Raw genomic sequence first — 114,289 nt, forward strand, 5'->3', positions numbered from 1 at the left:
GGCATTGCTGCCGCAACTGCAAAGCCGCCACGATGCTCGGGTGCAGAACGATAAGGATTTCCAACGCTTTGTAGAAGACATTGCCGAACTGAAGGCGCAGCGTGAGAAACGGGTTATCTCTCTCAATGAAACCGAACGTCGCAACGAAATGGCTGCCCAGGTCAGTCGTCTCAAGTCGCGCGAGCAAATAAACGATGGCGTGGACACGAGTGGAGACGACGGCCTTCAGGCAAACGAGCGCAGCCTGAGTGCGGATATTGCCATTGAAAAGGCCCGCAAGAATGCAAAAGACGTCCTTCTGAACGAGGCCGCCTCCATACTTGCCGACGAAGCGGATCTACAGGCAAGCGTGCGCTGAAGCGCCGCCGCACAGCAATCGGGAAACATTGAAGGAAAATCGTGATTTCCCGATGGAGGCGACCGCGGAGGTTGGATGACTATTCCAACTTGCAAGCTTGTTTGGCCAGCGTGTTAAGCTCCACGTCCCTTTATGCGAAGACGATTTGCCCCGTGATGGAAATCGCCTTATGGATTGACCAGCACAAAAAGGATGCGAGATGCGCGCGCCATCAGGTTCTGTTACGGGACTTTGCTCTGCCTCCGCCACCATGTTCGCAGTGGGAATGGCATTCCTTGGCTATTGGGGCGTGTATGAGCCCGTCGGTTGGCGCGGCTCCGATTTTGTCGTGGTGATTTTGGCCCTTGTCGGATTTGCAGCGCTTGGCTCGGTGCCTTGGATTGTGACGACACCTGTTGCAGAAGAGGGCGCGGAGAAGGTCGTAGGCGCCAGGCGAGCATTGGCACTGGGAGTCGCCTTGATCTGGCTGTCCGTGCTTATCGCGGTATTTGCCTAGTCTTTGCCTGACACACATGACTGCCTGATAACCGAAAGTTCATCGCGCCGTTCAGAGACATGGGGTCTACCCAGAATGGTCGATCAGCATTAAATACTCGGGGAGCCGCGTGTGCTGCCGGCAGAGAGCGGCAACTCGGCGCCTGGAGGGGATGTGAACCGGTGGCCCCTGCCCGACATCCCCTTTAATTTTTTCCTGTTGGGTGGGTATTCATAGCGACATTGTCTTTATCGTCCGCGCTTGCTCGGAGCCATGGGTGAAAACCTAGAATACTGAAGGCCACCGCTGATGGGCATGCATGACCGTGAGAATCTCTATGTCCTGCCCAATACGATAGGGAATGATATATGGTATATCTGCCAGCACCACCTCACGCGTGCCGTTGATGCGACCAACACGGCCCGTTGCGGGAAAATCAGCAAGCATATCTACCGCCGACACGATCCGCGCGACTACCCGCGCTGAGGCGTCTGGATTATCCTTCTGGATATGTGCACCGATCTCATCAAGCCGTCGAAGCGCTCTCATCGTCCAGCGGACGCGCTTTCCGCTCATAATTGGCGAGCAGACTTGACGTATTTTCCGATAACTTTCGCCACGTCGTCGTCGCTGGCGAATTCGCCCCGGTTGGCTTCAGCCAACCCGGCCTCGATTTCGGCAATTTGCCACTCTTCGCGGGCGACGTAATCCTCGATGGCTTGGGCTGCCATATAAGAGCGAGAACGATCGAGCTTTTCTGCGATCTGGTCGAGTTTACTAGCCGTTTCGTCTGAAACGCGCACGGTGAATGCGGTCATGAGCCCTAATTTTCCTTGGTTCACTATGATTATCTGTGAACCAGCATGACTCGTCAAGGTTCAGTTCATGCAAGAGAGCTTCTAACGAAACCCGCAAATGGCCCCGTTGAATAGAATCGAACCATAGGCCCGCAAGGCAGGCGCAAATAGCGCGCGCTCCCGCCTCCAAGAAATTAATGTGTCGTCGCCCCTCAGAGAAAGGATTGCTCTGGTATATGGGAGCAGAAGCCAGGCGTAGATTTAATCACCAAATGGTGCTAATTTACGTGCCTTAATGAAGGAGCCAGATCATGCGATCGACCATCAATCTCGACGACGCGCTCCTGGAAAGGGCCAGGTCCTTAACCGGCACCAAGGAAACTGCGGCGCTTGTCCGGCAAGCGTTGGAGACGCTTGTTCGTGTAGAGTCTGGAAAACGCCTCATTGCGCTCGGAGGAACCATGCCCGATGCCGAAGCAGCCCCGCGGCGTCGGAGCGCGGCTGTTAAGTGATATTAGCAGACACCTCGATCTGGATTGATCATTTCCGACATGCCGATGCAGAGCTACGCAGGATTATTGAAGACGATCGTTTGCTTTGCCATCCGAGCGTGGTCGGAGAGCTGGCTCTTGGCAGCCTTCGGGATCGCGGCGGCGTGATAGCTTTCCTGGCGGCTCAGCGCGAAGCGGTGGCCGCCACGCATGACGAAGTCATGGCAATGATCGATCGCCACGGCATTTTCAGCATGGGGATTGGCTACACGGATGCCCACTTGCTGGCGTCCGTTCTTCTTGACCACAAAGCGTCCTTATGGACCAGAGACAAGCGCCTGCGAACAGCAGCCGAAAAGGCAGGAGCCCCACTGCACACACCGGTCAACGTGCCCAATTAAATCCTGAAACGATGCCCTCGAACGCTTGCCGTCGCAGGATCTGCCAAGACTTGGCTTATACCTGTTGGCCCGACTACCAGAGCCCCGGGTGTCGGTTGACATCTTTGTAAAGCAGGTAACGGAAACGGCCCGGTCCGCCGGCGTAACAGGCCTGTGGGCAGAAGGCGCGCAACCACATGAAGTCTCCCGCCTCCACTTCCACCCAATCCTTGTTCAGCCGGTAGACCGCCTTGCCTTCGAGCACGTACAAGCCGTGCTCCATGACATGCGTCTCCATGAAGGGGATCGTCGCGCCCGGTTCCAATGTGACGATGTTGAGATGCATGTCGTAACGGATGTCGGACGGATCGATGAAACGGGTCGTTCCCCATCCCCCATTCGTGTCCGGCATCGGAGAAATGGCGTGCTGGTCCTCATGCGTGAAAATAGCGGGTGGAGCTTCCAATCCCTCCACTGGCTGGAACGCCTTCCTGACCCAATGGAATCTGACCGGCGCGGTTCCCTGGTTGCTCAGCTTCCATGCGGCTCCAGCCGGGATGAAGGCAAAGGACCCTGCTTTTAACGCATGTTCACTTCCAGCAAATTCGATCGCCATCTCGCCCTCGACGACGAAGATTGCTGCTTCGGCACGCTTGTCGGGTTCAGGCCGGTCACTTCCGCCGCCTGGCAGCACTTCCATCACGTACTGCGAGAAGGTTTCCGAGAAGCCGGAGAGCGGCCGGGACAAGATCCATGCCCTTGTGCCCGACCAATGGGGAAGCACGCTCGTGACGATGTCGGTCATAACGCTTCGCGGAATAACCGCATAGGCCGTCGTAAAAACAGCCTTGCTTGAAAGCAGTTCGGTCTGCGGCGGCAATCCGCCGAGCTTCGAATAGTAATCTCTATCGGTCATAGGGTCCGTTTCGCGGCGCGGGATTATGCATTTGCCTTAAGTGCCGCACGCCTTTTAAGCAATAACAAATTCGGCGACCAGACACCATGAAATCAAAAAATTCGATCAAAATGTTGTTTTTTTAAATGGAATTTCGGTTTCACCTAAGTCGGCATGAAAACTGCTTCTCATCCCCGACTGGGCCACGCCCGGTGGCAACAGGAAACAGATGAGGGAACGGCATGAACCAGGCATTAGGTCTTCTATCACGGAGAAGATCCATTCTTTGCAAAGTCCGCAAATCCATCATGGTCGGAGCGACCACCATCGCACTGGCCGCCGCAGGCACAGCCACGGCCTTTGCCGCGGGAACGCTGCGGATCGGCATGACCGCTTCCGATATTCCTCTGACCACCGGACAGACGGACCAGGGCGGCGAAGGTCAGCGCTTCATGGGCTACACGGTCTATGACTCACTCGTCGAATGGGATCTTACAAGTGCCGTAAAGCCGTCGGCCCTCGTTCCGGGGCTCGCCGTTTCATGGGCGGTCGATGCCAACGACAAGACCAAGTGGACTTTCAAGCTTCGCGACGGCGTCAAATTCCATGATGGCAGCGGTTTCACCGCCGACGCTGTCGTCTGGAATCTCGATAAGCTTCTGAAGGCGGATGCTCCCCAATTCGACAAGCGCCAGTCGGCCCAGGGCAAGTCACGCATTCCGGCCGTGGCCAGCTACAAGGTGATCGATCCGCTGACGGTCGAGATCACCACCAAGACACCAGATGCAACGCTGCCTTACCAGTTGAGCTGGATCCTGATGTCCTCCCCCGCGAATTGGGAAGCCCAGGGCAAGAACTGGGATGCCATTGCGCAAAAGCCGTCCGGGACTGGGCCGTGGAAGATGGAAAGCGGCTTCACACCTCGCGAGCGCGCTGAGCTGACGCCGAACAAAAACTATTGGGATCCGGCGCGTGTACCGAAACTCGACAAGCTGATCCTCATTCCGCTGCCCGAACCGAACACCCGCGTCGCCGCGCTCCGATCCGGCCAGGTCGACTGGATCGAGGCGCCGGCGCCGGATTCCGTCGCTTCACTCAAGGAGGCCGGCTTCACGATCGTGACAAACTCCTATCCGCACAACTGGACATGGCATTTCTCCCGCGTCGAAGGCTCTCCCTGGAACGATATCCGCGTTCGCAAGGCCGCGAACCTCGCCGTTGATCGCGACGGCCTGAACGAGCTTCTCGGTGGTCTCTCGATCCCGGCGCAAGGTTTCATGCCGCCCGGCCACCAGTGGTTCGGCAACCCGACCTTCAAGCTCAGCTACAATGTCGAGGAAGCGAAGAAACTGATGGCGGAAGCCGGATACGGTCCCGACAAGCGCATCAAGACCAAGGTCATCATTTCTTCTTCCGGTTCCGGCCAGATGCTGCCGCTGGCGATGAACGAGTATATCCAGCAGACGCTTGCTGAAATCGGCATCGATATCGAATATGAAGTGGCCGACTGGAACACGGTCATCAATATCTGGCGCGCGGGAGCGAAGGATCCGAGCGCCAAGGGCGCAACCGCCATCAACTACTCCTATTTCATCCAGGATCCCTTCACCGGCCTCATCCGACACCTACAGTGCAATCTCGCACCGCCGGCAGGTACGAACTGGGGTTATTATTGCGATCCGGAAATGGATGCGCTCTTCGAAAAGGTGCGCAACACCTTCGATCCTGTCGAACAGGACAAGGTTCTCCAGCAGGTGCATGAGAAATACGTCAATGAAGCGCTGTTCCTGATGGTCACGCACGACGTCAACCCACGCGCGATGAGCACCAAGGTCAAGGGCTTCGTGCAGGCTCAAAACTGGTTCCAGGACTTCTCGCAGATCACGCTGGATCCCTGATCCCCGAAACGGGTGCGCCGGCTTGCCGGTGCACCCCCATTGAAGCGCGAACTTACCCTTCCCAAGCGAGGACCTCATGCTGGCTTATGCCTTGAAACGGCTTGTGCATGTCATACCGGTGGCGATCGGCGTTAGCATCGTCTGCTTTATGCTGATCCATATCGCGCCGGGCGACCCGCTTGCGGCCATCCTGCCCTCGGATGCATCGGCCGAACTCCAGGCCGAGATGCAAAGCTTCTACGGCCTCGACCGGCCGTTGCCGGTCCAGTACGCTCTGTGGAGCTGGCGGGTGCTGCATGGCGATCTCGGTGTTTCCATCGCCAGCGGACGGCCGGTTCTCGGCGAAATCGCCTCGGCTTCGCTCAATTCGATCATCCTTGCCGTCGCTGCAACGCTGATCGGCTTCACGCTCGGGGCGGGCCTGGGCTTCCTGGCAGGCGTCTTCCGAGGCAAATGGATCGACCGCATCGCTTCGGCGATCTCGATGCTCGGTGTCAGCGTGCCGCATTACTGGCTCGGCATGGTGCTTGTCATCGTCTTTTCGGTCAGGCTCGGCTGGCTTCCCGCGATGGGCGGCGGCCCCGGCGGATCGGATGGAAGAGCGGTCGACTGGGAGTATCTCCGCTATCTCATCCTTCCCGCCATCACGATGTCCGTCATCCCGATGGGAATCATCGCCCGGACGATCCGCTCGCTGGTCGCGGATATTCTCGCGCAGGATTTCACGCAGGCTCTCGCCGCCAAGGGTCTGATGACGCGGCAGATCCTGCGCCACGTCGTCCGCAATGCCGCGCCGACGGCGATATCGGTCATGGGCTTGCAGCTTGGCTATCTGCTCGGCGGGTCCATCCTGATCGAGACGGTCTTCTCCTGGCCTGGAACAGGCTTTCTCCTCAACGGAGCGATCTTCAGCAGAGATCTGCCTGTGCTCCAGGGCACCATCCTTGTGCTCGCCATGTTCTTCGTTCTCGTCAACCTTGTCGTCGACGTGCTTCAGAGCGCGATCGATCCGCGTATCCAGAGGAGTTGAGCCCATGGTGGCTGTGACAGCAGACGTCGTCGCCGTTGGTCCGCGCACCATTCGCTCCCCCGGTTTCTGGCAGGGCGTCATCCGTCGTCTCTGTCGGGATCCGGTCGCCCTCGTAGCGCTCTTTGTCGTAATCGCGCTGATCGCGGCGGCGATCCTTGCTCCTTATCTGGCGCCATACGATCCGACAAAGGCGAGCGTGATCCGCCGCCTGAAGCCGATCGGCACTCCGGAATATATGCTTGGGACCGATGAACTTGGCCGCGACATGCTTTCCCGGCTGATCTACGGCGCAAGACTATCGCTGCTGATGGGCGTCATCCCCGTTCCGATCGCCTTCGTGATCGGTTCTGCGATCGGCATCATCGCCGGCTATACGGGCGGCATCGTCAATACGCTGATCATGCGGACGGTCGACGTCTTCTACGCATTTCCCTCCGTGCTGCTTGCCGTCGCACTCTCCGGTGCGCTCGGCTCCGGCCTGACCAATGCGCTCGTGTCACTGACGGTGGTGTTCATTCCGCAAATCGCCCGCGTCGCCGAGAGTGTGACCACTCAGGTACGAAGCCTCGATTATGTGGATGCCGCCCGCGCCTCGGGTGCGAAGGCCCGCACGATCATCACCGTGCATATTCTGGGCAACGTTCTTGGCCCGATCTTCGTGTTTGCGACCAGCCTCATCTCGGTATCGATGATCCTGGCTTCCGGCCTTTCTTTCCTGGGGCTCGGCGTCAGACCGCCCGATGCCGAGTGGGGCCTGATGTTGAATACGTTGCGCACGGCAATCTACGTCAACCCCTATGTGGCGGCTCTGCCGGGCGTGATGATTTTCATAACCTCGATCTGCTTCAATCTTTTCTCGGACGGGCTGCGTGCGGCAATGGATGTGAAATCATGATGGATGCCCTCCCCCTGTCCACGACAGATCCGCGCGACCGTGGCGGCCCGGCACAGCCGTTGGTCTCCGTCAGATCTCTCCTGAAACATTTTCCCGTCAAAGGCGGCGGGTTATTCCAGCCGAAGAAGGTGGTCCGCGCCGTTGATGGGATCGACTTCGATATTCTGAAGGGTGAGACACTCGGCGTGGTCGGCGAGAGCGGTTGCGGCAAGTCGACAACGGCGCGATTGCTGATGCAGCTGATCAAACGGGATCAAGGCGAAGTGCTGTTCGATGGCGAAACGGTTGGCGGCACGCTGTCGCTGACTGATTATCGCCGGCAGGTACAGATGGTGTTCCAGGATAGCTATGCTTCGCTGAACCCGCGCCTGACGATGGAGGAATCGATCTCGTTCGGGCCGCGCGTTCATGGTATTCCTGCAGAAAAGGCCATGGCCCGGGCACACGACCTGTTGCACAGGGTAGGCCTGGAGCCGAACCGCTTTGCCGGCCGCTATCCGCACGAGCTTTCCGGCGGCCAGCGGCAGCGCGTCAACATTGCCCGCGCCTTGGCGCTGGAACCGCGTCTCGTCATTCTCGACGAAGCCGTGTCCGCGCTCGACAAGTCGGTGGAGGCGCAGGTGCTGAACCTGCTGCTCGATCTCAAGCGGGATTTTGGCCTGACTTACCTCTTCATCTCGCATGACCTCAACGTCGTCCGCTTCATGTGTGACCGCGTTATGGTCATGTATCTCGGAAAAGTGGCGGAGATCGGCAGCCGCGACGCGATTTTCGATCGTACGAGACATCCCTATTCATCGGCGCTGCTTGCCTCCATGCCGAAGATCGACCCTTCCGATCGCACGTCGGAACCTCCACTTGCAGGCGATCCGCCAAATCCGATCGATCCGCCTTCGGGCTGTCGATTCCATACGCGTTGCACCTTTGCCGAGGATATTTGCAGCCGGGAGATGCCGCCGCTTGCGATCGTATCCGGGGATCACGCCGCGGCCTGTCTTATGTCGCTGCCCGGATCCGGTCACAGCCGTGCGCCCGTCATGATGGAGACGCAAAATGACTGATACCCGGCCAATGATCGATATCAGGAACCTTTCGGTGACCTTCAATCGCGGGCGCAAGCCCGTCAGGGCGGTGAACGGCGTCAGCCTTTCCGTTCGGCCGGGCGAAGTCGTGGCCCTGCTCGGCGAGTCTGGCTCCGGCAAGAGCGTGACGATGCGTTCCCTGCTGCGGCTGCATCCGCCAGGAACGGTCATCGAGGGCTCGATGACGGTCGCCGGCCGCGATGTGACCGCTCTTTCGAAAAAGGAGCTGGGCAGCCTGCGCGGGCCGATCGTCTCGATGGTCTTTCAGGAACCCCGACTTGCCCTCGACCCGGTCTATACGCTCGGTCAGCAGATCGAAGAGACGATCAGGCGGCATGAAAATGTGTCCCGACGCGAAGCCTCGGCACGGGCGCTCGCCTTGTTTCAAAAGGTTCGTATCCCTTCGCCCGAACGGCGCCTCGGGAATTATCCGCACGAGATGTCCGGCGGCATGCTGCAGCGTTCGATGATCGCGATGGCGCTCTCCTGCAATCCGAAAGTGCTGCTTGCCGACGAGCCGACGACTGCCCTCGACGCGACGGTGCAAATTCAGATCCTCCTCCTGATCCGGGAGCTTCAGGCGGAATATGGCTTGTCGGTGATCTTCGTCACGCATGACATCGGCGTCGCCGCGGAAGTCGCCGACAGGATCGCGGTCATGTATGCCGGGCGGATCGTCGAGGAAGGCACCGTCCCCGACATCATCAATCAACCAAAACATCCCTATACCCGGGGCTTGCTGGGAGCCCGTGTCGAGCTGGCCCATGGCCGGGACAGATTGGTGACAATTCCGGGCTCGCCACCTGATCTTGCAAACATGCCACCTGGCTGCGCCTTCGCGCCTCGTTGCCCACAGGTGTCTGATGTATGCCGGTCCCGCGTGCCCGATCTCGTCGGCCAAGGCGGAACCGGACAGGTGGCCTGCCTTCAATACACATAGGTTTCGAACTGCCCGTCACTGAAAACCAATAGCGAACCAGGGAGACCTCGTGCTCGTTGAGCATGCTCAAGACACAATGAAGCACATCGTCCTCATCAACCCGAATACGTCCGAGACGACGACAGCAATGATGACCGACATCGCCCGCAGCGTCCTTCCGGCCAATGTCAGTGTCGAAGGTATGACCGCGACAAGCGGCGTACCAATGATTCTCAATGATCAACAGCTGGTGGCCTCCGCCGCCGGCGTGGTCGAAATGGGGCTCGCGGCGGCGCGATTTGGCAACGGCATCATCGTCAGCGCCTTCGGCGATCCCGGCGTCAAGCAACTTCGAGGCCTCACCGATGTTCCGGTGGTCGGCATCTGCGAGGCCAGCATGCTCGAGGCATCCGCGCACGGACGTCGTTTCGGCATCGCGACGGTCACGCCCGATCTCGTCGGCAGCTTTGCCCTCAAGGCGGAGGGCCTTGGGCTTGGTCAGCTTTTCACAGGGACACGCCTGACCAACGGCGATCCGCAAAAGCTCGCGGCCGATCCGGAGCGGCTGCGGGCCGAACTTGCCTTTGCGGTCGAACAGGCATTCGAGCTCGACGGGGCCGAGGCTGTCATCATCGGCGGCGGGCCATTGGGACAAGCGGCCGTTGAGCTGGGACGCCGGTTTTCCAGGCCGGTGATTGCACCGATCACAGCGGCAGTCGCGTTGCTGCTGCTGCGGATCAAAGCCACGTCTGTCACCAGCAACCTTTCTTTGTGACGAACGCACATGGGTGTCGTGTTGCCCGAATCCTTTTCGATTGCAAATCGGGTATCCGCGACCGAAAATCTGGCGGCGAGCAATCTGGTGGAGACGGGAGTGCCCAAAGAGACGTCGTTTCTGTTCAGAGTCAGGCAGACTCTTCCAGAGCTCTCTCCCGCCGAGCGGCGGCTCGGAGATTTTGTCTGCGATTTTCCAGGCGAGCTTGCGAGTTATTCCGCGCAGGAACTGGCAGCACTTGCCCATGTTTCGAAGGCGACCGTTTCACGGTTCGTCCAGCGGCTGGGTTACGCGAACTACGAAGAGGCACGCAGGCATGCCCGCGCCGAGAGGCAGACCGGATCGCGATTGTTCCTTTCAACCTCGACGGATGCCTCCACGACCCAATCGATCAAAGCACACATCACGCAAGCGATCGCCAACATTGATGCGACCTTTCTCGCAATCAACGATACGCAAATCGATGCTGTTGCGGAAGCAATGCTCAACGCCCGCAAGGTATGGGTGGTTGGCTTCCGCGCCAATCATCCTTTCGCCTCCTATCTCCAGTGGCAACTCACGCAGGTCATCGAGAATATCGTGGCGATCCCCGGTCCGGGACAGACCCTTGGCAAGCACCTGGTCAGCGTGCATGAAGACGATGTCGTTGTGTTGTTCGGTCTGCGGCGGCGGATAGCGCGGATGGATCTGCTGATCGAGCAAATCCTGAAGTCGAAAGCGAGGCTTCTTTACATTACCGACGAAGGGGCGCCCATTCTGACCAGCGCCGAATGGCATTTCCTTTGCCAGACACTGGCGCCCGGACCACTCTTCAACCATGCGTCCGTCATGGCGCTTTGCCACCTGCTCATAACGCGATGCGTCGAAAAGGCGGAGGTGTCGGGTCGCATGCGTCTGCGAAACATCGAAGCTTTGAACGATAGCCTGGAGGAGCTTTAGACTCCTCCAGGCTATCGTTAACGGGCCGACATCCACCGACAACCGATCGCCCGGCGATCTGCATTGATCCGAAAGCCGAGGCGATCGTCGAAACCCATCTTTATCTGGGGGTTACGGCGGCGACGCGATCGAGAGCGGCTGAGAGGCCATGGAGCGACACCGGAAAGCTCAATGGCTTGTCCGCATCGGCGGTAACCTTGAGGTTTAAGCGTGAGCCCGCCCGTAATTTTGTCAGTGTCGCCGAATCGATCGGAAGCAAGGCTATGCATCCCGTCGGCAAACAGGTGCGGAAACGCACAGGCTTCAAGGGCGGCTGATCATCGACATTCGGCGTCACGCCGGAGTCGAGAACGATGCCGAACGGGAGGAGGAACGTTGCGACCGCGCTACCGTCGGGGCGCATCTGCATCTCGACGGCAAGCAGCCTTTGACCATTCTGCTGTGTCTGATCCTGGGAAACCGCACATGCCGGCGCGTTGTCGCGAAGGCTGCATGCGACCCGCCAGTCCTGATAGGTCTCCTGCAGGGTGGATGCACCGTTTGGCAGAGCGGACTGGGCAAAGGCCACGGGAGCGAGACCGAACACGATGCTCGAACAAACAAGAGCGAACTTCGCGCGAGACATTCGGGCAATCATCTTATGAAGAGAAATCAATATCGCGATGGGCAAAGAGATAGGTCTTTCCGTTTAGAGTGGGACACGTCTTCGGTGGTGGCAAACGAGATCGAGGTCCGCATTGACCGCCAGAAATTCGGCCTCCATGGCTTTCATCCTGGCGGTGCCAAAGATCATGATCGGATCAGGTGCACACCCACTCGCGGACCTTGCATTGTGTTCCCGAGAGCTCGCAAGCCTTGAGGGCTAGGTCTTCGGCTTCCCGGCGCGTCGGCGCCGAATTTGCGCCCCAAGGCGTCACGCGATTGTTTTCTTCCTTGCTGATGGCGAGCGCGCCGCAATGCTTATAGGGAAAGCCGGTATTATCGTCGTCATCCCAATGCCGATGATTGCGGAAGACGGTGACCACGGTGCATTTGCTGCCGCCGTCCCGCTCGCAATGCTTGAGCGCGATATCCATGGCTTCCTGCCGTTTGTCCGCACCCCAGAAGAAGCCATGCTTCTCATCGGGCGTGGAATAGGCGATCGCCGCCCAGATGCCGCGCTCCTCTGGCGGCGGAACCGGCGGCTCCTCGGTCGCAAAGAGATCAGCCGCGCCCAGCTGTCCCGCGGAGACAAACAACATGCCGATTGCTGCGATGATGAATCTCGATCTCATTTTGCGCTCCCTTGTTTTCCTGCTGCAGAGGCCACGGAAATGACGACGCAGCCGTTTCCGGTTGGCAGAAGCATCGCGTCGCCTCCATCATTGGCCAGTTCGTAGACGCCGACCTGCCCGAGATTGTTGACGAGCTTGCTTCCATTCGGAAACTTGGCTGAAATATCGGAGCAAGAGGCGGTAAACGGTGCGACGCGAACCATTGAGCCCTCGCAGCCAGAGGCGACCGGTGCCGCGAAGACGATGCCGGCCGCCGGACCGCTATAGCCCTGACCAGCGTAATTCATGCCCACAAGTGCCTGTACCGCATGCTTGTCGGCCGCCTCGTTGTTCCAGACCGACTGGACATTGTATTGAGTGCCGCTCGTCAGCAAATCTCCGAGAACCGGAAAGACGGTGGAGCAGGATTGCAGGCCAGCCCGCTTGGCGTGCTGCAGAAACGGCGTATCCGGCAGCGCCGGATTGGTGTCGTTCGTCCCGGCGACCGCCGGCTGCGATATGAAGTTGCCAACCACATTGTATCGCGTGGCGGCATAGCCGGCAGCACCGACAACGGCAATTGCGAGCAACGAGAGAACCGTCGCTTTCCACCAGTTCCGCTTCGGCTTCGCCTGGTCGTCGGTCCCGTCCTGGGCAGCAACGCCGCCCTGGCTCCGGGACATGATCCGATCGTGGATTGATTGCTGGTTCATTGGAAATCTATCCGTCACTTGATCGCCTTAACGGCGGTGGAAAGGCCCTTGAGGGTTGCGGTTACGCTGATCGTCTGCCCATCCATCGTCGGATAGGAAATTGTGGGTGCCGAGCTTTTTGAAATCTGTTCACGCAGTACGGGCCCCACCGGCAGCATGCCGACGCAAACCGTCTTGCTGCATCCCTCCAGCCGAACCTGTATCGGCTCCTTGCGCCCGTCGAACGTCAGCAAGATCCGGCCATCGTTCTTGGCGACCGGCGCGGTACGCAGGATCATATAGGGTTCGCCTCCTTTGGTGGCCGCAAGCGACCAGCTGAATGCAACCTGTCCCGCCTCGTTCTCGATGATCTGCGTAACGTTGCAAACCCGCTGGCGAACCTTCAGGTTTTCGTCGCAGATTAGCGTCCAGTTTTCGAACGGACGAATGGTCCTCTGGTAATCGCCGAGCTTCACCTCCGCGGGCACGACGACTTCGGAAGGCTTTACTCGATAGTCTGAAGTGGGCGCCTCCTGTCCGGCCGCATATGGACCGGACAGGAGCAGGCAAGTCATGAAGGCTGGGACGCCGGAAAGCGCTCCTTTGAACATGATTGGCTCAATTCAAAGTGAAGCTAAGACCAGCGCCGATACCCAGCTGTCCGCCCGCCGCCGTACCCGACAGGTTCCCGCGAACCCGGCCGTTTTCGCTGGTGTAGCCAGCGCCGAAGGCCAGGGCGCTTTCACCCCGCCATAAGCCGCCGCCAACCGCAACACTGACCTTGCCGGGACGATCGTCATAGCGAAGCGACGCCGCCGCGAGCCCGATTGCCGCCGCCTGCCTGGCCTCCGACCTTACGTCGCCAATCTCCCGGTTCAATTGACCGAATTTCTGGTCCGTATAGTTGTTTGCCGCAGTCAAGCCACCGGCAACAGCCGTATCCGTGTAGGAATTGGCCTGGGTGATACCCTCGCCCAATTGGGCGACGTTGACGGCATCGGTCGGAGCGACACCCTTGCCGACGTTGGAGATGACCACCGGCGCGTTGACGTCACCGCCCTGCAGGGTGATGCTGTTCTTCTTGCTGCCATCCTGATTGAGGTCATAGGTGACGGCATTTTTGGTGATCGTCCCGACGCCGGTTTGCAGAGCATCAATCGCCGAATTGGTCGCGTTGAGCTGCGATCCGTTGATCGCGTCGGTGCTGTTTTCGTTAATGCGGCCTGCGGCCACGTTCGTGATGGTCCTCTCCGCACCTTGAGCACCAACGCTGACCGTTCCGATGGGCGCAGTGCCAGCAAAGTTATAAGTTTTGCCCTGAATGGTGGTGCTGGACGTAGGAACCGCCGCCTGCGTGACTGAACCGGAGCCCAAAGCCACATCATTGGCATTGTTGGCCTGCGCGCCCTGACCGAGAGCAACGCCACCCGCCCCCGTAGCCGCTGCTCCATGACCGGCAGCCAGGCTATCCGTGCCGCTGGCAACACTTTCCGGACCAATCGCAACGCTGTCGGTGCCCGAAGCTGCGGAATCCGCCAGCGTCGAGTTGGCGTGGAAATACTTGATGCCGCCGCCGCTGGTGATGTTGGTCAGCGTGTTATCGACCGCGCCAATAGCGTCATAGACCGTCGAATAATTGTTGCCCTGGACGTTGTAGGTGGGACCGGTGACCGACCCATCCGGGTTTATCGTCGTGCCGCCGCCGATCAGGCTGGTGATGTTGGTGCCGAGGCCCTTGAGCTGGCTGACATTCACGGCGTCGGTGTCAGCCGAACCCGCTGCGAGATTGGTCAGCTTGCGTTCCGATCCGGCCGAGCCGATCGACACTTCGCCGACCGAGTTTTGCGCGCTCGCAAGGCCAAAGGCAATGTAGCCCGTCTGTGCCCCCACGGTGGTGATCGATTGCGCGCCGAGCGCAACGCTGTTGATGTTGTTGCTTTGGGCTCCGGCGCCGATGGCGACCGATTGAATGCCCGCCGCCGTCGAGTTCGTGCCGAGCGCAATGCCGTCGGCCAGCAAGACATGAGCATTCTGGCCGATCGCGGTGCCGCCGGGAGCGGTCTGGTCGACGATCGCGCCATTGCCGATGCCGACGCCGTTATCGCCATTGACCACTGTGGTCGGACCGACCGCCACCGACTCGGCGCCGACGGCGAGGGAATCACCGGCGGCAGAGTTTGCGTGGAAGTATTTGCTCGGCGAAGCCGCAACCGAGGCGATGGCGCCCTGGAGCTGGCGAACCGTGACGGCATCCTGAGCGCTGGAACCGTCGGCGACATTGGTGATCTGCCGGTAAGACGTAGCCGAACCCACCGATACCGCGCCGAGCAGGGTCTTGTCGGTCGTGTTGTATTGAATGAAGTTCGATGGACCGGCCGCGATCTGGCCGCTGGCCGGTGCCAGGGCACGGTCGGAAATCGATCCGGAGCCGAGCGCTACGCCGCCATCGATGGTGGCCTGACTTTCTCTTCCGAGCGCCAGTGAACTGTCGGCGACGGCTGTCGCGTTATATCCGACCGCGGTGGAACCGATGCCCTGAGCCGAGGAGTCGCTGACGGCAAGGGTCCTGTCATTGGTGCGCACATATCGGATGCCGTCGCCATTGGCGTCGGTATAGGCCGTCGAGGTGTCACCGGCGATATTGTTGATCGTATTGCCGAGATTGCTGATGTCGGTCGTATTCTGCGTGACCTGGCCCCCGATCGTGGTGACCTGGTTGCCAAGGCTATCGACCGCCTGGTTGGTGGCGAAGAGCTGCGAGCCATTGATCGCATCCGTGGAAGACCCGCTGATCCGGCCCGCCGCGACATTGGTGATGGTGCGCTCGGTACCGACCGCTCCGACGCTGACTGTGGAGGACGGCGTCGTGCCGGCGAAGCCGTAGGTCGTGCCGTTGATCACGGCACTCGCGGTGCCGACGGCGACGTCGGTGACACTACCGGAGCCGAGCGCCACGGCGCCCGCGTTGCTAGCGGTGGCGTTGGGGCCTAACGCGACCGCATCCGCGGCGCTGGCATTCGCTTGCTTGCCGAGAGCGGTCGCTTGCGCGTCGGTAGCAAACGCGTTCTGGCCGATCGCGGTGCTGGACAAGCCTGTCGCATTGGCATTGGCGCCAACGGCGGTGGCAAATTGGCCCGAGGCCTTGGATATGTAACCGAACGCCGTTGCGTCGAGGGCCGATGCGATGGCGCCGCTGCCGATGGCCGAGGCGTTGGCGTCGGTGGCGCTCGCATTGACACCGGCCGCGATGGCGCTCGCTCCTGTCGCAGTCGCGACCGGTCCGATCGCAATGGAGTCCGTCCCCGTTGGCGAGGAGTCCGCCAGCGTCGAGTTGGCGTGGAAATACTTGATGCCGCCGCCGACGTTGATGTTGTTGAGCGTGGTGCCGATGGCGTCGACTGCCTGATTGGTGGCATAGAGCTGCGAACCGTTGATCGCATCCGTCGACGACCCGCTGATCCGGCCCGCCGCGACATTGGTGATGGTGCGCTCGGCGCCGACCGCGCCGATGCTGACCGTCGAGGACGGCGTCGTGCCGGCGAAGCCGTAGGTCGTGCCGTTGACCACCGTGCTGGCTGTGCCGACGGCGACATCGGTGACACTGCCCGAGCCGAGCGCCACGGCGCCTGCGTTGCTGGCGGTGGCGTTGGGGCCTAATGCCACCGCATCCGCGGCGCTGGCATTTGCTTGTTTGCCGAGAGCGGTCGCTTGCGCGTCGGTGGCAAACGCGTTCTGGCCGATCGCGGTGCTGGACAAGCCTGTCGCGTTGGCATTGGGTCCGACGGCGGTGCTGTAGTCGCCCGAGGCCTTGGATATGTAACCAAACGCCGTTCCGTTGAGGCCAGATGCAACGGCGCCATTGCCGATAGCCGAGGCGGCGGAGCCGGAGGCGCTCGCATTGGTGCCGGCCGCGATGGCGCTCGCTCCGGCTGCGGTTGCGACTGGTCCGATCGCGATGGAGTCCGTCCCCGTTGGCGAGGAGTCCGCCAGCGTCGAGTTGGCATGGAAATACTTGATGCCGGCGCCAGCACTGATGTTGGCGATGTCGGTGGTGTTCTGGGTGACCTGCTGGTTGGTCGCAAAGAGCTGCGAGCCGTTGACGGCATCCGTCGAACCATTGTTAAGCCTGCCCGCGGCGACATTGGTGATGGTGCGCTCGGCACCGGCCGCGCCGACGCTCACCGTCGAGGTCGGCGTCGTACCAGCGAAGTTATAGGTGGTGCCGCCGATGACCGCGTTCGGTGTCCCCACCGCCGCCAAGGTCGTCGAACCGGAACCCAGGGCCACATCGCCGGAGCTTGCCGCCGCCGTAGCACCATTGCCCAGGGCGACGTTGCCGGCCAAACCGGACGCGCCCGCGGTGGAGCCGTTGCCGAGCGCCACGGAACCCTGGCCGATCGCCTTGTTGTTGTTGCCGATCGCGACCGCGCCATTGGCCGTGTTGGCCGCCGTGGCGGTCGCCGTACCGTCGCTGTTGGCGATGTTGTTGGCGCCGCCAGTGAAGGCGCCGGTGCCGCTGGCATAGCTCGGATCGCCGATAGAGACCGCGCCGTCGCCGTAAGCCGTGTTGCCTGCGCCGATGGAGACGGCCTTGCCGCCGGTTGCAGTCGCGCCGTTGCCCATGGCGACGGCGTCGGCGGAGTCTGCAGAAGACTGGAGACCGACCGCGATGGCGTTAGTGCCAGTCGCCCCGCTTTCGCGTCCGATTGCAATGGTGTCGTTCGCGGACGACGTTACGTCCGTGCCGACGGCGATGGAGCTCTGTCCACTGGCGCTCGTTGCAAAACTAGTCTGGCCGACATAGACGGAGTTTATCCCGGACGCTCTCGTCCCAGCGCCGACAGCGACGGCATTCACGGCGCTGGTTCGAGCACCGCTGCCGAGAGCGGTGCCGCCGGCTCCACTGGCACCGGAGTTGACGCCGGCAGCGAGTGAATTGTCTCCTGCCGCATTTGCTGCGGACCCGAGCGAGGCGGAGTTTGCACCACTGGCGATGGCCTGGCGTCCCGTGGCAGTGGAATTGGCGCCGCTGGCGTTAGCACCGGCGCCCGTGGCAATCGATGAAACACCACCGGAGTTTGCATTGTTGCCAAGCGCGAGGCCGGAGGTCGCGGTGCTTGCGACAACCGCGCCCGAACCTATTGCAACCGCGCCACCGGCAGCGAGCGTCTGCGCCTGGTTACCCAAGGCAACCCCGAAATTTCCCGAAGCAGTAGCTGAGGCGCCGAGTGCAGTTGTGTTCGTACCCGACGCCACGGCCTGAGTGCCAACGGCGGTGGCGCTGGCGCCGCTGGCGACAGAGCTCCACCCCCCCGCAAACGAGGTGGCACCGGTGGCCGCCGAACTGGTGCCAACAGCGGTGGAGTTCGATCCCGAAGCAACGGAGAAGGTGCCCAAGGCGTTGCCACCGCCCCCGGTGGCATTGGCCTGGACGCCGAGCGCGACCGAATTGATGCCGCTCGAAACCGTGCCTTGACCCAGAGCCATCGCGCCGCCTGTGCCTGTCGCTCTAGCATTCAGGCCGAGAGCCACGCCATATTGCGTTGACGAAACGGCCTGTCGTCCTATCGCGATGGCGTCGGCCACGGATGCAGTAACATCCGTACCGATACCAATGGCGCTCTGGGCGGTGGAACCTGTTCCGGCGACGGTGCGCGAGCCGAGATAGACGGAGTTCAACGCAGATGCCGTCGACTGGAAGCCGATTGCGACGGCGTTCTGACTGCTCGCCGCGGCATTGGTGCCCTGAGCGATGGAATCGATTCCGTTCTGCACCGCTCCAGATCCAATCGCGATACCGCGCAGTCCGTTCGTGGTGGCGGAGGGACCGACCGCGACCGAGCCGGTGGTATTCGCCGTGCCGCCGCCGGCGGCATACTGCGCCATCGCCGGCGTGGCGATGCCACCGAATGTGATCGTGCCTAGTGCGACCGCCCCACCAATTCCCAGCGACCCGAGCCCCAACCCCTTGCGCTTTATGCCAAGCGTGCGATGTGCCAGGCGCAAAACCGCCATCAACCGCCGACGAAGCGAACGATTGTCGCTTCTCCCCGAAATCCAATTTCCGACAAAGCCGGCATGAGATTTAGACTGCAGACGTTCCCCAACGCACTTCATCATGCTGCTTTCTCCTCACAGTTATCTGAACGACCGAGTCCGCTTGGATCCGCATCGGCGGCTGTGTCGTCGTTGAAATTATGTAGTTCCAGAAGCGTGTGCCCCATCCTGACGGCCTGGCTTTCGATCTGCTCACGCGCACTCACGACCCATGGCTCCGTTGGTTCCGGAACCGCATGCAATGCGGCATCCGCCCGATCGGGCGGAAGTTTCATCGCCACCAACGCGTGGCAAATATCGAAATGAAGCGCCGGCTCCCGATCGGCATAGGCCGGAGAGGTCAATCCGAAGACGAGGCAGGCGAATAGATGATCAAGCTCCGCGCCGGTGAGGCGGCTGGCATATTGCCGTTGCAAGGCGGTCCAGGCCACCTCGACTTTCGGAGCAAAGATTTCAAAATCCGTGAATTGAATGTCCATAGCGCACCGAATGGTTACGATGACGAACATGGCTTCATTCGCGGCGGCGGTATTTTAGAAAATTACGGACTATTTTTAGAAAACTACGGTTTTTTGCTTAGCCAGCGACGGGTGTATCAGCTTTGCCACACTTACTTCAGGACGCTAATATTTTAATGATATGGCGAGGGTAGCGCCCGCCGCCATCCGAGAATCGGACGGAATAGCGTTCGTCACGCCTGACCTTCCCTGGGCAAGCGTTTTCGGCGGCAAGTCTGGAAAATCGGCTCGGCCGGATCTGCTCGGGGGTCTGCGTTCAAGCTCGCATCTAGCTCGCGAATCGCAGCTCTGTCGGCGTCTTTCCCCTGTAGCGCTTCATCGTGGTGGCCAAATGGCTTTGGTCCGAAAATCCAGACATATAGGCGATTTCGGCAATAGCGATCTCGCCGTCGACGAGCAGCTTTTCGGCGAAGTCCAGGCGCAGGTTGATCAGATACCGATGCGGCGGCATGCCAAACGTCCTGGCAAACCGCAAGATGAAATGGTTCGGTGAAATACCCGCGACCGCCGCGAGTTCGGCGACATGTATCTTTCGGGTAAAATGTTCACGGAGATACTCTTCCACGCGCCGAGCGCTTTTGGCGGAGAGTCCTCCCTTGGGCAATGAAACTTGTTTCATGGGGCGCGCGTAGCTACGAAGCAGATGAACACCGAATAGGGTAACCAGCGAATCCAGATAGAGTTCATTCGGAGTGGCCTTCCCAGTTAATTCGACGGAAATCCTTCGGGCGATGTCGAGGGCTCGAAGGTCGACGGTGCCAAAAGCAGGTGGCTGAAGCTCAACATTGGCGAGATCGAGCTCCTGAAGAGCCAGCTCGGACAGCGTTTCCGGAGGTATCGCTATGATAAGATTTTCTCTGGTTTCCGACCAGGCGAGGCTACTATCCATGCCCGCGGGATTAATGGCGACACAGCCAACCGGTGCGTCGTACTCCGTGATCCTGTCGCTGCCGAGCGAGGCTCTCAACCTGGGCGCGGGGGACAACACAATTCCCACAGCATGCTCCTTGGCCAGGAACGTCTGCGACCCAGGACTGCGGACGGAGTGTATCACGCTCCCCCGCATGGTGGCCTTTCTGGGGCCTGCGGTCTCCGGAATTATGTCAAAGACGTATCGATCGGCCCGCTCCCGATTAACGCGCCGGTAATCGGCCCGTTCCCGAGCCTCTTCCGTATCATTCATACTTTCATCGCCCCGCCCGAACGAAATCCTATACGCCTGCGCAAGCAGCCAGACTTCAATTGTTGCTTGAAGTCATCTGTTCCCCAACACCGCTTGTTCAACGCCGCCCGCAAAGTCGGCGTATCACGCAAACTTCAAATAGGGCGGATTATTGGATTGTGAAGAAGAATTGTGTAAAGGCAAAAAGAAAGATTGGTGATAAGGAAATTTAGTCCAATTTTCACTTCAACCTGTCGCTTTTTTGCCGGTATTATTGCGAATAATCTAATAAATACAAGCGATGGCTGCGCCGCTATCACGTAGCGCGGTGACGAGACCGGTCGTCAATTGATCTCTTGGAGCAACTCCAGGAAAAGTGTGCTGCGGTTTTCCGTCCGCAATTGCATCAAAACAAAGAGATAGAGCGCTTCAACGCTTCATGGAGGCGCAGAAGCGCTCTAATGCTAAAGATCGTCGCGACCTTCCTCGTACAGATCCCATGCGAGATCCGCTAATGCCAGAAGGACATCCTTCCGATTCCATCCGGCGGCAAGCGCCATCTGAACGATTTCATGAACGATGGGTGCCAATTGGCGCTGGCACTCGATCGAGATGTCGATATCTGCGTCTTCTACTGGAGGTTCGGCGAAGTTGAATTCCACTCTTAGCGCTCCCCACGCGAGCAATATATATCGGTTATCCTATTTATAATATAAGATAAATCTAGAACGAAACATAGAAGTCCCGCAAGAAAAAACCAGATCGCACCGGATCTATGCTTTCCCCCTTGACGTGGCTGACGATGGTTTCAAGATATGACTTCACACTTAATGGAACAAACTCCTTAAATACCAGAGATCGCAATATTTCTGTTGGGCGACCCGCGACAGGAGCGGCCGCGATTCGTATGATGTCATACGGGTTGCTGCGGGCATTGGCGCTCCGCTCGATAGGGAGCCGTGATAAGGGCTCGTGTATTGGAAATCAACCTTGGTCGGCTTAGAGAGTACCCAGACGATAGTGATTGCTAGGCATCGTAAACTTGGTGTGTCCGCCATTGGGATATGGGTTTATGACCCAAACAACCCATGATCCGCTCTGTCGCCTATAGCGCGCCAGACGGACGAGATGTCGGATCCCGCCATCCGTGCCGTTAATCGAACTGGGATGGATGACGTCGCCATATGGGGCAACGGGCTCGAATGCTGGAAATGGCTTCCAGCTCGCAACAAATTGGCCGGGCCTCGTCAAGAGACCCGGCCGCGATGGCTACGGTAAAGGTCCGCCGGCGAGCTATTCGAGGGACTTGATAGGATCTTTGGGAGCCGGGTCGAAGCCGATCAAGTCGGTGGTCAACTTCGCATAGGTCCCGTCGGCCACCATATCGGCAAGCGCCTTGTTGACGGCCTTCACCAGTTCCGGCTTACCCTTCTTGAAGGCAAAGCCTTTCTGGATGTGGCTCACATAGTCCTGTGTGACCTCGAACGGCATATGAGCGGTCTTGATCACATAGCCGGCGGCGATCGCGTCGGTGATGACAGCGTCGATATTGCCGTTGGCTAGATCCTGAAGCGCATCGGCCTCGGCCTTATAGCCCTTGACGGTAGCACCATTGTCCTCGCCGATTTTGGCGAAGGTGGAGGAAACCAGCGCGCCAACCGTCTTGCCCTTGAGATCGGCCGCGGTCTTGATGGCGGAGCCCTTCGGAATGACGATGCGGCCGCCGGATTCCAGCCAGCCATTGGAGAAGGTCACCTTCTTCTGGCGCTCGGCGGTAATGTCCATCGAAGCGCTGATGACATCATACTGGTCTGCCTGGAGCCCGACCAGCAGCGAATCCCACTTGATCAGCACGGGCGTGTAGGTCAGGCCAATGCGCTTGGCAACTTCCTGCATGACGCGGATTTCCAACCCGTCGAGCGTGCCGTCGGGTGCGCGCATGCTGAAGGGCGCAAAGGTGCCTTCGGTGGCGACCTGCAATTTGCCGGCCTCGAGAATTTCGAGACCCGCGGCCGAAGCCGGTGCCTTTGCGGCGAGTGCGGCGACGACCGCCACGGCGAATGCGATAGCTTTGAATGTCATGGTTCGTTCCCTTTGTTTATTTTGTCTATAATGTGCACTCTTCTCTACGCGTGCGACGCGGAGATCCCCGCGGCCGAGCGCATCCACCGTGCGCGGGTTTGCCCGATCCGAGGACCGGCTTTCCCGGCGGGATCAACTCAGCTTCGCATAGTGTCGCTCCAGCCAGGCCGCCAGCTGTGTCAAGACGGTCGTCAGCAACAGATAGATGACGGCGACCGCAATGTAGAATTCGAACGGGCGGAAAGTGGCCGCAATCAAGGTCTGAGCGTAGAGGGTCAGCTCCACGACCGTGATCGTGGAAAGCAGTGACGTATTTTTAAGCGTCGAGATCGCCTCATTGGTGATGGCCGGAAGGATGATGCGGAAGACCTGCGGCAGGATGATGCTGCGCATGGTCTCGGCCGGACTGAAGCCGAGCGCCAGCGCCGATTCCGTCTGGCCGCGCGGAATTGCCGAGAGACCGGCGCGCACGATCTCGGCCACATAGGCGCCGCTGTTGAGGCCGAGCGAGAAGACGCCCGCGGTGAATGGCGACAAGCGGATGCCGAACTGGGGCAGGCCGAAATAGATGATGAAGACCTGGATGAGGGTCGGCGTGCCGCGGATGAACCAGATATAGAAGGCGGAGGCCATGCGCGCTGCCTTCCACTTTGAGCCGTGACCAATGGCAGCGGCGAGGCCGCATGCCCAGCTCACGACGATGGTGAGGATCGTCAGCCAAAACACGGTCCAGGCGGCATAGAAAAAACCCGGACCATAGAGCGAGACCTCACTCAGAAAATCCTGCGTCATGGCTGACGACCTCCGTCGACAGCATCGCCAGAGGTCAGCTCGTCATGCAGAATACGGTGAAGGAACTGCCGCAACCGGTCGCTTTCGGGCTTGCGCAGAATGTCGGGCGAGCCGGATTCCGCAATCACACCCTTGTCAAAGAACAGGACGCGGGAAGATACGTCGCGCGCAAATGCTATTTCGTGGGTGACGAGCAGCATCGTCATCCCCTCCGCCGCAAGCGATGCCATCAACACCAACACCTCATGCACAAGCTCCGGATCGAGCGCCGACGTCACCTCGTCGAAGAGCATCAACCGTGGCTTCATCGCCAACGCCCGGACGATCGCCACGCGTTGCTGCTGGCCGCCGGACAAGCGTGCGGGATAGCTGTGGCGCTTCTCGTAGAGCCCAATGCGCGACAGCAGCGCCTCCGCCTCTGCGATCGCCTGGGCGCGCGGTAGCTTGAGCAGCTTCACCGGCGCATGCGTCACATTTTGCAGAACCGTCATATGCGGCCACAGATTGTAGCTCTGAAAGACCATGCCGACGCGAGCCCGCAGCGACTGCAATTGTACCATTGTCGGGAAAAACCGGGATTCCCTGCGGAAATCGAAGGACAGATCGCCAAAATCCATGAAGCCCGATTGCGGCATCTCCAGACCATTGATCGATCGAAGGAACGTACTTTTTCCGGAACCGCTGGCACCGATGATCGAGACCACCTCGCCCGTGGCCACATCCAGAGAAACGCCCTTAAGGACTTCATTCTCGCCAAAGCTTTTGCGAATGTCGCGCAATGACAGGAGGGGCTCCATCATGCTCCGGCCTCCCCGGAAAATTCACCGAAAATCCTCATGGAACGGATGCCGGCGACCTCTCCGACCTGGCCAATCCGTATGGCAGCGACGCAATCTCGCTCGGCTGGAACAATTTCGGGACGTTCATTCATTTCCAACTCACCTGGCGACGCGACAGAGTCGAAAACAGGGCATTTCCCCATGTCATCGCCCGCCTAGATCTAAATCCTGAATTCACCGTATTCAGTATACCACTGGAATTCAAGTATATAATTCAATAATTTACCGCAAAAATATTCACCGAAATGCATAAATTTAGCGCTGCGGATGACTGCGATTTAGGCAGGCGGCGGCTATTAGCGCCTTGTTGCCTCAGGCACGCCACAGGCGAGCTTGACGGGGCATTCCTGCTCCATTAACGAATGAATACTATTGGTGTACTGAAATATCGAGCGCCTTTCGCGTGAAGCCATTTGCCTGTGGCGCACAGGCGGATGAACGGCGAAAACCGGTAAGGCAATGGGCCGCAAGGACTGCTTGCCCATCGAACGACCGACTGCACACGATGCCGCTTTTGCGCATCGCCATTGGAGAGACGAAACATGGCCCGATACTTTCCACTCGACGAATATGAGGCGCGATGGGCGGGCGTGCTCGCCGAGATGCGCGCTCGCGGCTTCGAAACCGCTGTCGTCTTCGGACGCGGCGGCGGCACCACCGACAATTGCGGCGATATTCTTTATCTTTCCAATCACTATGCGATCAGCGGCGGCATGGATTCGCTCATCTGGTCGGCGCGATCCTTTTCCGGCATCATTTTGCAGCAGGGCAAGGAGCCCCAGCTACACATCGACGAGCCGGAACCGCGTCGCGATCTTGTTTCGATCGAAGACGTGCACTGTCACACCCATCCGTTCAGCGGCTTGGCCAAGACGCTGGTTGACCGGGGCGTTTCGGGCCGCGTCGCGCTGGTCGGCACCAATTTCATTCCGATCAAATACTACCGGCAGCTCGAGGAAGGAGCGCCCGAGATCGAATGGGTTCCGGCCGATGACCTCGTCCGCTCCGTCCGGCGCATCAAAAGTGCGCGCGAACTCGATTGCTACAGGATCGCCGGCGAGGCCGCGACCGCCAGCCTCAACATTCTCATGGAGGGCCTGACCGGCGGCTTGTCGGAGCGCGAGGCAGCAGGCGAAGCGGCGCGCGAGGTGGTGCGCCGGGGCGGGCGCCTGCAGATGATCGGCACCAACCACGGGGATACGCTCGGCTTCGACCAGCGCTTCCCGCTGACCGGCTACAGTACGGACACGCCGCAGCCCGGCGACATCGTCACCGGCACGATCCACGCCGCTTTCCATCAGGGCTATTATCTCGATCCCGGTCGCACCGCCGTGCGCGGAACGCCGAATGCGGAACAACGCCGGCTGATCGAAGCCGCCGCCGGCATCGTGCATCATCTGTCGGACATGGTGCGGCCGGGCGCGAAGCTTCTCGACGTGGCAGCCGAGGGCGACCGCATGACTGCCGCCTTCGGTGGCTCCGTCTCGGCCATCATGAAGAATTTTCCATTCTACGGCCACGGCATCGGGCTCGGCTTCGAGCTGCCGCGCATTTCCACCAGCATGTCGCAGCCGAACGACATCGTGGAGAAGAACATGGTCTTCGGCGTTGAATCCTTCCTCTCGCTCGACGGCGTTGGAGCGGCCTTCTTCGAAGACATTCTGATCATCGGCGAGGACGGCAACGAGCTTCTCACGAAGTCGCCGAGCTTCTTCTGGTAGGAAAAGAGGTTGCCCCTTCGGCTGCTATCGGATCGTCAGCTCGCGCGGGAGCGTCGACAATGGCTCGATACCTGTTTCCGTCACGATGACGGTTTCGGAGGCGCCCACGGTCCATGCGCCATAGCTGCGCAATGTCGCCGGCAGATGGAAGACCATGCCGGGCTCGATGAGCCGGTCGACGCCCGTGAACAGGCTAAGGATCTCGCCCTCGCCCCAATCTGGCGCGAAGGCAATCCCCATCGAATAGCCGATGCGCTTGCGAAAAGCGGGTGTGTATCCCTCCGCATCGATGACCTTCTGGGCGGCTTTATGGGGCAACCAACAGGGAACACCTGGCCTGATCGCTCCCAGTGCGGCATCAAGCGCCCTAAGCGCGCAATCCATCATGCGGCTCGCCTCGGCCGGAGGCGCCCCGATCCAGACCGTGCGCATCAATGCGGCATGGTATCGCGCGTGGCTAGCCGCAAGCTCCAGGAAGACGGCGTCGCCGGGCTCGAGTGTCCGCCGCCGCCACGTCATATGCGGCAGGCCGCTGCGAGGCCCCGAGGAGACAAGCGGTTCCATCGCCATGGTTTCGGAACCAGCCAAAGTCGCGTTAGCCAGCATTGCCGCCGCTATCACATTTTCGTCTGAACCGGCAGCGCAGGCGGCTATGCCGGCGGAAAGTCCCGATTGCGCATAGCGCGCGGCAGCACGGATCGCGTCAAGCTCGGCTGGCGATTTGACGGCCCTGAGCGGCGGCAGAAGCGATGAGCCGTCGGGCAGCTCCTCGACACCAAACCCGCGGGCAATGCGTCCGGCGAGACGTGGTGAGACGAACCAGCCGGCCAGCTCCATCGCCGGCTGCGTAATGCCGCGCTCCCGCAGAAGCCGCACCAAGGCATCGGCCGGATCCTCACCATCCTGATAGGCAACGATATCGTGAAGCCAGGTATTGGCCGTGGCGCCGGCAAGTTCGAGTTGCCGCACGAGCAGGATCGGCTCGCCCTTCGATGGCAGAACGAGAGCCTGGAAAGCGAAATAGCCGGCAGTCTGGCGGCCCGTCAGCCAGTAGATGGTTTCAGGCCCAGTCACGATCAGGGCCTCGTGATCCGCGGCTGAGACGGCAGCGCGCGCACGGGCCTGGCGGCCGGCGAACTCGATCTCCGGAAAGGCGGCCTCACAGCCACGGATATCAGCAAATTCATGCATTAAATGAGAGTCACCTAGTTGAATTACGGGCGAGCAAGCCAGCCCAGGAAACGGGTGCGCACGCTATCGAAATGGGTTTCCATGGCAGCGCGGGCGCGCGCAGGATCACCAGCCTCGATGGCATCGATAACCGCGATGTGCTCGCGCGCCTGCTCGCTGAAGCGATCATGAGTGCGGGTGATGGTGCAGCGCCGCGCTATGCTTCGCATTTCCGCCAGCATGCTCGGCAGAAGGCTCAACCCCGCAGCCTCAGCGACGGCGACGTGAAAATCGTCGTCATCAAGCCAGAAACGATCGAAGGCGACATCGCTGCCTTCGGCATAGGCACGCATCGTTTCGCGCGATTTTTCAAGCGCTGGCGTTAAAGGACGCTCAGCCGCGCGGGCGGCGGCCGCCGCCTCGAGCAGTCTGCGGATCTGCACGATTTCCAGAAGCTGCTCCACGGTCACGGTCCGCACCATCAGTGCGCCATTGGCCAATCGCGAGATGACATCCTCCTTCTCCAGGCGAGAAATCGCCGCCCGCAACGGCGTGCGTGAAATGCCGGAATCGAGTGCCAATGCGCGCTCCGTCAACACGTCGCCGGCTGTGAAAGCGCCTTCGAGAATACGCTGCTTGAGATCCTTGTATGCCTGCTGAGCCAAAGTCTCCTTCTCGCTCATGCTCTGATATCCTTTTGTTCGGCCCAGGCGGCATGCAGCGCTCCGACCGCCGCCGCAAGATCCCCAGCATCCATGCCCTCGTGCGGATTGTGACTTCCATTCCAGTTGCGCAGGAAAATCATGACCGATTCCCAGCCAGCCTGTGCAAAGGCCGCCGCGTCGTGCCCGCCGCCGGACAGCATCCGCCGAGGGGTGAAACCAAGGTTTTGCGAGGCAGCGGCAATCTCGTCGCCGAGCGCCAGGGACAGTTTGGTCGGCTGGCTGCGCGACTGGGATCCAAGCACGAAGCGCACCCCGCGCGCAGCCTCGATGACGGCGATATGAGCCTTCAAAAGCCCGTCCATGCGTTCGAGGACAGCGGGATCGTCGCTGCGCAAATCGACGCAGAAATCCACCCGGCCCGGCACCTTGGCAAAGGCATGTTCCGGTGTGGCGGCATCAACGCGGCCAAAGGTGACGGCGAGATCATGTCCCTCCTGGAGAATCTCGCCCCAGTGCTTGTCCATGGCAACCACCAGATCGGCGAATGCGAAGACCGCATCGGCGCGGGCCGCGCGTGGCGCGCCGCCGGAATGAGCCCAGGTGCCGTCAATACGTGCCTCCCGGTAGCGCAGGCCGCCGCGAACCCCGTGCACCACGGCAAAGGCTTCGCCTGCATTTTCAAGCACCGGCCCCTGTTCGATATGGAGTTCGACGAAGCGTGCCGGGGTGAGATGCGGGCCGCGAAGGATGGCATCGGGATCGCCGCCTTCCTCACGCATATGATCGGCAAGCGTGCGGCCGGTATCGGTGCGCTTGGCATCCATCTCAGCGGCCGTCAACCTGCCCAGTGCCGCCCGTGAGCCGATATAGGACACCGGGAACCAGACGCTTTCTTCCGCCCGCGTCACGGTGACGACGAGATCGACCGGAGGCGCCTTGCCGCTTTCAACGAAGGCGGCAGCAAGCGCCATGGCGCCTGCAATGCCAGCCGCGCCATCATAGGCACCGCCCATGGGTACAGTGTCGACATGGGAACCGATATAGAGCGCCGGCGCGTTGCGGTCGCGACCCGGCAGGCGAGCAAACAGGTTGAGCCCGGCATCCTTCGTGACGGTCAAGCCCAGCGTCGCGGCTTCCTCGGCAACGACACGGTGCGCCTGGCTTTCGAGCGGGCTATAAGATGGACGCGTATAGCCCGGTCCCGGCGCGGAGATGGCATTGATGCGATCAAGGAGACGATCAATCGTACCGCGAATAATGCTGCTCATGCGATTACCTGTCTCAATTCGTTGAGGGTTGTCGCGGGCCGTTGCCCGGAAAGAGCTGTCAGCACATTGCGCGCCGCGCCGATAGCGACCCGGCGCAAGGCTTCGACCGTCGTGCCGCCGAGATGAGGGGTGAAGATAACGCGGGCCGAGGCGGCAAGCGGCCCGCGAGGCGCATCATGCGAGTAGACGTCGAGGCCAGCCGCCGCGATCCGACCCGAAGCGAGCGCACCAGCAAGGGCGGCTTCATCGACAAGTCCAGCCCTTGCGGTGTTGATCAGAATGGCGCCATTCTTCACCTGAAATAAGGCTTCGGTTCCAATCAGACCGCGCGTCTCCGGCCGCAAAGGCGTGTGCAGCGAGATGAGATCGGCCTCGCCGAGCCCCGCGGCAAGTGTTTGGACCCGCTGGAAATCGCCGATATCGGCGACGCGGGGCGAATAGACCAGAACCCGCATGTCGAGCGCCGCCTTCAGCATATGGCCAAGGCCCGCGCCGGTCGCGCCCCAGCCGACGATCAACGCCGTTTTGCCCGAAAGTTCGGCAAAGGTCTCCAATTCCCGGAAGCCAGCCGTCCCGGCGCGTTCGCTGCGATCGGCAGCGGGAATTCGGCGTGCGGCGGCAAGTGCCAGGCCAAGAGCGAGCTCCGAGACGGAACGGGCGTTTGCGCCGGGCGTGTTGCAGACGATGATCCCCCGCTCGCTGGCGGCATCCTTGTCAACGGCATCATGACCGGCACCGTGGACAACGATGACCCGCAGCACATCACTTGCTCGGATCGCGCAAGCCGAAAGCCCCGCATCGCGCGTAATCACCGCATCGCAACCCGGGATCATTCGAGCGATGGTCTCCATGTCGGACACGGGGCACAGGATGGGTTCGATACCGGCCTGCTTGAGGACCGCGAGACCGTCGGCATGGACCGGTTGGACGATCAGGCACTTCATCGATCTTTTCTTTCCGCGGGAGCGTTCAAGCGTTCAAGAATTGCGTCGCGTGCATGCGTAATGTGAGCGGCCATCAGCAGCCCAGCCTTTTCTCCGTCACCGGCGCGCAGGGCGGCAATCATGTCGAGATGCTCCTCGCAGCCCTTGAGGAAGCGGTCGGGCACCTGTGTGTGGTCAAACATGCAGGTCCGCCGGCGCAGGTCGCCGATCGTGCGGATCATCATGTCGCTGCCTGCCGCAGCGGCGAGAGCGCGGTGGAAATCATCGTCGACGCGGCGCTGCTCGTCCCCATCGCCCGGTCCCTCTCGCTGCAATGCGCGAACGCGGTTTTCCAATGTGTCGAGCACGGCGTGGGCGATCGTCGTGGCGGCGCGAGCGCAGGACGATTCCAAGATGCGGCGCAGAAAAAAGATCTCCTCGACTTCCTCGGCGGCAAGCTGCCGTACCCGCAGGAAACGGCCTTCCTGAACGGCAAGCCCTTCAGCCTCGATCCGCTTGATGGCCTCACGCACCGGTGTACGCGACATGTCGAGCGCTTCGCCGAGTTTAGCCTCCTGCAGCGGATCGCCCGGCGTCAGCGCCCCGGACAGGATCATTTCGATGATCTTTCCATAGGCCTGTTTGGCAAGCGGTTGATTCATGACGAAGATCCTTCCGAAAACGTGCCGGTTGCCGATTTTTCCGTGAGGCCGGAAAGAATGCCCTGCAGAGCGCCCTTCTCGGCAATCAGAAGCTCTTCCGCATGGTCCCGCGAGATGCACTTGAAAAAGATGGCCCGCCCGCTTTGCGTCTGCGCCAACCGGGGCAGATCGACGGATGCGACCGTCGCGATCTTCGCATAGCCGCCCGTCGTCTGGCGCTCCGCCATCAGCACGATCGGCCGTCCGGAACCCGGCACCTGGATGGAGCCGGCAACGGTGCCGTCGGACACGATGTCATGACCACGCGCAGCGCAAAGCTGCGGACCGTCCAGCATCTGCGCCATGCGATCCCGGCTTGCAGAGACGACAAAGGCTTCCGTCAGGAAGATGCGCCAAGCCTCGGCGTCGAAATAATCGTCCTGCGGACCGCTAACGACCCGAATGGCCCTGTTCGAACGCCGCCAAAGCTGCCGCAAGGCAAGAAGTGGCGCGGCTGTGGCCCGGCCGAGGGGCAACAGGTCCCCCGCCTGAAGCCGCCGTCCCTCGTGACCGCCCAGGCCCGAGCGCAGATGCGTGGCGCGCGCGCCGAGAACGGGCGGGGTATCGATCCCGCCCGAGACAGCCAGATAACCCCAGACGGAATCCTTCAGTCCGCCGATCGCAAGGACTGCGCCGGGCATGAGGTCATAGCTTTCCCAAGGGTGCATCGGCGCGCCATCGATATGAATATCGACAGCGCCACCGGTAACAGCGATCCGGACGGGCTCGAACACCTCGAAAGCGCCGCCAACGCCGGCAAATTCCAGCGCCGCGGCCTCCTGTGAATTGCCGACAAGCGCATTGGCGATCCGGAAGGACGGTATATCCATCGGCCCGGAACGCGAGACCCCGGCGGACAGAAGCCCTTCCCGGCCCAAATCCTGCACCGTGACCATCGGCCCCGCCTGTCTGATGCGCAAGCTGGTCATGTGGCTTCGGGCTCCACAATCGTCTTCCCGGCGGCAACAGCCGCATCGAGTTCGGCGGCCTCCGCCGCCTCGATCGGCCGGAAACGCACGCGATCGCCGGCCCGCAACAGGAAGGGATCCTTGCGCGCCGGATCGAACAGCTTCAGCGGCGTGCGGCCGATGAAGCGCCAACCGCTTGGCCCCGGTACGGAATTGATGCTTGCCTGCTTGCCCCCGATACCGATCGCACTCGCCTCGATCCGCTGACGCGGATTGGCAAGCCGCGGCGTGTGAAGGATCTCCGGCAAGCCGCCAAGATAGGCAAAGCCCGGCGCAAAGCCGATCATATACACTCGGTATTCGGCCGTGGCGTGAATAGAAACAAGCGCCGCCGGGCTCATGTCCTTCATGGCGGCAAGCTCTTCCAGATCCATGCCGACAGGCCCGCCGTAAAGTACCGGCAGACGGAAGTGTCGAGCAGTGTGCTCCCCGACCGGCAACTCCTGCAGGCGCTTTCGAAGGTCCAGCGCCAACGTTTGCCCGCGCACGATGCAGGGATCGTAGACGACCATGAGCGAGCGATATGTTGGGACTGTTTCCAAGATGCCAGCAAGCGGATTGCTGGCCAGATCCTTGGCCAGCGCGATCACGCGTGTATTCACCGCCTCGTCGATCTCATCCGACAGTTCGACCGAAAGAGCGCTGTCACCGCAGGCAAGAATGCGCGGAGGCTTTTCTGCCATGACGCCCAGAATCCTTCAAATATACCAGGCTCGAAACAACGCCGGCTTACCGGACGTTTCAGGCCTTACGCTGATCCTGCCATTTCAGTATACCAACTGTATGTCAAGTGTGGTTTGGATGATAGGAGCAGATTTTACGCAATGCAACTGAGTGGCGTTAAATTATCTGCGCCGATTGTACTCGGGCATCAGGCGCCAACGGCGCCTGATGAAAGCCATCCAAACAGAAAATCAGGTGACCGCATGCTTCACCGATCGCGCAAGGCCGGCGGCGGGATCGGCCACCTCACCGGCTCTTGCGTACTCTCGATCATCGCGCCATCATATTGGGAACGACCGTCACAATTTCCGGGAAGACCGCGATCAGGATGACGAAGGCCACCATGATGAAGAAAAACGGCAGTGTCGCGCGCGTGATGCGCGCCATGCTATCGCCCGTCAGCCTCTGGATAACCGTCAGGTTAAAGCCCACCGGTGGAGATATCTGCGCCATTTCCACGACGATGACGATGAAGATGCCGAACCAGACCTTGCTATAGCCCGCAGCCGTCACGAGCGGCAGCGTGATCGGAAGCGTCATCACGATACAGCCGAAACCTTCCATGACCGTTCCTAGCAGGATGTAGAAGACAAGCAGGACGACGATCAGCATCAAGGGCGACAGCCCCCAACCCTGGATCATGCCGGCGATGTATCCTGGCAGCCCGAGATAGCCGATCGCGGTTGAAAGCAAGACCGCTCCAATCATGATGAGACCGATCATGGCGCAGGAATCGGCGGCCTGACGCGCCGACTGCATGAGCCCGTCAAGCGTCAGTGTTCTCTGAAAGAAGCCGATGACGATTGCCGCGGCGACACCGACGGCGGCAGCCTCCGTGGGCGAAGCTATCCCGCCATACATCGAACCAATGACGCCGAGAATGAGGACCAGCAGCGGCGCGAGGTCCTTCAGTGCCTTCAGTTTATCGATGAAACGCGTCGAGGGCGGCGCTTCCCCGACCATGGTGGGATCGAGAATGGCTCGAAAACCGATATAGCCCATATAGGCGAGCGCCATCAAAAGCCCCGGCAGGATGCCGGCCATGAACAGGCGAAGGATCGATTCCTCAGCCATGACACCATAGATAATCATAATGGTGGAGGGCGGAATGAGAAAACCGAGCGTGCCGGCTCCGGCAAGGCTACCGGTGACGAGGTCGCGGTTATAGCCGCGCGCGAGAAGCTCCTTCGCCGTGATCCGGCCAACCGTCGCGGTGGTCGCCGCCGACGAGCCGCACACCGACGCGAACAATGTACAGCCCATGACGGTGATATGCCCGAGCCGCCCAGGCACCCGGCGCAGCCACGGTGCGAGCCCCGAAAACAGCGCCTCCGAGATTTTTGTGCGGAAGAGCACCTCGGCCATGAAGATGAACAGCGGCAGCGCCAGCAATTCAGGCGAAACCAGGGTATTCCACACCTGCTGCGCGAGCAGCTTGCCAAAGGGTATTGCAGGCCTGAAGAGCGCCAGCAGCGCACCACCGGTTCCGATCAGCCCGAGGCCGATCCAGACGCCGGTGCCGAGGATGAGCGTCATGAGCCCGAGAAGGCTGAATGCTATTTGTCCCATTGGTATCACTCCAGTCCCGGGCCGGTGGCAAGCTTCTCCCCGCGAAGAAGCCGCAGCGATTGCGCTATCATTTGCAAGGTCATCAGCAGCGATCCGGCAGCCAACAGCGCTTGCGGATAGACAAGCGGAATGCGCACGACCGACGAGGCCGTCGAACCGCGCATGAAGGAGACCCAGGCCATGTCGACCAACGCGCGGCTGAGCGCGATGCAGATGACAAGCCCTATCAGGCAGGCTGCCACTTCCAGCATCCAGCCCCCGCGCGGCGGCAGCATTTCGCCGATCGCCGTAACGCGCACATGCGAACCCGCCTTCAGCGCGCTCGCTGCCGCCAGCATGAAGCAACCACCCATCAGATATGCGGCGACATCCCAGGTGAAGCTGATCGACGTACCGAAAATGTTTCTGGCGACCAGTTCGGCGATGATCAGCGCAAAAAGCCCCAGAAGGCACAATGCGGCGCAAATATTACCTATGTCGGTAACGCGATCGATCGCGCCGAGAGTGCCCGATAGCCATGCACGCTTTTTCACACCCGCAATTTCGGATGCCAAGACGCTATCGGCTTCGACCGACGATTCTCCAGACTGGAGTTCCATCATCTTTCTCCAGGTTAATCGGAATGGGGAAGGGCCACCGCGAAGAGCGATGGCCTGGGCCTGCCAGGCCTTAGTTGCGCATCTTCAGGTAAGCGTCGATATAGGGTGCCGCGTCCGGCACGCGGGCCTTGAAGGCATCCCACTGCGGGCGCGCGCGTTCAAGCAGCACCGCCTGCAATTCAGGCGACGGGCCGCTAACCGTGATGCCTTTTTCCTTCAGGGTCGCCAGTTTGCTTTCGTCCTCCGCCCGGCTGATCTGCCAGAACTCTCCCTCGAGCTTCTTTGCGGCACCCTCGATCGCTTTTTGCGTTTCGGGTGTCAGCTGGTTCCAGGCATCAAGGTTGACGGTGACGATATTGCTGGATGCCTGCCAGTTGAACGTGTTCATGTTTTTCATGAACTCCCAGAAGGCGCCATCGACACCGGAGGAGGAGGATGTCGTCACCGCGTTGATCGTTCCGGCAGCGAGTGAAGGAACCACGTCACCCCATGGCATCTGTAGCGGCGTAGCACCAAGGGCGGCGAAGAAATCATGGCCGTTCGCATCGACCACGCGGATCTTCAGCCCGGAAAGATCGGCCAGTTTCTCGATTTTTTTGGACGAATAGACGGCCTGGCCGGGCCACGGCACCATGTAAAGCAGCTTCTGGTTCATCGAGGTGGCGATCTCTTCGACCTTTGGCCGGATGAACTTGTGCAGCAGCGCCAAATCCGGCATGGTCGGCGCCATGTAAGGCAGCGTCTCGATGCCAAGGAACGGGACCTCGCCCACCTGCTGGCTCATGAGCATGTCGGCAACCGGCACGATGCCGTCGCGCACCGCCGCCATGCTCTCCGGCCCCTTGATGCCGAGCGCGCCGCCCGAATGTACCGTAATAACCACGTCGCCTTTCGTGACTTCTTTCACGGTATCGGCAAACTTCATGGCATCCTTGGTGTGAAAATTGCTTTCCGGCCAGACGACCGACATGTCCCATTGCGTTTCAGCCATCGCCGGTTGGGCCAAGAGTGCGGCGACGGCGACCATTGCTGCAATGCTGATTTTCATCCTGGAGAACCCCTTCTCTCGTTTTCTTATCGTCATGAGAATTGCGGGACAGCATTGGGCTTGCCATTTCAGTACACCAATTGTATGTCCAGCAAAACGGGATGATATGAGCAAAATTTGTGCGATGCAACGCAGCGATGAAAATTTATGCTGCGGTGTAGAATACGGCTTCAGGAAGAGGAAACCCGAGATGAAGACGATCGATCTCAATTGCGATATGGGAGAGAGTTTCGGCGCCTATAAGATCGGCGACGACAAGGCGATGCTGCCGCTGATCACGACAGCCAACATCGCCTGCGGATTTCATGCTGGCGATCCAGTCGTCATGCGCGACACCATCCTTGCGGCCAAGGCGCAGGGCGTGGCGATCGGCGCGCATCCTTCCTTCATGGATCTTTACGGCTTTGGCCGGCGCCGCATTTCGGGCGAACGTCCGGAGGATCTCGAGGCGCAAATCATCTATCAGATCGCCGCGATCCAGGGCATGGCTGCCGCGCTCGGATGGCCCATCACCCACGTCAAGACCCATGGCTCCCTCGGCAACATGGCGGCGGAGGATGCCGAACTCGCAGCAGTCTGCGTACGCGCCGTCAAAATGGTAGACCCCTCCCTCGCCTTCATCACCCTTCCCTACTCCGAAACCATGAAAGCGGCGGAAAAGGCCGGCCTGCGGATTGCCTGCGAGATCTATGCCGACCGCACATACACCGATGCCGGTACGCTGACGTCACGGCAGGTGGACGGCGCGGTCATTCATGACCCGCAACAGAGTGTCGACCAGGTTCTTTCCATGGTTCGCGACGGCATGATCCCGACCACTGGCGGTAAGAAGCTGCCGGTCGAGGCGGCCACGCTTTGCGTACATGGCGACACGCCAGGTGCCGTCACCATGGCGGGCGCCTTGCGCGGCGCGCTTCAGCGGGAGGGCATCCAGATCTCGCCCTTTGCTCTCACCACCCCGTCATCAAGGATTTGAACTTGAACCGGATCGTCTATTTGAATGGCGCCTGGCTTGTCGAAGGTGCGGCAGAGGCCTTGATCACCTCCGCCGCCGGTTTAGACCGCCTCGCAAGCGCGATCTGAGGAGGGAAATGATGGCGCAATCGATCGATCGCAACACCTCGGGCGTCTATATCATCGCGGCAACACCCTTTACCGATACGGGTGCGATCGATTTCACCAGCCTCGATCGCCTGATCGATTTCTATGTTGAAAAAGATGTCACGGGGCTGACCATCCTTGGCATGATGGGCGAGGCCGACACGCTGACGCCGGAAGAGCGGCGCGCCGTCATCGACCGGATCATTGATCGGGCGGGAATGCTTCCCGTCATTGTCGGCGTCTCCGATGCCGGGCTCGGCAACCTAGCCGATCTCTCCCGCCACGCGATGGACAAGGGGGCGGCCGGCGTCATGGTGGCACCCAATAGAGGGCCAGCGCGCGAGGATCGAGTGATCGCCTATTTCGGCCAGGTCTGCGAGGCGCTCGGCCCTGATGTGCCGGTCGTCTTCCAGGATTTTCCGCAGGCAACAGGCGTCCCCGTGTCGGCGCGAACCATCCTGGAACTCACGCGCGAACTGCCGCAGATCGTCATGCTGAAGCACGAGGATTGCCCCGGTCTCGCCAAGATTTCGACGTTGAGGGCCGCCGAAAGCAAGGGCTCCCCACGTCTTTCGATCCTTTGCGGCAATGGCGGGCTGTACTTGCCGCAGGAACTGGCGCGTGGCGCCGATGGCGCCATGACCGGTTTTGCCTATCCGGAGGCCCTGGTGGAAACTGTGCGCCTCCATGCGGCCGGAGAAGAGGGCAAGGCAGAGGATCTCTTCGACCGCTACCTGCCGATCCTCAGGCATGAACAGCAACCGGGCTTCGGGCTTGCGCTGCGCAAGACGATCCTGATGAGGCGCGGTGCCATCGCCTGTGCCGCAACTCGCGCGCCGGGACCGAAGTTGTCGGCAACCGATATTGCCGAACTCGACCGGTTGATGGCCCGCACCGAAAGAAGGCTGAAGGACTGCTGATTGGACGCAAGCATCGCTATTCAGGAGGGTAGCTGTTTTCGCTGATGCGGGTGTGGCCACTCCTGTTCCTGCCGCACGGCCGGTATGACAGCCATATCTTTTGCCGTCGCTAAATAGCTGCAAAAGTGAGCCGACAGCGCCCTAGCCGTGTTGAGACCATCGAGCATCTCGCCGGGCTTCAGCCAAATACAGTGATGCACCGCTCAAAGTGGAGCATCACTTTCGTCAGAGCCTCAAGCCCGCCTGTTTCATCAAAGGCAGAATATGCTCGCCGAAATGCTCGAGATCCACCTGGAAATCGTGAAAGCCGAGCTGGACTCCATCGATGCCCGCCCTCTTCAGGCCGACCAATTGTTCGACCACCTGCTCCGGCGTACCGATGATCTCGATATTGCCGCCCAGGCCATAACCCTGCTTGTTCGCACTGTTGAGACGACCTCGCCATGCATGCGCGTCACTGTCATAGGTCGAGCGCCCAAATTGCTGGCCAACCGGTGCCGGCTTGTTGGAGACGATAGCGTCGAGATAGCGCGCCGTTTCCGCTTCCGTATCGCGACTGATGATGATCGGATTGATCAGGGTGCGCACGCTGCGCTGTTTTGCAGCCGCCGCATCACGGATATTGGCGATGTGGGCCGGCAGCGTCTCAAGCGCGGAGTCGATATGGGCACCACCTGGCGACGTGATGAACACGATATCGGAGTAACCCGCCGCGAAATCGATGCCCGCCGGTGAGCCGGTGGCATTGACCAGCACCGGCCGACCATAAAGTGGCTTCGGCGTCACATAGGCATTGCTGAGTTTCCAGGGTGAAAGCTGGCCTTCGTAAGAATAGTTTTCATTGTCGGCCCATAACCGCTGGACCACGTCGAAGAACTCCGCCGCCATGGCATAGCGCTTGTCGTGTTCGATGCGCTGCCAGCCGAACATCTCATGCTCGATGGCACGATGCCCCGTGACGATATTCACGCCCCAACGGCCTTTTGAGATGTGATCCAGCGTTGCGCCGAACTTGGCGAAATGCAGCGGATGCCAGGGGCCATAGAGGACATGAACCGTCGAGATTAGCAAAATCTTGCTGGTGATCGCCGCCATGGCGCCGAGCGCCACGAAGGCATCGAGCGAGGCATCGCCGTCATAGCCGCCCTTCGGCAGCCATTGCGTACGGCTGAAGGCAAGCTCGAAACCGAGTGCCTCCCCCTGCTGCACGATCCTGGCATTGTAGTCGAAGGTCCAGGTGTTGCTGGTCGGCAGGTTGGTGACCTTGATGTCCTGCAGATTGAGGAACAGGCCGAGCATCAGCGGCTGTTTCACCGCTTGCGAAAGAGGGCTGTCGGCATGGTCGAGCGGTGACGTGAGCTTGACTGGTGGCGTTTGCGCGAAAGCTGGTTGCGACATCAGCCGGCTCCTCACGCAACTTCGCTCAATTGGCCAGCGTCGAAATCGATCAACAGAAACGCAATTTCATAGCCACGGCGCTGGAGCCAATGGGCGACGGTTCGGGCGCGGACGCCCAGCAGATCGTCGATCAGAACAATACGCGCACCGCGAACGGCGATCGTTCTGTAGGCGACGCCGAGAAGCTGGCCACCCTCGGAGGACAGGCTCTCCTCGAGATGACCTCCGGCGAATTCTTCCGGTGTTCGGACATCCAAGAGATAGGTAGTGCGATCCGGGTCGGCGGCCCATTGGCGGGCAGTCGCGACGTCTATGGTGGGGAACTCATCACCTTTGCTAAGAGCGTGGATATGCTCGCGGGCAAACTCGCGCGCCGTTTCGGTGGCTGCCCCATAGGTTCGGGTCTTGCCGATCTCCAGTTGCCAACCGGCCTGTGTCCAGGCCTTGGTGCCGTCATGCAGATAGGAAACCGGGTTCGCCACCTTGGCATCGATCAGCGTCTGCGCGCCCAGAATGGCGCGCGGCAGGCCCGCGCAGGATACGACGACCCTGGTGTTCTCGGAGGGGACGACATCTTTGAAGCGCAACACAAGCTCGGCGCCGGGGACGCTGACCGCGCCCGGAACATGATCCCGGGCAAATTCCGGCACGGTGCGGGTATCGATGACGACAACGTCCTCGCCGGCATCCCGCAGGGCCTTCAGTTGTTCAACCGAAATGACGGGCGTGTTCTTCTCGTCCTTGACGGCGACAGAGAAATCGACACCGGGGATATCGAAGGTCGGAAGGTCCTTTCCACTTGCAGTCCAGGCGGGAATGCCACCGGCGAGCGCGAAGACATTCGGGCGACCAGCCACCTTCAGCTCCCCCGCGAGGCGCTCGCCGCCGCCGCCGCCGCCGTCGACCAGCACGGTGCGGACGACATTGCGCGGAATGAAGCGACCGATCTCGCCCAGGACACGCTCCGTCGGAAGGTTCGTCGCGAACAGAGGCGAGGCATAGCCAACGATTGCCGGATCGCGCGTATCCAGAACAGCGAGTTCCTCTCCATCAGCAAGCCAGCTCCGGAAAGTCTCGATCGAAATCACTTTCGTACCCATCATAAGCTCCTATGTCCGTGATATCCATGAAGCCCAGACTAAGGATCAGCTCTACATTTGCGAGGGCGGCCACATGTTTGCTTTCCGGCAGAAAGGGAACTCATTTCTATAATATATAAAATCTATAGACTAAATTTACTTACCTGTTCCAACGGCCTTCCCTAGGCTTTCCGCAGAACTCGGCGGTCCCGATCGACCCCGCGCATTTCGAAACAACAGACGGATGGATACCAATGAGGCAGATCGATTTGGCGTGGGGCGCAGGCCCGACGCTGCGCTATGATGAACTGGCGGAACGGTTCAGACCCGTCTTTGCTCGCATTCGCTCCTCGGCCATAGAACGCGACCTCGGTCGCGAACTTCCGCATGAGCAGATCGGCTGGCTGAAGGAGAGTGGTTTCACCACGCTGCGGCTCCCTGCGGAAGACGGTGGCTTTGCCGCCACTCTACCTGAGCTGTTCAATCTCCTGATCGAACTGTCAGCGGCCGACTCGAATGTAACGAACGCGCTTCGCTCGCATTTCGGTTTCACGGAAGACGTTCTGAATTCATCCACCGTCGGCTGGCGTTCCGAATGGCTCCGGCGGATTGCCGCGCGAGAACTGATCGGCAGCGGCTTCTCGGAAGTCGGAGATGCGAAGGTCGGTTCGTTTTCGACCAAACTGACCCGCAATGGCGACCATTGGCTGTTGAACGGCGCAAAATATTATACGACCGGCTCGCTATTCGCCGACTGGATCAACCTCGGTGGCAACGATGAAAACGGCGAGCCGATCGGAGCGCTGGTGCCGCGCCAGGCGCAAGGCGTCGACGTCGTCGATGATTGGGACGGTTTTGGGCAATCACTGACCGCAAGCGGTACCGCGCTGTTTTCCAATGTGGTCATTACGGCGGAACTGGTAACGCCTCCCGGCGGGCGGTTCAAATACTCCTCCTCCTTCTTCCAGCTTGTGCATCTCGCGACGCTCGCCGGTATCGGCCGCGCGGCCGCCACCGATGTCGCCCGGCTGGTCAGTGAACGCAAGCGCATCTATAGCCACGGCAATGCCTCGAGCGTCAGCGAAGACCCGCAGATCCTGCAGGTCGTCGGCCGGGTTCGCGGCGCGGCCTATTCGGCGGGAGGGATTGTCCTGAAAGCGGCCGAAGCGCTTCAACGGGCATATGAACATCGCTCCGATGTGGACCCAACGATCAGCGATCGCGCGAATGCCATTGCCGAAATCGAAGTCAACCAATCGGTTCACGCCGTCACCAGCCTGATCCTCGAGGCCACCACGCTTCTCTTCGATGCGCTCGGCGCTTCGGCAACCAAGCGCGGCCTTGGCCTTGATCGTTATTGGCGCAACGCAAGAACGATCTCCTCCCACAATCCGCGCATTTATCGCGACCGCATCGTCGGTGATTTCGCGGTCAACGGCACGCCGCCGCCGGCACAATACAAGATCGGACAGATCTGACGCTTCGGGCCGCAGGATCGAAATCCCGCGGCCCGAACATTTAGTTCAATCACGCATCATGCGCTCGGACTGAGCCATATCTGCCCGAAGCTGTTGTTGATGCCCTGAGCGCCGGGCGCGAAGTTTCGCACCTTCTTGTTGGCGACGATCTGCGCTCCGGCCGCGACCAGGTCGACGGCAACGACGTCCTCGTGGATGATGTGCTGGAACTGATACCAGAGCGCACGGCGCTTGCCCTCGTCCGGTTCGGTTGCCGCCGCCTCAAGCAGGCGATCCACCTCGGGATTGGAGTAGTGGCTCGCATTGGAAAAGACGAGACCGATCTTGAAGTTCTTCGACCAATAGGCGCGCTGGACGCCCAGTGACGGATCGAAGGTATTGGAGAGGGACTCGATGACGATATCCCAGGCGCGGTCGGTATAGACCGTCTTCAAGAACGTCGCGAGATCGAGCTTCAGGATTTCGGCGTCGATGCCGATCGCGGCCAGCGATTGCTTGATGAAATCAGCATAGGCCGGTGTCAGGAAGGAATTATAGGCGAGGCGGAGCTTGAAGCGTTTGCCCGCCGCACCGCGCGGATAGCCAGCCTCGTCCAGCAGCTTCTCCGCAAGCTTCGGATCCGGCTCTCGGGCCTTGATGCTTGGATCGTACCATTTGGGCAACGCCGTACTGATCGGGCTCGGCGACACCCGCGCATATCCGTAAAGCGCGATGTCGACGAGTTTTTGCAGGTCGATGGCATGCGCGATTGCCAGCTTTACCTCGCGCTTGTTCAGGATTTCATTCTCGTAGTTGAAGAATAGCTGCTGCTGCGGGCCGGAATAGGCATAGGTGGTCGTGTCCACCACGAGGTTCGGATTGGCCTTCAGGCGCTCGATATCCGAGAGCGGCACCGGGTTTGCGCCGATATCGATCTCACCGGTTTCAAGCGCCGCGGCGCGCGCCGCCGGATCGAGGATGACGCGCAGCACGACACGGTCGAGATAGGGCTTCGGCGCATCCCAATAGCTGGGATTGCGGTCGAAGATCAGATAGCTACCCGGCACCCATTCCGTCAGGATGAACGGCCCCGTGCCGATCGTCTGCGCGAGGTTCGGTTGCTGCTCAGGCTTGAATTTCTCATAGACATGCTTGGGAACGATAGGCGATTCCGAGCTGCTGAGGGCGGAGATCAGGTAAGGTGCCGGTTTGGAGAGAACGATGATCGCCGTATGCGGATCAGGCGTCTCGACGGCCGTCACGTTCTGATAGGTAATGCGCCCGCGCGGGTGTGCTTCCCTCAAGCGGAAAATCGTAAAATTGACGTCCTCGGAGGTGAAATCCACTCCATCATGCCATTTCACACCCTGGCGAAGCTTGAAGGTATAGCGCAAGCCATCGTCGCTCACCGACCATTCGGTTGCAAGCAGAGGTATCGGATTAAGATCATAGTCGAAATCGAGCAGCCCCTCATTGATCTTCGGCCCGATCGCCTGCCCGGTGCCAGAAGAAGTGTTGATGGCGATCAGGGATGTCGGATCGGGATAATAAGCCCAATTGAGCGTACCGCCACGGACGGGCGTTTCCCCGGCCGCCTCGCCTGTATCCGGAATACCCGTGAATGCCAGACTTGCGCTACTGAGCAGCAAGAGCTGATTGAACTGACGACGATTGATGGTCATGTCTTCCGCTCCGAAAAGGTCTGAGCGGCCAAAGCCGCGAACGGGGCCCCACCCCGCATGGGAATGATCCTGTTCGCGCACCGTAATTGGAAGGCAGAATTTCTACCGGCGCTGGAAAGCCATGCTTCTTCCAGGGTTTGCAGCGGAGGGATTCGAGCCCTTCTACAAAAGGCGGGCAGCGACAATATAAAATGTTCAAGCCGCTTATAGCTGCTGCTGGACAGGCACGAGGAAAGCGGGATGATGTGAAGGGCAATCAACCGCCGCTCGGAAACTCGGTGCGGATTCGCACGAAGCAAATTCCCATACTTAAAAGCAGAAAACAGAACGAGGAAACACATCTATGGCCAGCCAGCCCGTTACCACCCGCATCGTTCTTGCGTCGCGCCCATCCGGAACACCAGTGGCGGCGAACTTCCGGCTGGAGCGGGAAACGTTGCGGGATCTCGCCGAGGGCGAGGTTCTTCTTCAGATCCTCTATCTTTCCCTTGACCCGTATATGCGGGGCCGCATGGACGATGCTAAATCCTATGCCAAGCCGGTCGACATCGGCGGGGTGATGGAAGGAGGCACCGTCGCGCGGATCGCGCGCAGCCGCAATACGGCGTTCAATCCCGGGGATATCGTCCTCTCGCATTCCGGCTGGCAGAGCTACGCGATTTCGGACGGTACTGGCCTGCGCAAGCTCGACCCAGACGCGGCACCGATCACGACCGCACTCGGCATTCTGGGAATGACAGGCTTCACCGCCTATGCCGGATTGCGCAATATCGGCAAACCCAAAGCCGGTGAGACGCTTGTGGTTGCTGCGGCAAGCGGCGCGGTTGGTTCTGCCGTTGGCCAGATGGCGAAGATTTTCGGGGCACGTGTCGTCGGGATCGCGGGCGGGCCCGAGAAATGCGATTACCTGCGCCAAGAGCTCGGCTTCGATGCCGCGATAGACCACCATTCGAGCGATTTTCCCGCGCAGCTCGCGGCCGCTTGCCCGAACGGAATCGATGTCTATTTCGAGAATGTCGGTGGCCACGTCTGGAGCGCGGTATTTCCACTGCTGAACGACTTCGCCCGCGTCCCTGTTTGCGGGCTGATCGCACATTACAACGGGGGCTCTTCCGTCTCGAGCGGACAGGATCAGCTCCCGGCCGTGATGCGGGCCATCCTGCGCCAAAGCCTTACCATACGGGGTTTCATACAGCGCGAATTCACCGACCAGCGTCCCGACTTCTATCGCGAAGCCGCAACATGGATCTCCGAGGGCCGGCTCAAGTACAAGGAAGATATCGTCGATGGGCTTGAAAACGCTCCGGAGGCTTTTCTCGGCCTTCTGGAAGGAAAGAACTTCGGAAAACTGATCGTGCGCATCGCGTCCTGAGCAACGATATAGCCAAGGAGGGTTCGGCGTTCAGTGGTCGAACATGCCCGTATTCCGTCCCGACGGGATACGGGCAGACGGCGGACGTTCGGCTCTCGTCTTCGTCCAGCTTATGGACATCACGCAGCCTTGAGCCTGCTCTCGACGAGGCGGGCGAACAACGTCGCGCCAACCGGCAGGATGGCATCGTCGACGATGAAGCCGGGATTATGCGCCGGAACGGTGCCGGCATGACCGAGCGTGAAGAAGGCTCCGGGCGCATGTAACAGAAAGTCCGCGAAATCCTCGCTGCCCATTGCCCGCTTCGGCGCCGTGGAAACCCGTGCCTCCCCCAGAACCTCGCGCCCGATACCGGCGACGATATCGACATGTTCGGCATGATTGGTGAGGATCGAAAAGATGTCGCGGATATCGATCTCGGCCGTCAGATCATGCGCGGCCGCGACATTCCGAGCGATGGTGGTGAGCCGCGAGCGGATCAGTTCCCTGACCCCGTTGGAGAACGCGCGGATCGTCCCGCCGACGCTCGCCGTCTCAGGGATTACGTTATAGGCCGAGCCCGCCCCTATCTTGGTGACCGACAGAACCGCCGGCTCGGTCGGCGGGACGTTTCGACTGACGATGGTCTGAAGCGCCTGGACAAGTTCGGTGATTGCCGGGATAGGATCGCGCCCGACATCCGGATGAGCCCCATGCGCTCCTTTGCCCTTGAACGTCACATCGAAGAAATCGGCGCCGGCCAGCACCGTTCCGGCGGTCACATGCAGATGATCCGGTGCCAGCTGGGTTGCATTGTGAAGCCCGTAGATCTCGTCGACGGGAAAGCGGTCGAACAGCCCGTCGGCGATCATCGCACGCGCCCCGCCCAGGCCTTCCTCCGCCGGCTGAAAGATGAAGGTGACGGTGCCGGCGAAATCGCGGGTTTCGGCAAGGTAGCGCGCGGTGCCAAGAAGAATGGCGGTATGGGCGTCGTGGCCGCAGCCGTGAAAGCGGTTCGGATAGATGGAAGCATAGGGCAGACCGGTTTCTTCCGGCATCGGCAGCGCATCCATGTCGGCTCTGAGCCCCACCGACCGATTGCCCGCGTGCCGCCCAACCAGACGCCCGACAACACCGGTCTTGCCGACGCCGCGATGAACCTCGATACCCCAGGAGGCCAGCTTGTCGGCGACGATACCGGAGGTCCTGACCTCCTCGAAACCGATCTCCGGATGCGCATGAATGTCACGACGAATCGCAACGAGTTCAGGGGCATAACCCGCGATACGGTCTAGGACCTTCGGAGCGGGAGCATCATTGGCAACAATATTCGATTGGGTCATGGGAGCATCTCGGAATGGGAAAACGGGCACCAGATCGAAACGACCGGCCATCGCCACTTAACCATCGAATGCGTAAGTAGTCTATAAAAATAGTAGATTACATGATTGCGAAAATACCGGCATTTTTCAAGTTTCCGCTAGATATTAGATATTTATATCATAAGCCGGCGCAAAATCGGTCGCTCCATATGTCGCCTTTGAAGCTCAGCCGACGCATCATGATCGTAGTCAACGCGATCGGCGTTTCCCTCCTCCCGGTCTCGCTGCGTTGGCTGTTCCCTCTGGAGGTTTTACCTTCAAACTTAAAGGGCTCCGGTTCATGCCGAGAGCCCTTCTTTCTTTTTTGTCGTGCCTATGTCATCACGCCATCAAATGGCTCTTACCCTTTCGTCCTCTCCCGCCTAGACCTCATTCTCGAGCGCGAGCACGGCAAAGGTGGCAAGCCAGTGCTCGCCCATATAATCGGAAGCGATGTGCGGGAGGCCCGTGGCCAAGTGATGGTCGGCCGCTTCCAGCATGATGGCACGGCGCGGATCGTCCGAGGGCAAAGCGGCAGCCAGAGAACGCCAGCACCAGGCACGGCTGAGGTTCAGCCCATCGAGATGGGCGATCTTACCATCCGTGCGATCCGTGACCGTTGCCGGCCGGAACAAAGTCGACGGCTCGTGCTCCGCAATTCGTGGCAGGAAACGGTCGAACCATGGCAGGAAATCTTCCCCGGGCAACAGACGACGCATGCACTCCGCCTCGACTAGGGCGGAGGACTGGAATTCGTCGCCGCTCGGCTCGCCCCAGGCCGGGCAATCGACATCCGCGCCATACCAGCGCCTGGCCGTATCAAGGAGAAGGCCCGTCAACGCGGTGTCCGGTGTACCGGCGGCATAATCCGCCGCCATTCTCAGCCCGAAAGCGGTATTGAAATGGGTGCCGACCCGTATGGGATAGGTCGAAAGCGGCAGGAAATCACGAAAACGCTGGGCGATGACCTGCGCCAGCGGCGCAAGCGCCCGCGACCAGCGTGGATCATCCAGCAACGCCAACTCCGCCGCGAGCTTCAGCAGCCATGCCCAGCCATAGGGCCGCTTGAAGCCGCGCGCCGTCGGCGCTGCGAAATAGGCGCATTCGGCGGCGACCTTCTCGGCAACGAATTGTTCATCGAACAGGGCACGGATGCTCGCGGCAAACGAAAGTTCAGGAAACCGGCGCAGCAGGCGCGCCAGCAGCCAATAGCTGTGCACGCAGGAATGCCAATCATAGCTGCCGTAAAAGATCGGATGGAGATCGCGCGGCGTACGCGCGTCCTGCGGTGCCGCGAGCGCATGATCGAGGTTGTTGGGATACTCACGCCGGACATGACCAAGCGCGATACCGGCGAATTGTTCTGCCAGTTCATCTGTGAGGGTAGAGAGCGTCACGGTTGGTCCTTTGCAAACGATAAAGACAATGGAAGGTCCTTGTTTGTTGAGCCAGCGGCCCTCCTGTCTCGTCGGATCTGATTTTTTCACAGATCGTCTCATATCAGCAAATTTCTTCGCCTGAAGCCACCAGAAAGTCCATAACTTTTATAGACTATAATGGCATCCCATGGCTATAAGTTGGGCACACATCCGACACCACCTGACGCTGGCACGACGTTAGGCTTGGCGAGGTTTCTTGACTTCGTCTTGTTTCGGGAAAACCATCCGAGGACGGTCGGCGGTGAGGTTCGCAATCACCCCGCTGCCCGTAGATCGAGGTAAAAGGGGGATTATCGATGACGCGATTTGTGACACGGTTTGCCATAGCGGCCGGGATGGCCTTTTTCTCGGCTGTGGCGGGTGCCCGGGCCGATGAACCGGGGCTCTGGAAGGTCTATAACGATGCCTTCAAAGGCGCGAAATACGTGGATCTGACCCATACGATCACCCCGAAAATCCCCGTCTGGGCGGGCTTCGGCAATTCGACCTTTGCCCCGTCAAAGGCTGGCGCGGATCTGGAAGACTTCGCCAAGAAGGGCGATGTCTATACCTACGACAAGCATGGCTTCGAAGCGACGAGCTACCTGCTGACGACCGATCAGCTCGGCACCCAGCTCGACCCACCCGCCCATTGGGCGCCGGAATACGCCGCAATCGATGAACTGCCGGCGACCTTCGCGGTGCGGCCGCTGGTCGTCATCTCCATCGAAGACAAGGTCAAGACCGATCCCGGCTATCATCTGCAGGTCTCCGATATCAAGGATTTCGAGGCAAAGCACGGAACGATCCCCGAAGGGTCGGTCGTCTTCGTCCGCTCCGGCTGGTCGAAGAAATGGCCGGACCCGGCGCTTTCGACCGCCACGCCCTTTCCCGGCGTCAGCCTGGACGCACTGAAGTTCCTTCATCTGGAACGAAAAATCCTGTTTCACGGCCACGAGCCGCTCGACACCGACACCACGCCCAATCTGGAGGGCGAACATTGGCTGATGCATAATGGTTATGCGCAGGCCGAAGGTGTTGCCAACCTCGATCAGGTCCCGGAAACCGGCGCGCTGGTGGCGATCGGCTATCCGAAGTTCGGCGGCGGGCTGGGCGGCTATGCCCGCTATATCGCCATCTGCCCTCCGGATTGGCCGCATGGCGTGACCATCGGCTCCGTGCCGGAGGCACCGCTTACAAAATTCGACAAGCCACTTCACTACGACGAAGCGGCCGGCATGCGCGTTCGGTAGGACGAACGATCGAACCCAACCTTTGGTAACATAGGCCTATCACATGAGCAGCAAGTCCGAATTTCTCTGGTATATCCCGAACGACGTGAAAGCCGGCCACCGAGGCGATTCCACCGTCGAAAACCACAATAGCCTAGAGACGTTGACCACCCATGCGAAGGCACTGGAGGAACACGGCTGGAAAGGCGCGCTCATCGGCACTGGCTGGGGCCGGCCCGACACCTTCACCGTTGCGGCGGCGCTTATCGCGCGTACCACGACCTTCGAACCGCTCATCGCCGTCCGCCCAGGCTATTGGCGGCCGGCGAACTTCGCATCCGCCGCCGCCACGCTGGATCAGCTGAGCGGTGGTCGGGTGCGTGTCAACATCGTGTCGGGGCAGGATAACCTTGCTGCATACGGCGACAGCGAGGGCGATCAGGCGCACCGCTATGCCCGCACCAAGGAGTTCATGCGGCTGGTTCGCAGACTATGGACCAAGGAGAACGTCACTTATGCAGGCGAGCATTTCCGGGTCACCGAATCCACCGTGGCGCCGCGCATCGAGGCTCGCGGAAGCCGTCTGCACCCCAAGCTCTATTTTGGTGGCGCCTCCGAGGCGGCCGAACGGGTTTCCGCCACCGAGGCCGATGTCCAGCTCTTCTGGGGCGAACCACTCGACGGTGTCCGAGGACGGATCGAGCGGCTCAAGGCGCTGAGCAAGGAACTGGACCGCGACCTCCCACCCCTGGAGTTCGGATTGCGGATCACGACACTCGTGCGCGACACAACGGAACAGGCCTGGGCTGACGCCGAGGCGAAGGTCGCCGAGATGGCCAAGAGCAAGGGCGCCGGCTGGAACGACCACCGGCAGTCCGTCGCGGTTGGCCAGCGGCGGTTGCTTGATCTGCACGAGCGCGGCGATGTCCTCGACGACAACCTCTATACCGCACCGGGCAAATTCGGCGGCGGCGGCGCCGGCACGACATGGCTAGTGGGTTCAGCCGACGACGTCGCCCGTTCGCTGCGCAAGTATCAGGATCTGGGCATCACGCATTTCGTACTTTCCGACACGCCATATCTGTCCGAGATCAAACGGCAGGGCAATCAACTGCTTCCGCTGTTGCGCGGTTAGGGCCGGAGCATTCTGCCGCCATAGCGTTTCTCTATGGCGAGTTGTCACAACAACACGCGGACGTTCGGCGTCAATTCCACGCATCGACAGCCTCTTTCGAGCTGAGGAAGTCGCCAACTCCATGCCAGCATATCGGTGCGGGCAGATGTCTGACCGCACCAGATCGGTCAGCGGCTGATCGTCGCTTTCAGCGCGGCGATGGATGACTGAATGCCCGCCTCGGTGGACATGGTGAAATCTTCCATCTCGAGGCTGACCCAGTCGTTGTAGCCGACCATGCGCACGACCGAGAAGAACTCCTTCCACCATTGCAGGTCGTGGCCCGCGCCCACGGCGACGTAGTTCCATGTGCGGTTTGCCACATCGGTCACGTCCTTGAGTTCGAGCAGGCCGTTGACGTCGGCAAGCCCGCGTTCGATGCGCGTGTCCTTGCCGTGGCAATGATGGATCGCACTCCCGAGCGCGCGGGCCGATGCGATCGGATCCGCGCCCATCCACATCAGATGCGACGGATCAAGGTTCATGCCCACCTTCGGACCGACCTCGTTGCGCAGGCGGAACAGGGTTTCGGGATTCCACACCAGCATCGCCGAGAAGTTTTCGAGCGCGATTTTCTCGACGCCCGTTTCATCGGCAAGCCTCACGAGATCATACCACAAGGGGAAGGCGCGCTCCTCCCACTGGTAGCGGTCACGCTCCGGCATCTCGTTGGGCCAGCTTTTGGTGTAAACGAGCCAGTTGGGCACCATGTCGCCGGGCGCCGCCTCCGGCAGGCCGGACATGGTGACGATTGTCTTCACCCCGATCTCGCCGGCGAGACGAATGGTCTCTTCCATTTCCTTGCGGTGACGCTTGCCCATGTCGCCCGGATCAAGCGGATTGGCCGAGCAGTTCAGCGCGGCGATCTCCAGCCCCCGAGCCTCGATTTCCCTAAGCTTGGTCCTGAGAATGCCCTTGTCCGCCAGAAGTTCATCAGCGCGGAAATGCGGGCCACTGGACCAGCCACCGCCGGTCATTTCGACGCCTTCGACGCCAAGTTCGACGCATTTGTCCAGCATGTCCGTGAAGGACAGATTTCCCATCACGTCGGTGCAGATTGAAAGTCTCATCAGTTCATCTTTCCTGAAAGGAGGTATCGAGGCGCGCCGGGGGAGTAGGAGGAAACCGGCGCGCCTCTCCCGGGTTATTCGAAACGGACCCAGACGGAGCCTGCGTCAGCGGAGCGCACGCAGTTTTCCAGCCAGCGCACGCCGTCGGTGCCCGCCTTGATGCCCGGATAGTGATGATCCCTCAGGAAGGCGCCGTCGCCGCGCTTCTTCGCGTCGATAGCCTGCGCGATCCAGAGATAGATGTTCGACCAGCTGTCGCCGAGTCCTTCAGTGTGAAGGGCGCCCATGCGCTCATAGCGCAGGCTTTCGTCTTCGAGGTACGGCATGCCGTGATGAAGCACCTGCGGCGGCTGTCCCTGTACCTCATAGATCAGTTCGTTGGGCTGGGTATCGGTCCATTCGACCGAGGCCTTGGATCCGACGAAGCGGAACCTTTGGCTGGCCATGGAGCCGGCATTGACCGACGACACCCAAAGGCGGCCGACGGCGCCGTTGTCGTAGTGCGACAGCACGTAGGCATTGTCCTCAAGCGGCGCACGCGATCTGATGAAAGACTGGCGGTCGCAGAGGAGTTTCTCGATCTTCATATGCGGCAGCACGATCTGCGACATGTAGTAGATATGCGTTCCGATATCGCCGAGAACGAAGGTCGGACCCGATGTTGCCGGATTGGTTCGCCACTTCTGCGCGTCGGATGCATTGGCATCGTCGCCCGAGCTGAAACCATGCGTATACTGCATGTCGACGATACGGATGTCGCCGAGGATCCCCTTCTTGACCATCGCCGCCATCTGATGAAGCAGCGGATGACCGGAAAAACCATAGGTCACGCCGACGATCAGCCCCTTTTCTTCCGCCAGCTTGGCGATTTCGTCGCATTCGGCCACGGTGAAGAACAGCGGCTTTTCGCAGATCACATGAAGGCCGGCTTCAAGGCACGCCTTGGTGATTTCATAATGGGTGAAATTGGGCGTCGCGATGGAAACCACTTCCACGCCATCCGGGCGCTGGCTTTCCGCGGCGATGAGGGCCTTGTAGTCGTCATAGCAACGCTCGGGCGTAACGCCGAGCTTCACGCCGAAATCGCGGCCACGCGCGACGGCGAGGTCGAAAGCACCGCAGATGAGCTGATAGCTGCCATCCCGCAATGCGCCGGTGCGGTGCTTGTAGCCCACCTGCCCGGTGCGACCGCCGCCAACCATGCCCCACCGAAGAGGACGGTCGATAAGTCTTTCTCCGTTAATCATTTTCGAGCCTTTCAGAATGCTTGTTTGTTGGTGTTTGAGAAATGTTCGCCACGGCGCGCGTTCGGGAAAGCCGCTCTTCCGTCGACGGGCATCCTTTGACCGATCATGCCCGTTGCGAGAGCGTCGGCTCCAAGGGTCATTTCGCGCCCCAGTGCTTGTCGATATATTCCTGCATCTTGCCGCGCATGAACTTGCCGGAATGGTCTGCCCGTTCCTCCCAGGCAAAGACACAGGCGGTCATGATGCCGTCGAAGCCGATCTCGGCGAGCGTTCCGAAGAAATCGTCCCAGGGCACTTCGCCCTGCCCGATGTCCAGATGCTGGTGAACGCGGGCCATCGAGCCGGGGGGATTGACGATGTAGCGCAGGCCCGAGGATGCCTTGTGGTTAAAGGTGTCGCCGACATGGACATGGGCGAGGACGTCCTTAGCTTCCCGCAGCATAGCCTTGGTGTCGTCGCCGAAGTAGAAGGTGTGGGGCGCGCAGTAGAGGAACTTGAAGTTCTTCGAATTGACCGTGCGGATGATGTCGAGCGCGGGCTGGAGGGTCTCGCACCAATCTTCCGGATGGGGTTCGACATGAAGGTTGATGCCTTCCTTCTCGAAGATCGGCACCAGTTCCTCCATGGAGCGCCACCAGGCATCTTCACATGTCTCGATCATCGAGCCGGTGTGGCAGCAATAGCAGGAACCCTTGTCGGGATGGGGTCCGCGACCGAACTCCGAGTTCATGGTGTCGACGCCCAACTCGACGCAGATCTCGATCGCGCGCTTCCAATGCTTGACCGCCGCCTGCCGTTCGACCTCGTCGTTCGACGCCCAGCGATACATCGGAAGCAGCGAGGCTATTCCGACATTTGCATCGGAGAGCGCTTTCTTGAAGGACTTGATGCGGCCGGGAAAGACACGGGGAGCCTTGAACCACTCGAGGAAGTCCCCCCGCGGGCTCAATTCCATCCATTCATATCCAAGCTCGGCCACCTTTGAGGGCAGCGCATCGAGCGAGAGATGGCGATGCATGAAGGGGTCGATTGCGATTTTCATTTCTGGTCACCCGTCTAAGAGTTGTTTGGCTGGGCCACCCGAACATCGGATGACAGTGGTTCGGATGCCGCGATCCACAACGGCACCCGCTTGAAAGAGCCGCTATCCGGCGGAATGAGCCTGGATCTCGGCTTCCAGCTCCGCCATCGCCTCGCCGCCAGCCATGAGATCGGTGATTTCCTCGCGGGTCCGTTCGCCCTTTCGGAAATCCGCCGCCTTGGCGCCCTTGATCAGCACCGCGAAATGGTCGCCGACCGTCATGGCGTGGATGACGTTGTGGGTGATGAAGATCACAGCGAGACCGCGGCGGCGCGCTTCGAGCACGATGCGCAGAACATGCGCCGCCTCCTTGACGCCGAGTGCTGCCGTTGGCTCGTCGAGGATCAGCACCCGGGCTCCGAAGTGGACGGCGCGCGCGATCGCCAGCGATTGCCGCTCGCCGCCGGACAGGCCGCCGATGAGACGGTCACCGTCGTCGATCCGGGTAATGCCGAACTCCCGGACGGCTTTCACGGCAACGTCGTTCGCGGTCTTGCGGTCGTAGACCTTGAATGGTCCGAAGCCTTTTGTCGGCTCGCGACCGACGAAGAACGAGCGACCAATGCTCATGAGAGGAAATGTGCCGCCGAACTGGTGGACGGTCGCGATACCGAGATCCGCCGCCTCGCGCGGGTTGCTGAAGGTGATCGGCTGGCCGTCGAACTTCACGGTGCCCGTTGTCGGCTTGTAGACGCCGGCAAAGGTCTTGATGAGCGTGGACTTGCCGGCGCCGTTGTCCCCGAGAAGACAAAGCACCTCGCCGGGGTGGACCCTCAATGTGATGTCGTAAAGAACATCGATCGGGCCGAAGGATTTATTGACGTTTTCGAGCTCTAGGATCGGGGTTGCCATCTCATAGCCCTCCCTTTTTTCTCTTCGGCGAATAGGTAAGCGCCATCTGACGGAAGGTGTTGTTCATGAGAACCGCGACCAGAAGCATCACGCCGATGATCAGGCTCGACCAGTTGCGGTCGAAGGATGTGAAATAGATGCCCTGGTTGACCACGGCGAAGGTGATGGTTCCGAAGAAGATTCCAATCACCGACCCGAACCCTCCCGTCAGCAGCACGCCGCCGACGACGACCGAAATGATCGCATTGAAGATGAAGGTCATGCCGCCCGACACTTGGGCCGAATTGAACAGGATGGCCTGACACATGCCGACGAACGAGGCGCCGGTTGCTGAGAGGACGAAGAGGATCACGGTCAGCTTGGTTGTCGGAATACCGGCATTGCGCGCGCTGATCCTGTCGCCTCCCATGGCGAAAACCCAGTTGCCATAAGGGGAATAGTGCATGAGGAAGACGAAGAACGCGGTGATCGCCAGCCACCAAAGGATGATCACCTGGAAGGAGCCGCCCAGGAACTGACCGAAGACGAACTTGGCCCAGGGAGCCGCCGTCAGCGCCACGCTGGTTGTCCCGGTCACGAGTACCGAGAAGCCAAGCATCAGGCCCTGGACCGCAAAGAGTGTACCAAGCGTCACGATCAGCGACGGAACGGCCGTTCGCACGACCAGCAGACCGTTGACCAGTCCGACGACGATGCCGAAGGCAATAGAGCCAAGCATCCCGACCCAGATCGGCAATCCGTAATGCCCCGACACCACGGCGACGATCATGGATCCCGCGGGGATCATCGCGCCGATGGAAATGTCGAGTTCGCCGGCGATCATCAGCAGCCCGATCGGGAGCGCGACGATACCCAGGTTGGCGGCGACATTGAGCCAGCTCGCCGCCCCCGCCGGCTCCAAGAATTTCGTACTGCCGAAGACGACGAAGAACACGAGAACGCCGATGAGGCCGAGGAAGGCGCCTGCCTCCGGTCGGCGCAGGAGACTGCCAAATGATAGGTTGTTCATGTACGTTACCCCAGTTTTGGGCGTGACTACGCAAACGCCGGATCAAGGATCCGATCGCTGGACTGAAAGCGTCCGGCCCGGGAAGAACCACCGGCCGGACGTCACCGATTGAAGATCAGCGTACGCCCTTGCCGACACCAGCCAGGGTCGCTTCGATGTTCGAAGCATCGACGATCCCGGGTCCGGTCAGGACCGGGGCGGTCGGAAGGTTCGTGCCGTAATCGATGTGGGACGCAAGGAGCGTGACGCCGAGCAGCGACTGCAGGTAGGGCTGCTGGTCGATGGCGAAGGTCTGCGAGCCGTCCTTGATCCTGGCGAGGCCCGAGCTGTTCAGATCGAAGGTACCGTGTGCCACTTTGCCGGCCTTGCCGGCCTGCTTGATACCGCTGGCACCCGCATCCGCGTCCGTCGCGCTGATGTTGATGACGCCGTCGATCGTGTCATCCTGAAGCAGCGTCGCCTTGATCGCCTCGGCGATCGCGGTCTGGTCGCCAAAGCTCGTCGCCGGAAGCGGAAGCTGCTTACCAGCACCGCCCTTGGCGACGATACCGTCAATGACGCCCTTGCAACGGGCTTCCTGGTTGGCCGCGCCAGGCACGGTATTGACGCAGAGAACGTTCTTGCTTCCCTTGGAAGCGAAATATTCGCCCCCCGCCTTGCCGGCCGTATATTCGTCCGAGCCGACATAATTGATGGCGCCGAGTTCGCGTGCCTTGTCGATGCTGCCGGCGTTGATGAGAATAACCTTGATGCCGGCGGCAACCGCGGCCTTGATCGCCTCGTCTTCGGCTTCCGGCACCCAATCGGGAACGGCGATACCATTCACCCCCTGGCTGATGGCTGTACGGACGAGCTGTGCCGCGTCCGGTCCGAGATTGTCGTAGGTCTGAAGCTGAAGGTAGGTGACGGATCCGCCGTTCTTCCCCACCACGAGGGAGGCATCGTCGAGCCCCTTCTTGATGCGGCTCCAGAATTCGTCGTCAGTCTTGCCGCCGATGACGGCAATATTCGCCGCCATGGCTGAGGACGCCGCGACGACGCCGATTGCGAGTGCAGCACTCGTGAGCAGCCCATGCAGGGCACGCCGTGAAAATTTCATCTGATTTCCTCCCAGCGATCTCACCGTGGATCTCTCCTCCGTCCTCGGCGTCGCAGAAATGACCTAGCAGACACGGCATTGGCGTGGAATATATCTTGCGCTGAAATGATATTTTTGTATCATTTCGTCTCAACTCTAAATGAGATATTTTATTTCATGAAAAAACGTCCCACCATCGCCATGCTGGCCGAATTGTCCGGCGTCAGTATCTCGACCGTGAATCGGATCATGGGAGGATCCGGATCGGTGCGGGCGGAGACGATCCAGAGGGTTCAGAACGCTGCGGAGGAGCTCGGCTTCTACGGCCTTGGTGTCATCGAGGGTCGCAAGCAGGATGCCATTCCGAGCTATCGTTTCGGGTTCCTGCTGCAGCAGTCGACGCGCGATCTCTACCAGCTGTTCGCCGCAAAGATCGTCGAGGCCGCTGCACGACGTCACAACGAGAAAATCGAAGCTGTGATCGACTTCGTCGACATCCTCGAGCCGCAGAACATCGCCGATCGGCTTGAGGCTCTCGGGAAGCGCTGTGACGCGATGGCCGTCGTGGCCGGAGACCATCCCCTGATCGGCCAGACAATCCAGTCTCTCAAGTCTCGGGGCAAGCCCGTCGTGGCCTATATTACCGACCAGTCGGCCTCCGCGCGCGCAGGCTACGTGGGCACGGACAACTGGAAGCTCGGGCGGACGGCCGCCTGGTTTCTCGCACAGATGACACCGGATGCGGGGCGCCTCGCGGTGTTCATCGGAAATCATCGCTATCAATGTCAGGATATAAACGACGCGAGCTTCCGATCCTACATCCGCGAACATGCACCGCATCTTCGGATCGACGATAGCCGGCCCACGCACGAGGAGCCACAGGAAGCCTATCGCATGGTCAGCGAACTCCTGTCCGAGCTCAACGATCTCAGAGGCATCTTCATCATTGGAGGCGGCATATCCGGCGTCTTGCGCGCTGTTCGCGACGCTCCCGAGGAGAAAAGCAGGAATGTCCGCATTATCTGCCGCGACATTGGCCCGGAAACGCGAAAGGGGCTATCCGAAGGCCTGATCACCGCAGCGCTATGCCATCCACTCGAGCAGACCTCCGATGCTCTGATCGCCACGATGCTCGCCGGCTTGGACAATCGCAGCAGCACGACGATCCTGCAGCGCGTGGTTCCCTTCGAAATCATCACGCCTGAAAGTATCTGAAGCATTCGAACAAGGCTCGATCCCTGAGATACTGTTCCATCAATATCTGCCGAACAAAGCTGGATCAAAGGCTGCCTACCATCAGGCACGCCGTGATCGTAAACAGCCGACTATTTCCCTAATCGTTGCCTACCACGCTAAACCTCGCCGACGACAACGGACGAGTCGAGCCGTTCTATCAGTGTGGAACTAGCCTCATTGACGCCGATCAACTCGACCTGAGCGCCATGCGTTTTAAAGCGCTGGACAACTTTCTCCAGGGCCGCGACAGCGGTGATGTCCCAGAAATGCGCCCGGGAGACATCAATAGTAACGCTCATGTCGGCAGCGTCCCTTACGTCGAATGACTCGACGAAGACGTCAGCCGAAGCGAAAAATACCTGCCCCGAGACGCGGTAGAATATTCGCCTGGTCCCGGCGTCGCGTTCGATCTCGACATGCAAGAGGCTGGCGACCTTGAACGTGAAGAACACGCCGCTTAGAAGCACCCCGACAGTGACGCCGAGCGCCAGATTGGAGGTCGCGACCGTGACGACGACGGTTGCGAGCATCACGGCACTCGATATCTTCGGATGGACGACCAACTTGCGCACGGACGACCAATCGAACGTGTCGATCGAGACCATGATCATGATTGCCACCAGCGCGGCAACCGGAACCTGCGATACCCAGGGTTTGAGCAGAACCATCAGGACCAGCAGAAAAGCACCCGCAAACAGTGTCGAGAGACGGCCGCGACCGCCGTACTTCACATTGCTAATCGTCTGGCCGATCATGCCGCACCCAGCAATGCCGCCGAACAGGCTCGATGCGGCATTGGCAAGGCCAAGACCCGCACTTTCCCGGTTCTTGGAACTCGGGGTATCGGTCAAATCGTCAACGACGCTGGCCGTCATCATCGACTCAAGCAAGCCGACCATGGCGATCGCCAGAGCCGGGCCGGCGATGATACGGAGTGTCTCGAGGTTGAGCGGAACCTCTGGCCATGCGAAGACGGGAAGGGAATCCGGAAGGCGACCGAGGTCGGCGACAGTGAGCACGGGAAGCTTCAGCGTCACTGAGGCGACAGTCAGAACGACGACGCAGATCAGAGGCGATGGCAAAGCTGTTGTGATGCGCGGCGCCAGATAGATCAGTATCAACCCTGCCGCCAGAAAGGCATAACCGACCACGCCCCCGTCGATGATATGCGGCACCTGAGCCGCAAAAATGAGGATCGCAAGTGCGTTGACAAAGCCGGTCCGGACCGACTTCGAGACAAAACGCATCAGCACGCCGAGGCGCAACAGGCCAAAGACAATCTGTATGATCCCCGCCAGCAGGCCGGCGGCGAACAGATAGGGCAAGCCATGGCCATGAACCAAAGGTGCCGCGACAAGAGCGACGGATCCGGCTGCGGCCGAGATCATGGCCGGGCGCCCGCCGCTAAAGGCAATGACAATTCCGATCACGAAAGACGCGAACAGCCCCACCTGCGGATCGACACCAGCCGCGAACGAGAAGGCGATGACTTCGGGAATGAGAGCAAAGGTCGCGACTGCTCCAGCGAGCATCTCGCGGGTGGGATTGGCAAGCCACTCCCGGCGAATAGACGATAATGACATCTGGTGAATTCTCGCAAAGGACGCCTGGCCTCGGGCAAGAGGCCGCAAGTTGGCATTCAGGTTTTGCGTGGTCCGGCGGATCGGCGGCCGGAATAGCCACCCGGATTCTCACCGGGTCCAGTCGAGTGCGTCCTTATAGGCGCGGTTCTTGATAAAGGGCAATATCTGCGCTGAAAGATAAAATCTGAGTGTCCTGAAACGCCTTAAGCCGGCACGACAACCCCGGCTCGAGACCCCGAGCCGGAGCAGACGCATCATGACATCACGTCTTGGCCGCCTTGACGAAACGGGGATCGAAGGTCTTGGCGTAGGGCACCTCGGCATCGGCCAATTCCGGGTCAAGCGTCTTCAGGACGCTCATCATCGACGTGTAGCCTTCCTCGCTGATCATGCCGTCGGGTGAATACATTTCCTTCGAGTTCTTGAAGGCCTGTATGTAGAGATCGCGGTTTCCGAGAAGGTATTCTTCGGGCACGGTATCCGCCACGTCTTCGGGCTTCGCCTGGCCGATCCATTTCAAGGCCTTCAGGAAGGCATTGGTCACCCGCTGCGTCGTCACCGGATTGGTTTCGGCGAAACTGCGCTGGATGTAAACCGTTGCGGCCGGGTTCGGGCCGCCGAACAGCGCGCGCGTTCCAGCCTCTGTTCGCGTATCGATCAGGACGGAAACGAGATCCTCATACTGAAGCTGGGCGATCACCGGATCGAGATGAGACAGGCCGTCGACCTCACCGTTCTTGATCGCCGCGACGGCGCTGGCACCGCCGCCTATGCCGATCAACGCGACATCGGTTGGCGCCAGCCCATTCTTCTGCAGCGCATATTGCAGCATCAGCGCCGTCGACGAGCCCGGTGCCGTGACCCCGATCTTCCGCCCCTTGAGGTCGGCCACGGATTTGATCTCGCCCGCGAGCTCCTTGCGCACGGCAATCACAATCCCGGGGAACCGGCCCAGACCGCAGATGGCGACGATATCCTGCCCCTTGTTCTGCATGCGGATCGTGTGCTCGTAAGCACCGGCGACAACATCGACCGAGCCGCCGATCAGCGCCTGCAGCGATTTCGCGCCGCCGGCGAAATCATTGATGGTGACGTTCAGTCCTTCTTCCTCGAAGAAGCCCTTCTTTTCGGCAATCGTTAGCGGAAGATAATAGAGCAGCGGCTTGCCGCCGACGGCCAGGGTCAGGTCCGGCTTTTCCGGCTTCGCGTCATCGGCGACGGCCGGCCCGCTTGCCTGAAAGAAGGCGGCAGCACCGATGCTGGCTGTGCCGATCAAGAATGTCCTGCGTTCCATGTTTTCCTCCACTAGATCGAAATTGAAATCGCTTAATGCCGCCACCGCAGCATATGCCGCTCAACCCTGGTCATCAGCCAGTCGACGATGAGGACGAAGGCCATCAGCACGAACATGCCGGCGAAGACGCCGGCCACATCGAACACGCCCTCGGCCTGCTGGATGAGATAACCAAGCCCTGCGGCCGAACCCAGATATTCGCCGACAACCGCACCGACAACCGCAAATCCTACAGAGGTATGGAGGCTCGAAAACATCCAGGACAAGGCCGAGGGAATATAGACGTGGCGCAACAGCTGCCTCTCGTTCATCCCGAGCATGCGGGCATTGGCAAGTACGGTCGGGCTCACTTCCTTCACGCCCTGATAGACGTTGAAAAAGACGATGAAGAAGACCAGCGTGACGCCGAGCGCCACCTTCGACCAGATGCCGAGGCCGAACCACAGGGCGAATATCGGTGCCAGGACGACACGCGGCAAGGCATTGGCGGCCTTGACATAGGGATCAAAGACGGCAGCCACCACGGGCCGGCGCGCAAACCAGAAGCCGAAGATTACCCCACCGATCGCGCCAATGAAAAATGCCAGCAGGGATTCCGACAGTGTTACCCAGAGATGATACCAGATCGATCCGTCGGCGAACCATTTCACGATCCGCGCGGCGACCTTGACCGGATCGGCAAAGAAGAATGCGGCAGTTCGCGGGTTGCCGAAGACATGCGTCGATGTTGCGAGATACCACGCACCGACGATCACGATCGCCACCAGCAATTGGCAGGCCAGGAGCTTCGTTCTCGTCATTGCGCGGCCACGTTGGTCTGCTGATAGGCGGTCATGACTTCTTCTCTCAGCGCATGCCAGATGCTTTTGTGCAGCTCCGTGAAGGCCGGGTCGTGGCGGATTTCGGCGATGTCGCGCGGCCGGGGGATCGTGACGCGAAAATCGCCGATGATCCGGGATTTCGGCCCCGCCGACATGATGACGATGCGATCCGCAAGGGCAATCGCCTCGTCGAGATCATGGGTGACGAACATCACCGCCTTCTTGTCCTCGGACCAGAGCTTCAGCAGAAGGTCGCCCATGATCAGTCGGGTCTGTGCGTCGAGCGGACCGAACGGCTCGTCCATCAACAACAGCTTCGGATTGCGGATGAGCACCTGGGCCAATCCGACCCTCTTGCGCTGGCCACCGGACAGCATGCTCGGATAGCGATCGGCAAAGCCGCCGAGGCCAACACGCTCAAGCCATTCCATCGCCGATTTGCGCGCTTCACTCGTCGACACGCCGGATACCTCGAGGCCGATGGCGACGTTTTCGAGCACGGTTTTCCACGGCATCAGCGAATCCTGCTGAAACAGGTAGCCGGCTTGCCTATTCAGTCCCTTCAGGGGGCGTCCGAAAATCTCGACAGACCCTGATGCCGGATCGAGCAGCCCTGCCGCCACGTTGAGAAGCGTGGACTTGCCGCAACCGGTAGGCCCGACGATCGCCAGGAATTCGTCGCCCGCCACACCAAGATCGGTGTCGGCCACCGCGTCGAAGCGCTTGCCGCCGGCTATCCCGAAAGAAATCGACACCTTGTCCAAGTGGACGGCCAGAGGAGCCGCGATCGTCACGGCTTCCGCTTTCGATTGAAAATTTTTCAACTCTCCCGAACCCATCATTTAACAAGCAACATCACAAAGAGCCTGACCGATCAGCAAACAATCAAACACGATCCAACCCACTTCATGACCATAGGGAGCCCGCAAACATGGACGGGGTCCAATGCCGCTGAACTGCGTTCATCGATGAAATGAATTGGCCTGCCTCCTCCAAGCAGAGCTCCACCTGACCAATCTGGCATCATGCGGCCCATTTTTCCATAGCATTTTCATTGGAAATCGTGTCGAGCGAATAATGTTTTTTGTCATCGTCTATGGAGCGGCGGCGACAAGGTGCCCCGGCTCGACGACACGGTAGCCGGCGTTTACGGGTCGGTAATCGATTGGCCGGATCGGACTTTTGATTTCGTCGTTTGCGACCGGACGTTTTTCCCGGCGGCGGTCCGGATCAGGCACCGGAACGGCTGCTATCAGCTTCCTCGTATAGGGATGCTGCGGGTTCTCGAAGATCGCCGCCCTTGGACCAATCTCGACGATCTCGCCGAGATACATGACGGCAACACGGTGGCTGACCCGCTCCACAACCGCCATGTCGTGCGAGATGAAAAGAAACGCGAGGTTGAGGCTCTGCTGCAGATCGAGCATGAGATTGATGACCTGTGCCTTGATCGAGACATCGAGTGCCGAGACGCTCTCATCCGCGACAATGACCTTCGGCTCCAACGCAAGGGCGCGGGCGATGCAGATGCGCTGGCGCTGACCGCCGGAAAATTCATGGGGGTAGCGCGTTGCCATTTCCAGCGAGAGCCCGACCTTCAACAGGAGGTCGGCCACCACGTCCTTGGCCTGCTTTGCCGTGCCCATCCCGTGCTCCAGATAAGGTTCAGCGATCGCGGCGCCGACGGTCATACGCGGATTGAGGCTTGCATATGGATCCTGAAAGATCATCTGCACCGATTTGCGCATCTGGCGCATGTCCTTACGGTCAAGCGAAAGCACATCCTTGCCTTCCACCACCACCGAACCGTCATTGGGCTCGATCAGGCGCATGATTGCGCGACCGGTCGTCGATTTGCCGCAACCGGATTCACCCACGAGCGACAAGGTCTCGCCGGCATGGAGATCGAAGGAAACATTCTCCACGGCATGGACGCGGCCGCTCAGGCGACCGAGGAGACCGGAATGAATATCGAAGCGCTTGCACAGGTTCCGGACCTCCAGGACCGGACGCAGGCTGGAGGCAACCGTGTCGGCAGTTTCCTCGGGCACATCGGATTCGCCCGTTGCCGTGTTGACCACGGGAAAACGCAGCGGCCGTGCGTGCCCCTTCATGGAACCGAGCACGGGTACGGCCGACAGCAAGGCGCGAGTGTAAGGGTGCTTGCTGCGATGAAAAATGTCGGCGGTCGCTCCCGTCTCGACCTGCTCGCCGCGATACATCACCACCGTCCGGTCGGCGATCTCCGCCACCACCCCCATGTCGTGAGTGATGAACAGGACGGATGTCCCCTCCTCTTCCTGAAGCATTTTGATCAGGTCGAGGATCTGCCCCTGAATGGTGACGTCGAGCGCCGTTGTTGGCTCGTCGGCAATAAGGAGCTTCGGCTTCGACGCGAGCGCCATTGCGATCATCACACGCTGGCGCATGCCGCCCGAAAAGCGATGTGGATATTCATCGAAACGGGCAGCGGCGGAGGGGATGCGAACCTTCTCCAGAAGCCTGATAGTCTCGGCACGGGCCTCGGCTTTCGACATCGGCAAGTGGCAGAGCAAGGCCTCGGAAATCTGATCGCCGATCGTAAAGAGCGGATTGAGACTGGTCATCGGCTCCTGAAAGATCATGGCAACCTCGTTGCCACGAACCCGGCGCATGGCATGCTCCGGCAACGCCAGAAGGTTATCACCATCAAGCATGATCCTGCCTTCGATGCGGCTCATGTCTTTCTGCAGCAGCCGCATAATCGAGAGTGACGTCACGCTCTTTCCCGATCCGGACTCCCCAACGATCGCAACGGTTTCTCCCGGCGCAACCGTAAAGGAAATATCCCGGACAACGGGCTTCCAGCTCCCATCGATCAAAAACGAGGTCGTGAGGTTCTCGACCGAGAGAACCGGTTGAGCGGCGTCGACCGTCTGCGCTTCCATGCTGGCCATGCTTGGTTCCTTGTCGTTTCGGGCAGGCGTGGCATATCAATCCGGCCAGCGCAGCATTCCATCGAAGCGATGCTTGCTGCGATTTTCGATAGGCGTCGCGATGATCTCGTTGGATGCGCGTGCCTTATCGAGTTCCTCGGACAGACGCCTCGCCACGATCGTCTCCTCACCCGGATGCAGGTTGCAGGGATCAAGATAAAAGTATTGATGCTCCACTTTGTGGTCGCGCACGATGATCGGGGGCGTCCCCCGCGCCAAGGCATCCGCAAGATCCCAGGCGGTGATATGGGCAACCTCCGGATTCAGGAGGACGCGCATTCGATCCAACGGATTGCTGGTGGGATCGGGCTCGATCAGGGCCGTAACACCCGGGCGCCCATCCAGCGTCTGCTTCCAAAGATTGAGATAGCTGGTTTCCCGTTCGCGGATACCGGCGTGATCGCGCGTTTCCCAGGCCTCGAGCGCGGCCATCACACCGAAGATGCTTTCCTTGCCGACCTTCATGCCGCGGCCGATGCCCATGTTTTGAAGGAATGCGTGCCGGACCAGTTCCTTCCTGCCGGCGACAATGCCCGACGTCGGTCCGCCGAGGAATTTGTGGCCCGAATACAATGCCACGTCCGCCCCCTGCTTGAGGAAAACCTCAAGGTCATATTCCGAGGCGGCGTCGACAATCACCGGCACGCCCTTGGCATGGGCGATCTCGACGAATTCCTTGAGGTTCAGGAGCCCGTGGTCGACCACATGATGCGAGACGACATAGACGGCGGCGGCGGTCTTTTCGGTAATGGCGTTTTCCATGTGGAACCGATGCGTGGATGTCGCCTGGCCGACCAGAACCACCTTGCCGCCGGCAAGCCGTATGGCCTGATCGACAGGCGCGCCGTAGCTGACCACATGCCCCATCTGAACGAGGACTTCGCTTTTCTCCGGCACGACATCCGGCAGCTTCTCGATGGCCAGCAGATCGTTGCCGGTGATGGCGCCTGCAACGGCAAGGCTGATGCCGGCCGAGCACGATGCCGTTACGAAACCGGCCTCGCCACCCGTCAGGCGCGCTATCACAGCACTTGCCTTGCGCTGGAGATCGTTGATCTCGACGAATTGCGGCAGGATCGACGACATCGCCCGGACTGCTTCCGGAACGACGATGGAAGCGCCAAGGCTTGTCATCGTGCCGGACACATTGATGACCGGGCGAAGGCCGATCGATGCACGGATATCATCGGACATTTTATTTCTCCTGTCTCTCTGTTCGGCGACGAGGATCGCTTCGATTTGCCTCATCGACAACTATGCCATAATAATGTAATAGGCTCTAAAATTGCTCAGGGAACATGGAATTGGACGCAAAGACATCATCTCCAGCCCATCCCGGTGGTGCGCATCCGACCGAGGACGAAAGCACCAAAGTTGCTCGTCGATCCCGCGTCAGCGGTATCGATCGCGCGCTTCAGGTCATTGATTATCTTTACGAAACCGGCTCTCCAGCCGGAGTTTACGCGATCGCCAAGGCCGTCAAGGCGCCGCTTTCCACGATCTACGTGATTGTCGACGATCTTGTCGAAAAGAACATGCTGACGCGCAACGCGGACGGAGCCCTTTGGCTTGGTCCGAGGCTCTACCATTATGGGCTCGCCTATGCTCGTTCGCTGGATTTCATGAGCGTGGCGACACATGAAATGCATGATCTTTGCAGGGAGGTGGGCGAGACGGTGCAGGTATGCGGGCGCGATGGCGATCACATGCTGGTGCTTGCCATGGCAGACGGGCCGAGCCATTTCCAGGTCGCCTCTCGAGTCGGAACTCGCGTACCGCTCAACTGGACCGCTTCCGGGCGCCTTCTGGTCGGCCATCTGGCCACGGAAGAGCGCATCGAACTCTTCAGGCGATGCGCGCGCTCCTCGCCGACGGGACGCGCCGAGATCGATCCAGCAGCCCTTTCGGAAGCGGCCGTCAAGGCTTTCGACGACCGCCTGTCGATCCAGGCTGGCGAGTCCGATTATGCCGTTGCCTGCATCGCCTCGCCGATCTGCGATCGGGATGGCCAATGCGTTGCCACCATCTCCATCGTGCTGCCGGAACAGAAGGCCTTTTCCGACGAGAACCACTACACCACGCATGTGCGTGCTTCGGCGGAGCGGATAGAAAAGGTGATGGGCTGGCGCAACCACTAGGACATTTTCCTTCAATCGTTCAGGGCGATGATCGCTTCGATCTCGACCGTGATGTTGCCGGGCAACGAGCCGAAACCGACAGCCGAGCGCGCATGTTGACCAGCCTCGCCGAAGACGGCGATGAAGAGATCCGAGCATCCGTTGATGACGCTCGGATGGTCCTCGAAGCCCGGAACCGCATTGACCATGCCAAGCAGCTTGACGACGCGCTTAACGCGGGACAGATCCCCGAGCGCCTCGTGCATGACCGCGAGCAGATTGATACCCGTCAGGCGCGCGTGCCTGTAGGCATCGTCGACGGCGACATCCGTTCCGACCTTGCCGGAATGCATGAAGCCGTCCGCCTCGCGCGGGCCCTGTCCCGAAAGATAGAGAATGTTCCCTTCCTGCACATGCGTGACGAAATTGGCGATCGGTGGCGGCGAGGGCGGCAACTCAATGCCGAGCGAGGCTAGCCGCTCATAGGGGGAGCCGACGGTTGTAGTCATTGCTGGGGACCTGTTCACGCAAATTCCTGTCTGAAATCGTTGTTGGCGCCGCGGTTACCGGTACGAATAACCGTGGCTGTGGCGCACGAGCTTGCGAGCCCTTGGAATGTAACGGCTGGCTGCAATCGCCTCGCTGCCGATGACGGCATAGCGCGGCTCGAAGAGCTTCTTGAGCACCGAGACGTCGCCGTTGGAATCGGTTGCTTCCACCTCGGAGTCGATCAGGTCGAAGATCGTGAAGTCGGCGCGTTGCCCGACCGACAGGCGGTTTTCCATCGACAATTTGATGACGGATGCCGGCGCATGGGTGACGGCATCCACGACCTTGTCGAATGGCATGCCGACCGAAAGCAGCTTGGACATCGTCGTGGCCAGATCCCAGACCGGGAAGTTCATCGAATGGCCATGCAGGTCTGTCGAGATCGAGAACGGCAGCAGGCCGCGCTTGATCGCGGCCTCGGCCACCTGGAACGAGAAGGAAGCTCCGCCGTGGCCAATATCCAGGCGAATGCCCTCGCCCGCGCAGCGTTCGGCGAGGTTGAAGAGATCTTTGTCTTCCAGGATGCTCGAACCCGCCTTGCCATTGAAGCAATGGGTAACGACGTCTCCAGGACCGAGAATTTCAAGAACCTCGTCGTAGAGGGCCGGCGGCTCACCAACATGCACCATCATCGGCACGTTCAGGATCTTGGCAATCTTCTTGCCGAGCTTGACCGGTGTTACGCCCCACGAGCCGGTAATGACATGGCTCGCGCGAACCTTGATGCCGACGATATGCTCGCTGTTCTCGGCATAAACTTCCAGGATCCGGTCGAGATTGATGGAACGGATGTCCATCAGCTCACTCACGCGGTTGCATGCGACCAGACCGATGGAACCGAGGTTGAGGAAAGCCTTGATCCGCTCCCTAGATGGCTCGATGATATATTCGCGAAAGCCGTGAAAATTCGCCTCGCCAGCCGATCCGGCATCGACCAGCGTGGTCACGCCGCGTTCGGCGCCACATTCCGACGGGCGAATGGAGATGTCGGTACCGCCATGCCAGATATGCACATGCAGGTCGACCCAGCCCGGCGATATCCACGCTCCCTTCGCATCGATGCGCGTAACATCGTCGGCCACGGACAGCGAGGGTCCGATCGCCGCGATGTTGCCGTCGGCGCCGACGCGAATATCGATCGTCCCTTGCGGCGCGGCATTGCCGAAGGCCATGGGCTTGACGTTGGCAAGCAGAAGCGGCTTTCCCACCTGATCCCCGGTTGACATGATTACAGGTCCTTTCGCAGTCTTGGATCGAGAGTGTCGCGCAGTCCATCGCCGACCATCTGCAGCGAGAGCACGGAGAGAATGATGGCAATGCCCGGGAACAGCGTCATCCAGTCGGCCTGACCGATATATTGCCGGCCGGCCGCGATCATCGTTCCCCATGTCGGAATTTCCGGGCTGACGCCGAGCCCCAGAAAAGAAAGCCCCGCTTCGGCCAGCATCGCATTGGCAAAAAGGAATGTGCCCTGGACCAAGATCGGCGACATAAGATTGCGCAGCACATGTCGCGTCATGATGTGAAAGGTCGATATTCCAAGCGCCTTTGCGGCTTCGACATAGGGCAGTTCGCGGAGAACCAGCGTCGACGCGCGCACGATGCGGGCAAGACGCGGAGCGTAGACAACCGAAAGGGCGATGATCACGGTGGTCAGCGAGGGACCAAGTGCCGCGACCAGCGCGATCGCCAGTAGAATATCCGGGAAGGCCATCATCGCGTCGATCAGGCGGGCGATCGGGGTGTCGAGCTGCTGGAAGAAGCCGGCTAGCAATCCAAGCGTCACGCCAATCACCGCCGACAATGTGACCACCGCGACGCCCACCAGCAGCGACAGACGGCCGGCAAAAATGGTGCGCGAAAAAACATCGCGTCCGAACTCGTCTGTGCCGAAGAAGAACATGCCGCTTGGCGGTTTCAGGCGATTGACGATGGAGAGCTTCGAGGGCGAATAGGGAGCGATCAAGGGTGCGAAGATCACGAGCACCACAAAAATAGCCAGGATCAGCACGCCGATGGCGACCGTCTTCCTCCTGAAAAGCCGGCGGAAGAATTTGCTGCGCTCGCTTTGAGCGGGTTTGATGGCAATGTCCGTCATCAGTAGCGCACCCTCGGATCGACCAGCAGATACAGCATGTCGATAGCAAAATTGATCAGCACGTAGAGGGCCGCAATGACCAGCAACGCACCCTGGATCACCGGATAATCACGCCTGAGCACCGCGGAGACGACCAGGTTTCCGACGCCTGGGAGACCAAAGACGGTCTCCGTCACCACGGCGCCTGAAATCAGCACCGCGGCTGTGAGGCCAATGACGGTAAGGATCGGAATCAAGGCATTCTTGAGCGCATGCTTCAGGACGACCCGGCGCTCGACGAGGCCCTTGGCGCGTGCGGTGCGGATATAGTCATCGCCAAGCACATCCAGCATCGAGGCGCGCGTAAAGCGAAGGATCAGCGCCGATGAAACGATGCCGAGCGCAAAGGCCGGCAGCATCAGATGATACATGCGGTCAAGGAAGCTCGAACCGGGGCCGCCATAGCCCGACACCGGAAAAAGATTGAGGCGCACGGCGAAGAACTGCATGAGGATGAGGCCGAGCCAGAAGCTCGGTATGCTAGCCACGAACATCGCCAGGGCGGTCGCCGCCTGATCAACGAATGACCCGCGCCGGTATGCCGCGTAAATTCCGATCGGCAGCGCGATGATGCAGGCGATGGCCAGGGAGAACAGCGTCAGGAAGAATGTCGGCTCGGCGCGATCGAGCAGCGCCGAGGTCACCGGCATATTCAGGAAGATCGACTGGCCAAGATCACCCTTCAGGAGCTTTCCTATATAGTAGAGATATTGGATCCCCAGGGATTGATCGAGGCCCAGCCGGGCACGAAGATCGGCGATATCCTGCGGTGTCGCATCCGGCCCGAGCATCACGGCGGCTGGATCGCCCGGTGTGACACGGACAATGATGAAGACGATCGTGACGACCAGGAACATGACGACGATCATGCCGAAGAGGCGCTGTAGGACGTAACGTATCATGCTTTGCTGATCCTTCCGGCCGACGACCAGGGGATGATCAAGAGGCGGCCAGCCGAAAGGACCGGCCGCCCATGTTGGTCGAACTACTTCTTGATCGAAGCATTCCAGAAGTACGGCCAGGGAGCGGGAGTGACGCCCTCCAGTTTTGTGGACACGGCCGACACCGCATTGAAATCGCCGATCTTCATGAAGGGAACGTCGTCGTAAATGGCCTTCTGCACCTTCGAAAACAGCGCGACGCGCTTGTCGGGATCCACTTCCGTCGTGAAGGCATCGACAGCGGCCTGACGCGCCGGCGTATCCCACCAGCCCGGCGAACTGGTCGACAGCGAGCCGATCAAACCGGGCTCGGGCAGAAAGGGGCTGTGGGTGATGTAGATGTCCCATAGTTTCGGATCGGTGCGGCGCTGGGTGAGCGTCGCCCAATCGACGACCTGCAAGTCGACGTTGAAGCCGGCAAGCTTGAGATACTCCGCCGCAACCTGCGCCATCTTGTAGTGGAATTCATACTGACGGCTGGTCAGGATACGCAGGGGCTCGCCATTGTAGCCCGCCTTCTTCAGCGCTTGCGCAGCCTCTTCCGGCTTCCCGATATTATACGCGCCGTCGACGCCGGCATCCGTGTGCCATACATAGGCTTTTGGATAGATATCTCCGTTCAGCGCATAGAAGTCCGGGCTGCCGAACGCCGCCGCCAACATGTCTTCCATGTTGAGCGCCTGGCGGATCGCTTTGCGGATTTCGATGTTCTTGGCGATGCCGTCCTTGGTGTTGAAGACGAACACCGGATAGCCGAAGGGCTTCAGAATGACCGGCTGCGAAGCAGTCGATGCCTTCAACTTGTCGAAGGATTCGACCGGAATGGAATCGACATAGTCGTATTGGCCCGAAACCGCCGCCTCGACGCGGGTGTTTGCATCGGGGACCGGCACGAAACGGATTTCGTCGAGATACTGATGACGGGCACCGCCATAGCCGTCGCTTTCGCCATCCCGCGACTTGTAGCCATCGAAACGCACGAGCTGAATATACTGATCAGCCTTACGCTCCTTGAGCATATAGGGACCGGTCCCAATGAATTCCTTCATCGGCTCGTCCTGCTTGTCGGCTGGAATGATGATCGCCGCGGAATTGTTGAAGGCAAGCAATGACGTCAGCGGCGCATAGGGCTGCTTGAGCGTGATCTTGACGGTCGTCGGATCGACGGCTGCAATCGCCTCGATGAAACCTGCCACCTGCTTGCCGCGAGAGGCGATCTTTTCCCAGCGGTTGAGCGATGCGACGACATCGTTGGATGTCATATCCGTGTTGTTGTGGAACTTGATGCCGGTGCGCAGCTTGATCGTATAGGTCTTGCCATCAGCGCTGATCTGCGGAAGGCTTTCGGCCAGAAGCGGGGTTACCTTCCAGCTCTTGTCGAACGTGTAAAGCGTCTCAAAAATGTGTTGGGTAACGATGCCGACGAGATCCGCGGTGGACGACATTGGGTCGAGGGTCGGTGGCTCGCCGATCGTGGCGACGTTGATCACCCCTCCCCTTTCCTGGGCAAGGAGGGTCGAAGGCAAGGCAATGAGCGCCGTGCCAAGCAGCAATGCGACGAGGTTCTTCATACCAGTCTCCCGGTTCATTGTTCCACTATTATGTTATATATCTTTTTATAAAAGAATACAGAACGAGTGAGGCATGTCAATTGCCTTCGCCCGGCAGCCGGACCGGCGGCCTGCTACCATGAGCCAAAATACTCCCTGCTGGTTTGCCACCAAACGCAGCTATGGTTTTATTTGGAATGCAATGAAGCTTGGTTTAGACTTGAACTTCGACCCATCGACCCGCGAATTCGAATGTCAGTTTAGACCGTAGCTATCCTGGAAGCGCCAATCGGGAATGATGCAAGGGACGCATTTGCATCGACGACGACGGTCAGTTGCGCGCCGAAAGTTGATATTTCCTGGGTGGACCGCTATGCAGTCATTTCGTCAGCGGAGCGAATACAGGCACGCCGGTCGAGTGTTTTTGAAAAACACTCGACTTTTTTGTGTTAAGTGCGCCCGATAGCAACAGCGATGGAGATTTTTCGCCCCCATGATTGAACTAACACCGTCACAGATCGCAGGACTGAAACTTGCACAGCAGGGAGACCTTTATCCGCAGTCAGCGAAGAAGTGGACGCACCAAAACGCAACCGTGACATATGCAAAAACCGATCGTTGGAAAGAACGACCGCAGAAAATCAAATTCATAAGTGACAAGACACTGGAAGAGTTGCGGGAGCCTGGCTTTCTTGAACGTCTCCACGTCGACGACGATGCTGGAAAGGACGCGTACGCCATAACCATGGCCGGCAAGATATGGCTTCTGAAGAACAAGTAGAGCGAGGGACGCCTACACCGAGCTCGTCTCTTTCATGGCCTCGATGTTGCAGCGCAATTATACTGAGGCGCTCCCCTACTTCGGGTCGTCCCACGGAAGGGTCCGCGGCGCTGAACTTGCCCCCGGACGCTGAACCGCGTGGAACAGCAACCGTTATTTTCGATCGAACAGATCGCCGCAGGCCTCGCGAGCAAAGTAGATTTTCTGCTTGATGCGTCGAACATGGCCTGTGGCACCTGCCCGGATCTTCCGGTCACACATTTAGCCACCACATTTTAGCATTCATTCGATGTAACGGGGCGCGAGGTCATAATCGTCGTGCAGGATTCTGGCGCCGATCTGTTTTACGCGCTTGAAAGGCTCCACCGGCTTTCGCAGCGATTAAGGCGACATCGGACTTGCGGCACCGATCAGGTGCTTCGGAATGAAAGGCGATAATCTCTGGCTCAGTCACCTGCCGGTCCTGCGCCAAAGCGGAAGTGCAAAGCAAGGTAGCTGCAGCCAGGATGATAATTCGACGGTTCTGTAGCTCTCATCCTTGAACCTCGGCGCCGCCAGACGACGCTCCAGAAACGAAAAAGCCTGCCGCGGGAGGAGGTGCGGCAGGCTTTTCGAAAAGAACCGAACAGCGACTGGGAGGAGGAGTGCCGCTGTTCCCACAGACGTCCCTGGGAGGAGGAGTGGGCCGTCTGAAACCCGAAGCTCTGCGGGAGGAGGTGCATTGCTTCGATGGGTTGGATCATACACTGGCCGCCGCAGTTTCCTATCGTTTATGCTGCACTGCAGCTATGCAAGAAATACAGATCTGAAAGATCCACCACGAAACGAGGACCCAACCGATCCTCAGACAGGGAGCCCGACGCAAAAACGCCCGCGTCATCAGCGGGCGTCGAGCAATCTTTGAGACGATAAATCCGTGCGGTTAGCGCACGACCGATGCGCGGGCAACGCTGCGGATGTCGGCTCGGTCGATACCGAGGTCCTGCAGTTCACGGCTGGACATGCGGCCAAGTTCGTTGACGGTCTGACGGAACTTGCGCCAGTTGTTGAAAGAGCGTGCTACGTTCATGATGATCCCCTTTCCTGAGGGCTTCTGACGTCAGCAGCCTCGCTTGGCTCCGGCGTCGTTTCGATGATTGGAATATAGCCATTTCAATCGGTTTAAAACAGTGACAATCTCTCATTCCACCCATGCATCTGGCGCATTGGTTCTGCATATTCCGCAAGAGATGATCGTTTCTTAGGCGCTGAAGCCACCGGAGCCGCCAGCATTGGGGTCCAGACGTCGACAGATCCCGGTTCGAACTGTGGGCCGGCATCAGCCTGGAAGAATATTGCTCCACATAAAAGCAAGCGAGCCGTCGACCCCATGCGGACTCGATGACAAAAGGTGAGGTTCGCCAAAGCCCTACCTTAGCGGCTGAGATTTCCGGCAAATGAGAAAGCGACAGAAAATTCACGAATCATTGATCGTGGAGCGTCTGAGCTATAAGGTCGCTCGGCGCGCTAAATGGCCGTGGAAATAAAGAGGAACTATGATGCCGACAGGTACCGTTAAATTTTTCAATGAAGACAAGGGTTTTGGCTTCATTACACCCGAAAATGGAGGAACGGATGTGTTCGTTCACGTTTCCGCTTTGCAGCGGGGCGGTTCGCTCAGAGAAGGTGAGAAGGTCAGCTACGAGCTGGGCCAAGATCGCAAGACCGGCAAGTCGAAGGCCGAAAACGTCAGCGTGCTCTGATCGTATGATCTAAGAGATCTGCCACGGATTTAGCCTGCTTCAGTATTGGATATTGGAGCAGGCTAAACCAAACTTGTCGCCCCGACAGGCCCGAACCTTAGACTTTGCAATTGGCTCTGAACTCTCTCCCGCGCGCCACCGCCGTCCTCGACAGCCGTGGAGCTGCAGACGCTGCAACGAAGGCGCTCCGGAAGGATTGGCCTGGTTCAGTATCAGAAGACCTTTCCGGCCGATCTCCACCAACGACGATATTTGCGTCCACAACCCGATCTCCTCCCGCCGGATTGATCCGTGAGTTTTCTTAAGAGTTTCACCTGACCAGCCAAACAGAGGCGCGTCAAAGCCGGCTCGCCGTGGCGACCCTGTCACTCCGGCCGGAACCATGCGCATAGCCACGCGTTGGTTCCATGAGGCTGCAGGCCGTGCCAAACGGACATGATGGTGCTGAAGAACATGGAGATTTTTCCGTTTTCTCTTCATGGCCAACGAAACGGCAGGCGAGCTTCCCATCCATCCGGTCCGCAGCCTCTGCCCTTTCAACGATGGAGAGCATCATGGACGAGCGACGATATGGGCGACTTTCGCCAAATCGCGGAGCGATCCTCCTTGTGGCCGCCTCGCTGATGGCAGCGATACCGGGAGAGAGTTTTGCACAACAGGCGCCGAATACCGACGATTGCCAGGCTCCCGATGCGAACGGCCAGACCAGCGATGAACGGACGGCGCCAAGCCCGAAGAGCGACACATCGAAACTCTCGGATTGCGGCGGCATACTGAAACCGCCGGCGACCGGCGATCGTGGATTGGAAAAGCCGGCACCGGATGTCGGCAACATGCCGGTCATCCCTCCAGGCAACGTGCCGAACGAGCATGGAAAAGATGCACCACGGAGTCAGTGAACCCTTACATACCTAGGGCTTCGGTGCCGGTTGCTCGATGGTCTTCTGGTCGATGGTGGAATTCTGGTTAGTACCGGTCACGAACGGTTTGATGACGATGATGCTGAGGATTGAAGCTACCATTAGTCCCAGAATGACGAGTAACAACGCACGCATTTTGGCCTCCGCTTCCTATCGCGGCTTGCGGATACTAAGATTGCTGTCGTGGCCGCTGATACCATTCACTTGACGGGAATGACCTTCAGCCCGACGCTTGGCCTCGTCGTTTGTAACCGATCCTTCGACGAGTACGCGGCCGTTGCTGACGGAAACAAAGATACCGCTGGCGTCCAGCAACGGATCCTCGTTCAACCTCTTATGGATTTCCCGGCGGATATCTGCATCCGGTCGCCGCTGCGAGGCGGATGCATTGAATGGGCTTCTGTCGCTCTCGGGCGATGGCGTATGCGGGGTGCTGGCTCCATGCTCCTTATGGTGGCGTTGCATGATATTCTTCCTTCGTTGGGCCATGAGGCTCAACCGGGAAAGCACCATAAGGTTCCATCCGCATCGCGGCGTACAATCTTACCGGCCCGCGATAACACTGTGCAGAAGGAATCCGGCGAGGCCGCCGATCGCCAGCATCGCTGCACTGCGCGTCGCATGGCGTTTACGCGGCCGCGACGCCAGGACCGCCGCCGCGATCCGGCCACTGGCCTTGTCCACGGCTTGGCTGCGCTGGCTGTCGCTCTCCGGCGTATCCACCGATCGAGAATCGTCGGTGCCGGGTTCCGCGTAGCCGGGAGTTAACTCCGATGATGTGACCGAATCAATGTCTCCGGAGCCGCCGGCCGCCTGATCAAGCGCCTGTCGGGTGCGAACATCGCGTGACGGAGAGAGCGCGTCTTTAGTCCTGGCGTTCGTGAATTTGGCCATGGCATCCTCCTTTCGTTATGGGAGGCAAACCAGCGCCGGCCAAGAATGTTCCGTAACGGGCATTGGCCGGTCATGCGGTTGTCGTGACCATCTCGAAAGACATCACCCTGTAGCGTTCCTCGACGGTGGCCAGGAGTTCCGGCGCACCACCGCCGACGCTTGAATGCTTCCAGCGCACCTGATAGGTCGCGTGGATGGCGGCATCGGTCTCACCTGCCGCTTTTGCGATGAAGAGGAAGGCGTAGCCGAGTGGCTCGAACGCGGCCTGGACCTTTGCAATATCAGTGATGTCGCCGAGTTCGATTTCCATGCGCGCCCGCTGTTGATGCGGTATCAGTTCATCGAACCATTTGAAGGGTGACAGCACGATAAAGGCAGCGATGGCTCCCGCGGACCCGATCACCAACTGCCCGCCGCCGATGCAAAGGCCGATCGCCGTCATGATCCACAGCGTAGCCGCGGTCGTGACACCGGTGACCAGATCGCCGCGCTTGAGAATGGCGCCGCCGCCAATGAAGCCGACACCCGTCAGCACCCCGAGCGGAAAGCGCAGAATATCCATGGAGGCGAATGATTGCGATGTCTTACCGATTGTGGAAAGCAGCAGATTTGCCTGGATCATGGTCAGGCACGCCGCCAACCCGACCAGGATCGTCGTCCGGAACCCGGCGGCATGTCCGCCGACCTCGCGGTCCATACCAATCAGCGCGCCGGCGACAATGACCAGCAGGAGACGGGCGACGATATCAATCCATGCGGGGTTCAAGGGCATGAACTCGATCATTGTGCTCGGCATGGCGGCCTCCGCCCATCCGTTTCATGACAAATCTCGAATACTGGAACAAAGCTCGGGAGATTTCGTTCCGCCCACTGGATGATGGCCGGTCCCTCTAAAATCTCAGGAGAACGCGCATGACCATAACGGCAAAAGATATCGTCTCCGTTCTTGGCCCCGTCGATGAAACCCTGATGGCTGATGTCTCCGCGATCGGTGCGACGCCGGAGGAACTCGCGGAAGCTTGGGCCTGGGTCAATAGCGACCAGGCTATGATCGACGAGGGCAGGACCTTGCCGAGCGGTAAGGTGGCCGAGCTCGTGGAACTGCTGTCCGCCGGCGAGGACGACGAGTTCGAAATGTGACCCGCAATTCGCAATCGGATACACCGTCGCCAGCAGATCCGCGAATCTGTCGGCCATGCTTCATATCGGCCGATCAGACCTTCGATTCCTCCAGCTATTGTTCCCATGCGATCAGCACTATCCCGCCCGATAGACAGGCGCTGCAACCTATGTGCTTGTAAGCCTCGGCTTCGAATGTCATTGGTCAGACAACACGAGCGGCACACAAGCAGTTTTCCAAATGAAACTTGATGCAATCGATCTGCGCATACTGGATGCCATTCAACGCGATGGCCGCATCACCAAGCTGGCGCTGGCCGAAAAAGTGGGGCTCTCGCCGACCCCATGCTGGCTTCGGCTGAGAAAACTGGAAAAGGCTGGAATCATCAGCGGCTATCATGCGCGTCTGTCGCTCCGCCGGCTCGCATCCGTTGCCAGCGTCATGGTCGAGTTGACGCTTGCCAACCATCGCCAGAGCGACTTCGAGCGTTTCGAACGGGCGATCGCCGTCATCCCCGAAATCGTCGCCTGCTGGTCCGTCGGCGGCGGCGTCGACTATATTCTGAAGATCATGACGCCCAATATCGATGCCTATCAACGCCTGATCGACGACCTCCTCAATCGCGATCTGGGGATCGAGCGTTACTTCACCTATATCGTGACCAAGACCGTCAAGGAGGACACCGTGCTTCCGGTCGCCGATCTCCTTTCCGGCGATCCCAACGGCGGCGAATAGAGAAACTCTCTACGAACGCCTCTGTTTTTAGGCCCTTCCTCTCTTCCACCGGCAAGCAATGGACAATCTCTCGCAACCTTCCGTGAGAGCATTGCAGCACCTGAAAAGAGAGGTTTGCCGATGACCGCAATACGCGCCCGTCCCGCCTATCACGAAGCCCTGTCAAGCCTGAATGACCGGCATTTGCTGCGGGATCTTTCCTATATCGGCGGCCGTTGGGTCGCGGCTAAGACCGGAGCGAGCTTCAAGGTCACCGATCCCGCATCCTCGACAACGCTTGCCTGGGTGGCGAGCCTCGGCAGGGAAGAGGCACTCGAAGCCGTTGACGCGGCGGCGGATGCCTATGCCGCCTGGCGCTCGCTCCTGCCGCAGCACCGCGCTTCGATCCTGCGCAAGTGGTATGAGCTGATTCTCGCGGCAAAAGAGGATCTGGCGCTGATCATGACGCTGGAACAGGGCAAGCCGCTTGCCGAATCCCGCAGTGAAATCGACTATGCCGCGAGCTTCGTCGAATGGTATGCGGAGGAAGGAAAGCGGATCAACGCCGAGAGCGTGACCAGCCACTTGCCAGACGCCGAAATGATCGTGCGCCGGGAAGCACTGGGCGTCGTGGGGATCGTCACGCCATGGAATTTCCCCGCTGCCATGATCACGCGCAAGGCGGCCGCAGCCCTTGCCGCCGGCTGCACTGTCGTTGCCCATCCCTCGTCCGAGACGCCATTGTCCGCGCTTGCCCTTGCCGAACTCGGCGAGCGCGCGGGCCTTCCCGCTGGTGTCTTCAACGTCGTCACCGGTGACGCCGCGACCATCGTCGGCGCCTTTTGCGACGATACGCGGGTTAGGGCATTGAGCTTCACCGGCTCGACCAGCATCGGCAGGCTGATCGCCGGCCAATGCGCCGCGACCATGAAGCGGCTGGTGATGGAGCTTGGCGGGCACGCGCCCCTGATCATCTTCGACGACGCCGACCTCGATCGAGCCGTCGATATCGCGATCAATGCGAAATTCGCGACCTCCGGCCAGGATTGTCTGGCCGCCAACCGCATCTTCGTCCAGCGGTCGATCATCGAGGCCTTTGTCGAAGCCTTTGCCAAGCGCATCGCAACACTCAAGGTCGGCAACGGGCTGATGGAGACCGTCGATATCGGCCCGTTGATGAACGAGCGCGCCGTGGCGAAAGTCGAGGAACATGTGGCGGATGCCTTAAACCGGGGCGCATGGCTTGCCACGGGCGGAAAGCGCCACCCCGCCGGACCGCTCTTCTTCGAGCCGACGCTGCTTGTCGATCCCTCGCCGGATGCGCTGATCATGCGCGAAGAGACCTTCGGGCCAGTCGCGGCGGTAACACCCTTTGATATAGAGGATGAGGTGATCGCACGCGCCAACGACACCGAATATGGCCTCGTCGCTTATGTCGTGACGCAAAACGGTGCGCGCCAGATGCGGCTCGGCCGGGCACTGGAATACGGCATGGTGGCAATCAACCGCGTGAAGATCACCGGCAGCCCCATCCCTTTCGGCGGCTGGAAGCAATCCGGCCTAGGCCGTGAGGGCTCCCGCCACGGCATCGAGGCCTTCACCGAGCTCAAATATCTCTGCGTCGACACATCAGCCTGACGCCTCCCATTCAGCACAAGGAAAAGATCATGTTGGACAAGCGCAACGAACTGAACGCCTGGGACCGGGATCACTTCTTCCACCCCTCGACCCATATGGGAATGCATGCGCGTGGCGAAACCCCGACCCGTGTCATCGCCGGGGCCGAAGGCGTCCATATCACCGACACCAACGGCAAGAAGAGCCTCGACGCCTTTGCCGGTCTCTACTGCGTCAACGTCGGCTATGGCCGGCAAAAAATTGCCGATGCGATTGCCGAGCAGGCGAAGAACCTCGCCTATTATCACGCTTATGTCGGCCATGGCACCGAAGCCTCGATCACGCTTTCGAAGATGATTATCGACCGGGCGCCCGAAGGCATGAGCCGCGTCTATTTCGGTCTTTCCGGCTCGGATGCCAACGAAACGAATATCAAGCTTATCTGGTACTACAACAACATCCTCGGCCGACCGGAAAAGAAGAAGATCATCTCTCGCTGGCGCGGTTACCATGGCTCTGGCGTCATGACAGGCAGCCTCACTGGCCTTGAACTTTTCCACAACGCCTTCGACCTGCCGCGCGCGCCCATTCTTCATACGGAAGCACCCTATTTCTTCCGCCGGCCCGACCGGTCGATGGATGAGGAGCAGTTCGCGCAATATTGCGCCGACAAGCTCGAGGAAATGATCCTCGCCGAAGGCCCGGAAACCGTTGCCGCCTTCATCGGCGAACCGATCCTCGGCACCGGCGGCATCGTACCGCCGCCAAAGACCTATTGGCAGAAGATCCAGGCCGTGCTCAACAAGTACGACGTGCTGCTCGTGGCCGACGAAGTGATCACCGGCTTTGGCCGTCTCGGCACGATGTTCGGCTCTGATCACTACGGCATGAAGCCGGATCTGATCACCATCGCCAAGGGCCTGACCTCGGCCTATGCGCCGCTGTCGGGCAGCATCGTTTCCGAGAAGATGTGGCAGGTGCTCGTGCAGGGGTCCGACCGGCTCGGCGCCATCGGCCATGGCTGGACCTATTCCGCCCACCCGATCTGCGCGGCTGCCGGTATCGCCAATCTCGAACTGATCGATGAACTCGGCATCGTTGAGAATGCCGGCTCGACCGGCGCCTATTTCCGCTCCGAGCTAGCCAAGGCGGTCGGCGAGCACAAGCATGTCGGCGATGTGCGCGGCGATGGACTAATGGCTGCAGTCGAATTCGTCGAGGACCGGGATGACCACAAGTTCTTCGATCCAGCAAAGAAGATCGGCCCGCAGGTGGCTGCGGCCCTGCTCGAACGCGGCGTCATCGGCCGCGCCATGCCGCAGGGAGACATCCTCGGTTTTGCGCCACCTTTATGCCTGACCCGCGATGAGGCCGACATCGTCGTCAAGGCCGCGGCCGGTGCGATCGAAAGCATTTTTTCAAAGCTCTGACGCAGCCTTCGATCGGCGATGCCGGCAAGGCTCGGACGGGATTGCCCAGTCCGTTGTTGACAACGGACTGGGCCGCTCGGCTTGGTCATCGCCATGCCGAATAGAATGGTATACATGGATTTCTGTAATTGTAGCGGATCAATCCATGCATCGTCATGATTCAAAAACCCAGGACAGCAATCCCTGGAAACCCGTCCTTCAACATCGCAAGGGCGCGACCAAGCACAAGCTGCTTACCGACAAGATCATTTCCGACATTGACGACGGCATCCTGCCGGTCCATGCCCAGATGCCGACGCATCGCGATCTCGCCCATGCGCTGGGAATATCGGTCCAGACGGTCAGCCTCAGCTACAAGGAGGCGGAGCGTCGCGGCTATCTGCGCGGTGAGGTCGGGCGCGGCACCTTTGTGCGCAGCCGCATTACCGAACGCGCCGACAGCTTCATGCTCGACCGCGATCCGAGCGGCAGCGCCGATCTCTCCATCATCCGTGCCGTCTATACCGAAGCGCACGAGCGGTCGGCGCGCGAACTGATGCAGGCTCTCGCCGAAAGCGACAATAGCAGTTTCATGCGGCCATGCCGCCCGATCGCCGGCCTCGATGCCCATCGCGTCGCCGCCCAGACCTGGTTAAAGCGCCTGTCCGTCAATGCCGATCCCGATCGTATCCTGATCACGAATGGCGCCGCCCATGGCCTGTTCCTGGCGGTGGCTTCCGTCGTGCGGCCCGGCGACGTGGTCCTGACCGAGAACCTGACCGACCACGGCATTATCGGCCTTGCCAATGTGCTGGGCTTCACTCTGCGCGGTCTTCCAACCGATCGCGAGGGCATTCTGCCGGAAGCCTTCGAGGCTGCCTGCGCGGTCGGCGACGTCTCGGCGCTCGTTATCATTCCCTCGCTCGGCAACCCCACCAGCCACGTCATGGGAGCGGACCGCCGCCGCGCCATTGCCGATATCGCCCGCCGGCACGGCATCTTCGTCATCGAGGACGAGGTCTACAAACCGATGCTACAGGACCCCCTGCCCTCGATGCCGGACCTTTTACCGGAACTCGGCTTCTTCGTGACGAGCTTTACGAAATCGGTGATGACGGGATTGCGCATCGGCTATCTCGTAGTCCCGGCCCATTATTCCATCCGTGTCGCCTCGATCCTGCGCGTCACGGGATGGAGCGCCACCAATGTCGTCGCGGAGATGGCGTCACGCTGGGTCTCGGACGGCACGGCTGACGCCCTGATTGCCGTCCAAAGAAGCGAAGCCCAGGCAAGGCAGGCGATCGTCTCCGAGGTGTTAGGCCCCTTCGTTGCCGGCAGCCATCCCCTGTCGCTATGCGCGTGGCTATCGGTTCCCGAGCGCTGGACTGAAGAAGGATTGGTCCGCGCGCTTGCCCGCAAGAGCGTCGCCGTGACACCGTCCGATCCGTTCGTTGCCGGCGGGGAACGGCCGGCCGGTGGCATCCGCATCTGCCTTGGCGGCCGCCTGTCGCACTCCGCCCTTCGCTCGGCGCTCGAAACAGTTCGTGGTGCCTTTGAGCAATTGCCGCCCATTTTCGACGTCGGATCGATCGTATAAGGACGGCCGGTGCCGGAATTGCCCGGCATCGTCGCTCGCCGCCCAGTCAAAGTATCCCGGTCAAAGGATAGAGTGCAGGAATTCCTTGGTGCGATCTTCCTTAGGCGCACTGAAAATCTCTTCCGGCTTGCCTTGCTCGCAAATGCGACCCTTGTCGAAGAAGCAGACGCGGTCGGAGACCTCGCGCGCGAACCGCATTTCGTGCGTCACCAGCAGCATGGTCAGATCGTGCTCGTGGGCGAGATCGCGGATGACGCCAAGCACTTCGCCGACGAGCTGCGGATCGAGCGCGGAGGTCGGCTCGTCGAAGAGCAGTACGCGCGGGCGCATGGCAAGGGCGCGGGCGATGGCGACGCGCTGCTGCTGACCGCCGGAAAGCTGGCTGGGATACTGATCCTTTTTCTCCGAAAGACCGACCATGCGCAGCAGATCGATCGCCCGGCATTCGGCCTCCGCCCGGCCCAGCCCAAGCACCCGCGTCGGCGCCTCGACGATGTTGCGCAGCACCGTCATGTGCGGAAACAGATTGAAGCTCTGGAACACCATGCCGACATGGGTGCGGATCTGGCGCAGATGCGCCTCGCTGGCGCGGAAACGCCCACCACCTTTTTCCTGATGGTAGGACATGCCAGCCAGATGCAAGGTCCCTTCCTGAAAGGGTTCGAGCGTCATCAAGATGCGCAGGACCGTCGATTTGCCCGAGCCCGAAGGCCCGATCAATGTCACCTTCTCGCCGGGCGCGACATCGAAACAGAAATTGTCCAGCACGGTGAAATCGCCGTAGCGCTTGGTGACATCTTGAAAGTTGATCAGGGGGTCTGTCATCGCAGAGCAATTCCGTTTTTCGGCAACGCCTTTTCGAGCCAATGGATGGCCGCCGAGCAGACGAGCGTGAGGATGAGAAAGATCAGGCCGACGAGGGACAACGGCACCAGATATTCGAAGGTCCGGTCGCCGATGAGATTGGCGAGATTGAGCATGTCGACCACGGTGACGACAGACAGAACCGGCGTCTCCTTGAGCATCGAGACAAGGTAGTTGCCCATGGCCGGGATGATGCGCGGGATCGCCTGCGGGATGATGATGTCCCAATAGGTGCGGCCACGGCCAAGATTGAGCGCTGTCGCTGCTTCCCATTGCCCGCGCGGTACGGCGTCCAGGCCACCGCGATAGACCTCCGACGTATAGGCCGAATATTGCAGCCCGAGCGCCAGCGCGCCGGTCAAAAAGGCCGGCAGGACGATGCCGTAGATCGGCAGCACGTAATAGAGGAAGAAGAGCTGGACGATGAGCGGCGTATCGCGCAGGAACTCGATGACGAAGGCCGTCGGCCAGGAGATCGCCACGAAGCGGCTACGCCGCAACAATGCGAATACCAGACCGAGAACCAAGGCGATCGCAAATCCGGCTGCGGCGGCCTTCAGCGTCACGATCAGGCCGATGCCGAGGATCGGCAGGATCGACAGCGCGAAAGAAAGCGTCGAGGACGTATCCCAGGAAAAGCCATACATCATGCCGGCGCCCTCCCCGGGAAAGCGGCGCCTCGACGCAGGAGCGTCTCAAGCCAGCGCATGAAGACAACCAGAATAAGCGCCATGATGAAATATCCGATCAGCGTCAGCGAATAGATCGTCACGCTGTCCAGGGTGATGTTGCGCAACTGCTGCGCCTGGAAGGTCAGGTCGCTGATCGAGATCAATGAGACCAGCGCCGTGTCCTTCAGGTTCTGGACGGCGAGATTGCCGAAAGGCGGCATCATCTCCACCACGGCCTGCGGCAGGACAATGCGGAAGAGCGTCTGCCCATGCCCGAAATTCAGAGCCCGCGCCGCCTCGTGCTGCGTATCGGGAACCGATTGCAAAGCACCACGTACCACCTCGGCGCCATAGGCTCCAATGTTCAGCGCCAGGCCGACGATGCCGGTCGTGACGGGATCGAAGGAGATCCCGATCAGTGGCAGCGCATAATAAAGCCAGAAGAGCTGCACCAGGAGCGATGTGCCCCGGAATATTTCGATGTAGATCAAGGCGATCCAGGATAGCAGTCGCCCACCGGCGAACCGGGCAAGGCCGGCCGCGAAGGCAAAGATCGCGCCGAGCAGCATCGAGGTGACGGCGATCATCGCCGTCACCTCGGCGCCCTTCAGCAATGCCGGAAGATAATGCGTCCAGCTCATGTCCGGGTCACCTCCGTCCGCAAGATGCAAGGGCCGATCGGCCCGGCCATCGCCCGCAGGCAAGGGCCGAGCCCATCCAGATGATCATCAGCTTCACTTGCCCGCGCACAGGTCTTCCGTGTTCTTGGTCCGCGCGGCCTCGACGCTCTCGGCGCTCAGCCCATAGGACATCAGGATCTTCTTGTAGTCGTCGGTCTTCTTGAAGGCGGTGAGCGCGGTATTGAAGGCCTTGTAGAGCTCCTTGTCCTCCGGCCGGAAATCGAAGCCGCCATAGCTTCTGACCGACTTGCCTTCGATGACCGGGTCGGTGAAGGGTTCCGCGTGTTCGACACCGGTGCCGCCCTGGACCAACTTGGCGACCGTCAGCTCCGTTGCCGCATAGGCGTCGGCACGGCCGGTCTGGATGGTCGAAAGCGCGTCGGCATTCGCCTGGATCATGACGATCTGCGATTCCGGAATGCCGAGGCCGTGGAAGAAGTCGAGCTGATCGGCGCCCGATACGATCGCCACCTTCAAGGACGGGTCCTTCTTGATGTCCTCATAGGAATGCAGCTTCTTCGGATTGCCCTTCGGCACCAGAAGACCCTCGCCGTAGCTTGAATTAGGCGTGGTGAACTGGACCTGCTTGCAGCGCTCCGGCAAGATGTTCTGCTCGGCGGCGACGAAATCGAAGCGCCTGGCCTTCAAGCCCGGGATCAGCGATCCGAACGGCGTGACCGTCCAGTCGATCTCCTTCACACCCATCGACGTCAAGACGGCTGCCGCGACATCCGGGCCGATGCCCTTGGCAGCGCCACTCTCATCCATGTAGCTGTAGGGAACCTCGTTGGCATTGGCGCCGCGGATATAGCCGTCCTTCTTGATCTGTTCGAGGCTGGCGGCGTGGGCGGAGGCGGCAAGGCCGAGCGTCAGGCCCATGGCGGCAAGGCTGCGGTAAAAATTCTGTCTCATGGTTCACTCCTCTGTGGTTGAATACCGTCATCGGCTGTCCGGTATTCCGGATCCCTGCCGTAACGGGGTTGCAATCCGCGCCGCGCTGTCGCGGCGCGGCAATTCAAGGGCCATCCGTCAACGTTGCGATGACGGCCAGGCAATCTCCGGTCTTGATGAGACCCGGAAAATGACGCGCGGCAAGGATGCCATCCAGTGCCGCGCGATAGTCCAAAGGCACAGATCCGGTGCGGCCGATCGGATGGATACGGGCGATGGTCTCTCCCGCCGCCACCTCTTCACCGAGATCCTTTGTCGGCTCGAAAAGCCCATCCGTTTCGGCGAAGACGAAGCAATCCGACGACGGCATGTCGAGCCATTGCGTCGCTTCCGTCTCCGGCGCGCCGGCAACGATACCGGCCTGTTTCAGGACATTCAGGACGCCGCGCTTGGCTATGGAAGCCGTGCGCGCCGATATGGTTCCACCGCCCGAAAGCTCGGTGGTCACGAAAAGCTTGCCCATCTCCTCGGCGGTCGTGTCGTACATGCCGACGGCATCGATCTCGATCATCCGCATGGAATAGGGCGCGGAAAACGCGGCGACCGCGTCGAAGCAAGCCTTCTCCTGCCTTTTGTCTGGCAGCGCATGGGCTGCCGCATAGGGCAGGAAATCGAGCGTCCGGCCGCCCGAATGGAAATCCAGCACAATGCCTGCCAGGGGCAGCAGGTAACGAGTAAAATAATCGGCGATCTTCTCGGTCACGCCGCCATCAGGCCGGCCGGGAAAGCTGCGATTGAGGTTGCCCTTGTCGATCGGAGAGGTGCGGGTGCCCGCCTGAAAGGCTGGGTAATTCATCGCCGGGACGATAATAATCCTTCCCCTGATCTCTTCAACCTTCAGCGTCCGGGCAAGATCGAAAAGCGCGACCGGCCCCTCATATTCGTCGCCGTGATTGGCACCGGTCAGAAGTGCCGTCGGCCCCTCGCCGTTCCTGATGACGCAGATCGGGATCATGATCGAACCCCAGGCGGAATCGTCGCGCGACCAGGGCAGGCGCAGATGACCGTGCTGGACGCCGTCGCGATCGAAATCGACAGTCGGCGTTATCGGCGATGGGCGTGTGCGGATCGTCATCTTGTTCATGGCATCCGATCACTTCACCACGAGTTTGCGCGGCACATTGGACAGGCATTCGACGCCGGCCTCGGTGATCACGATGCTTTCCGTGATCTCGATGCCCATGTCCTCCAGCCAGAGGCCAGTCATGAAATGGAAGGTCATGCCGGGCTTAAGCTCAGTGCGGTCGCCCGGACGCAGGCTCATGGTCCGCTCGCCCCAATCCGGCGGATAGGACAGGCCGATCGGATAGCCGGTGCGGTTGTCCTTGACGATCCCGTATGTCTTCAGGACCGCGAAGAAGGCATTGGCGATATCCTCGCAGGCATTGCCCGGCCTCGCAGCGGCAAGCCCGGCCTCCATGCCTTCGAGCGTTGCTTTCTCCGCGTCCAGAAAAGCCTGGGTGGGCTTGCCGAGAAAGACGGTGCGCGACAGCGGGCAATGATAGCGGCGATAGCAGCCGGCGATCTCGAAGAAGGTGCCCTCACCGCTCTTCATCGGCTTGTCGTCCCAGGTCAGATGCGGCGCGGAGGCATCGGCGCCCGACGGCAGCAGCGGCACGATCGCCGCGTAATCGCCGCCGAAGCCGTCGACACCACGAATGCCGGCATCATAGATCTCGGCGACGAGGTCGGATTTTCGCATGCCCGGCTCGATCTTTTCGACAATGCGCTGGTGCATGGCCCCGACGATACGGCCAGCCTTGCGCATGTAGTCGAGCTCCGTCGGGCTCTTGACGGCGCGCTGCCAGTTCACCAGCCCCTGGGCATCCTTGAAGCGGGCGTTCGGCAGATGCTTGACGAGCGAGGCATAGGCTGCGGCGGTAAACCAGTAATTGTCCATTTCAACGGCGATCGAGGCGTTGGCCCAACCGCGTTCCGCGATGATCTGCGACAGCAGATCCATCGGATGGCGCTCGTTCGACTGCACGTAGTGATCGGGATAACCGATGATGTTGTCATGGGCGAGATAGGCGGTGCGTTTGGCGCCATTGGCATCCTGGCCACGCCCATACCAGATCGGCTCCCCGGTGCCCGGCACCAGCACGCATTGATGCACATAGAAGGACCAGCCATCATAGCCGGTCAGCCAATGCATGTTGGACGGATCGGTGACGATGACGAGATCGACGCCGGCCTTTTCCATGGCGCGCCGCGTCTTGGCGAGCCGCTCGGCATATTCGGAGCGGGTGAAATTGAGGGTTGGTTCGCTCACGACGGGTCTCCTGATGCTTTTGTCGTTTCAATCGCCTGCCCGGCGCCAGCTGAAACCGCGCGACGATAGGCAAGCGTGGCGATGGCCGTGTCCTGCACGCCGGTGCCGGTCAGGTCGCAAAGGGTGATCGCCGCATCCGAGCGGCGGCCGACCGCCTGGCCGCTGATGATGGCCCCGAGTTCGGGAAAGGCCGTACCTTCGGTTACAATCCCCGCGGCGATGGCGTGATGCAGCTCGCCGAGCCGGCGGGTCTGTCTCAGGCTGTCGGCGACATAGGGTTCGGCGCACGGGATCGCCGCCGGATCGATCTCGTTCTTATGTTCGGCATCCGAGCCCATGGCGGTGACATGCTGGCCCGGTTCCAGCCAGGAAGCGTCGAGGATCGGCCTGTCCGAGGGTGTGGTAGTCACGATAATGTCGGAGCCACGGCAGGCCTGTTGGGCATCCGCCTGCGCCGACACGGGAAAACCGAGTTCTGCCGTCAGCTCCCTTGCGATCTTTTCCGCCTTTTCCACATCGCGCGCCCAGATGCGGGCCACCTGGATCGGCCGTACCAGCGTCAAGGCCCGCAGCTGCAAACGTGCCTGCATACCGGCGCCGAGGATTGCGGCGATCCGGGCATCCGGACGGGCCAGATGTCTTGCGGCTACGGCTCCTGCGGCAGCCGTGCGCACATCCGTCAGATAGCCGTTGTCGAGCAGCAGCGCTTCGACCAATCCGGTATGCGCCGACAACAGCATCATCAATCCGTTGGTGCTCGGCAGGCCGAGCGATGGATTGTCGAAAAAACCGGGGCTCACCTTGATCGCGAAGCTGTCGAGACCGGGCACATAGGCCGCCTTGACATCAACCTCGCCGCGATGGGCGGGGATATCGAGCCGCATGATCGGCGGCATTCCCACCGCCTTTGTCGCCAGAGCCACGAAGGCTTGTTCAACACAATCGACAGCGTCCACATCAAGCGGCACGATCCCGCGCAAATCGGTTTCCGTCAGGATCAGTACCCGCGCCATCACACCACTCCCGTCTTGATGTCGTCGACAATCGCGCGATGAACTGCCGGGTCGATATTGCCGCCGGAAACGACGATCGCAATCGGGCCATGGGCTCTGACCTTGCCGGCAAGGAGGGCCGCGATGCCGACCGCAGCCGCGCCTTCGACAATCTCGCCTTCGACCCTTGCCGCATGGCGAATGCCCTCGGCAATCTCGTCCTCGCTGAGCAGGACCACATCGTCGAGAAGGTTGCGGCACATTGCAAAGGTCAGGCGATTGTCGAGCCCGATGCCGCCGCCGAGCGAATCCGCGAGGGTTTCGACCTCTTCCACATCGGTCGGTGCACCGGCGGCAAGGCTCACCGCCATGGCTGCTCCCCGTTCCATCGACACGCCGATCACCCGCGCCTGCGGCCGCTTACCCTTGATCGCGGCGGCAACGCCCGACGCCAACCCACCACCGGACAAGGGCACCAGAACTAGCGCCACATCCGGCAGATCATCAGCGATTTCCAAACCGATGCTTCCCTGGCCGGCGATCACGGCGGCATCGTCGAAGGGCGGCACGAAGCGCATCCCTTCCTCGCGCACCAGACGCTCGACCTCGCGCATGGCGTCATCCTGCGAGCGACCGACAATACGGACGTCTGCCCCAAGAGCGCGGACCGCCTCGACCTTGTTGGCGGGAACCAGAGCCGACAGGCAGATGGTCGCTCGCGCACCCAGTGCCTTGGCCGCATGCGCGAGCGATCTGCCGTGGTTGCCCGTCGACGCCGTTATTAGCCCGCGCGAGCGCGCCGCCTCGTTCAGGCACAGGATAGCGTTGGTGGCACCCCGCAGCTTGAAGCTGCCGGTCGTCTGGTGATTTTCCAGCTTGAGGAATATGGGCGCACCACACTGCCCGGAGAGCGACCGCGAGGACTGCAATGGCGTGTGGACCACATGTCCGGCAATGCGCCGCCGCGCCTCTTCGATATCGGGCAACGTCACCATCGCCGTCATCGCGCGGTCCCTCGCTCGGAAGTTACAGGGACCGATGTCAGCCCGATTTCCATATGTCTCTCACGCTGAGTGCTCATGATGGCAGCGTGAGAGAGACAATAGATCATGTCAATCTTAATATTGTTTCATTACAATTTTCGGACGCCTGCTGCTACTGCAGGATCTCTGCCGGATAGGTGTTGATCTCACCGAGAACTGAATCGGAATTTCAGTCGAGAGACTGCGTATCGAGGACCTGCCTCATCCAATCGACGCTCTTCCCGTCCCGCATCTCAGGCATGGCCTTGAGGCAATTGGATATGGATTGCGAGGGTTGAAATTTACAGCAACGGCCAGCCCGGTCTCAATAGTGGGCTGGTCGCATGAATTGTATTTCTACCTAATAATTAATGTATACATAGATTATACAATTTCATTGACTCGATGGGAGCGCCGTGCAAATTTCTTGCCGTCGACGCGGATCGATCCGCAGTCGCAAAAATCAGGCGGAGGTTTCGATGAAGAGCGGAAAGAACGGTCTGTACGATGATCTCAAGCGTCAGATCCTGACGATGGAACTCGACCCCGACCAAGACTTGGACGAGGTGAGCCTGAGCGAGCGCTACGGTCTCTCGCGCACGCCCGTCCGGGAAATCTTCCGGCGGCTCGAGGGCGAAGGTTACATCGACATCCGGGCGAACCGTGGCGCACGCGTCATCCCAATGAATCATCAGACACTCCGGCAATTCTTCCTGGTCGCCCCGATGATCTATGCCGCGATCGGCCGCCTCGCCGTCCAGAATTTCAAGCCGAAGCAGCTCGGCGACCTCAAGGAGACGCAGGAGCGGTTTCGCTCGGCGAGTGTCACGGGCGACGCGCTTTCAATGGTCCTTGAAAACAACCGCTTCCACGAGATCATCGGTGAGATGTCCGGCAACGCGTATCTGCAGCCGAGCCTCGGCCGTCTGCTGATCGACCATGCGCGGATCGGCCAGACGTTCTTCCGGCCGAGGAATGACGACATGCGTCAGCGCCTGCATCTGGCCGTGGAGCACCATGACGGCTTCATCGCTGCCATTGGCGCGCACGACGAGGACACCGTCGTCGATCTCGTCTTCGAGCATTGGGAATTGTCGCGCGAGAACATGGAGATGTTCATCGCTCCGCAGGGAATGAAGGCGGACGCGCTCGTCGAAGTGCCCGCCGCATCGATGGAGAAATCGTCTTGAAGTTCGAAGGTATCTACACCCCGGCGATCACCCCGCTCGGGCAGGATGGGCAGATCGATCGCGAAGCTTTCGCGGCCGTTCTTGAATCGCTCATGGAAGCCAAGGTTCACGGCATCATCGTGGGTGGATCGACGGGCGAATACTACGCCCAGACCGCCCAGGAACGCTTCGATCTTGCCGCCTACGCCAAGGATGTGATGGGCACGCGGATACCGCTGATTGTCGGGACAGGCGCGACCAGGACCGAGGACTCGGTGGCCTACGCGGTCGCCGCGAAGGAAATCGGTGCTGATGCGATCCTCGTTTCGTCGCCGCCCTACGCCTTGCCGACAGAGCGCGAGAACGCAGTCCATGCGCTCACCATCGACCGCGCGGCCAACCTGCCGATCATGCTTTACAACTACCCGGCACGCATGGGTGTGGTGATGGGAGAGGAGTATTTCTCCCGCGTAGGCAAGTCCAAGAACGTCGTGGCCATCAAGGAGAGCTCCGGCGACATGGCCAACCTCCACCTGCTGGCCCGGAAATTCCCCCATATTTCGCTTTCATGCGGCTGGGACGACCAGGCCCTCGAATTCTTCGCATGGGGTGCGAAAAGCTGGGTCTGCGCCGGTTCGAATTTCCTTCCGCGCGAACATGTCGCTCTCTACGAAGCCTGCGTGCTCGAAAAGAATTTCGACAAGGGTCGCGCGATCATGACTGCCATGCTGCCCCTGATGGATTTCCTCGAATGCGGCAAGTTCGTCCAATCGATCAAACACGGCTGCGAGATCATCGGCCTGAAGACGGGTTCCGTCCGCGCGCCACTCCGCCCTTTGAATTCCGAAGAGAAAAGAACCCTTCAGACTGTCGTCGCCACCTTAAAGCGCACGGTCGCCCAGATTACGTCGGGAGCCAACCATGCATGAACCTCTGACCGCTGCCGAATACAAGGCGATCGCCGCGAACCTTCAGCTTCCCACCAATGCCTTCATCGACGGGTCCTTCCGCCCGGCCAACTCGGGCAAGACGTTCAAGACGACCAACCCCGCTACGGACGAAACCCTGGCTGAAATCGCGGCTTGCGACGCCAGCGACGTGGATTACGCAGCCGAGAAAGCAAGGCAGGCCTTCGACGATGGCCGCTGGCGTCTTCAATCGCCTGGCGACAGAAAAGCCACGCTCCTCAAGTTCGCCAAGCTTCTCGAAGAAAACCGCCACGAACTCGCCGTGATGGAGAGCCTCGACAGCGGCAAGCCGATCCGCGAATGCCAGACGGTCGACGTTCCGGACACGATCCACACCATCCGTTGGCACGCCGAGCTGATCGACAAGCTCTATGACAATACAGCACCAGTCGGCTCGAACGCGCTGACCATGGTCGTTCGCGAACCCGTGGGCGTCGTCGGCTGCGTCCTGCCCTGGAACTTCCCACTGCTGATGCTGGCCTGGAAGATCGGACCTGCTCTTGCCGCGGGGTGCTCCGTGATCGTGAAGCCGGCCCAGGAAACGACGCTCACCGCGCTGCGCGTCGCCGAACTCGCCCATGAGGCAGGCATCCCGGCAGGCGTCTTTAACGTCGTCACCGGCGGTGGCAAGGAAGTGGGCGAACCGATCGGCATGCACATGGATATCGACATGGTGGCGTTCACTGGATCGACGCCGACTGGCCGTCGTTTCCTGCGTTACGCCGCCGACTCCAATCTCAAGCAGGTCGTCTTGGAGTGCGGCGGCAAGAATCCTGCCGTAGTGCTCGACGACGCCGAGGACCTGGACCTCGTGGCTGAACAAGTCGTCAACGGCGCGTTCTGGAACATGGGCGAGAATTGTTCGGCTACGTCGCGGCTGATCGTGCATTCCAAGATCAAGGACGAGCTTCTCCAACGCATCGGCGCCTACATGCGCGAATGGAAGACGGGCGACCCGCTCGACCCGGAAAACCGCATCGGCGCTCTCGTCAGCAAGAACCATTTCGAGAAGGTGAAGTCCTTCCTCGACGAGGCAAAAAGCGAGAAGCTCTCGGTGGTACACGGTGGAAAGACACAAAAAGGCATCTACATCGAGCCGACAGTCATCGATGGTGTCACGCCTGCGAGCCGTCTCTTCAAGGAGGAGATTTTTGGACCGATCTTGTCGGTGACGACCTTCGAAAACCTTACCGAAGCAGTGACTCTTGCCAATGACACGAATTACGGCCTCACGGCATCCGTCTACACCGGAAGCCTGCGTAAAGCGATCAAGCTGTCGCGCGAAATTCGCGCTGGCGTCGTGACCGTCAACTGCTTCGGCGAAGGCGATGCCACGACGCCATTTGGCGGCTACAAGGAATCCGGCTTCGGCGGGCGCGACAAGTCGATCTTCGCGCACGATAACTATTGCGAATTGAAGACAATCTGGATCGACGTCTCGGATCGGTCAGTGGACGAGACGGTCAGATGACCACCACGTCTGTCAAACGTCTGCCGGTGGAAAACGGCATCTCGGGCTGGGAGGCGATCAGTCAGCGTTCGTTTCCCGTCCGGAGCCTGGAAGGCAACGTGACAGCGGACTGGCTGATCATCGGCGCGGGTTTCGCGGGCCTTTCCGCGGCGCGTCGCCTGCTCGAACTTCGCCCGGACGACAGGATCGTCATTCTGGAGGCCAGCGAAGCGGGCAAGGGCACTGCCGGCCGAAATTCCGGCTTCATGATTGATGTTCCGCACAATCTCTCCTCCAGCGAATATTCGAGCGGCGGCGTGGATGCCACCCGACTGGAGATGGCCCAGAACCGCGCTGCGATCGCCTTCGCCACGCAGGCGGCGGATGAATACGGAATGTCGTGCGAGACTTTCGATCCCTCGGGCAAGATCAACGCCGCGGCGACAGCGCGGGGCATGAAGCTGAACCTGAGCTTCGGCCAGTCCCTGAAGGGCGCAAGTGAGAAGCACGCCTTCCTCGACGCGACTGAGATGCGCGAGATCACCGGATCGGATTACTATCTCGGTGGGCTTTATACGCCGGGCGCGGTCCTGATCCAGCCAGCGGACTATATCCGCCAGTTTGCCGCCGGGCTTTTGAGCAAGGTGGAGATCTTCGAGCGTTCGCCTGTCACCTCGTTGAGGCGCGAGAACGGGACCTGGACGGCCGCGTCTTCGCGCGGAACGGTCACCGCGCCCAAGGTGATATTGGGTGTTAACAGCCATGTAGAGGATTTTGGCCATTTCCGCGGTCGCCTGATGCACATCTTCGCCTACGCCTCGATGACCGCGCCGTTCCCGGCGGAGGAGTTCGGCCGCGGGGTCTCGGGGCATGACAGATGGGCGCTGCTTCCCGCTGACGCGATGGGCGCGACGGTTCGCAAGATTACCTCCGATGGACAGTCACGCATCGCGATCCGGACCAAATACACCTACGAGACCACGGTCAGCGTGACGGACCGGCGCGTGGCCAGGATGGCCGAAGAACACAGAAGCTCGCTGGATGCGCGGTTTCCGGGTCTGAAGGGCATACCGTTCACACACAGCTGGGCCGGACGGCTCTGCCTTAGCCGGAACCACGTACCCGCCTTCGGCGAAATCGAGGAAGGGCTTTACTCCGCCTGCTGTGAAAACGGGCTCGGAACGGTGAAGAGCACCCTGGCTGGCATGATGGCGGCCGAACTGGCGACCGGGACCACGTCCCGGCATCTCGAACAATACATGGATCACCCGCAGCCTGCGAGGCTCCCACCGGAGCCGTTCGCATGGCTCGGTATCAACTCGGTGATCCGATTGCAGGAATTGCGTGCTGGCCGCGAAGGATGACCCTTTCGCCGCGCAATGGCGAAGACCGGGCCCGCCGCGGGTCTTCGATAAAAATGGGAACAAAAACTAGGAGAAAAAACTGTGAAGACATTGTGGAAAGCATTATGCGCCGCTGCGATGGTCGGAATGACCATGCTGCCGGCTCACGCTGAAGAGAAGACGATCACGATGGGGACGCTGTCGTGGGAAGACCTGACGCCCATCACCGGGATTACCAAGAAGGTTCTCGAGGACGCCGGTTACACCGTCAAGGTGACGGAATTCTCCGAATGGGGCATTGCCTATGCTGCGCTCGGCAAGGGCGATATTCAGGTTCTGGCCTCGCAGACCGATTATGTGGCCCAGGACTATTGGGACAAGAACAAGAACCGCCTCGAGAAGATTTCGCCGGTCTCGCACGGTCTCTATCAGGGCATCGCCGTTCCAAAATACGTGCCCATCGACTCGCTCGAACAGCTTAATGAAAACGCCGACAAGTTCGGCGGCAAGATCATCGGCATCGAGCCGGGCTCCGGGCTGATGCGCGACGCCTCGAACGCAGTCAAGGACTACAATATCAAGCTCCAGCTTGTCGAGGGTAGCACAGCCGCCATGTCGGCGGCGCTGAAGTCGGCCTATGACCGTAAGGAATGGATCGCTGTCACGATCTGGGAGCCGTCATGGATGGTTCAGAAGTACGAGGTTAAGTACCTCAAGGACCCGAAGGGCGTCTTCCCGCCGCCGCAGAGCTACTACTGGATAGGTCACAAGGGTTTCTCTTCAGAGAACTCGCATGCGCGCGAAGTGATGGCCAGTGTCTACGTCCCGCTCGCCGACATCACCGCGATCAACGGTGAAGTCAAGGACGGCAAGACCATGGACCAGGCCGTCAAGGATTGGACGGACAGCCACGCCGATCTCCTGAAGCGTTGGGAAAATATCAAGAAGAACTAACCGACGGATTGACCGTTCGGCCTGTCTCCGGACGGTCAATCCCAACATCAGTCGACAAGAGAAGCCAGCTTTGAACTGGTTCCAGGGGATCGAGATGAAAAAATCGGATATTGGCGACAGCGAAGTTTTGATCGACTGCCAGTCGATCTGGAAGATCTTCGGCGACAAGGCCGGCGCCGCCGTAAAAGCCGTGGTGGAAAAAGGGCTGACCAAGAAGCAGATCCTTCAGGACTACAACTGCGTGGTGGGCGTCTCCAACGCGAGCATTCAGGTCCGGCGCGGCGAGATCTTCTGCATCATGGGATTGTCCGGCAGCGGAAAATCCACGCTCATCCGGCTCCTCAACAGGTTGATCGTGCCGAGCCTTGGCAAGGTGATCGTCAAGGGACATGACCTTGCAACATTGAGTGCCGCAGACCTCCGCCAGACGAGAGCTCGTCACATCGGAATGGTGTTTCAAAGCGTAGCACTCTTGCCGCACCGGACGGTTCTCGAGAACGCCGCCTTTGGGCTGGAGGTTCAGGGGATCGGAAAATCGGAGCGAAACAAGATTGCGACCGAGGCACTTGAGAAAGTGGGGCTTGCCGACTGGCTGTCTCGTTACCCGGCAGAGCTGTCGGGCGGCATGCAGCAACGCGTGGGCCTGGCTCGTGCAATTGCCGCAAATCCGGAAATCATCCTGATGGATGAACCCTTCAGCGCGCTAGATCCGTTGATCCGACGCCAGCTTCAGGATGAGTTTCGACAGCTTACCAAGGAGTTGGGAAAGTCGGCCGTCTTCATCACCCACGATCTGGACGAAGCGATCCGAATCGGGGACCGGATCGCCATCATGAAGGATGGCATCATCATCCAGGTCGGTACGGCCGAGGAGATCGTTCTCAACCCTGCGGATGATTACGTGGCGGAATTCGTCGCCGGCATATCTCGTCTCCACCTTGTAAAGGCCCACTCGGTCATGAGTTCCGTTGCCGAGTATCAGCGGGCGTATCCGAATTCCGATATCCATACACTGACGACCACCACGCCGGAAGCAGACATCGACGAGCTGATTGGCCTCACCATGCAATCCGATCGCGATGGCATCGCTGTGGTCGATAGCGGTGCCGTAATCGGTGTCGTCACCACCAGAAGTCTCCTGCGCGGCGTCAAAGGTACGCAACCCGACGAACTTGCCGCGGCATAATTCCTATCTCTAGTTGGAGCATTCCGGGATGGACAGTTCAAGTTTTGTAGATGCTTTCGACACCACGACAGACGCTGCACTCGAATGGGTCAGTGACAATGGCGGGTTTGTTTTCGACTTCTTTCGAACTGCCCTTGAAGGATTATATGACGGCGTTCTCTGGGTACTGGGCTTTGCGCCTTTCTACGTCGTTGCAATCGTCATTGCCGCCTTGGGTTGGCGGTTGGTCAACGTATGGTTCGGCATATTCGCCACCCTGGCCTTGGTGTTCTGCGCGGCGATCGGCCTGTGGCCCGAGACCATGAGTACGCTCGCCCTCGTCATTACCGCCACATTCCTGGCCCTGCTTGTTGCTGTTCCGGCCGGTGTTATCGCGGGGTTCGTACCGGTGCTTGACCGGATACTCGAGCCGGTGCTCGATCTTATCCAGACCATGCCTCCCTACATCTATCTCCTGCCGGCAATTGCTCTTCTCGGATACGGGCCTGCAACCGCGTTGGTCGCCACCGTCATTGTCGCCATGCCGCCGGCATTTCGGCTGACCTCTCTCGGTATTCGGATGACACCGCTGGAGTTCGTGGAGCTCGGTCACGCCAGCGGCATGACCGGCCCACAGATGTTTTTCAAGATCAGGCTTCCATTTGCGATGCCGAGCATCATGGCGGGGGTCAACCAGAGCCTGATGATGGCGTTTGGGATGGTGGTGATAGCCGGGATCGTTGGCTCTGGCGGGCTTGGTGAAACAATTTACGGCGCAATACGAACCCTCGATATTGCCAAATCCATCAATGCCGCGGTTGCGATCGTTGTCCTGACGATGGTTCTCGATCGACTGGCACAGGGCGCTGCGCGCATCAGCTATGGAGGACGGACATGAATCCTTCAATTCTGGACTATTCGCCGGGGGTATTGCTTGCGCCAGCGGTTGATTGGCTCAACACCAACTTCCACCCGCTGTTCGCGACGATCAGCACCGTGATTGAAGTCGTTCTCAACGCAATTGAGACCGCACTTCTCACTCTACCGCCTTATGCCTTGATCGTGCTGGTCGTCGTATTCGCCTTTACGATCGTGGGATGGCGGGTTGCCCTTCTGGCTTTATTCGGACTTGGTTTCTGTTTGATTGCGGGACTTTGGGTGCCGTCGATGCAGACGATTTCGCTCGTTACCGTTGCCGTCTTCATCTCCGTTGTGATCGCGTTCCCGCTCGGGATCCTTGCATCAAGAAGCAGGAGCATCGAGGCGATCATCCGACCCGTTCTCGACATCATGCAGACCGTGCCGCCTTGGGTCTATCTGATACCGGCCGTCATGATCTTCAGCCTCGGACGGGTACCCGCGATCATCGCAACGATCGTCTACGGTGTCCCACCGATGCTGCGGCTGACGACGCTCGCCTTCCGTCAGGTACCGAACGATCTGAAGGAGCTCGGCCAGGCAATCGGCGCGTCGCCAACCTCGATCCTTCTCAAGATCGAAATCCCTGCCGCCAAGCCGACGCTAGTGGTTGGTCTCAACCAATGCATCCTGCTTTCCCTGGCCATGGTGGTCCTGGCAGGGCTCGTTGGAGCGGGCGGCCTTGGCGCGGAAGTGACGAGAGGTCTGACCCGCATGGAAATGGGCCTCGGGCTTCGTGCCGGGCTCTGCATCGTCGCGGTCGCTCTTCTGCTCGATCGGCTTTCGCGTGGTGCGCTTCAGCGAAAGCGCACGGCACCCACATTCTAGCATTTCCGGAGTTTACACATGCGCCGCAGTTTCTTTTGCATCGATTCACACACCTGCGGGAATCCGGTTCGCGTTGTCGCCGGTGGCGGACCGTTGCTGCCTCACGTCTCCATGGCGGAGCGCCGTGAGATCTTCGTCCGGGACCATGATTGGATCCGCAAGGCGCTGATGTTCGAGCCGCGAGGGCATGACATCATGTCGGGCGCGATCATCTACCCTTCCGTTCGGGAAGACTGCGACTTTGCCGCCTTGTTCATTGAGGTCAGCGGCTGCCTTCCTATGTGCGGTGCGGGCACGATAGGCCTTGCGACCGTGGCGATAGAGGAAGGTCTGATCACTCCAAAAATTCCGGGCAGATTGTCGATAGAGACGCCGGCCGGGAAGGTCGACGTCGACTATCAAATGAAAGACGGTTTCGTGGAGGCAGTCCGGCTCTTCAATGTCGCGAGCTATCTCCATAGCAAGGACGTCGTTGTTGATGTCCCCGGCCTGGGTTCGCTGGCGGTCGATATTGCCTATGGCGGGAACTTTTACGCGGTCGTTGAGCCCCAGGAAAACTGGCGCGGGCTGGATGGTATGAGTGCCAGCGATATCGTCTTGCTCAGCCAGAGACTTCGTGACGCGCTCTCCCTGGTCTGCGATCCGGTTCATCCGGATGATGAGCGGATCCGAGGCGTGCACCACGCGATCTGGTGTGACGCTGGAGGCAGCAAAAACTCAGATGGCCGCGGTGCCGTCTTCTACGGAGACAAGGCGATTGACCGATCTCCGGGAGGGACAGGAACCTCCGCGCGCATGGCGCAGCTTTACGGTCGTGGCCGTCTTGGAATTGGCGATTCATTTCGCAATGAAAGCCTGATCGGAACGGTGTTCGAAGGGCGCATCGAAAGTGCAGCCTTTGTGGGCGATATGCCCGGCATTTTGCCAAGCATAGGCGGCTGGGCCAGGGTCATCGGTCACAATACGATATTCGTCGACGAACGCGACCCACTCGCCCACGGCTTCCAAATTCGGTAAATGACAGGGGAGACGGACGGAGCATGTCCCGCCGGGATGGTTAAGGCTGCATGCCTGAAAGCAATGGTGCTTTCGAAAGTATGAAATACGAGGTTCTGAAATGAAGACGAGAGATCACGCGCAGTCTTCCAGCATTGCCGGGCAAAAGAAGCGGCTGAGGATCGGTTTCGTGCTCGCGAGGTCCTTCACCCTTTCCGCCTTTGCGCTGTTCGTCGATACCCTGAGGCTGGCAAGCGATGAGCTGGATCGTTCCGGTCGAGTCCTCGCCGACTGGCATGTCCTCGGCAGTACCCGGCATCTCATCACCTCAAGCTGCGGTGTTCAGGTCGCGCCGACCTCCGACTTCATCGATCCCAGTCAGTTTCACTATATCGTCGTTGTCGGAGGATTGCTGAACCTGGAGAACCCGGTTGACCGTGAGACAATCGAATTCCTGCGATTGGCCGACGCCAAGGGCGTGCCGCTCATCGGGCTCTGCACGGGTTCCTTCATCCTTGCGGAAGCCGGATTGATGAAACGGCACCAGACATGTGTGAGCTGGCTGCATTATCAGGCTTTTCGCGAGCGTTTTCCCGATCACGATGTCCGCTCGGATCGAATCTTCAATCTGGACAGGACGCGCGGCTCATGCGCTGGCGGCAGCAGCGCCGCCGACATGGCCGCATCACTCGTCCGGCGCTACATCAGTAGGGATGCGGAGCGAAATGCCCTGGAAGTACTACAGATCGAGAAAGCGCGATCTCCGACGGATATCCAGCCCCGACGTCCCCTCTATGAGAATTTCGAGGACACCCGCGTGAAGGCGGCGCTGATCACCATGGAGCAACATCTCGATGGGGAACTCTCGATCGAGAAGCTCGCTGCATTGGTTGGGCTGTCCCGTCGTCAGCTTGAACGGATTTTCCTGGAGAAGGCGGGCATATCCCCCGCCAAAGCTTATAATCTCGTCCGGCTCGAGCGTGCCAAGACCCTTTTGACACAAACCAAAAGCTCGGTGATCGAGGTCGCGCTGGACGTCGGCTTCGAAAGTGCTTCGCATTTTTCGCGATGCTGCAAGCGAATGTATGGACGGACACCGACGCAGATCCGAGCAGCAGCAGGACGGTCTTGATGTCGATCGGCAACAAGGCGCCGATCTTGCCGATGAATCTCAACAGGCCCTAAAGCGCCTCCAGATCGATGAGACGCTGGGCCGTAAACTTGTCTGTCACCAGCGTATCGATGACACCGACGCGCAGCGCGCCCGCGATTGCGGCAGTCTTCTTTTCCCCGCCGGCGAGCGCGACGACACGCTCGACCTTTGTAAGCTCTTCCAGCGAAATTCCAATGACGCGTTCGTCAAGCGGCGTCCTGACCGCATTGCCCTTCAGGTCGAAGAACCGGAGCGAGATATCGCCGACCGCACCGGCCTCCGCCAAATCAGCCAGCTCGCGCGACGAAAAGATGTTACCGGAGCGCGCCAGCAGCTCGGATGGCTCGACGGCGCCGATCCCGACGATGGCGAGACTGATCGAGCCGAAAAGATCGATGGTCTCGCGAACAAACGGATCGGCCATCATCAGAAGCTTTGCCTCCCGTGAGCTTGTGACGCCCTGTACGGTCAGCAGCTTCGGCTCTCCACCCGTCAGCCGGGCCAATCTTGTTGTCAGCTGCGTCGCATGGGTTTGTACCGACGGATCGCCCATCCCGCCAAGTGTTTGCACGATGTATTTTGCCTGCGCGCTCTTCTGGGGATGAATGTTTTCCACCATCTTGAAGATGGTCTGGCTCCAGCTCGAGACGCCGATGATTTCGCCCTGCGCCAGCGTCACCTCCAGCAGGTGCGCCGCAGCTTCACCGATCCGCTCCATGATCGCGCCGTCGCGATCCTCTGAACATTCCACGACGATAGCTTCGGGAAGATTGAAGCGTTCGCGAAGGGCGCCTTCCATGTCGGCATATGTGCCGGCAGGCGGGATGACTGTGGTTCGAACGATGTCTTCGGCTTCCGCGCGCTTGAGCATGCGCGAAACGGTTGCCTGCGACAGTCGCAGATGCTGAGCAATGTCCGCCTGACGCTTATGCTCGATATGGTACATCTGCGCTACGCGGGAAATCAGGCGAAGTTCGTTGATACGTCCCATACTTTCCCCAGCCGTGAATTTTTATTCACCATTAGCGGGCGGCGGGGCCAACGTCGAGCGGGCAATGGCATCGCTCCACGTATTAAGTTTCTCCGGCGAAACATTCGCTTGCGGTCCTATGACCGTATTGCTGCGTGGCAGGCGCGCGATAGCCTTTAGATCCGGCCACATACCGAGCGACAGGCCGGCAAGATAAGCCGCACCCAGAGCCGACGCCTCCGGGCTTTCGCATTGAATGACCGAATGCTGCAGGAGGTCAGCAACGCATTGCATCAAAAACGTATTCTTGCTGGGGCCGCCATCGACATAGAGCGCACCGATCGTCCCGCCATTTTGGCTTTGCATCGCCGCAAAGACATCATGAACCTGAAACGCGATCGAATCCGTCACGGCTCTCGCCATTTGCGCCCTGGTCGTGTTGAAGCCGATCTGAGAAAACAGGGCACGCGCGTCGGAATTCCAATGCGGTGCGCCAAGGCCGACAAAGGCCGGCACGAAACCGGGGCCGCCAGATTCTGCGGTCGATGCCAGCTCGATCAGTGCGGCAACGTCCGGTAGTCCAAGCACATCCGTCATCCATGGCAGGCTGGCAGCCGAGACGAGGATGTTGCCCTCGAAGGCAAAGGTCGGATTGCCGGCAATGCGCCAGGCGACCGTGGTGGTGACGCCATTGCTCGGAGCGATGAAGTGCGGCAGTGTGGTCATGACGGACGACCCTGTTCCGAACGTCACCTTTCCATCGCCGGCTTTATAGGCCCCATGTCCGAAAAGGGCTGCGTGGCTATCGCCGATTGCCGCACCGATCGGCGTACCATCGCGCACGCCAGGCACATTCGCGGTCGTTCCGAAGTCCCCGGAGCTATCCAGCACCTCCGGCAATACCTGTTTGGCGACGCCGAACAAGGCACAAAGCTCGTCGCTCCATTGCTGCGACTTGAGATCGAAGAGCTGGCTTCGCGCGGCGTTGGAGGCGTCGCACACATGCCGCCTGCCCCCGGACAGGCGATGGATCAGCCAGCTGTCCACCGTGCCGATCCGGATCGAACGCCCTATCGGGGCGCGATCGAGAAGCCACCGCACTTTCGATCCGGGAAACATCGGGTCGATGGGAAGACCGGTGATCTGCTCGACCCGATGCGAATGACCGTGCTCGATCAACCGGGCACAATCCGGCGCCGTCCGGCGGCACTGCCAGCTGACGACGGGGCCGAGAGCCTCTCCGGTTTCACCATCCCAGATCGTCACGGATTCCCGCTGATTGGAAACCGCCACGGCTTCGATCGTCACCTGCGGCGCCGCTTCGATGCAGAGGCGCACGGCTTCGCAAACGGACTGCCAGATCCGGTTGGGATCCTGCTCGACCCAACCAGATTGAGGATAGCTGATGCCGACCGGAGCCGCGCCACGCGAGATCAGCTCGCCTGTCTCCGAGACCAAAATGGCTTTGGAGTTGGTGGTGCCCTGATCGATTGCCAGAATGGCGCGCATGAAAGTCTTCTCCGCATCAATATCGGCGCATGAACGCCACGTCGAAAGCCGCTAAGCGCGGTTGCTCACTTCCGCTTCAACAGGGCAAGCGTCGCCTCAGCAATGGCACTCGGAGCCATACCAAACTCATCCAGCAGAAATTCGGCGGAGCCGGTTGGCGCATAGATGCCTGGAACGCCCAGACGCTTCATCGGCACCGGCGCATTGTCGACCACGACCTCGGCGACGGCGGAGCCAAGGCCGCCGTAGATCGAGTGCTCTTCAGCGGTCACGATCGCACCGGTTTCCCTTGCGGCTGCGATAATCGCATCTTCATCGATGGGGCGCACCGTTGCCATATTGAGCACGCGTGCGTCGACACCCTGCCTTGCCAGTATATCCGCCGCTTTCAGCATGCGATGCGTCAGCGTTCCATTGGCGATCAGCGTCACGTCCTCACCGTTGCGAAGAAGATTTGCCCGGCCGGGCACGAACTTATGACCCTCGGGAAGAAGATCCGGCACGCCGACACGCGACAGGCGAAGGAAGCAAGGACCTGCATAACGCGCGGCCCATTCGATCGCCGCCGCAGTCTCGATGCGATCGCACGGCGCAATGACCGGCAAGTTCGGCAAAACGCGCGTCCATGCAAAGTCTTCGATGGAATGATGCGTGGGGCCGAGCTCACCGTAAGCCATGCCCGATGAAATGCCGATCAGCTTGACGTTGGCATTCGAGTAGGAAATGTCGGCCTTGATCTGTTCCAGCGCGCGACCGGTCAGGAAGCAGGATGCGGCGCAGACAAAGGGGATGCGCCCGCCATTGGCAAGTCCCGCGGCAACGCCCACCATGTTTTGCTCGGCGATACCGACGTTGATCAAGCGGTCCGGAAACTTCGATTTGAAGCCGCCGAGCTTCGAGGAGCCGACCGAGTCATTGCAGACGGCGACGATCGTCTGATCGGCCGATGCCATCCTCTCCAGGGTCGCGGCAAACGCATCGCGGCAGTCGTGCAAAGCGGTAGTTGAGATGGGCGCGTTCATTAAAGTGCCTCCGACAGTTCTGCGACTGCGAGTTCGTACTGTTCCTTATTCGGCACCTTGTGGTGCCAGTCGACCCGGTCCTGCATGAACGAGATGCCGTGGCCCTTGTTGGTATGGGCCACGATGCAATGCGGGCGAGCACCCCGATGCTGAAGCGCCGGAACGATCTCCGCCATTTCATTGCCGTTGATCTCGGTGACCTCCCAGCCGAATGCTTCGAGCTTCGGCCTCAATGGCGCGACATCGTTGGTATCGGCAAGGGCAGCACCTTGCTGGAACCGATTGTGGTCGATGATCAGCGTCAGGTTATCCAGCCCGAACTGGGCCGCAGCCATGATCGCTTCCCAGTTCGATCCTTCCTGCATCTCACCATCACCGGTCATCACATAGGTATGGTAGGCCGCGGCGGTAAGCTTGCCGGCCTTTGCGATACCGATGGCAACCGGAAGACCATGTCCGAGCGGACCGGTATTGGTTTCGACACCGGGAACCTTGTTGCAGTTCGGGTGCCCGTTAAGACGCGAGTGCGGCTGCAGGAAGGTCGAAATCTCATCCTCGGGGAAGAAACCGCGCTTCGCCAGGGTAATGTAGAGGGCGCATGCGGTGTGTCCCTTCGAGAGAACGAACCGGTCCCGCTCAGGATGCTTCGCGTTGTCCGGATAGATCTTCAACACATGGAAATAGAGCGCGGTCAGGATATCGATCGCCGACATCTCCCCGCCAATATGGCCCGCGCCCGCCGCATATACCGCTTCCAGATCGCGCAGACGTATCTGACGCGCGGTGCGCTCAAGTTCCTTCCATTGCATGACGCTTCCTCTATGCATAAATATTCACTATCACATATTTTTGCATAAACTGCGCTCTAGTCAAGCCAATTTCTGAATATAGCTTTGCGCGACCTCGAGCACTTGCGCCTACAGGCCTATTGACACGACCAGAAAGAGGCGGTAGTGCATTTTTCAACACTTGTGAATAATTATTCTATTGCGAGAATTAAATCTCGCATTCAGCGAATGGGTGGGAGGAACAATGTCCGCACTCGGTGTTCAAGAGCCGGCTCAACAGTCCAGGAATTCGCTCGCATGGCTCGGCGGAGCGACAGGTCCCCTGATTGGACTGCTGCTACTCTGCGCATTTCTAAGCGTTGCGACCGATACGTTTCTTTCGACGCGGAACGCATTGAACATTCTCGACCAGATTACCGTTCTCGGCATCATGTCCGTCGGAATGACCTTCGTCATTCTCATCGGCGGCATCGATCTGTCGGTTGGATCGGTGCTCGCCTTGTCAATGATGATCATGGGATGGGTTGCAAACGTCGCGGGGCTGCCGATGGCGGTCGCCGTTCCCCTGGCACTCCTTGCCTCAGCATTTAGCGGCCTGATTGTCGGCGTGATGGTGACGAGTTTCCGGGTTCCAGCCTTCATCGCAACGCTTGCGATGATGTCGGTCGCGCGCGGCGTTGCCAATATGATCACCGATGGGCAGCAGATCGTCGGCTTCCCGGATTGGTTCACGATGCTGGCGATCGACCGGCATTTCGGCGTGCTGACGGCCACCGTCTTCGTGATGCTCGCCATCGTCCTCGTCGCCTGGCTTTTCCTGCAATACCGTTCGGAAGGCCGCATGCTCTACGCCGTCGGCGGAAGCCCGGAGGTTGCCCGCCTCGCCGGCATCAATGTGGCGCTCGTGACGATCGGCGTTTACGTCGTTTGCGCAATACTTGCCGGCCTGGCGGGGATTGTCCTTGCCGCTCGCCTCGATGCCGTCCAGCCCTCGAGCGGCTTCGGCTATGAACTCGACACCATCGCGGCGGTCGTCATCGGCGGCACCTCACTTTCGGGTGGGGCCGGCGGTATCGGCGGCACCCTGATCGGCGTGCTCATCATCGGCGTGCTGCGCAACGGTCTCAATTTGCTGAATGTCTCCCCTTTCCTGCAGCAGGTCATTATCGGTGTGGTCATCGTGCTCGCCGTCGGCGCTGAGACGCTCCGCCGCAAGAAGGGATGATTTTGAGCGGTCCGCTCGGCCGCGCATTCCAGAATTCCTCTCCTAACAATTGGAGCGGATCAAAAGGCCCCAGGGCGGAGGAAACACCCGAAGGCAAGGTCAAACTTACGGAGGAACTCATGAAACTGTCTCGCATTCTACTGACGACTGCCGCCGCCCTCGCCCTTTCATTCGGATCGGTGCAGGCCAAGGAGGTCAAGAAGCTTGGCCTCGCGGTCGCCAACCTTCAGGCAAATTTCTTCAATCAGATCAAGCAGGCCGTTGAAGCCGAAGCCAAGACCCGCGGCATCACGGTCGTGACGGTCGATGCGAAGGGCGATGGCCCGACGCAGGTGAACCAGATCCAGGATCTTCTCACCCAGAACATCGATGCGCTGATCTACATCCCGGCGGGTGCGGCGGCGGCGACCATTCCCGTGAAACTCGCGCACCAGGCGGACGTTCCGGTCATCAATGTGGACCGCAATGCCGATGGCGCTCCGGGCGATACTTTCCTTGCGACCGACTCCGTCGCCTCGGCCAATGCCGTGTGCAAGCACATCATCGAAAAGGCCGGCGGCAAAGGCAACATGGTGATCATTCACGGCCAGAAGGGCACGACCCCGGAAGTCGATCGCACCAAGGGCTGCATGGAAGCCGTCAAGGCAAACCCGGGTGTGAAGATCGTCGCAGAGCAGTGGTCCAACATGTGGAGCCAGGATGAGGGCTTCCAGATCATGCAGAACATGCTCCAGGCACATCCTGACGTTTCCATCGTGTTTGCCCAGGCAGACGGTCTGGCATTGGGCGCGGCGCAGGCCATCAAGGTCGGCAACCCGTCGCAAAAGATCGTCGTCGGCGGCTTTGACGGTGATACCGCTGCTCTTGAGGCCCTCAAGAACGGTGTTTTCGACGTCACCGCGACACAGCAGACGCAGAAGATGGGTCGCGCGGCCGTCGACATGGCCGTCAAGATCGTTGGCGGCGAGAAGGTGCCGCCGGTTCAGCTGATGGATGCGACGCTCACCACCAAGGACAACGTCGAAGGCTTTATCGCCAACCATCCATAAATTCAGGCTCGGGAGTGGTGATATGACGGAACCGGTTCTCTCTCTTCGGGGCATCTCGAAGCGCTATGGCCCGCTTGAGGTCCTCAAGAACGTCAGCCTCGACGTTTACCCCGGAGAGGTTGTCGCCCTCCTCGGTGAAAACGGCGCCGGCAAGTCGACCTTGTCGGGCATTATTGCCGGATCACGTACTCCTTCTGAAGGAACGATGACATGGCAGGGGCAGCCTTACGCCCCTGCCTCCCCCCGGGACGCGATCGACAAGGGCGTCGTGCTGATCCATCAGGAGCTTCAGCTTCTGCCGGAACTGACGATTGCCGAGAATGTCTTCATCGGCCGTTGGCCGATGAAGAACGGGATCGTGGATCGTGCGCAGATGGTCAAGCGCGCGCAGGAACAACTGTCGCGCTTGAACCTGCACATTCCCGCCACGAGGAAAGTCGCGGGCCTTTCGACGGCAAATCAGCAGCTGATCGAAATTGCAAAGGCCCTGGCGCTGGACGCAAAGCTGCTGATCCTCGATGAACCGACGGCAGCACTCGGCGGTGCGGAAACCGAGGCTCTGTTTCAACAGGTCCGCAAGCTGCGCTCCGAAGGGGTCGGGATTATCTACATCTCGCACCGAATGGACGAAATCAAACGCATCACGGATCGCATCGTCGTGCTGCGCGACGGCGAGCGGGTGCAGGAATTCGCCGATAGCGCAACACCGGTTCGCACCATCGTCGAAAGCATGGTCGGGCGCTCGCTCGACAGGCTGTTTCCCGCCTTGCCGGCTCCGCAGGACCGGTCGGTCCTCAAGGTCGAGGGCCTGACGGCCGTGGACGGCTCTTTCAAGGATGTGAGCTTCGAGGTCCGGGCCGGCGAGATTTTCGGAATAGCAGGGCTCGTCGGCGCCGGGCGAACCGAGCTGGTGCGCGCGATTTCAGGTGCCGACCCGCTGAAAGCGGGCGTGGTTCACCTCAATGGAGAGCAGCTGGCGCTGCGCAGTCCCGCCGATGCGATCGCAAGGGGCATCGTGATGGTGCCGGAGGATCGGAAGCTCCAGGGCCTCGTCGTCAGCCATCGCATCGGCGAAAACCTCGTCTACGCCAATCTGGACCGGTTCGGCCGCCGGTGGATCACGCCGTCGATGAAGCGCGACTTTGCGAGGAAAGCCATCTCGACCTTCGGGATCAAGGGGCGCGGCGATCAACTCGCCTCCGACCTTTCCGGCGGAAACCAGCAGAAAATCGTGATCGCCAAATGGCTAATGCGCGACCCAAAGGTCGTCGTTCTCGACGAGCCGACGCGCGGTATCGACGTTGGAGCACGCGCCGGCATTTACGACATTATCGTCGGGCTGGCAAAACGCGGCGTCGCCGTCATCGTCGTCAGCTCCGATCTTGAGGAAGTGCTTGGCGTTTCGAACCGGATTCTCGTTCTTGCGCAAGGCAAGCAAGCCGGCATTCTGGATCGCGACCAGGCGAACGACGTCTCCATCATGGAATTGGCTACAATCTAGAACGAATGAAGAAAGGAAGAGCGATGCCTGACATCACTCTGAATGCGCCGAAGCTTTTCGATCTTGCCGGGCAGATCGCCTTTGTCACCGGTGCCGGCAGCGGCATCGGGCAACGCATCGCGATCGGTCTTGCGCAATGCGGCGCGGATATTGCGCTCCTTGATCGCAGGGATGACGACGGCCTGTCCACGACAGCGGGGTTTATACGTCAGGCCGGCCGCCGCTCGATCCAGATCGCGGCCGATGTGACGAACAAGGCATCGCTGGCAGAAGCAGTCGCGCGGACGGAAGCCGAACTTGGCCATCTGTCGCTGGCGGTGAATGCGGCCGGCATCGCGAACGCCAATCCCGCCGAAGACATGGAAGAAGATCAGTACCAGACCCTGATGGACATCAATCTCAAGGGTGTGTTCCTCTCCTGCCAGGCGGAAGCCCGCTCCATGCTCAAGCATGGCAAGGGTTCCATCGTCAACATCGCCTCCATGTCCGGCGTCATCGTCAATCGTGGACTTAACCAATGCCACTACAACGCCTCCAAGGCGGGCGTGATCCATATGTCGAAGTCCATGGCGATGGAGTGGGTCGGGCGCGGCATCCGCGTCAACACGATTTCGCCCGGCTACACGGCGACACCGATGAACACCCGGCCGGAGATGGTTCACCAGACCAAGCTTTTCGAAGAGCAGACTCCGATGCAGCGCATGGCAGCCGTCGATGAGATGGTCGGTCCCGCCGTGTTTCTGCTCTCGGATGCCGCAAGCTTCGTAACCGGCGTCGATCTCCTGGTCGACGGTGGATTCTGCGCCTGGTGATCACGCGCAATGAAAGGGAGGAGTTCCATGCAACGCTTCGAAAATAAGACTGTCGTCGTCACCGGTGCGAGCCGGGGGATCGGCGCTGCCATCGCAAAGCGGTTCGCGCGGGAAGGCGCGAATGTGCTTGTCTCGGCGAACGAGGAAAATGTCCACGCGGTGGCCGATGACATCAGGAGCCATGGCGGCCGTGCCGCGTCGTTCGTCGGCGACGTCACGGACAAGAGCAGCGTCGTTGCCCTGTTCGACGCCGCCGAACGCGAATTCGGCTCCGTCGATGTCTCCATCCAGAATGCCGGCGTCATCACCATATCGCGCGTCGAGAACCTGTCCGAAGCGGACTGGGACAAGGTTATGGCTGTCAACACAAAGGGCGTGTTCCTGTGTGCCCAGGAGGCGATCGCGCGCATGCGCAAGCATCGCCGTGGTGGCCGCATCATCAACACCGCATCGGGCCAGGCGCGAGACGGCTTCATCTACACGCCCCATTATGCAGCCTCGAAGATGGGCGTCGTCGGGATCACCCAAAGCCTGGCCAAGGAAGTCGCGGTTGAGAACATCACCGTCAACGCTTTCTGCCCGGGGATCATCGAGACCGATATGTGGGCTTACAACGATCAGGCCTGGGGCAAGTTGCTCGGCGACTACGGCCCTGGCGAACTCATGAAGGAATGGGTTGACGGCATCCCGATGAAACGGGCGGGTTCCGGGGAGGATGTCGCTGGCCTTGTGACCTTCCTCGCCAGCGATGATGCAGCCTATATTACCGGCCAGACGATCAACGTCGATGGCGGCTTGATCATGTCTTGAGTGCATTCGCTGGGCATGAACAGACCATTCACTGCACAGATGCCGCTTGCCTCCGCCTCGATGGTATTGAACCGATCGAAATTCCGAAGCGCCCGAGGACTGCTCATCGCGGTAACGGACGCCCTTGGGCGTCCGCTCTGGTTCGAATTTATCTCACGCAACCTCCGCCGACAAACGTTCGAAGATCGGTATCAGCCGAGGATGGCGGCCGGCGGGAGGATGCTGGATCTCGACAATACGGCCTATCTTCCTCTCCCGCTTCAACCATTCGCGTAGGGTCTCCGCGCAGGTGTGGTCGAGATAGTGCAGGTCCCCGCCGGCAATCCGCACTTTGCGGCTCGCAGGAAGCGTCTCCAGCATATTGAGAAGGACCGGCACATCCTTGCATGTCGCCACCCCGGCGAGAGCGACATGAACCACGTCCGCATCCTCTGACCGGTCAATGGCGAGTTTGCGTCGTAGATGCGGGAAGACTTCCAGGATCGACAGCGCCAGGCCAAGCGCAACGCCGACAAGCAGATCCTGCACCACGACCATGGCGACGGTCGCCGCCCAGATCCCGACCGGTACCCAGCCGTGATGATCGAAAAGATGGCGCACGTGATGAAGGCTGATCAGCCGCCATCCGGTGACGAGCAGCACGGCCGCGAGCGCCGTCAGTGGCACGAGGCCGAGCAATTGCGGCAGCAGCGCCACGAGCCCGAGGATCCAGACACCGTGCAGGACCGCCGAGGCTCGTGTTCGCGCCCCGGCCTGGATATTGGCCGAAGAGCGCACGATGACGCCGGTGATCGGCAATGCACCGAGGAAACCGCATAGCGCATTGCCGATGCCTTGCGCGAAAAGCTCCTTGTTGAAGCGCGTCCTGACACCGTCATGCATGCGGTCGACAGCGGCGGCCGACAACAAGGTCTCAGCACTCGCGATGACCGCAATCACCAAGGTCGTGACGATAATGCCCGGCTGTGCCATTAACCGGAAGCTCTCCAACGTCGGCAGTGAAATGCTATCGATCAGTGAGGCCGGAACCTCGACCCTGGCGATCGGCAATTGCATGGCGACGGTCAGCACCGTTCCCGCCGCAACGCCCACAAGCGCGCCGGGAACCAGCATCAGCGATTTTGGCCGGAATTTTTCCCAGCCGATCATGGCGAGTAGAGAAATCAGACCGACCAGCAAGGCGGCCGCCTCCTTCGTCAAGCCGGTCCCCCAGAGGCGCCCGATCGTTCTCTCCATGGCGGTAACATTCTCGATGCCGCCAGCCGCGGGCTGGGCACCCATCAATACATGCACTTGCCCGAGAATGATTAGGATGCCGATGCCGGCCAGCATGCCATGAACGACAGCCGGCGAGATCGCCCGGAACCAGGAGCCGATCCGAAGAAAGCCGGCAAGGATTTGCAGAAGCCCGGCAACAACCAGCACCGGACCGAGCATGGCGATCCCATATTGCTCGACAAAGCTGAAGACGACCACCGCAAGGCCCGCGGCGGGTCCTGAGACCTGCAATGGCGACCCGGCCAGCAAGCCGACCACGATACCGCCAACGATGCCGGAGATCAGGCCCATGGCCACAGGCACGCCGGAGGCGACGGCAATACCGAGGCAAAGGGGAATGGCGACGAGGAAAACGACCAACGAGGAAGCGAAGTCGCGGGAGAGAGCAGAGCTATTGATCATGGCACTACTCCGCCGCAAGGGCTGCCGCAGCCCGCGGCATGACCTGAGGGTGACCGCGGCCGGTCACCGCAACCGGCAATGGCCGGTCCTCATATATCTCGGTAAAGCTTGCGGCTGCACCGTCGTAAACCTGTACCTCACCGGTTTCGATATCGAAGAACCAGCCGTGCAGCGTCACGTCGTTGGTCGCAAGCTTAGCCGCGACGGAAGGATGCGTGCGAAGATGATCCAGCTGGACAACGACATTCTCCATGGCCACGGCCCGCACCTTTTGACGTTCGGACAAATCGGCCGGATAGGCCTCGCAAACGATCGAGTGGGCGGCATAGCTGTGTTTCAGCCAGGCAGCAACATTCGGCATCGGCTTCAGCAATTCCGGGCAGCAAAGCCCTTTCATTGCGCCGCAGTCGGAATCGCCGCAAACGATGATGTCGCGAACTCCGAGTGCGAGGACGGCATATTCGATGGCAGAAGAAACGCCGCCATTTGCCGTGGAGAATGGTGGAACGATGTTGCCGGCATTGCGGCACACAAACAGCTCCCCAGGTCCCGACTGCGTGATTGTTTCCGGCATCACCCTGCTATCCGCGCAGGAAATCATCAAAGCCTGCGGCTGCTGGCCCTCCTGCGCGAGCCTGCGATAAAGCGCTGAATGGTTCGGGAAAACCACGCCGCGAAAGCTGGATATGCCTTTTAGCAAATCATTCATTGTCTGGTCCTTTTTTACTCAGGGGCCGGACAGAAGGCTGGGGGTGCACCCTAGCCCGGCAAATTAGCACATTCATATTTGTGCAAGTGCGAAATAAGAAAGGTGCGCCGCGAAGGAAATGGCCGGAGTGTCCATTAGCCGTCGCCAAAGTATCAAAACGACGTGAGCACGTTGTGAGATGGTTTGATTTGAGGGGTAATGGTGAATCGCTTCGTGCAACAGGGCTTTCGTCCCATGCCGCGGGAACAGATCGATAGCGGCTCTTCGGTTAAGCCGATGCGATGATTGCGGTTTTCACGAACCACCTTCGTCGCTTCCGAGCCCGTCGCTCAGCCATGTCGCATAATCCCGGGCGACATTCGCAAAGACCTGCCCGGCCTTCTCCGCAACTCGCATCGAACAGCCACACTTTGGTGCTTGCCTCATAAACCGTCTGTTAGGGATCTGTTGACCATAATTGGAGGCGAAGCGACGTCACAGATGCGGCGTCCCCGATATCCAGTGTCTTTTACCAAAGACGAAAGTCGTACCCGTGCACCAAGCGATCCTCTCCATCCCAGCGATAACCTTAGCCACGGCTTTATCATTCGCCGTTCACCGGGTGGCGCTGATCGCATTGCTGCTACTGAGTGCCTTGGCAGGATCCGCACAGGCGGCGGCGGACGACCGGGCACTCAAGCTCTTCTTTACACACACGGGGGAAAAGGCGACCATCGTCTTCAAGCGCGGCGGTAAATTCGACCCGAAGGGCCTGGCGCAGATCAATCGTTTCCTGCGCGATTGGCGAAAGAACGAACCTACCAGGATCGATCCGGAGTTGCTCGATCTGGTCTGGGAAGTCTATCGCCGCAGTGACGCAAAGGAAGCCATTCATGTGGTCTCGGCCTACCGCTCGCCATCCACCAACAGCATGTTGCGAGGCCGGTCTCGGAGTTCCGGTGTCGCAAAGCACAGCCAACATACGCTCGGCAAGGCGATGGACTTCTACATACCGGGCGTAAAGCTTGCGACGCTGCGGGCGGTGGCGATGCAGATGCAGGTGGGCGGCGTTGGCTTTTATCCGACATCCGGATCGCCGTTTGTACATCTGGACGTCGGCAATGTCCGGGCGTGGCCGAGAATGTCGCGTCAGGAACTGGCACGGCTCTTTCCAACCGGACGGACCCTGCATCTACCGGCGGACGGCAGGCCGCTACCAGGTTACGAAGTGGCAGTCGCTGGATCAAAAAAGCGTCTCCGCCCGACGGCGAACCAGATTGCCGACATTGCGGCTGACCAAGACGAAATCAAAACCGCGTCGATATCCTCCCCTGGCGAGCCGACTGGCGGGAGCCTAGTCACCAGCCTGTTGCCCACGCCTCGAAGCCGGGCCAAGACCGGACTGGAGCTTCAACTCGGCAGACAGGTCAACGAAGACAATGAAAATCAGCGCTTCACCGACCTTGCATCCTATGTGGTGCCACTGCCAACGCTCCGACCGGATAACAGCATCATAGCCAGTGCGGACGCCTCCGCCAAAACCGTTCCCATGGCTCTGGCAAGCCTGGTGGTGGGCCGCAGCCCCGTTGGCAAATTGCTCCTTGCGGATCAACGCAGAGATTCCATCGATAGCGATATCGCAAGGATG

The 114,289-nt window shown here is 60.1% G+C and carries 109 protein-coding genes and 1 other annotated feature (2 of these 110 running past the window's edge); of the genes, 44 read left to right on the forward strand and 65 right to left on the reverse strand.

The window, feature by feature from the left end; translation table 11 throughout:
- Both EX00_RS15865 and EX00_RS15870 read left to right on the forward strand, forming a co-directional pair.
- Positions 1–358, forward strand: partial view of a carboxy terminal-processing peptidase gene (locus EX00_RS15865; protein WP_047459507.1) — the final stretch only. 1,724 nt of this gene lie to the left of the window's left edge; 358 of the gene's 2,082 nt are visible here — the last part of the coding sequence; its start codon lies beyond the left edge, outside the window; its stop codon occupies positions 356–358.
- A 199-nt stretch (positions 359–557) separates the two neighbouring features.
- Positions 558–854, forward strand: a complete 297-nt coding sequence (locus tag EX00_RS15870) for a hypothetical protein (protein WP_047459509.1) — start codon at positions 558–560, stop codon at positions 852–854.
- A 264-nt stretch (positions 855–1,118) separates the two neighbouring features.
- Here EX00_RS15870 and EX00_RS15875 read toward each other — a convergent pair whose 3' ends face one another.
- Positions 1,119–1,409, reverse strand: coding sequence for a type II toxin-antitoxin system RelE/ParE family toxin (locus tag EX00_RS15875; RefSeq protein ID WP_047459511.1), 291 nt, complete (start codon positions 1,407–1,409; stop codon positions 1,119–1,121).
- Entirely contained in the window at positions 1,406–1,651 is a 246-nt protein-coding gene (locus EX00_RS15880) for a CopG family ribbon-helix-helix protein (protein WP_047459514.1), read from the reverse strand. The genes EX00_RS15875 and EX00_RS15880 overlap by 4 nt, the downstream gene beginning before the upstream one ends.
- Before the next feature lie 290 nt (positions 1,652–1,941).
- Between EX00_RS15880 and EX00_RS15885 the strand changes: the two genes are divergently transcribed.
- Entirely contained in the window at positions 1,942–2,142 is a 201-nt protein-coding gene (locus EX00_RS15885; RefSeq protein WP_047459518.1) for a type II toxin-antitoxin system VapB family antitoxin, read from the forward strand.
- On the forward strand, positions 2,139–2,522 hold the full coding sequence (locus EX00_RS32005) for a type II toxin-antitoxin system VapC family toxin (protein ID WP_080761257.1): 384 nt from the start codon (positions 2,139–2,141) through the stop codon (positions 2,520–2,522). The genes EX00_RS15885 and EX00_RS32005 overlap by 4 nt, the downstream gene beginning before the upstream one ends.
- Before the next feature lie 73 nt (positions 2,523–2,595).
- Here EX00_RS32005 and EX00_RS15895 read toward each other — a convergent pair whose 3' ends face one another.
- On the reverse strand, positions 2,596–3,417 hold the full coding sequence (locus tag EX00_RS15895) for a bifunctional allantoicase/(S)-ureidoglycine aminohydrolase (RefSeq protein WP_047459521.1): 822 nt from the start codon (positions 3,415–3,417) through the stop codon (positions 2,596–2,598).
- A gap of 287 nt (positions 3,418–3,704) precedes the next feature.
- On the opposite strand from EX00_RS15895, the gene EX00_RS15900 reads away from it, so the two are divergent.
- The 7 genes from EX00_RS15900 (at position 3,705) to EX00_RS15930 (ending at position 10,934) form a co-directional block, all read left to right on the forward strand.
- The gene (locus tag EX00_RS15900; protein ID WP_155294073.1) at positions 3,705–5,294 is read left to right on the forward strand and encodes an ABC transporter substrate-binding protein; all 1,590 of its coding nucleotides are present in this window, start codon (positions 3,705–3,707) and stop codon (positions 5,292–5,294) included.
- Positions 5,295–5,370: 76 nt separating this feature from the next.
- On the forward strand, positions 5,371–6,324 hold the full coding sequence (locus EX00_RS15905; RefSeq protein ID WP_047459524.1) for an ABC transporter permease: 954 nt from the start codon (positions 5,371–5,373) through the stop codon (positions 6,322–6,324).
- A gap of 4 nt (positions 6,325–6,328) precedes the next feature.
- The gene (locus tag EX00_RS15910) at positions 6,329–7,219 is read left to right on the forward strand and encodes an ABC transporter permease (protein WP_047459527.1); all 891 of its coding nucleotides are present in this window, start codon (positions 6,329–6,331) and stop codon (positions 7,217–7,219) included.
- Entirely contained in the window at positions 7,216–8,280 is a 1,065-nt protein-coding gene (locus tag EX00_RS15915; protein ID WP_155294074.1) for an ABC transporter ATP-binding protein, read from the forward strand. Before EX00_RS15910 ends, EX00_RS15915 begins: the two co-directional genes overlap by 4 nt.
- Positions 8,273–9,241 (forward strand): ABC transporter ATP-binding protein, encoded by a 969-nt coding sequence (locus tag EX00_RS15920; protein WP_047459532.1) that lies wholly within the window; start codon positions 8,273–8,275, stop codon positions 9,239–9,241. The genes EX00_RS15915 and EX00_RS15920 overlap by 8 nt, the downstream gene beginning before the upstream one ends.
- 76 nt (positions 9,242–9,317) lie before the next feature.
- A complete protein-coding gene (locus tag EX00_RS15925) occupies positions 9,318–9,995 on the forward strand; it encodes an aspartate/glutamate racemase family protein (RefSeq protein WP_202903720.1) in 678 nt (225 codons plus the stop codon).
- A gap of 99 nt (positions 9,996–10,094) precedes the next feature.
- Complete coding sequence (locus tag EX00_RS15930; RefSeq protein ID WP_047460408.1) at positions 10,095–10,934, forward strand: MurR/RpiR family transcriptional regulator; 840 nt, start codon at positions 10,095–10,097, stop codon at positions 10,932–10,934.
- Positions 10,935–11,034: 100 nt separating this feature from the next.
- On the opposite strand, the gene EX00_RS15935 is transcribed toward EX00_RS15930, so the two are convergent.
- From EX00_RS15935 to EX00_RS15985, 11 genes are all read right to left on the reverse strand, one after another.
- A complete protein-coding gene (locus EX00_RS15935) occupies positions 11,035–11,559 on the reverse strand; it encodes an invasion associated locus B family protein (RefSeq protein WP_155294075.1) in 525 nt (174 codons plus the stop codon).
- 175 nt (positions 11,560–11,734) lie between these two features.
- Positions 11,735–12,208 (reverse strand): DUF4189 domain-containing protein, encoded by a 474-nt coding sequence (locus EX00_RS15940; protein WP_047459538.1) that lies wholly within the window; start codon positions 12,206–12,208, stop codon positions 11,735–11,737.
- Complete coding sequence (locus EX00_RS15945; protein ID WP_047459540.1) at positions 12,205–12,900, reverse strand: hypothetical protein; 696 nt, start codon at positions 12,898–12,900, stop codon at positions 12,205–12,207. Before EX00_RS15945 ends, EX00_RS15940 begins: the two co-directional genes overlap by 4 nt.
- A gap of 14 nt (positions 12,901–12,914) precedes the next feature.
- Positions 12,915–13,490: an invasion associated locus B family protein gene (locus tag EX00_RS15950; RefSeq protein WP_047459544.1), complete on the reverse strand. Its 576-nt coding sequence runs from the start codon at positions 13,488–13,490 to the stop codon at positions 12,915–12,917.
- A gap of 7 nt (positions 13,491–13,497) precedes the next feature.
- Positions 13,498–18,999, reverse strand: coding sequence for a YadA-like family protein (locus EX00_RS15955; protein WP_047459546.1), 5,502 nt, complete (start codon positions 18,997–18,999; stop codon positions 13,498–13,500).
- Positions 18,996–19,445, reverse strand: coding sequence for a hypothetical protein (locus tag EX00_RS15960; RefSeq protein WP_234709025.1), 450 nt, complete (start codon positions 19,443–19,445; stop codon positions 18,996–18,998). The genes EX00_RS15955 and EX00_RS15960 overlap by 4 nt, the downstream gene beginning before the upstream one ends.
- A 277-nt stretch (positions 19,446–19,722) precedes the next feature.
- On the reverse strand, positions 19,723–20,637 hold the full coding sequence (locus tag EX00_RS15965; protein ID WP_047459550.1) for a helix-turn-helix domain-containing protein: 915 nt from the start codon (positions 20,635–20,637) through the stop codon (positions 19,723–19,725).
- A 443-nt stretch (positions 20,638–21,080) separates the two neighbouring features.
- Positions 21,081–21,278 carry a hypothetical protein gene (locus EX00_RS15970; protein ID WP_047459553.1) on the reverse strand — a complete coding sequence of 66 codons (198 nt, stop codon included), beginning with the start codon at positions 21,276–21,278 and terminating at the stop codon, positions 21,081–21,083.
- 631 nt (positions 21,279–21,909) lie between these two features.
- Positions 21,910–22,698, reverse strand: a complete 789-nt coding sequence (locus EX00_RS15975; RefSeq protein ID WP_047459556.1) for a transporter substrate-binding domain-containing protein — start codon at positions 22,696–22,698, stop codon at positions 21,910–21,912.
- A gap of 132 nt (positions 22,699–22,830) precedes the next feature.
- Positions 22,831–23,490: an amino acid ABC transporter permease gene (locus EX00_RS15980; RefSeq protein ID WP_047459559.1), complete on the reverse strand. Its 660-nt coding sequence runs from the start codon at positions 23,488–23,490 to the stop codon at positions 22,831–22,833.
- A complete protein-coding gene (locus EX00_RS15985; RefSeq protein WP_047459561.1) occupies positions 23,487–24,290 on the reverse strand; it encodes an amino acid ABC transporter ATP-binding protein in 804 nt (267 codons plus the stop codon). Before EX00_RS15985 ends, EX00_RS15980 begins: the two co-directional genes overlap by 4 nt.
- A gap of 581 nt (positions 24,291–24,871) precedes the next feature.
- Here EX00_RS15985 and EX00_RS15995 point away from each other — a divergent pair.
- Positions 24,872–26,050 carry a M24 family metallopeptidase gene (locus EX00_RS15995; RefSeq protein WP_047459567.1) on the forward strand — a complete coding sequence of 393 codons (1,179 nt, stop codon included), beginning with the start codon at positions 24,872–24,874 and terminating at the stop codon, positions 26,048–26,050.
- Between the two features lie 24 nt (positions 26,051–26,074).
- Here the strand turns inward: EX00_RS15995 and EX00_RS16000 are convergent, their stop codons facing one another.
- The 10 genes from EX00_RS16000 to EX00_RS16045 all read right to left on the reverse strand — a co-directional run bounded on the left by EX00_RS16000 (position 26,075) and on the right by EX00_RS16045 (position 35,684).
- The gene (locus EX00_RS16000; protein ID WP_047459571.1) at positions 26,075–27,241 is read right to left on the reverse strand and encodes a M24 family metallopeptidase; all 1,167 of its coding nucleotides are present in this window, start codon (positions 27,239–27,241) and stop codon (positions 26,075–26,077) included.
- A 23-nt stretch (positions 27,242–27,264) separates the two neighbouring features.
- The gene (locus EX00_RS16005) at positions 27,265–27,903 is read right to left on the reverse strand and encodes a GntR family transcriptional regulator (protein ID WP_047459572.1); all 639 of its coding nucleotides are present in this window, start codon (positions 27,901–27,903) and stop codon (positions 27,265–27,267) included.
- Positions 27,900–29,153, reverse strand: coding sequence for a hydantoinase/carbamoylase family amidase (locus EX00_RS16010; RefSeq protein ID WP_047459575.1), 1,254 nt, complete (start codon positions 29,151–29,153; stop codon positions 27,900–27,902). Before EX00_RS16010 ends, EX00_RS16005 begins: the two co-directional genes overlap by 4 nt.
- Positions 29,150–30,097: an NAD(P)-dependent oxidoreductase gene (locus EX00_RS16015; protein WP_047459578.1), complete on the reverse strand. Its 948-nt coding sequence runs from the start codon at positions 30,095–30,097 to the stop codon at positions 29,150–29,152. Before EX00_RS16015 ends, EX00_RS16010 begins: the two co-directional genes overlap by 4 nt.
- Positions 30,094–30,738 carry a GntR family transcriptional regulator gene (locus tag EX00_RS16020; RefSeq protein WP_047459581.1) on the reverse strand — a complete coding sequence of 215 codons (645 nt, stop codon included), beginning with the start codon at positions 30,736–30,738 and terminating at the stop codon, positions 30,094–30,096. The genes EX00_RS16015 and EX00_RS16020 overlap by 4 nt, the downstream gene beginning before the upstream one ends.
- Entirely contained in the window at positions 30,735–31,706 is a 972-nt protein-coding gene (locus tag EX00_RS16025) for a 5-oxoprolinase subunit C family protein (protein WP_047459585.1), read from the reverse strand. The genes EX00_RS16020 and EX00_RS16025 overlap by 4 nt, the downstream gene beginning before the upstream one ends.
- Complete coding sequence (pxpB, locus tag EX00_RS16030) at positions 31,703–32,428, reverse strand: 5-oxoprolinase subunit PxpB (protein WP_047459588.1); 726 nt, start codon at positions 32,426–32,428, stop codon at positions 31,703–31,705. The genes EX00_RS16025 and pxpB overlap by 4 nt, the downstream gene beginning before the upstream one ends.
- A gap of 310 nt (positions 32,429–32,738) precedes the next feature.
- The gene (locus EX00_RS16035) at positions 32,739–34,037 is read right to left on the reverse strand and encodes a TRAP transporter large permease (protein WP_047459590.1); all 1,299 of its coding nucleotides are present in this window, start codon (positions 34,035–34,037) and stop codon (positions 32,739–32,741) included.
- 5 nt (positions 34,038–34,042) lie between these two features.
- Entirely contained in the window at positions 34,043–34,636 is a 594-nt protein-coding gene (locus EX00_RS16040) for a TRAP transporter small permease subunit (protein WP_080761258.1), read from the reverse strand.
- Between the two features lie 70 nt (positions 34,637–34,706).
- Positions 34,707–35,684: a TRAP transporter substrate-binding protein gene (locus tag EX00_RS16045; RefSeq protein ID WP_047459593.1), complete on the reverse strand. Its 978-nt coding sequence runs from the start codon at positions 35,682–35,684 to the stop codon at positions 34,707–34,709.
- Between the two features lie 190 nt (positions 35,685–35,874).
- Here EX00_RS16045 and EX00_RS16050 point away from each other — a divergent pair, with 190 nt between their 5' ends.
- The gene (locus EX00_RS16050; protein ID WP_047459595.1) at positions 35,875–36,660 is read left to right on the forward strand and encodes a LamB/YcsF family protein; all 786 of its coding nucleotides are present in this window, start codon (positions 35,875–35,877) and stop codon (positions 36,658–36,660) included.
- A gap of 118 nt (positions 36,661–36,778) precedes the next feature.
- Positions 36,779–37,705: a dihydrodipicolinate synthase family protein gene (locus EX00_RS16055; RefSeq protein WP_047459598.1), complete on the forward strand. Its 927-nt coding sequence runs from the start codon at positions 36,779–36,781 to the stop codon at positions 37,703–37,705.
- Positions 37,706–37,930: 225 nt separating this feature from the next.
- Here EX00_RS16055 and EX00_RS16060 read toward each other — a convergent pair whose 3' ends face one another.
- On the reverse strand, positions 37,931–39,103 hold the full coding sequence (locus EX00_RS16060; protein ID WP_047459601.1) for an LLM class flavin-dependent oxidoreductase: 1,173 nt from the start codon (positions 39,101–39,103) through the stop codon (positions 37,931–37,933).
- Between the two features lie 11 nt (positions 39,104–39,114).
- A complete protein-coding gene (locus tag EX00_RS16065) occupies positions 39,115–40,203 on the reverse strand; it encodes a rhodanese-like domain-containing protein (protein ID WP_047459604.1) in 1,089 nt (362 codons plus the stop codon).
- Between the two features lie 233 nt (positions 40,204–40,436).
- Between EX00_RS16065 and EX00_RS16070 the strand changes: the two genes are divergently transcribed.
- Complete coding sequence (locus EX00_RS16070; protein ID WP_047459606.1) at positions 40,437–41,660, forward strand: acyl-CoA dehydrogenase family protein; 1,224 nt, start codon at positions 40,437–40,439, stop codon at positions 41,658–41,660.
- Between the two features lie 56 nt (positions 41,661–41,716).
- Here the strand turns inward: EX00_RS16070 and EX00_RS16075 are convergent, their stop codons facing one another.
- A complete protein-coding gene (locus EX00_RS16075) occupies positions 41,717–43,321 on the reverse strand; it encodes an ABC transporter substrate-binding protein (RefSeq protein WP_047459609.1) in 1,605 nt (534 codons plus the stop codon).
- Positions 43,322–43,664: 343 nt separating this feature from the next.
- On the opposite strand from EX00_RS16075, the gene EX00_RS16080 reads away from it, so the two are divergent.
- Entirely contained in the window at positions 43,665–44,693 is a 1,029-nt protein-coding gene (locus EX00_RS16080; protein WP_047459612.1) for an NADP-dependent oxidoreductase, read from the forward strand.
- 119 nt (positions 44,694–44,812) lie between these two features.
- Here EX00_RS16080 and EX00_RS16085 read toward each other — a convergent pair whose 3' ends face one another.
- Together EX00_RS16085 and EX00_RS16090 are read right to left on the reverse strand one after the other, a co-directional pair.
- Positions 44,813–46,015: a M20 aminoacylase family protein gene (locus EX00_RS16085; protein ID WP_052210752.1), complete on the reverse strand. Its 1,203-nt coding sequence runs from the start codon at positions 46,013–46,015 to the stop codon at positions 44,813–44,815.
- Positions 46,016–46,416: 401 nt separating this feature from the next.
- Entirely contained in the window at positions 46,417–47,430 is a 1,014-nt protein-coding gene (locus EX00_RS16090; protein WP_047460418.1) for a DUF2891 domain-containing protein, read from the reverse strand.
- Between the two features lie 338 nt (positions 47,431–47,768).
- On the opposite strand from EX00_RS16090, the gene EX00_RS16095 reads away from it, so the two are divergent.
- Together EX00_RS16095 and EX00_RS16100 are read left to right on the forward strand one after the other, a co-directional pair.
- Positions 47,769–48,704 (forward strand): cyclase family protein, encoded by a 936-nt coding sequence (locus tag EX00_RS16095; protein ID WP_047459615.1) that lies wholly within the window; start codon positions 47,769–47,771, stop codon positions 48,702–48,704.
- 43 nt (positions 48,705–48,747) lie between these two features.
- Positions 48,748–49,818, forward strand: a complete 1,071-nt coding sequence (locus EX00_RS16100; RefSeq protein WP_047459618.1) for an LLM class flavin-dependent oxidoreductase — start codon at positions 48,748–48,750, stop codon at positions 49,816–49,818.
- Positions 49,819–49,985: 167 nt separating this feature from the next.
- On the opposite strand, the gene EX00_RS16105 is transcribed toward EX00_RS16100, so the two are convergent.
- The 6 genes from EX00_RS16105 to EX00_RS16130 form a co-directional block, all read right to left on the reverse strand.
- On the reverse strand, positions 49,986–50,927 hold the full coding sequence (locus EX00_RS16105; protein ID WP_047459620.1) for a sugar phosphate isomerase/epimerase family protein: 942 nt from the start codon (positions 50,925–50,927) through the stop codon (positions 49,986–49,988).
- A 74-nt stretch (positions 50,928–51,001) separates the two neighbouring features.
- Complete coding sequence (locus EX00_RS16110) at positions 51,002–52,174, reverse strand: Gfo/Idh/MocA family protein (RefSeq protein WP_047459622.1); 1,173 nt, start codon at positions 52,172–52,174, stop codon at positions 51,002–51,004.
- Positions 52,175–52,310: 136 nt separating this feature from the next.
- Positions 52,311–53,216: a sugar phosphate isomerase/epimerase family protein gene (locus EX00_RS16115; protein WP_047459624.1), complete on the reverse strand. Its 906-nt coding sequence runs from the start codon at positions 53,214–53,216 to the stop codon at positions 52,311–52,313.
- A 102-nt stretch (positions 53,217–53,318) separates the two neighbouring features.
- The gene (locus EX00_RS16120) at positions 53,319–54,107 is read right to left on the reverse strand and encodes an ATP-binding cassette domain-containing protein (RefSeq protein ID WP_007700383.1); all 789 of its coding nucleotides are present in this window, start codon (positions 54,105–54,107) and stop codon (positions 53,319–53,321) included.
- Between the two features lies 1 nt (position 54,108).
- The gene (locus EX00_RS16125; protein WP_047459630.1) at positions 54,109–55,116 is read right to left on the reverse strand and encodes an ABC transporter permease; all 1,008 of its coding nucleotides are present in this window, start codon (positions 55,114–55,116) and stop codon (positions 54,109–54,111) included.
- Positions 55,117–55,231: 115 nt separating this feature from the next.
- On the reverse strand, positions 55,232–56,215 hold the full coding sequence (locus EX00_RS16130; RefSeq protein ID WP_047459633.1) for a sugar ABC transporter substrate-binding protein: 984 nt from the start codon (positions 56,213–56,215) through the stop codon (positions 55,232–55,234).
- Positions 56,216–56,371: 156 nt separating this feature from the next.
- Here EX00_RS16130 and EX00_RS16135 point away from each other — a divergent pair, with 156 nt between their 5' ends.
- Positions 56,372–57,409: a LacI family DNA-binding transcriptional regulator gene (locus EX00_RS16135; RefSeq protein WP_047460421.1), complete on the forward strand. Its 1,038-nt coding sequence runs from the start codon at positions 56,372–56,374 to the stop codon at positions 57,407–57,409.
- Between the two features lie 137 nt (positions 57,410–57,546).
- Here the strand turns inward: EX00_RS16135 and EX00_RS16140 are convergent, their stop codons facing one another.
- From EX00_RS16140 to EX00_RS16165, 6 genes are all read right to left on the reverse strand, one after another.
- A complete protein-coding gene (locus EX00_RS16140) occupies positions 57,547–59,013 on the reverse strand; it encodes a SulP family inorganic anion transporter (RefSeq protein ID WP_047459635.1) in 1,467 nt (488 codons plus the stop codon).
- A 66-nt stretch (positions 59,014–59,079) separates the two neighbouring features.
- Positions 59,080–59,135: a sequence feature (sul1 is cis-regulatory element that is thought to sense ions involved in sulfur or methionine metabolism; They are found in Alphaproteobacteria), on the reverse strand.
- Positions 59,136–59,275: 140 nt separating this feature from the next.
- The gene (locus tag EX00_RS16145) at positions 59,276–60,307 is read right to left on the reverse strand and encodes an ABC transporter substrate-binding protein (protein ID WP_047459638.1); all 1,032 of its coding nucleotides are present in this window, start codon (positions 60,305–60,307) and stop codon (positions 59,276–59,278) included.
- Positions 60,308–60,339: 32 nt separating this feature from the next.
- Positions 60,340–61,107, reverse strand: coding sequence for an ABC transporter permease (locus tag EX00_RS16150; RefSeq protein WP_047459640.1), 768 nt, complete (start codon positions 61,105–61,107; stop codon positions 60,340–60,342).
- Positions 61,104–61,967 carry an ABC transporter ATP-binding protein gene (locus EX00_RS16155; protein WP_052210780.1) on the reverse strand — a complete coding sequence of 288 codons (864 nt, stop codon included), beginning with the start codon at positions 61,965–61,967 and terminating at the stop codon, positions 61,104–61,106. Before EX00_RS16155 ends, EX00_RS16150 begins: the two co-directional genes overlap by 4 nt.
- A gap of 255 nt (positions 61,968–62,222) precedes the next feature.
- On the reverse strand, positions 62,223–64,064 hold the full coding sequence (locus EX00_RS16160; protein WP_047459642.1) for an ABC transporter ATP-binding protein: 1,842 nt from the start codon (positions 64,062–64,064) through the stop codon (positions 62,223–62,225).
- Between the two features lie 36 nt (positions 64,065–64,100).
- On the reverse strand, positions 64,101–65,297 hold the full coding sequence (locus tag EX00_RS16165; protein WP_047459645.1) for an aminotransferase class V-fold PLP-dependent enzyme: 1,197 nt from the start codon (positions 65,295–65,297) through the stop codon (positions 64,101–64,103).
- A 104-nt stretch (positions 65,298–65,401) separates the two neighbouring features.
- Here EX00_RS16165 and EX00_RS16170 point away from each other — a divergent pair, with 104 nt between their 5' ends.
- Positions 65,402–66,241: an IclR family transcriptional regulator gene (locus EX00_RS16170; RefSeq protein WP_047459647.1), complete on the forward strand. Its 840-nt coding sequence runs from the start codon at positions 65,402–65,404 to the stop codon at positions 66,239–66,241.
- 11 nt (positions 66,242–66,252) lie between these two features.
- Here EX00_RS16170 and EX00_RS16175 read toward each other — a convergent pair whose 3' ends face one another.
- From EX00_RS16175 to EX00_RS16195, 5 genes are all read right to left on the reverse strand, one after another.
- A complete protein-coding gene (locus EX00_RS16175; protein WP_047459651.1) occupies positions 66,253–66,729 on the reverse strand; it encodes a RidA family protein in 477 nt (158 codons plus the stop codon).
- A gap of 54 nt (positions 66,730–66,783) precedes the next feature.
- A complete protein-coding gene (locus EX00_RS16180) occupies positions 66,784–67,995 on the reverse strand; it encodes an amidohydrolase/deacetylase family metallohydrolase (protein ID WP_047459654.1) in 1,212 nt (403 codons plus the stop codon).
- A gap of 2 nt (positions 67,996–67,997) precedes the next feature.
- Positions 67,998–68,867 carry an ABC transporter permease gene (locus EX00_RS16185; RefSeq protein ID WP_047459656.1) on the reverse strand — a complete coding sequence of 290 codons (870 nt, stop codon included), beginning with the start codon at positions 68,865–68,867 and terminating at the stop codon, positions 67,998–68,000.
- Positions 68,867–69,808 carry an ABC transporter permease gene (locus EX00_RS16190; RefSeq protein ID WP_047459657.1) on the reverse strand — a complete coding sequence of 314 codons (942 nt, stop codon included), beginning with the start codon at positions 69,806–69,808 and terminating at the stop codon, positions 68,867–68,869. Before EX00_RS16190 ends, EX00_RS16185 begins: the two co-directional genes overlap by 1 nt.
- Positions 69,809–69,891: 83 nt before the next feature.
- The gene (locus tag EX00_RS16195; protein ID WP_047459660.1) at positions 69,892–71,418 is read right to left on the reverse strand and encodes an ABC transporter substrate-binding protein; all 1,527 of its coding nucleotides are present in this window, start codon (positions 71,416–71,418) and stop codon (positions 69,892–69,894) included.
- A 472-nt stretch (positions 71,419–71,890) separates the two neighbouring features.
- Between EX00_RS16195 and EX00_RS16200 the strand changes: the two genes are divergently transcribed.
- Positions 71,891–72,178: a hypothetical protein gene (locus EX00_RS16200; protein WP_007698176.1), complete on the forward strand. Its 288-nt coding sequence runs from the start codon at positions 71,891–71,893 to the stop codon at positions 72,176–72,178.
- Between the two features lie 922 nt (positions 72,179–73,100).
- Here EX00_RS16200 and EX00_RS31105 read toward each other — a convergent pair.
- Positions 73,101–73,247, reverse strand: coding sequence for a DUF1127 domain-containing protein (locus EX00_RS31105; protein ID WP_080761255.1), 147 nt, complete (start codon positions 73,245–73,247; stop codon positions 73,101–73,103).
- 469 nt (positions 73,248–73,716) lie between these two features.
- Here EX00_RS31105 and EX00_RS16205 point away from each other — a divergent pair, with 469 nt between their 5' ends.
- Together EX00_RS16205 and EX00_RS16210 are read left to right on the forward strand one after the other, a co-directional pair.
- Positions 73,717–73,920, forward strand: a complete 204-nt coding sequence (locus tag EX00_RS16205; RefSeq protein ID WP_007693942.1) for a cold-shock protein — start codon at positions 73,717–73,719, stop codon at positions 73,918–73,920.
- Positions 73,921–74,474: 554 nt separating this feature from the next.
- Positions 74,475–74,819, forward strand: coding sequence for a hypothetical protein (locus tag EX00_RS16210; protein ID WP_155294076.1), 345 nt, complete (start codon positions 74,475–74,477; stop codon positions 74,817–74,819).
- Positions 74,820–74,831: 12 nt separating this feature from the next.
- On the opposite strand, the gene EX00_RS31745 is transcribed toward EX00_RS16210, so the two are convergent.
- From EX00_RS31745 to EX00_RS16225, 4 genes are all read right to left on the reverse strand, one after another.
- Positions 74,832–74,975, reverse strand: a complete 144-nt coding sequence (locus tag EX00_RS31745) for a hypothetical protein (RefSeq protein WP_202903721.1) — start codon at positions 74,973–74,975, stop codon at positions 74,832–74,834.
- Between the two features lie 15 nt (positions 74,976–74,990).
- Complete coding sequence (locus EX00_RS16215) at positions 74,991–75,305, reverse strand: BON domain-containing protein (protein ID WP_052210753.1); 315 nt, start codon at positions 75,303–75,305, stop codon at positions 74,991–74,993.
- A gap of 78 nt (positions 75,306–75,383) precedes the next feature.
- The gene (locus EX00_RS16220; RefSeq protein WP_047459664.1) at positions 75,384–75,734 is read right to left on the reverse strand and encodes a hypothetical protein; all 351 of its coding nucleotides are present in this window, start codon (positions 75,732–75,734) and stop codon (positions 75,384–75,386) included.
- 70 nt (positions 75,735–75,804) lie between these two features.
- Positions 75,805–76,530 (reverse strand): MgtC/SapB family protein, encoded by a 726-nt coding sequence (locus EX00_RS16225; RefSeq protein WP_047459669.1) that lies wholly within the window; start codon positions 76,528–76,530, stop codon positions 75,805–75,807.
- A 116-nt stretch (positions 76,531–76,646) separates the two neighbouring features.
- On the opposite strand from EX00_RS16225, the gene EX00_RS16230 reads away from it, so the two are divergent.
- From EX00_RS16230 to ehuR, 5 genes are all read left to right on the forward strand, one after another.
- Positions 76,647–76,874: a hypothetical protein gene (locus EX00_RS16230; protein WP_047459671.1), complete on the forward strand. Its 228-nt coding sequence runs from the start codon at positions 76,647–76,649 to the stop codon at positions 76,872–76,874.
- A gap of 220 nt (positions 76,875–77,094) precedes the next feature.
- The gene (locus EX00_RS16235; RefSeq protein WP_047459674.1) at positions 77,095–77,589 is read left to right on the forward strand and encodes an Lrp/AsnC family transcriptional regulator; all 495 of its coding nucleotides are present in this window, start codon (positions 77,095–77,097) and stop codon (positions 77,587–77,589) included.
- A 120-nt stretch (positions 77,590–77,709) separates the two neighbouring features.
- Positions 77,710–79,206 carry an NAD-dependent succinate-semialdehyde dehydrogenase gene (locus tag EX00_RS16240; RefSeq protein ID WP_047459677.1) on the forward strand — a complete coding sequence of 499 codons (1,497 nt, stop codon included), beginning with the start codon at positions 77,710–77,712 and terminating at the stop codon, positions 79,204–79,206.
- Between the two features lie 29 nt (positions 79,207–79,235).
- Complete coding sequence (locus EX00_RS16245; protein WP_047459679.1) at positions 79,236–80,615, forward strand: aspartate aminotransferase family protein; 1,380 nt, start codon at positions 79,236–79,238, stop codon at positions 80,613–80,615.
- 145 nt (positions 80,616–80,760) lie between these two features.
- The gene (gene ehuR, locus EX00_RS16250; protein WP_047459683.1) at positions 80,761–82,191 is read left to right on the forward strand and encodes a MocR-like ectoine utilization transcription factor EhuR; all 1,431 of its coding nucleotides are present in this window, start codon (positions 80,761–80,763) and stop codon (positions 82,189–82,191) included.
- A 60-nt stretch (positions 82,192–82,251) separates the two neighbouring features.
- Here ehuR and ehuA read toward each other — a convergent pair whose 3' ends face one another.
- The 8 genes from ehuA to eutB form a co-directional block, all read right to left on the reverse strand.
- Entirely contained in the window at positions 82,252–83,016 is a 765-nt protein-coding gene (gene ehuA / locus EX00_RS16255; protein WP_047459687.1) for an ectoine/hydroxyectoine ABC transporter ATP-binding protein EhuA, read from the reverse strand.
- Positions 83,013–83,705, reverse strand: a complete 693-nt coding sequence (gene ehuD / locus EX00_RS16260) for an ectoine/hydroxyectoine ABC transporter permease subunit EhuD (protein WP_047459690.1) — start codon at positions 83,703–83,705, stop codon at positions 83,013–83,015. The genes ehuA and ehuD overlap by 4 nt, the downstream gene beginning before the upstream one ends.
- A complete protein-coding gene (gene ehuC, locus EX00_RS16265; RefSeq protein WP_047459693.1) occupies positions 83,702–84,367 on the reverse strand; it encodes an ectoine/hydroxyectoine ABC transporter permease subunit EhuC in 666 nt (221 codons plus the stop codon). The genes ehuD and ehuC overlap by 4 nt, the downstream gene beginning before the upstream one ends.
- A 93-nt stretch (positions 84,368–84,460) precedes the next feature.
- Positions 84,461–85,318: an ectoine/hydroxyectoine ABC transporter substrate-binding protein EhuB gene (ehuB, locus tag EX00_RS16270; RefSeq protein ID WP_047459699.1), complete on the reverse strand. Its 858-nt coding sequence runs from the start codon at positions 85,316–85,318 to the stop codon at positions 84,461–84,463.
- A gap of 103 nt (positions 85,319–85,421) precedes the next feature.
- Complete coding sequence (gene doeB, locus EX00_RS16275) at positions 85,422–86,441, reverse strand: N(2)-acetyl-L-2,4-diaminobutanoate deacetylase DoeB (protein WP_052210754.1); 1,020 nt, start codon at positions 86,439–86,441, stop codon at positions 85,422–85,424.
- Between the two features lie 9 nt (positions 86,442–86,450).
- Entirely contained in the window at positions 86,451–87,629 is a 1,179-nt protein-coding gene (gene doeA / locus EX00_RS16280; protein ID WP_047459701.1) for an ectoine hydrolase DoeA, read from the reverse strand.
- On the reverse strand, positions 87,626–88,642 hold the full coding sequence (gene eutC, locus EX00_RS16285; RefSeq protein WP_047459703.1) for an ectoine utilization protein EutC: 1,017 nt from the start codon (positions 88,640–88,642) through the stop codon (positions 87,626–87,628). The genes doeA and eutC overlap by 4 nt, the downstream gene beginning before the upstream one ends.
- Positions 88,642–89,616, reverse strand: coding sequence for a hydroxyectoine utilization dehydratase EutB (gene eutB / locus EX00_RS16290; RefSeq protein WP_047460443.1), 975 nt, complete (start codon positions 89,614–89,616; stop codon positions 88,642–88,644). Before eutB ends, eutC begins: the two co-directional genes overlap by 1 nt.
- Positions 89,617–90,122: 506 nt before the next feature.
- Here eutB and EX00_RS16295 point away from each other — a divergent pair.
- From EX00_RS16295 to EX00_RS16340, 10 genes are all read left to right on the forward strand, one after another.
- Entirely contained in the window at positions 90,123–90,833 is a 711-nt protein-coding gene (locus EX00_RS16295) for a GntR family transcriptional regulator (protein ID WP_047459705.1), read from the forward strand.
- Positions 90,830–91,741, forward strand: a complete 912-nt coding sequence (locus EX00_RS16300) for a dihydrodipicolinate synthase family protein (protein ID WP_047459708.1) — start codon at positions 90,830–90,832, stop codon at positions 91,739–91,741. Before EX00_RS16295 ends, EX00_RS16300 begins: the two co-directional genes overlap by 4 nt.
- The gene (locus EX00_RS16305) at positions 91,734–93,251 is read left to right on the forward strand and encodes an aldehyde dehydrogenase (protein WP_047459711.1); all 1,518 of its coding nucleotides are present in this window, start codon (positions 91,734–91,736) and stop codon (positions 93,249–93,251) included. Before EX00_RS16300 ends, EX00_RS16305 begins: the two co-directional genes overlap by 8 nt.
- Positions 93,248–94,594, forward strand: a complete 1,347-nt coding sequence (locus EX00_RS16310) for an NAD(P)/FAD-dependent oxidoreductase (protein WP_047459713.1) — start codon at positions 93,248–93,250, stop codon at positions 94,592–94,594. The genes EX00_RS16305 and EX00_RS16310 overlap by 4 nt, the downstream gene beginning before the upstream one ends.
- An 81-nt stretch (positions 94,595–94,675) precedes the next feature.
- The gene (locus EX00_RS16315) at positions 94,676–95,527 is read left to right on the forward strand and encodes a glycine betaine ABC transporter substrate-binding protein (RefSeq protein WP_047459714.1); all 852 of its coding nucleotides are present in this window, start codon (positions 94,676–94,678) and stop codon (positions 95,525–95,527) included.
- Between the two features lie 94 nt (positions 95,528–95,621).
- Complete coding sequence (locus EX00_RS16320; RefSeq protein WP_047460445.1) at positions 95,622–96,713, forward strand: quaternary amine ABC transporter ATP-binding protein; 1,092 nt, start codon at positions 95,622–95,624, stop codon at positions 96,711–96,713.
- A gap of 28 nt (positions 96,714–96,741) precedes the next feature.
- Complete coding sequence (locus EX00_RS16325) at positions 96,742–97,590, forward strand: ABC transporter permease (protein WP_047459718.1); 849 nt, start codon at positions 96,742–96,744, stop codon at positions 97,588–97,590.
- Entirely contained in the window at positions 97,587–98,438 is an 852-nt protein-coding gene (locus tag EX00_RS16330; protein ID WP_047459723.1) for an ABC transporter permease, read from the forward strand. Before EX00_RS16325 ends, EX00_RS16330 begins: the two co-directional genes overlap by 4 nt.
- 18 nt (positions 98,439–98,456) lie before the next feature.
- Complete coding sequence (locus tag EX00_RS16335) at positions 98,457–99,455, forward strand: 4-hydroxyproline epimerase (protein ID WP_047459726.1); 999 nt, start codon at positions 98,457–98,459, stop codon at positions 99,453–99,455.
- A gap of 100 nt (positions 99,456–99,555) precedes the next feature.
- The gene (locus EX00_RS16340) at positions 99,556–100,566 is read left to right on the forward strand and encodes a GlxA family transcriptional regulator (RefSeq protein WP_047459728.1); all 1,011 of its coding nucleotides are present in this window, start codon (positions 99,556–99,558) and stop codon (positions 100,564–100,566) included.
- A 49-nt stretch (positions 100,567–100,615) separates the two neighbouring features.
- Here EX00_RS16340 and EX00_RS16345 read toward each other — a convergent pair whose 3' ends face one another.
- The 4 genes from EX00_RS16345 to EX00_RS16360 form a co-directional block, all read right to left on the reverse strand.
- The gene (locus EX00_RS16345) at positions 100,616–101,578 is read right to left on the reverse strand and encodes a sugar-binding transcriptional regulator (protein WP_047459729.1); all 963 of its coding nucleotides are present in this window, start codon (positions 101,576–101,578) and stop codon (positions 100,616–100,618) included.
- Between the two features lie 21 nt (positions 101,579–101,599).
- Positions 101,600–103,066, reverse strand: coding sequence for an FGGY family carbohydrate kinase (locus tag EX00_RS16350; protein ID WP_047459730.1), 1,467 nt, complete (start codon positions 103,064–103,066; stop codon positions 101,600–101,602).
- Between the two features lie 65 nt (positions 103,067–103,131).
- On the reverse strand, positions 103,132–104,088 hold the full coding sequence (locus EX00_RS16355; RefSeq protein ID WP_047459731.1) for a transketolase family protein: 957 nt from the start codon (positions 104,086–104,088) through the stop codon (positions 103,132–103,134).
- Entirely contained in the window at positions 104,088–104,897 is an 810-nt protein-coding gene (locus EX00_RS16360; RefSeq protein ID WP_047459732.1) for a transketolase, read from the reverse strand. The genes EX00_RS16355 and EX00_RS16360 overlap by 1 nt, the downstream gene beginning before the upstream one ends.
- A gap of 223 nt (positions 104,898–105,120) precedes the next feature.
- Between EX00_RS16360 and EX00_RS16365 the strand changes: the two genes are divergently transcribed.
- The 5 genes from EX00_RS16365 (at position 105,121) to EX00_RS16385 (ending at position 110,273) form a co-directional block, all read left to right on the forward strand.
- Complete coding sequence (locus tag EX00_RS16365) at positions 105,121–106,101, forward strand: ABC transporter permease (protein ID WP_047459733.1); 981 nt, start codon at positions 105,121–105,123, stop codon at positions 106,099–106,101.
- A gap of 119 nt (positions 106,102–106,220) precedes the next feature.
- Positions 106,221–107,150, forward strand: coding sequence for a sugar ABC transporter substrate-binding protein (locus tag EX00_RS16370; RefSeq protein WP_047459735.1), 930 nt, complete (start codon positions 106,221–106,223; stop codon positions 107,148–107,150).
- A 22-nt stretch (positions 107,151–107,172) separates the two neighbouring features.
- Positions 107,173–108,651 (forward strand): sugar ABC transporter ATP-binding protein, encoded by a 1,479-nt coding sequence (locus EX00_RS16375; RefSeq protein ID WP_047459737.1) that lies wholly within the window; start codon positions 107,173–107,175, stop codon positions 108,649–108,651.
- A gap of 23 nt (positions 108,652–108,674) precedes the next feature.
- Positions 108,675–109,463 (forward strand): SDR family oxidoreductase, encoded by a 789-nt coding sequence (locus EX00_RS16380; RefSeq protein ID WP_047459739.1) that lies wholly within the window; start codon positions 108,675–108,677, stop codon positions 109,461–109,463.
- A 27-nt stretch (positions 109,464–109,490) separates the two neighbouring features.
- Complete coding sequence (locus EX00_RS16385; protein ID WP_047459741.1) at positions 109,491–110,273, forward strand: SDR family NAD(P)-dependent oxidoreductase; 783 nt, start codon at positions 109,491–109,493, stop codon at positions 110,271–110,273.
- A gap of 153 nt (positions 110,274–110,426) precedes the next feature.
- On the opposite strand, the gene EX00_RS16390 is transcribed toward EX00_RS16385, so the two are convergent.
- Positions 110,427–111,953: a SulP family inorganic anion transporter gene (locus EX00_RS16390; protein ID WP_047459743.1), complete on the reverse strand. Its 1,527-nt coding sequence runs from the start codon at positions 111,951–111,953 to the stop codon at positions 110,427–110,429.
- A 4-nt stretch (positions 111,954–111,957) separates the two neighbouring features.
- A complete protein-coding gene (locus EX00_RS16395) occupies positions 111,958–112,662 on the reverse strand; it encodes a carbonic anhydrase (protein WP_047459747.1) in 705 nt (234 codons plus the stop codon).
- Between the two features lie 532 nt (positions 112,663–113,194).
- Between EX00_RS16395 and EX00_RS16400 the strand changes: the two genes are divergently transcribed.
- Positions 113,195–114,289 carry the 5' portion of a peptidoglycan L,D-endopeptidase MepK gene (locus EX00_RS16400; protein WP_080761260.1) on the forward strand. 243 nt of this gene lie beyond the right edge of the window, so only the first 1,095 of its 1,338 coding nucleotides appear in the window; its start codon is at positions 113,195–113,197; its stop codon lies beyond the right edge, outside the window.

Source organism: Martinezella rhizogenes, assembly GCF_000799715.1.
GTDB lineage: Bacteria > Pseudomonadota > Alphaproteobacteria > Rhizobiales > Rhizobiaceae > Rhizobium > Rhizobium rhizogenes_C.

What these genes read in the sequence shown, in the direction of transcription:
- EX00_RS15870 (WP_047459509.1), top strand. Translation starts at nt 558, where the DNA reads ATGCGCGCGCCATCAGGTTCTGTTACGGGACTTTGCTCTGCCTCCGCC.
- EX00_RS15875 (WP_047459511.1), bottom strand. Translation starts at nt 1,409, where the DNA reads ATGAGCGGAAAGCGCGTCCGCTGGACGATGAGAGCGCTTCGACGGCTT.
- EX00_RS15880 (WP_047459514.1), bottom strand. Translation starts at nt 1,651, where the DNA reads ATGACCGCATTCACCGTGCGCGTTTCAGACGAAACGGCTAGTAAACTC.
- EX00_RS15885 (WP_047459518.1), top strand. Translation starts at nt 1,942, where the DNA reads ATGCGATCGACCATCAATCTCGACGACGCGCTCCTGGAAAGGGCCAGG.
- EX00_RS15895 (WP_047459521.1), bottom strand. Translation starts at nt 3,417, where the DNA reads ATGACCGATAGAGATTACTATTCGAAGCTCGGCGGATTGCCGCCGCAG.
- EX00_RS15900 (WP_155294073.1), top strand. Translation starts at nt 3,705, where the DNA reads ATGGTCGGAGCGACCACCATCGCACTGGCCGCCGCAGGCACAGCCACG.
- EX00_RS15905 (WP_047459524.1), top strand. Translation starts at nt 5,371, where the DNA reads ATGCTGGCTTATGCCTTGAAACGGCTTGTGCATGTCATACCGGTGGCG.
- EX00_RS15910 (WP_047459527.1), top strand. Translation starts at nt 6,329, where the DNA reads ATGGTGGCTGTGACAGCAGACGTCGTCGCCGTTGGTCCGCGCACCATT.
- EX00_RS15915 (WP_155294074.1), top strand. Translation starts at nt 7,216, where the DNA reads ATGATGGATGCCCTCCCCCTGTCCACGACAGATCCGCGCGACCGTGGC.
- EX00_RS15920 (WP_047459532.1), top strand. Translation starts at nt 8,273, where the DNA reads ATGACTGATACCCGGCCAATGATCGATATCAGGAACCTTTCGGTGACC.
- EX00_RS15925 (WP_202903720.1), top strand. Translation starts at nt 9,318, where the DNA reads ATGAAGCACATCGTCCTCATCAACCCGAATACGTCCGAGACGACGACA.
- EX00_RS15935 (WP_155294075.1), bottom strand. Translation starts at nt 11,559, where the DNA reads ATGTCTCGCGCGAAGTTCGCTCTTGTTTGTTCGAGCATCGTGTTCGGT.
- EX00_RS15940 (WP_047459538.1), bottom strand. Translation starts at nt 12,208, where the DNA reads ATGAGATCGAGATTCATCATCGCAGCAATCGGCATGTTGTTTGTCTCC.
- EX00_RS15945 (WP_047459540.1), bottom strand. Translation starts at nt 12,900, where the DNA reads ATGAACCAGCAATCAATCCACGATCGGATCATGTCCCGGAGCCAGGGC.
- EX00_RS15950 (WP_047459544.1), bottom strand. Translation starts at nt 13,490, where the DNA reads ATGTTCAAAGGAGCGCTTTCCGGCGTCCCAGCCTTCATGACTTGCCTG.
- EX00_RS15955 (WP_047459546.1), bottom strand. Translation starts at nt 18,999, where the DNA reads ATGATGAAGTGCGTTGGGGAACGTCTGCAGTCTAAATCTCATGCCGGC.
- EX00_RS15960 (WP_234709025.1), bottom strand. Translation starts at nt 19,445, where the DNA reads ATGTTCGTCATCGTAACCATTCGGTGCGCTATGGACATTCAATTCACG.
- EX00_RS15965 (WP_047459550.1), bottom strand. Translation starts at nt 20,637, where the DNA reads ATGAATGATACGGAAGAGGCTCGGGAACGGGCCGATTACCGGCGCGTT.
- EX00_RS15975 (WP_047459556.1), bottom strand. Translation starts at nt 22,698, where the DNA reads ATGACATTCAAAGCTATCGCATTCGCCGTGGCGGTCGTCGCCGCACTC.
- EX00_RS15980 (WP_047459559.1), bottom strand. Translation starts at nt 23,490, where the DNA reads ATGACGCAGGATTTTCTGAGTGAGGTCTCGCTCTATGGTCCGGGTTTT.
- EX00_RS15985 (WP_047459561.1), bottom strand. Translation starts at nt 24,290, where the DNA reads ATGATGGAGCCCCTCCTGTCATTGCGCGACATTCGCAAAAGCTTTGGC.
- EX00_RS15995 (WP_047459567.1), top strand. Translation starts at nt 24,872, where the DNA reads ATGGCCCGATACTTTCCACTCGACGAATATGAGGCGCGATGGGCGGGC.
- EX00_RS16000 (WP_047459571.1), bottom strand. Translation starts at nt 27,241, where the DNA reads ATGCATGAATTTGCTGATATCCGTGGCTGTGAGGCCGCCTTTCCGGAG.
- EX00_RS16005 (WP_047459572.1), bottom strand. Translation starts at nt 27,903, where the DNA reads ATGAGCGAGAAGGAGACTTTGGCTCAGCAGGCATACAAGGATCTCAAG.
- EX00_RS16010 (WP_047459575.1), bottom strand. Translation starts at nt 29,153, where the DNA reads ATGAGCAGCATTATTCGCGGTACGATTGATCGTCTCCTTGATCGCATC.
- EX00_RS16015 (WP_047459578.1), bottom strand. Translation starts at nt 30,097, where the DNA reads ATGAAGTGCCTGATCGTCCAACCGGTCCATGCCGACGGTCTCGCGGTC.
- EX00_RS16020 (WP_047459581.1), bottom strand. Translation starts at nt 30,738, where the DNA reads ATGAATCAACCGCTTGCCAAACAGGCCTATGGAAAGATCATCGAAATG.
- EX00_RS16025 (WP_047459585.1), bottom strand. Translation starts at nt 31,706, where the DNA reads ATGACCAGCTTGCGCATCAGACAGGCGGGGCCGATGGTCACGGTGCAG.
- pxpB (WP_047459588.1), bottom strand. Translation starts at nt 32,428, where the DNA reads ATGGCAGAAAAGCCTCCGCGCATTCTTGCCTGCGGTGACAGCGCTCTT.
- EX00_RS16035 (WP_047459590.1), bottom strand. Translation starts at nt 34,037, where the DNA reads ATGGGACAAATAGCATTCAGCCTTCTCGGGCTCATGACGCTCATCCTC.
- EX00_RS16040 (WP_080761258.1), bottom strand. Translation starts at nt 34,636, where the DNA reads ATGGAACTCCAGTCTGGAGAATCGTCGGTCGAAGCCGATAGCGTCTTG.
- EX00_RS16045 (WP_047459593.1), bottom strand. Translation starts at nt 35,684, where the DNA reads ATGAAAATCAGCATTGCAGCAATGGTCGCCGTCGCCGCACTCTTGGCC.
- EX00_RS16050 (WP_047459595.1), top strand. Translation starts at nt 35,875, where the DNA reads ATGAAGACGATCGATCTCAATTGCGATATGGGAGAGAGTTTCGGCGCC.
- EX00_RS16055 (WP_047459598.1), top strand. Translation starts at nt 36,779, where the DNA reads ATGGCGCAATCGATCGATCGCAACACCTCGGGCGTCTATATCATCGCG.
- EX00_RS16060 (WP_047459601.1), bottom strand. Translation starts at nt 39,103, where the DNA reads ATGTCGCAACCAGCTTTCGCGCAAACGCCACCAGTCAAGCTCACGTCA.
- EX00_RS16065 (WP_047459604.1), bottom strand. Translation starts at nt 40,203, where the DNA reads ATGGGTACGAAAGTGATTTCGATCGAGACTTTCCGGAGCTGGCTTGCT.
- EX00_RS16070 (WP_047459606.1), top strand. Translation starts at nt 40,437, where the DNA reads ATGAGGCAGATCGATTTGGCGTGGGGCGCAGGCCCGACGCTGCGCTAT.
- EX00_RS16075 (WP_047459609.1), bottom strand. Translation starts at nt 43,321, where the DNA reads ATGACCATCAATCGTCGTCAGTTCAATCAGCTCTTGCTGCTCAGTAGC.
- EX00_RS16080 (WP_047459612.1), top strand. Translation starts at nt 43,665, where the DNA reads ATGGCCAGCCAGCCCGTTACCACCCGCATCGTTCTTGCGTCGCGCCCA.
- EX00_RS16085 (WP_052210752.1), bottom strand. Translation starts at nt 46,015, where the DNA reads ATGACCCAATCGAATATTGTTGCCAATGATGCTCCCGCTCCGAAGGTC.
- EX00_RS16095 (WP_047459615.1), top strand. Translation starts at nt 47,769, where the DNA reads ATGACGCGATTTGTGACACGGTTTGCCATAGCGGCCGGGATGGCCTTT.
- EX00_RS16100 (WP_047459618.1), top strand. Translation starts at nt 48,748, where the DNA reads ATGAGCAGCAAGTCCGAATTTCTCTGGTATATCCCGAACGACGTGAAA.
- EX00_RS16105 (WP_047459620.1), bottom strand. Translation starts at nt 50,927, where the DNA reads ATGAGACTTTCAATCTGCACCGACGTGATGGGAAATCTGTCCTTCACG.
- EX00_RS16110 (WP_047459622.1), bottom strand. Translation starts at nt 52,174, where the DNA reads ATGATTAACGGAGAAAGACTTATCGACCGTCCTCTTCGGTGGGGCATG.
- EX00_RS16115 (WP_047459624.1), bottom strand. Translation starts at nt 53,216, where the DNA reads ATGAAAATCGCAATCGACCCCTTCATGCATCGCCATCTCTCGCTCGAT.
- EX00_RS16120 (WP_007700383.1), bottom strand. Translation starts at nt 54,107, where the DNA reads ATGGCAACCCCGATCCTAGAGCTCGAAAACGTCAATAAATCCTTCGGC.
- EX00_RS16125 (WP_047459630.1), bottom strand. Translation starts at nt 55,116, where the DNA reads ATGAACAACCTATCATTTGGCAGTCTCCTGCGCCGACCGGAGGCAGGC.
- EX00_RS16130 (WP_047459633.1), bottom strand. Translation starts at nt 56,215, where the DNA reads ATGAAATTTTCACGGCGTGCCCTGCATGGGCTGCTCACGAGTGCTGCA.
- EX00_RS16135 (WP_047460421.1), top strand. Translation starts at nt 56,372, where the DNA reads ATGAAAAAACGTCCCACCATCGCCATGCTGGCCGAATTGTCCGGCGTC.
- EX00_RS16140 (WP_047459635.1), bottom strand. Translation starts at nt 59,013, where the DNA reads ATGTCATTATCGTCTATTCGCCGGGAGTGGCTTGCCAATCCCACCCGC.
- EX00_RS16145 (WP_047459638.1), bottom strand. Translation starts at nt 60,307, where the DNA reads ATGGAACGCAGGACATTCTTGATCGGCACAGCCAGCATCGGTGCTGCC.
- EX00_RS16150 (WP_047459640.1), bottom strand. Translation starts at nt 61,107, where the DNA reads ATGACGAGAACGAAGCTCCTGGCCTGCCAATTGCTGGTGGCGATCGTG.
- EX00_RS16155 (WP_052210780.1), bottom strand. Translation starts at nt 61,967, where the DNA reads ATGGGTTCGGGAGAGTTGAAAAATTTTCAATCGAAAGCGGAAGCCGTG.
- EX00_RS16160 (WP_047459642.1), bottom strand. Translation starts at nt 64,064, where the DNA reads ATGGCCAGCATGGAAGCGCAGACGGTCGACGCCGCTCAACCGGTTCTC.
- EX00_RS16165 (WP_047459645.1), bottom strand. Translation starts at nt 65,297, where the DNA reads ATGTCCGATGATATCCGTGCATCGATCGGCCTTCGCCCGGTCATCAAT.
- EX00_RS16170 (WP_047459647.1), top strand. Translation starts at nt 65,402, where the DNA reads ATGGAATTGGACGCAAAGACATCATCTCCAGCCCATCCCGGTGGTGCG.
- EX00_RS16175 (WP_047459651.1), bottom strand. Translation starts at nt 66,729, where the DNA reads ATGACTACAACCGTCGGCTCCCCCTATGAGCGGCTAGCCTCGCTCGGC.
- EX00_RS16180 (WP_047459654.1), bottom strand. Translation starts at nt 67,995, where the DNA reads ATGTCAACCGGGGATCAGGTGGGAAAGCCGCTTCTGCTTGCCAACGTC.
- EX00_RS16185 (WP_047459656.1), bottom strand. Translation starts at nt 68,867, where the DNA reads ATGACGGACATTGCCATCAAACCCGCTCAAAGCGAGCGCAGCAAATTC.
- EX00_RS16190 (WP_047459657.1), bottom strand. Translation starts at nt 69,808, where the DNA reads ATGATACGTTACGTCCTACAGCGCCTCTTCGGCATGATCGTCGTCATG.
- EX00_RS16195 (WP_047459660.1), bottom strand. Translation starts at nt 71,418, where the DNA reads ATGAAGAACCTCGTCGCATTGCTGCTTGGCACGGCGCTCATTGCCTTG.
- EX00_RS16200 (WP_007698176.1), top strand. Translation starts at nt 71,891, where the DNA reads ATGATTGAACTAACACCGTCACAGATCGCAGGACTGAAACTTGCACAG.
- EX00_RS31105 (WP_080761255.1), bottom strand. Translation starts at nt 73,247, where the DNA reads ATGAACGTAGCACGCTCTTTCAACAACTGGCGCAAGTTCCGTCAGACC.
- EX00_RS16205 (WP_007693942.1), top strand. Translation starts at nt 73,717, where the DNA reads ATGCCGACAGGTACCGTTAAATTTTTCAATGAAGACAAGGGTTTTGGC.
- EX00_RS16210 (WP_155294076.1), top strand. Translation starts at nt 74,475, where the DNA reads ATGGACGAGCGACGATATGGGCGACTTTCGCCAAATCGCGGAGCGATC.
- EX00_RS31745 (WP_202903721.1), bottom strand. Translation starts at nt 74,975, where the DNA reads ATGCGTGCGTTGTTACTCGTCATTCTGGGACTAATGGTAGCTTCAATC.
- EX00_RS16215 (WP_052210753.1), bottom strand. Translation starts at nt 75,305, where the DNA reads ATGCAACGCCACCATAAGGAGCATGGAGCCAGCACCCCGCATACGCCA.
- EX00_RS16220 (WP_047459664.1), bottom strand. Translation starts at nt 75,734, where the DNA reads ATGGCCAAATTCACGAACGCCAGGACTAAAGACGCGCTCTCTCCGTCA.
- EX00_RS16225 (WP_047459669.1), bottom strand. Translation starts at nt 76,530, where the DNA reads ATGCCGAGCACAATGATCGAGTTCATGCCCTTGAACCCCGCATGGATT.
- EX00_RS16230 (WP_047459671.1), top strand. Translation starts at nt 76,647, where the DNA reads ATGACCATAACGGCAAAAGATATCGTCTCCGTTCTTGGCCCCGTCGAT.
- EX00_RS16235 (WP_047459674.1), top strand. Translation starts at nt 77,095, where the DNA reads ATGAAACTTGATGCAATCGATCTGCGCATACTGGATGCCATTCAACGC.
- EX00_RS16240 (WP_047459677.1), top strand. Translation starts at nt 77,710, where the DNA reads ATGACCGCAATACGCGCCCGTCCCGCCTATCACGAAGCCCTGTCAAGC.
- EX00_RS16245 (WP_047459679.1), top strand. Translation starts at nt 79,236, where the DNA reads ATGTTGGACAAGCGCAACGAACTGAACGCCTGGGACCGGGATCACTTC.
- ehuR (WP_047459683.1), top strand. Translation starts at nt 80,761, where the DNA reads ATGCATCGTCATGATTCAAAAACCCAGGACAGCAATCCCTGGAAACCC.
- ehuA (WP_047459687.1), bottom strand. Translation starts at nt 83,016, where the DNA reads ATGACAGACCCCCTGATCAACTTTCAAGATGTCACCAAGCGCTACGGC.
- ehuD (WP_047459690.1), bottom strand. Translation starts at nt 83,705, where the DNA reads ATGATGTATGGCTTTTCCTGGGATACGTCCTCGACGCTTTCTTTCGCG.
- ehuC (WP_047459693.1), bottom strand. Translation starts at nt 84,367, where the DNA reads ATGAGCTGGACGCATTATCTTCCGGCATTGCTGAAGGGCGCCGAGGTG.
- ehuB (WP_047459699.1), bottom strand. Translation starts at nt 85,318, where the DNA reads ATGAGACAGAATTTTTACCGCAGCCTTGCCGCCATGGGCCTGACGCTC.
- doeB (WP_052210754.1), bottom strand. Translation starts at nt 86,441, where the DNA reads ATGAACAAGATGACGATCCGCACACGCCCATCGCCGATAACGCCGACT.
- eutC (WP_047459703.1), bottom strand. Translation starts at nt 88,642, where the DNA reads ATGGCGCGGGTACTGATCCTGACGGAAACCGATTTGCGCGGGATCGTG.
- eutB (WP_047460443.1), bottom strand. Translation starts at nt 89,616, where the DNA reads ATGGTGACGTTGCCCGATATCGAAGAGGCGCGGCGGCGCATTGCCGGA.
- EX00_RS16295 (WP_047459705.1), top strand. Translation starts at nt 90,123, where the DNA reads ATGAAGAGCGGAAAGAACGGTCTGTACGATGATCTCAAGCGTCAGATC.
- EX00_RS16305 (WP_047459711.1), top strand. Translation starts at nt 91,734, where the DNA reads ATGCATGAACCTCTGACCGCTGCCGAATACAAGGCGATCGCCGCGAAC.
- EX00_RS16310 (WP_047459713.1), top strand. Translation starts at nt 93,248, where the DNA reads ATGACCACCACGTCTGTCAAACGTCTGCCGGTGGAAAACGGCATCTCG.
- EX00_RS16320 (WP_047460445.1), top strand. Translation starts at nt 95,622, where the DNA reads ATGAAAAAATCGGATATTGGCGACAGCGAAGTTTTGATCGACTGCCAG.
- EX00_RS16325 (WP_047459718.1), top strand. Translation starts at nt 96,742, where the DNA reads ATGGACAGTTCAAGTTTTGTAGATGCTTTCGACACCACGACAGACGCT.
- EX00_RS16330 (WP_047459723.1), top strand. Translation starts at nt 97,587, where the DNA reads ATGAATCCTTCAATTCTGGACTATTCGCCGGGGGTATTGCTTGCGCCA.
- EX00_RS16335 (WP_047459726.1), top strand. Translation starts at nt 98,457, where the DNA reads ATGCGCCGCAGTTTCTTTTGCATCGATTCACACACCTGCGGGAATCCG.
- EX00_RS16340 (WP_047459728.1), top strand. Translation starts at nt 99,556, where the DNA reads ATGAAGACGAGAGATCACGCGCAGTCTTCCAGCATTGCCGGGCAAAAG.
- EX00_RS16345 (WP_047459729.1), bottom strand. Translation starts at nt 101,578, where the DNA reads ATGGGACGTATCAACGAACTTCGCCTGATTTCCCGCGTAGCGCAGATG.
- EX00_RS16350 (WP_047459730.1), bottom strand. Translation starts at nt 103,066, where the DNA reads ATGCGCGCCATTCTGGCAATCGATCAGGGCACCACCAACTCCAAAGCC.
- EX00_RS16355 (WP_047459731.1), bottom strand. Translation starts at nt 104,088, where the DNA reads ATGAACGCGCCCATCTCAACTACCGCTTTGCACGACTGCCGCGATGCG.
- EX00_RS16360 (WP_047459732.1), bottom strand. Translation starts at nt 104,897, where the DNA reads ATGCAATGGAAGGAACTTGAGCGCACCGCGCGTCAGATACGTCTGCGC.
- EX00_RS16365 (WP_047459733.1), top strand. Translation starts at nt 105,121, where the DNA reads ATGTCCGCACTCGGTGTTCAAGAGCCGGCTCAACAGTCCAGGAATTCG.
- EX00_RS16370 (WP_047459735.1), top strand. Translation starts at nt 106,221, where the DNA reads ATGAAACTGTCTCGCATTCTACTGACGACTGCCGCCGCCCTCGCCCTT.
- EX00_RS16375 (WP_047459737.1), top strand. Translation starts at nt 107,173, where the DNA reads ATGACGGAACCGGTTCTCTCTCTTCGGGGCATCTCGAAGCGCTATGGC.
- EX00_RS16380 (WP_047459739.1), top strand. Translation starts at nt 108,675, where the DNA reads ATGCCTGACATCACTCTGAATGCGCCGAAGCTTTTCGATCTTGCCGGG.
- EX00_RS16385 (WP_047459741.1), top strand. Translation starts at nt 109,491, where the DNA reads ATGCAACGCTTCGAAAATAAGACTGTCGTCGTCACCGGTGCGAGCCGG.
- EX00_RS16390 (WP_047459743.1), bottom strand. Translation starts at nt 111,953, where the DNA reads ATGATCAATAGCTCTGCTCTCTCCCGCGACTTCGCTTCCTCGTTGGTC.
- EX00_RS16395 (WP_047459747.1), bottom strand. Translation starts at nt 112,662, where the DNA reads ATGAATGATTTGCTAAAAGGCATATCCAGCTTTCGCGGCGTGGTTTTC.